Below are 95,697 nucleotides of genomic sequence, written 5' to 3' on the forward strand. Positions count from 1 at the left end.
GCGCCCCAATGTGGCCTTCGGTGCGTTGAACGCACCGAAGGCCGCCTTGGGTGCGTTCAACGCAACCAAGGCCACATTGGGGCGCTCGGGGACCGGGCCACTGTCACTGAACTTCGGACGCGCGACACTAGGCGATCGTGCGGTACTTGCGGAAGCTCAGGCCCCCGGCCAGCACCAGGGTGACGGCCAGGGTGATCGCCACGACCACCCCCGGGTGCTGGGCGGGGAACCCGGTTTCGTCGACCGGCGTGCCCCACAGGCGGCGGACCGCGGTGGTCACCGAGCTGACCGGGTTCCACTCCGCGACCGGGCGCAGCCACGACGGCAGGCGGTCGGTCGACATGAAGGCGTTGGAGAGGAAGGAAAGGCCGAGCGTGGCCACCGCGCCGATGCCGTCGATCGCCTCGGGGTTGCGCAGCGACAGGCCGAGCAGGATGCCGACCCAGATCATCGCGTAGAGGAACACGACGAGCAGGGCGAGCCCGCCGATCAGCGGCAGGAACCCGGTGTGCACCCGGCCGCCGACGAGCAGGCCGGACGCCACGGTGATCGCCAGCGCGATCAGGCCCACCAGGAAGTCACCCAGGGAGTGCCCGATCAGCACCGCGGGCCGGACGATCGGCAGCGAGCGGAACCGGTCGGTCAGGCCGCCGTTCAGGTCGGTGGCGACGGCGATCGCGGTGGGCGCGATGCCGGCCAGGCCGACCTGCATCAGCGCGGCGGGGAACAGGAACTCCGGGTAGCTGCCGCTGCCCGGCACGATCACCGCGTCCTTGAACACGTACCCGATCGCCAGCATGGTGATCAGCGGGTTGAGGGTGACCGCCAGCAGGCGGCCCGGAACGTTGCGCAGGTGGGTGAGACGGCGCCCGGCGAGCGCCAGCACCTCCACCACGGCGTCGGAAAACCGCCGCGCCGGCGCCGGGGCAATCACAGTCATTCGTCCTCCTCGGAAGAGCCGTCCAGTGCGGCGGCGACGATCCGGCCGATGGCGGCCTGGGCTTGCGGGTGCATCATGAATTCGTGCCCGCAGCCGATGCGGTGCGTTTCGATCGCCCCGTCGACGTACGGTGCCCAGCGGCCGGGCCGCTCGGCGAGGTCGGCCTCGGTGAGCCCCTCGGCCGCCAGGAACAGCAGCAGGCGGCCGGAGAAGCGGGCGGGTTCGTACCGGAGAGCGAGCTCGCCGTTGTTGCTCATCACGTCGAGCACCCGGGTCATCCGGTCCTCGCCGATCCCGGCCAGCCGCGAGCCGCCGCGGCGCAGGACGTCGATGACGCCCGCCGGGGACAGGTCGGCGCCCTCGTCGGCGTCGTAGCCGAGGTGTTCCAGGAAGCTGACGAGCAGTTCCTGCCGGGTCGGCGGGGCCTGGCCCGCCGCCTCGACCGGGAAGCTGTCGAGCACGCACAGGGTCTCGACCCGCTCCCCCGCCTCCTGCAGCTGCACGGCGATCTCGTGCGCCAGCAGCCCGCCGAACGACCAGCCGAGCAGGTGGTACGGGCCGGCCGGCTGGATCGCGCGGATCCGGGCGGTGTACTCCTCGGCGACGTCTTCGACGCTGACCGGCAGCTCGCCGTCCCCGCCGACGTTCGGCGACTGCAGCCCGTACATCGGGCGGCCCGGGTCGAGGTGCTGGACGAGCCCGAGGTAGGGCAGGCTCAGCCCGAGCCCCGCGTGCACGCAGAACAGCGGCGCGCGGTCGCCGTCCGGCCGGATCGGCAGCACCGGCGCGAACGGGTCGAGCACGTCACCGCCGTCACCGCCGGTGCCGGCCAGCGCGGCCAGGCGTTCGACGGTCCCGTGCGTCAGGACGTCCGCCACGGTGAACCGCACCCCGGCGTTGCGGGCCAGCGCGACCAGCCGCACCGAGAGCAGGCTGTTGCCGCCCAAGGCGAAGAAGTCCGCGTCGGCGTCGACCTCGGGCAAGCCGAGCGTCTCGGCGAACGCGAGCCGCAGGACCTCCTCGGCCGGCGTGCTCCCGACCGCGCGGGCGGTCGTCGCCGGTGCGGGCAGCCGCGCGTGGTCGAGCTCGCCCGCCGCGGTGAGCGGGAGGGCGGCGAGCTCGACGATCGCCGACGGGACCGCGAAGTCCGGCAGTTCCCGTGCCAGGTGCTCGCGCAGGCCTTCGCCGCGGCCGACGACGTAGGCGACGAGCTGGTCGTCCCGGACCACGACCTCGGCGGCGGCGACGCCGGGGTGGCGCAGCAACGCGGCCTCGACCTCGACCGGCCGGACGGCGAACCCGCGCGCCCGGATCGGCTCGGCCACCAGTTCCAGGGTGCCGTCGAGCCGGCGGCGGACCAGGTCGCCGGTGCGGTACATCCGTTCCCCGGTTTCGAAGGGGTCGGCGACGAACCGCGTGGCGGTGCGGCCGGGTTCTCCCGCGTGGCCGCGGGCGAGGGCCGGGCCGGCGAGCCAGAGTTCGCCGTGTGCGCCCAGTGGGACGGGTCGGAGCGTTTCGTCGAGGACGTAGGCGCGGGCCGGGTGGGGCAAGGTGCCGGGTCCGGCTTGGCCGGTGAAGGTGCGGTAGTGCGTGTGCACCTCGGCACCGGCGCGGTCGAGCCGGTCGACGAGCGGCGTGGCCAGGGGCTCGCCCGCGACGATCAGCCGGACGCCGGCGAGGGCCGGTTCGTGGTGGGCCGCCAGCGCCCGGACCTGGTGGGGAGTGGCGAACAAGACCGCCGGCAATTCGCCTTCGAGGAGCTGGGCGAGTGCGGTGGCGTCGGCGGTTTCGGCCTCGGCGAGGTGGACAGAGCCGCCGGTCGCCAGCGCGGCCAGCGTGGCCGGGATGGCATCGGGGAGCTCGGGGACGATCACCCGGCTGCCGGCCGGGATGGACTCCTGCAGGGCGGCGATGGACTCCGCCAGCGCGCGGCGCGAGAGGACGGTGCCGTCCGGGAGGTGGGCGGCCGCGTGTCCAGGGGCAACCGGTGCGGCGGCGGAGGAAGCCGCCTCGCCGGAAGCCGCCGGGCCGCTCTGCGAGCGACCGGCCTCGGCCTGCGCCGCCGGGCTGCCATCCAAGCGAGCAACCTCGGCCGCCGCCGGGCCGCCGTCCGGGCGACCGGCCTCGGCCGCCGGAGCGGCCGGTGCGGCGGAGGCAGAACCGGCCCCGCCGGAAGCTTCCGGGCGACCGACGTCGATCACCGTGCCGAGCGTGTCGCCCGGCTCGGCCAGCCGGTAGGCCGCCCCTGCTTCGAGCGCGGCCAGCACCTGAACCACGCGTTCCGCCGCCGAGTCCGCGGCGATCGACACCGTCCACTCCGGACCCGCTCCGCGGGCCTTCAGCTTCCGGGCCTCCGCCGTCACGCGGCGGCGCAGCTGCGCGTGGCTCATCCGGCCGCCGTCCCAGATCAGTGCCGGGCCCCGGGTGTTGCGCAGCACCGGCAGCTCCGCCGGTTCCCCGGACCCGGCCACGGAACGCACGGCCGGCGTGTCCAGCTCGATCCGGCTCAACGGGAGCTCCGGATCCTCCGCCACCGCCGACAGCAACCGGTTCAAGCGGGTGGCGAGCAAGCCCGCCGTCTCCGGGGTGAACAGGTCCGCGCAGTACTCGATGCTGCCTTCCATGCCCGCCTCGCCCGGCCGCTCGCCGAGCTGGAACGTCAGGTCGAACTTGAACTTGGCCCCGGTCGCCGGGAGGATCTCCGGCCGCACCGAAAGGCCGCCGAGCGTGAACCGCGGGTCCGGGACCTCGTAGTACGACAGCATCACCTGGAACAACGGCTGGCGCGACAGCGACCGCGCGGGCCGGGCCATCTCGAGCAGGAGCTCGAACGGCAGGTCCTGGTGCGCGTACGCCTCGAGGTCGGTGTCCCGCACCCGGGCGATCAGCTCGGCGAACGTCGGGTTGCGGCCGGTGTCGGTGCGCAGGACCAGCGTGTTGACGAAGAACCCGACGAGGTCGTTCGTCACCTCGTCCGAGCGGCCCGCGACGAGGCTGCCCAGCGGGATGTCCGTGCCCGCGCCGTGCTTGGTGAGCAGCGCGGCCACCGCCGCCTGGACCACCATGAAGACGCTCGCGCCGGACCGGCGGGCCAGCGCCGTCAGTGCTTTGTGGACGGTCGGCGGCACCTCGAAGCCGACCGAGCCGCCGCGGAAGGCGGTGGCGGCCCGGCGCGGGAGGTCCGCGGGCAGCCGCAGCTCGTCGGGCAGGCCGTCGAGCGCGGTGCGCCAGTACTCCCACTGCCGGTCCGCCGCCTGCCGGTCGTCGAGCAGCTCGCGCTGCCAGACCGCGTAATCGGCGTACTGCGCGGCCAGGTCCGCCCAGCCGGGCTCGGCCCCGCGCACCCGGGCGTCGTACGCGGTGGCCAGGTCGCGCGCCAGGACGTCGACCGACCAGCCGTCACCGGCGATGTGGTGCAGGACGAGCAGCAGCACGTGCTCGCCGGTGTCCGCCACGCGGTACAGGGTGGCGCGCAGCGGGCGGTCGGTGGCGAGATCGAACGCGCCGCCCGCCTCGGCCGCCAGCGCCGCGGTGAGCCCGTCCTCGGTGACCGTCGCCGTGGCGAGCGGTGAGTCCGGCGCGGACGGCAGGACCTGCTGGTACGGGACGCCGTCGACGTCGGGGAAGACCGTGCGCAGGACCTCGTGCCGCTCGACGACGTCGCCGAGCGCGGCCGCCAGGGCCGCCGGGTCGAGGTCGCCGCCGAGCCGGACGGCCAGCGGGATGTTGTACCCGGCGCTTTCGAGCCGGTTGAGGAACCACATCCGCGTCTGCGCGTGCGACAGCGGGATCTTCTCCGGCCGGGCGAGCTTCCGGAACCCGGCGCCGGCCTGGCCCGCGGAGACGAGCCGGCCGGCGAGCCGGCTCACGGTCCGCGCCTCGAAGAGGTCCCGGATGGACAGTTCGGCGGCCAGCGCGGACCGGACCCGGCTCACGACCGAGTTGGCCAGCAGGGAATGCCCGCCGATGGCGAAGAAGTCGTCGTCGATCCCGACTTCGGCGACGCCGAGCACGTCGGCCCAGATCTCGCACAGCGTGGCTTCGACCGGGGTGCGCGGGCCGCGGGTGCCCGCGCCCGTGTGCTGTTCCGGCGCGGGCAGCGCCTTGCGGTCGATCTTGCCGTGCGCGGTCAGCGGGAAGCGGTCGAGGACGAGGTACGCGCCGGGGACCATGTACGCCGGCAGCTGCGCGGTCACGTGCTCACGCAGTTCCCCTTCGGTGACGGCACCGGAGACGTACGCGACGAGCCGCCGGTCGTTGCCCGTGCCGTGGACCGTGACCACCGCTTCCCCGACGCCCGCGTGCGCGGCGAGGCAGGCCTCGATCTCGCCGAGCTCGATGCGGTGGCCGCGGATCTTCACCTGGAAGTCGCGGCGCTCCACGAACTCCAGCTCGCCGTCGGGACGCATCCGGACGCGGTCGCCGGTCCGGTACATCCGCGTGCCCGGCTCGCCGAAGGGATCGGCGACGAACACCGCCGCCGTCCGGACCGGATCACCGACGTAACCGCGGCCGACCACCAGGCCGCCGACGAACAGCTCACCGACCGCGCCCGCGGGCACCGGGCGCAGCTCGTCACCCAGCACGTACAGCCGGGAATTGCGCACCGCGTGGCCGATCGGCACCACCTCGACGCCGGACCGGATCACCGCGTGCGTCACGTCGTCCGAGCACTCCGTCGGGCCGTAGGCGTTGACCAGCGGCACGTCCGGGAACCGGGCGAACCACCGCGCGCACAGGTCCGGCGGCAGCGCCTCCCCCGTCACCACGAGCCAGCGCAGCCCCGAGAGATCCGGTTGCCCGGCCAGGTCCCAGGAGTCCAGGGCCGCCCGCAGCAACGACGGCACGACCTCGAGCACCGAGACGCCCTCGGCCCGGATCAAACCGAACAACGCGTCCGGATCAGCCGCCACGACCCGCGACACCACGCGAACCCGGCCGCCGACCAGCAGCGGCGCCAGCATCTGCCACACCGAGACGTCGAACGTCACCGGAGCGTTCTGCACGAGCACGTCCGACGACTCCAGGCCCAGGTCCTCGATCTTGGCCAGCAGGTGGTTCACCATCCCGCGGCGGTGCACCATCGCCCCCTTCGGACGCCCCGTCGAACCCGACGTGAAGATCACGTACGCCAGGTCCAGACCGGCGTCGCCGGCAAAAGCAGGCGCCCACTCCTCGTCTTCGGCCTCGTCCAGGACCACGATCCCGGTGCCGCCGCCGGCGATCTCGGCCGCCAGGTCCTCGAAGCCCGCACCCACCACGACGGCGGTGGCGCCGGAATCCACCAGCAGCCCGGCCAGCCGGGTCACCGGCAACGTCGGGTCCAGGGGCAGGTAGGCCGCCCCGGACCACAACACGCCCAGCACGGCCGTCACGAACCCGACCCCCGGGTCGGCCAGGACGCCGACCACCCCACGGGACGGAAGCCGGCGGGACAGCGCACTCGCGCGCCCGGCCAGCGACGCGTACGAAACCCACGCGCCACCGTCGGCCACCGCGGGGGCCTCCGGCGTCGCCAGCGCGAATTCACGCACCCGCGCCACGACGTCGGCACCCACCGGCCCGGTGGCACCGGCGCCCCGCTCGAGTTCCGCCGCCGGCACCACGTCGATCGACCCGAGCGCCACCGAAGGATCGGCGATGGCGGTGTCGAGCAGGTGCCGGAACATGCCGGTGATCCGGCCGACGCGTTCGGCGTCGAACGCCTCGGGCGCGTAGTCGAAGCGGAAGGCCAGTTCGCCGCCCGGGTTCACGACCAGGCTCAGCGGGTAGTGGCGGGAGTCCTCGGTGACGGCGTCGAGCACGCGCACGTCGTCGCCCAGGACCACGTCGGTCTGTTCGCCGTCGGCGGGCACGTTCTCGAAGACGATGGCGGTGTCGAACAGTTCGCCGGTGCCGGCCAGGCCGGGCACGTCGTTCTGCACCTCGGCCAGCCCGACGTGCTGGTAGGCCGACATCCGGGCCTGCTGGTCGCGGAGGAAGACCAGGAGCTCGTCCAGCGTGCCCGCCGGGTCGAGGTCGGCCCGGACCGGCACCGTGTTGATGAACATGCCGACCATGGTCTCCACGCCCGGCAGCTCCGCCGGGCGCCCGGCGGTGACCGACCCGAACACGACGTCCCGGCGTCCGGTGAGCCGGCCGACCAGGATCGCCCAGCAGGCCTGCACGACGGTGTTGAGGGTGAGCTCGTGCCGCCGGGCCCACGCCACCAGCTCGGCGGTCTCGTCCCGGGACAGCACCACTTCGGCCGACTCCGGCACCGCCTTCAGGTGCCCGTCGAGCTCCGGCGCCACCTTCGTCGGCTCGGTGAGCCCGTCGAGGACCTCGCGCCACGCCTGCCGGGCTTCCCGCTCGTCCTGGCGGCCGAGCCAGGCGAGGTAGTTCCGGAACGGGGCCACTTCCGGCAGCGCGGCCGCGGGGCCTTCGGTGTACAGCGTGGCCAGTTCGCGGATGAGGATCGGCACCGACCAGCCGTCGGTGGCGATGTGGTGGGCGGTCCAGAGGAACCGGTAGCGGCCGGCCGCGACCTTGATCAGGGTGAACCGGACCAGCGGCGGGTGCGCGAGGTCGAACCGGCGCTCCCGGTCCTCGACCGCCAGCCGGCTCAGCCGCTCCCCGCGTTCGGGCTCGGGCAGCGTGGAGAGATCCAGCTCGGTCCAGGGCAGGCCGACCTCGGCGGCGATCAGCTGCACGGCGTCGCCGCCGCGGCGGTGCCGGAAGTAGGCGCGCAGGGTGGCGTACCGGCGCAGCAGCGCGGCACACGCGTCGCGCAGCGCGTCGACGTCGAGCGGGCCGGCGAGGTCCGCGGTGGCCTGCACGGTGTAGACGTCGACGCCGTCGGGGTCGAATTCGGAGTGGAACAGCAGGCCCTGCTGCAACGCCGACAGCGGCAAGACGTCCTCGATGCGGCCGCCTTCCGGCGCCAGCTCCCGCAGCTCGTCTTCGGTCAGCTCGACCAGCGGCCCTTCGGCCACCGCGATCGCCTCGACGTCGGCGCTCGGCTCGCGGAGGCCGACCTGCTCGGCGATCGCGGCCGGCGTGCGGCGCTCGAGGATGTCGCGCGGGGTGAGCTCGATGCCCGCCGTGCGGGCCCGGCCGGCCACCTGGATCGCGCTGATGCTGTCGCCGCCGAGGGCGAAGAAGTTGTCGTCGATGTACACCCGCGGCACGGACAGGACCTCGGCGAGGATGTCGCAGACGACGGTCTCGACGGTGTTGCGCGGGCGGCGCCCGACGACCTCGGCCCGGAAATCCGGTGCGGGCAGCGCTTCGCGGTCGACCTTGCCGTGTTCGGTCAGCGGCAGCTCGTCGAGCACGACCAGCGCCGAGGGCACCATGTAGTCCGGGAGCAGCTGCTGGGCGGTGCTGCGCACGGCACCGGCGTCGATCGGGCCTTCGCCGTCGATGCCGATGAGGTAGCCCGCGAGGCGCTTGCCGCCGTCGGCGTCGGTGAGCACCCGCACGACGGCGTCCAGGACGCCGGGCACGGCCCGCAGTACGCTTTCGATCTCGCCGAGCTCGATGCGGTGGCCGCGGATCTTGACCTGGAAGTCGCGCCGCTCCACGAACTCGAGCTGGCCGTCTTCCCGCAGCCGGACGCGGTCGCCGGTGCGGTACATCCGCGTGCCCGGGCCGCTGAACGGATCCGCGACGAACACCGCCGCCGTCCGCGCCGGGTCACCGACGTAACCGCGGCCCACGACGAGGCCGCCGACGAACAACTCACCGACCGCGCCCGCGGGCACCGGGCGCAGCTCGTCACCCAGCACGTACAGCCGGGAATTGCGCACCGCGTGGCCGATCGGCACCACCTCGACGCCGGACCGGATCACCGCGTGCGTCACGTCGTCCGAACACTCCGTCGGGCCATACGCGTTCACCAGCGGCACATCCGGGAACCGCGCGAACCAGCGCACGCACAGGTCGGGCGGCAGCGCCTCACCGGTCACCACGAGCGAGCGCAGCCCGGAAACATCGGCGGACCGCCCGGCCAGGTCCCAGGAGTCGAGCGCCGCGCGCAGCAGTGACGGCACGACCTCCAGCACCGAAACGCCCTCGGTCCGGATCAAGCCGAACAACGCGTCCGGATCCGCCGCGATCGCCCGGGACACCACCCGGACCCGGCCGCCGACCAGCAGCGGGGCCAGCATCTGCCACACCGAAACGTCGAACGTCACCGGAGCGTTCTGCACGACCACGTCCGCGGGCTCCAGGTCGAGATCCTCGATCTTGGCCAGCAGGTGGTTCACCATGCCCCGGCGGTGCACCATCGCGCCCTTCGGGCGCCCCGTCGAGCCGGACGTGAAGATCACGTAAGCCAGCTCCGCACCGGCGTCTTCGCCCGCGCCGAACACCGGCGCCAGCGCATCCGGGCCGTCTTCGGCACCGTCCAGGGCCACGATCCCGGCACCACTGCCGGCCGCGGCCACCACCTCCGCCGCCAGCTCCTCGTACCCGGGGCCGACGACCACGCGCGAGGCACCCGAATCCACCAGCAGCCCGGCCAGCCGGGCCACCGGCATCCCCGCGTCGAGCGGCACGAACGCCGAACCCGACCAGAGCACGCCCAGCACGGCCGAGACGAACCCGACACCGGGGTCGGCCAGCACGCCCACCAGCCCGCGGGCAGGAAGCCGGCGGGACAGCGCGCTCGCCCGGCCGGTCAGGGACCGGTACGAAACCCAGTCGCCGCCGTCGGCCACCGCGGCCGCCTCCGGCGAGGCCTGTGCGAGGGCGCGGATTCGCGACACCACGTCGGCGCCCACCGGCCCGGCCGCACCGACCCCGCTGGCCAGCAGCTCGCCGAGCTCGTCCGCCGACACGACGTCGACCCCGCCCAGCACCGCCGACGAGCCGGCTTCGGCGAGCCGGCCGACGAACCCGGCCAGCCGCTCCAGGTGCGCGGCGACGCCCTCGGCGTCGTAGAGGTCGGGGTTGCCGTTCAGGTGGATTTCGATGATGTCTTCGGTGACGTCGAGCACGGTCAGCGAAAGGTCGTTGGTGATGCCGGTCGACAGGTTCATCACGCGCGTGTGGCAGTCGCCGAGGCGCAGGCCGGGCTCGGGCGGGAGCACGTTGACGAACGGGCCGCCGAACGGGCGGCGCTCGTCGCTGCGCACGCCGATGTCCCGGCGGATCTGGTTGACGTGGTAGCGCTGGTGCTTGAGGGTCGCGGCGAGCTCGCTCGAGGCCTGGCCCAGCAGGGCGGCGATCGTCATCTGCGGCTCGACGACCATCCGCAGCGGCAGGTAGTTGGCGACCATGCCCGGGGTCGCCCGCGAGCGCACGCCCGCACGCGCCGCGACCGGGACGGTCAGCAGCAGGTCCTTGATGCCCGAAAGCCGTTGCGTGTAGGCCGCCATCGCGGCGATGAAGAACGTCGGCAGCGTCACCTTCGCGCTCGCGGCCGCCTCGCGCACGGCCTTCGCCGTCTCCGGGGGCAGCACCATGGTGCGCCGCAGGAAGCCGCGCGCCGGCGCCGGTTCCTTGCCGGACAGGCTGACCAGGTCGGGCGTGGTGTCGAAGTGGCGTCCCCAGAACGCCTTGTCCCGCAACCGGTGCGGGGAGTCCTGGTAGGCGAGGTCGGCGTCGAGCAGCAGCCGGAACGGCGGCAGGGCGGTGGGCCCGGGGTCCTCCCCGGCCAGCAGGGCGTTGTAGAGCTCGCCCAGCCGGCGGTGGCAGATCGCCGCGCTGAAGCCGTCGCCGATGAGGTGGTGGGTGGTGAGGTACCAGAAGTGCCGCTGCGCGCCGAGCTTGATCAGGGCGCCGCGGAAGAGCGGGAAGTCCTCCAGCGAGAAGGGGTGTCGCATGTCTTCGTGCATCCAGTCGAGCGCGGCGCTCTCCGGGTCGGCTTCCCCGGTCACGTCCGGGTACCGGATCGGCAGCTCGGTCAGCGGCTCGATGAGCTGCCGCGGTTCGCCCTCGACCTCGACGAACCGGGCCCGGAAGCACTCGGCTTCGTCGGCCAGCGCCCGCAAGGCGGCCTGGAACACCCCGACGTCCAGCGGGCCGGTGATGTCCAGGTAGTCCGCCATCGCGTAGGCGAGGCCGCCGCCGGACAGCTGTTCGTCGTACCAGACGTCGGTCTGTGCGGTGGACAGGGGCAGGAATGCGTCGACCGCGGTCATCAGGGCACCTCGAAGAGTGTTTTGGCGTAACGGGAATCGTGTTCGGCACCGTCGAGCAGCGCTTCGGGGCCGTAGTTGTCCTTGACCCACTGGTCCTGGTAGATCGTGTCCAGGTAGCGGTCGCCGAGGTCGGGCGAGATCACCACCGCCGTGGGCTCGGCGCCGCCCGCGTCGTTGTCCGCCAGCCAGCCGAGCGCGCCGGCCAGCACCATGCCGGAGCCGCCCCCGAGCAGGAAGCCGCGCTGCGCGAGCCGGCGGCACTCGCGGATCGCCGCCGCTTCGTCGACCCGCACCAGATCGTCCACGAGGGACATGTCGATGACCGGGAACCGCACGCTCGTGCGCAGGGCCGTGCTGCGCCGCGCGGCCCGCGGCCCGGGGCCGACGCACTCGACGGCGACGATCCGCACCTGCGGCCGGACCTGGCGCAGGTAGCGGGCGCACCCGGTGAGGGTGCCAGCCGAGCCGACGCCGACGAAGAGCACGTCCAGATCCGGCACGGTGCGCAGGATGTCCGGGCCGGTCGAGCGGAAGTGGGCCATCCAGTTGCCCGCGTTGACGTACTGGTCCAGCCAGGTGTAGCCGTCGTTCTCCGCGCACAGGCGGCGGACGAGCCGCAGGCCCGCGGCCGGGTCGGGGGCGACCAGCACCTCGGTGCCGAGGTTCTGCATCAGCTGCCGGGTGAGCAGCGTGCTGCGCGGGTCGGTGACGCAGACGAACCGGTACCCGCGGCTGGCCGCGACCAGGCTCAGCGCCACGCCGAGGTTGCCCGACGACGTTTCGACGATGGTCGAGCCGGGGCGCAGCACGCCCGCGCGCTCGGCCAGCGTCACCATTTCGAGGGCGGGCTTGAGCTTGCTCGAGCGCGCGAAGTTGAAGCCTTCGCACTTCATCAGGACCCGCCGGTCCACGATGTGGTGGAGGTCGACGTACAGGTCCGTGACGTCGAACTCCTCCGGCCTCGTGATCACCTGCACGACGAACCTCCGCTGGACGATTTCCCGGCGTGCGCGGGAAAGGGGTCGCCCCGGCCGACCTTGCCGGCGACCAGGCCCTGGAAAACGGTGAGCTTCTGGATGTTGCCGGCGCCCTCCATGAACTCGACGCCGCGCGCGTCCCGGACCAGCTTGTCCAGCGCCGGGTGCTCCCAGCGGGCTCGCGGCCCGAAGAAGCCGCACGCTTCGAGGGTGGCCTCCTCGGCCAGCCGGCACGCTTCGGCCTTGGCCGCCGAGGCGAGGTGGCCGCGGGAGCCGTCGGCGTCGACCTCGATCGCGGACAGCTGCACGAGGTGGCGCACACCCTCGATGCGGCGGTCGAGCCGGTCGAGCCGGTCGCGGCCGTCGTGGTCGAGCGGGCCGCGTTCGGCCAGCACGTAGTCGTGGGCGGCCGCGGCGATGCCGACCGCGATCGCGGCCACGCCCGGCCGCAGCCGGTTGAAGGTCTGCACGCACGCCCACATGCCCCGCCGGGCGGGCGAGCGGTCCCGGCCGAGCACGCGCTCGGCGGGCACGGCGACGTTGTCCAGGGTCAGCTCGCAGATCCGCGCGGCGCGCAGCCCCAGCGACTCGATCGGCTCGGCGTGGAACCCCGGGTCCGCCGTGTCCACCAGGACCGCGGTGACGCCCAGCGGGCCGGGCCCGGTGCGGGCGAACACGACCCCGAGCGCGGCCCGGGCGGCGTTGCCGACGTACTTCTTGCGGCCGTCGAGCCGGTGGGTGCCGTCGGCCGGTGCCGAAAGCGCCGTCTCCAGCGCGGTGGCGTCGGAGCCGCGATCCGGCTCGGTGAGCGCGAAGAACGTCCACGTGGGACGTTCGAGGAGCCGGCCGTAGAACCACTCCTTCTGCTCCCGGTCGGCCAGCACGTCGACGAGCACGCCGGACATCGACGCGCCGGGGCTGGCCAGCATCAGGCCGGCGTCGCCGCGGGCGAGTTCTTCGAGCACCACCGTCCGCTCGATCGCCGTCATGCCGTGGAAGCGGTGCGCGCCGAGGGACAGGCCCGCGCCCCCGAACTCCCCGGGGACGAGCATGGTGGCCAGGCAGCGGACGCCGGCCAGGTCCAGGTGCGCGCCGACGCCGTCGGGGTCGGTGTCGAGGCCGGCACCGGCGACGCGGAACTCCGCGCCCCACGTCCGGGCCGCGTCCCGCAGCGTCACGAGCCGGTCGTCCAGCACGGTCGCGCTCACGCCACCGCCTCCGGGGTGTAGGCCCCCGCGAGCAGCTCGGAGACGTCGGCGACCTCGCCCGCGCCGCCGCGGACGAACCCCGCCGCGCCGAGCAGGCGCAGCAGGACGCGGTCGGTGTCGGTGAGCCGCCGGTGCAGGTAGGCCAGTGCGTCCGGCGCCGGGTCCGCGTCGTGCGCGGTCAGGAACGCGCGGACTTCGAGCTGCCCGGTCAGCGCCTCGGCCACGGCGCCCTGGACCATCTGGCGGCGCAGCAGAGTGGTGTCGCCGCTGCGCCGCCCGCCGAGGTAGGCCAGGCCGGCGTCGAGCAGGGCGCCGGACAGGCCCAGCCGCAGCCACACCGCCCCGGTCGCCAGGACCGGGTCGACGTGGCCGGCGGGCCGGTGCGTCCGCACGAGGACGACCGGGCCGCCCGGCAGCTGCGCCGTCCGGACCACGAGCACGTCGCCGGCCACCGGCCCGGCCGGCAGGACCGCGACACCGCCGGCACCGAAGACCGGCGCCCCGGCCGGCAGCGCCGCGTGCAGCGCCGCCAGCGCCGGGGCCATCCCTTCCGCACGGGCGGTGTCGTGGCACCGCAGCCAGGTCGCCGTGAGCGGCGGCGAGATCGTGGTCATCGCTCAGGCGGCCATTTCTGCCGAGACGAAGCGGGCCAGCGATCCGACCGACTCGAAGTGGCTCATTTCCAGGTTCTCGGCGTCGAATTCGATGCCCAGCGCCTCTTCCAGCTGCATCAGCAGTTCCAGCACGCCGGTGGAGTCGAGACCGGCGTCCGCGAGCCGGGTCTCCGGGCCGAGGTCGGTGACCTCCGCCTCGAGCACGGACTCCAGTGCGGCGCAGATGCCCGCGACCACGCGGTCGTCCAGGACCTCCGTCGGTTCAGCCACGGTTTCCGTCACTTCGCTCACCATTCCCTTCATGAAGACAGCAGCAATTACCCCACGGGCCCGGAACCGGGCCTCGAGTTCTTTTTTTCTCCGGTTTCGCGTGTGTCGCGTGCTCAGCCCGCCACGACCCGGTCGAGCGGGGCGAGGCCGCGCGCCGCCCGCCGCCGCAGGCCCCGGGAGGTGCGCAGCGGGTCCCAGCCGGGCTCGCGTTCCGGGAGCAGTTCGGGATTCCCCAGCACCCCGGCGGCGCCGTCCGCGAGGACCGGCCGGCCGAGGATCGTCGACGCGCACAGCGCGCCCCCGGTCGCGACCCCGACGATTCCGCCACCGTGCAAGATGCTCTGACCCGTGAGGTAGAGACCGTCGACCCCCGAATCGATATCGGGCCGTTGCCCGACCCGGCCCCAGGTGTGCAGGCCGTACGCGCTGCCCCCGGTCGAAAGCGTGTAGCGCTCCTGGGTCAGCGGCGTCGACGTCTCGACGTGCACGAGGTGCTCGCGGAACGGCCCGATCGCGGCCTCGGCCAGGTCCAGCATCTGCTCGGTCAGCCGGTCCTTCGCGCCCAGGTAGCCGGGTTCGCGCCGGTAGCGGGCCCCGCGCGCCGGCCCCTCCGTGAGGCCCCAGTGCGCGTAGCCCGGCGGGCAGGCCGTCATGATCTGGAAGTTCATGTGCCCCGGCGGGCACGCCGAGCCGGGCACCGGGTCCTTCAGGGAAGCGAAGGACAGGAACGCGAACGGCAGCTCGTCGAGCCGGCCCGCCTCCACCTGGGCGTAGGCCGCGTCGACGTCTTCGTTGGGCCAGTACCAGATGTTCGCGCTGGGCAACGGCAGTTCCCGGTCGAGCGCGACGTAGCAGACGGCCAGCGGCAGGCGCATCGTCGCCGTCTCCGCGCGGGCGACCACGGGGTCGGGCAGGTTTTCCCGGCCGTCGCACAGTTCCAGCACGGTCCGGCGGTAGTCCGCATTGGACACGACCACCGGCGCGCGGTGGACCGTGCCGTCGGTCAGCCGGACGCCGGCCGCCTTGCCGCGCTCGACCAGGATCCGGTCGACGCGCGTGCGGGTGAGCAGCGTGCCGCCGTGCGACTCCAGCAGCTCGACGAAGGACGCGGCGATCACCTGCCCGCCACCCTCCGGGTAGTAGGCACCGCGCAGGTAGTCGTCGAGCATCATCGTGTGCGCGACGACGAGCGTGCCGGCCGGCGCGGACCCGTAGTTCCCGGACTGGGCGGCCAGGATCGTGCGCGCCCGGGCCGAAAGCCCGCAGTGGTCGAACAGCTGCGCCAGCGTCCGGCGGCTCCAGCGCACCATCACGGCCGGCACCTTCGCCGCCGGGCCCGCCGCGAAGGCGGACTCGCGGCAGGCCCGCGCGACGGCCGAGCACACCTCGATGTAGCGGGTGATGCCGTCGGCCTCCGCGGGCAGCGCGGCCCGCAGCCGGTCGGCGTAGCGGTCCCACCCGGTCGGCACGTCCACGGTGACGCTCGGCAGGACGATCCGGTCGAACCCGTCGGGGTCCATGGGGTGGAAGCGCACCCGGTCGCCGAGGCCGAGACCCGAGAGGACCCTCGGCAGCAGGCCGTCCGCCCCGCAGTCGCCGAGGTAGTGCACCCCCACGTCGAACTGGTAGGCGCGCCGCCGGCGGAACACGTGGCTGTTGCCGCCCGCGACGTCGTGCTGTTCGAGCACGAGCACGCGCATTCCGCTCGCCACCAGGTAGCCGGCGCACACGAGGCCGCCGATCCCGGAACCGACCACGATGGCGTCCCAGCGCTCGGCGGCCTTCTCTTCTGTGTCCACGCCCGCGACGTTATGCCGGGGCGGTGACCTCGGGCTGACCGCGCGCTGACAATCTGGGGGAGAGTTCGTCAGCGCCGTGCTGGGGGCTCCGGTCCGCCCGAGGTCACCTATTCAGGGGCGAGCGTCGAAGGTGACGGCCTCGTGCGCAACGTGAACCACGTCGGCGCACAGGTGGCCACCACCGTCAGCACGACGGCCAGCCCGAGTATCAGAAGATATATCCACAAAGGACCGGACGGGAAGAGGCTGTCCGAAACGGCCGCGCTGAAGGGCACCAGCATCGACGCCGCGACCAGCGTGCCGAGGAAGACACCGATGGCGGCCACGACGCCCGCTTCCACGGCCATCATGCGCATCACCTGCCCCCGCGTCGACCCGATGAGCCGCTGCAGCCCGAACTCCCGCCGCCGGTCCGCCGTGGCCATCACCAGCGTGTTCACCATGGAAATCGCGGCGTACACGAGCAGCAGCCCGACGATCAGGTAGTTGACCCAGGCGTTGGCCTGCACCTCGGCCAGGAAGGCCTTGGTCAGCGCCTCCCGGCCGGCCACCTGCACGCCGTCGACGTCCCCGACCCGGCCGCGCAGCGACGTGAGCAGATCGCCTTCCGCCGTCCCGGGTTGCGCCATGACGAGGATCCGGTCGGCCGCACCCGCGGCCGTGTGCGGCGCCAGTGTGTCGGCCGGCATCAGCGCCGACGCCGAGGCCGCCGTGGTCCGCAGCGTCGCGACGACGTCCAGGGTGACCTGGGAGCCGTCGCCCAGCCGCATGGCGACCTTGGCACCCACGCCGACCCCCAGCCGCTGCGCGAGATCGGCGGGCAGGGCGATGGTGTTGCCGCGCAGGGCGTCGAGCTGCCCGCTCGCGACGATGCTCCCCCACGCCTTCGCCACTCCGGCCGCGGTGACGCCGGTGAGGTCCACGCCGTCCTCGTCCTGCGTCGCGTCCGACGGCTTTTCGTTGTACCCCTTGCTCGTCACGAACGCCGTGGCCCCGGCCACCCCGGGCGCCTGCTGCACCTTGGCGACCAGATCCGGCGGCAGGTCTCCGGTCGCGGACGTCACGACGGCGTCGGCGAGCAGCGAGTCGGAGTACTGCTTCTCCGCGACCGCGACCTCCGTGGTCTGGAAATACAGCATGAAGATCGCCAGGCCGGTGGCGAGCATGATGGGCGTGACCGCCCCGGCCATCGGCATCCAGCGGGCACGCGCGTTCAGCGAGGCGAGGTAGCCGGGCAGGCCACCGAACGCGCGGATCGGCCGGCGCAGCACCCCGACCAGCAGCTTGGTGAGCCCCGGGGCGAACAGCGCGACGGCGGTCGCCACCAGCGTGACGGCCGGGCCGGCCGTGCTCGCCGCGAGCGGGCCGTCGACGACGGTGATCGTCAGGTAGGCCAGCGCCACCGCGCCGATCAGGCTCGACACCCCGAGCCACAGCCGCGTCGGGGTCAGCCAGCGCGTGGGGATCGCCGTTTCCCGCATGGCTTCGACGGGGCGTGTCCGGCCCGCGTACCGGGCGGCGACGAACGCGGCACCCCACGCCGAGCTCAGGCCCACGATCGCCGCGGCGACGACCGGGTAGAAGCCCTGCTCGAACTTGAGGACCGGCTGGATCACGCCGAACCCGGTCAGCCGGCCGAAGAGCCAGTTGCCGAGCAGCACGCCCGGGAAGATCGCCAGCGCGGTGCCCAGCGCCCCGATGATCATCGCTTCGCCGGTGATCATCCGGCTCAGCTGACGCGGGGTCGCGCCGATCGCCCGCAGCATGGCCACCTCACGGCGGCGCTGCTGCACCGAGAGCGTCAGGGTGCTCGCGACGACGAACATGGCGACCTGCGCCGCGAGGCCGCCGAACACGGCCGCGAGGATGATCAGCAGCTCGCCGTCACCGGCGGCCTTGGCGAACTCCGCGGTACCGCGGGCGTCGCCGGTCAGCGTCACCGCGCGCTGGTCCCGCACCGCGGTGGCGATCTGCGCGCTGACGGCGCTGACGTCGGCCCCGGGGGCGAGCTGGACGCCGAACGCGTCGACCCGCCCGGCCGCGGACTGCAGCCCGGCGGCCTCGGCGGGCGAGAAGAACACCGCGTCGGCGGCCATCCGGCGGCCGGCGTCGGCGATGCCGGTGACCTGGTAGGAGTGCACGCCCCCGCGGACGGCGATGTCGGCCTTGGCACCGGCGTGCGCCCCGATCCGGGCGGCGGTGGCGGAATCGAGCACGACTTCGCCCTCGCGGATCGGGGCCGCGCCCTCGGTCAGCCGGTAGGGCGCCAGTTCCGCGGAAACCCAGCTGTGGCCGGCCTGGGTGCCGGGCACCGACGGACCGCCCTGGTCGCCGAGCACCTCGGCGTGGAAGGAGACGTCGGGGACCACGTGCGCGACGCCGGGCACGCCGCTGATCGTGCCCGCGAGGCCTTCGCCGAGCCGGACGCGCTCGGACAGCGTCGCGGTCTCGTGTTCGGCGTCCTCACCGTGGCCGACCGTGGGCAGGTCGTAGGACTGGTTGCCGGCGACGACGATCGGCGCGGCGGCGAGGCGCTGCGGCGGGATCACGGTCCGGATGCCGGTTTCCATGAGCCCGCCGCAGGCGAGCATCACGGCGGTGCCGACGAACACCGAGACGAGGGTGGCGATGAAGCCACCGGTGCGGTAGCGCAGGGTGCGTACGACGAGGGTCAGCATCAGCGCGTCAGCTCGCTCATCCAGGGGCCTTCCTGCGGCCGCTGCTCGGTGCGGGCGACGAGGTTGGTCATCCGCCGCGCCACCTCTTCGGGGTTCGGCTGCCGCAGCTCGTCGACGACGCGGCCGTCGGCGAGGAACAGCACGCGGTCGGCGTAGGAGGCGGCCACCGGGTCGTGGGTGACCATCACGATGGTCTGCCGGGACACGCTCTTCGCCTCTCGCAGCAGGGAAAGCACCTCCTGGGCCGACCGCGTGTCCAGCGCGCCGGTCGGCTCGTCGGCGAAGATGACCTCGGGGTGGGTGACGAGGGCGCGGGCGATCGCCACCCGCTGCTGCTGTCCGCCGGAGAGTTCCGCGGGCCGGTGGTGCCGCCGCTGGCCGAGCCCGACCTGTTCGATGACGCGGCGCACGAGAGCCGGGTCGGCGCGCCGTCCCGCCAGCCGCAGCGGCAGGGTCACGTTCTGCTCGACGTCGAGCGCGGGCAGCAGGTTGAAGGCCTGGAAGACGAACCCGATCCGGTCGCGCCGCAACCGGGTCAGCTCGACCTCGCGCATCACGCTGAGGTCGGTGCCGCCCAGCACGACCGAGCCGGACGTCGGCTTGTCCAGGCCGGCCGCGCAGTGCAGCAGCGTGCTCTTGCCCGAACCCGACGGTCCCATCACCGCGGTGAACGTGCCGGCGGCGAAGCCCGCCGTCACGTTGTCGAGGGCCAGTACCTGCGCCCCGTTCTTGCCGTACGCCTTGCGTACGGACAGCAGCCGCACGACTTCGACCGTGTCGTCTTGGTGGTACATCTGCGGCTCCCCTGCGCGGCTTCGCTTCCGTTCGTTCTTTACCGCGACCACGTTACGAAGGTGCGGCCCGGTTTCCGAGGGTGCTAGGGAGCGGAAGTTTGCGGGGGTTAGCACTACCGCGGAGAACGGCCCGGCCTGCGCATAATGGGCGCCATGACTAGCGGAAGCCCGGTCGCCACGATGACGCGGTCGCTGCTGCGCGACGGCGGGCTCGCCACCTTGCGCGGCGGCGCGCTCGCCGTGGTCGCGGTGACCGAACTCGTGATGTTCGTCGTCGTGGTCACCGCCGGCTCGCTGATCGGCGTGGGCGTGGGACTGTTCATGCTGCCTCCGGCCGTGCTGCTGATGCGCGCCCTGACCGACCGGGTGCGCGCGGCGGCCGACGCGTGGTCCGGCGTGCGGATCGCCTCGCCGTACCTGCCCGAGCCGGCCGGGAGCTCGGCGCTGCGCCGCTGCCACCACCTGCTCGGCGACCGCGCGAACTGGCGCGACGCGCTGTGGCTGGTGGTGGACAGCTCCCTCGGCATCCTGCTGACGCTCACCCCGCTCCTCCTGATCGTGCACGGCCTCCGCGGGCTGGCGATGCCGTTCCTGGTCGGGACCGACGCGGCCGACTGGCTCGGCAGCTGGTACGTGGTGCTCCCGGTGGACGACCCGACGACGGCCTGGTTCGCCGCCATCCTCGGCCTGGCGCACTTCCCGCTCGCGCTGTGGAGCGCTCCGCACCTGCTGAAGCTGCACGCGCGGCTCGCGGCCACGCTGCTGGCGCCGACCGAGGTGACCCGGCTGACGAACCGCGTGCAGCACCTGGCGGAAAGCCGCGACGACGCCGTGGGGTCCCAGGCGACCGAGCTGCGCCGCATCGAGCGCGACCTGCACGACGGCGCGCAGACCCACCTCGTCGCGATGGGGATGACGCTCGACGCGGCGATGCGCGTGCTCGACTCCCATCCCGAAGCGGCCCGGTCCTTGATGGACGAGGCGAAGAACAGCTCGGCCAAGGCGTTGCAGCAGCTGCGGGACCTCGTCCGGGGCATCCAGCCGCCGGTGCTGGTCGACCGCGGTATCGCCGACGCGATCCGCACCCTGGCCATCGAAAACCCGCTGCGGATCGAGACGACGATCGACCTGCCCGGCCGGCCGTCACTGGCGGTCGAGACCGCCGCGTACTTCTCGGTGTCCGAACTGCTGAACAACGCGATGAAGCACTCCGGGGCGCAGAGCGGCGCGATCCACGTCCACTACGAGTTCGGCCGGCTGGTGATCAACGTCAGCGACAACGGCGGCGGCGGCGCGGACACCGAAGGCGGCACGGGACTGCGCGGCATCGAAAAGCGGCTCGCCCCGCTCGACGGCTTCATCACGATCCTCAGCCCGCTCGGCGGGCCGACCATGGTGACGATCGAAATCCCGTGCGCCTTGGCGCCCTGACGCCGTCAGTGCTTCAGGTAGGCCAGCACCGCCAGGACTCGCCGGTTGGCGTCCTCGGACTGCGGCAGGTTCAGCTTGGCGAGGATGTTGTTGATGTGCTTGGAAACGGCCTTCTCGGAGATGACCAGCTCGCCCGCGATGTTGCTGTTGGACCGCCCTTCGGCCATCAGCTTGAGGACTTCGCGCTCCCGGGCGGTCAGCCGCTCCAGGCGGTCGTCGCGGGTGTTGTGCGTCAGCAGCCGGGTCACGACGTCGGGGTCCATCACCGTGCCTCCGAGAGCGACCTGGCGGACGGCGTCCACGAACTGGTCGCCGTGGAACACGCGGTCCTTGAGCAGGTAGCCGACCGAGCCCTCGCCGTCCGCGAGGAGTTCGTCGGCGTACAGCCGTTCCACGTATTGCGAGAGGACGAGCACCGGGAAGCCCGAGATCCGGCGGCGCGCTTCGATCGCGGCGCGCAGGCCCTCGTCGGTGAACGACGGCGGCAGCCGGATGTCGACGATCGCGATGTCGGGCCGTTCGCGCAGCATCGCTTCCAGCAGGTCCGGCCCGTTGTCCACCGCCGCGCTGACCTCGAATTCGTGCGCTTCGAGCAGCCGCACCAGACCGTCCCTGAGCAGGAACTGGTCTTCACCGATGACCACGCGCACTTTGTCCGTCCCCCGCTTCGAGCCCGACCACGACGACCCTCATCATAGGGGCCGCGTCAGTCGGACCCGGCCACCACGCAGATCCCCAGCGCACCGCGGCGCGGGTCGTAGTCGGCCAGCAGCACCGGGCCGGCGGCCGGGGCGGCGGCGAGCGGCGCCCAGAGCCCGGTGCACGGGAACTCGGGCGGCGCGACGATCGCCCCCGGCCAAGCACCCGCCGCCCGGGCGAGCCCGCTGCCGATGACGACCGTTTCCGCCGGCTCGAACTCCGGCAGGGCGTCCGGCGCCACTTCGGGTTCGTAGCCGACGCGGACCGTCCGGCGCCCGCCCGTCTCGAACAGCAGGGCCGTGGCGGCGTCGCCGATCCGGCCGGGCACGTCGTACGGCGTGACGCCCTGGTCCATGATCAGGACGAGGACACGCCGGTACTCGTGGCGCCGAGCGTAGGAACCGGCGATGCGCAGCGCGGTGAACGGGGCCAGGCTTCCCTGCCCCGAAACGGAAAACACCAGCGGGTGCCCGGGGAGCACGGCGGTGAGGTTCACCGGCGCCGACAGCCGCGGGTCGAACTCCGGCGCCGCGTGCGCGACGATCGCGAGGTCGATCCGCTCGCCGGACAGCTGCCCGGCGAGCAGTTCGCGGGCCATCGCGAGGAAGGGGTTGCCGCGCGCCCGCGTCACCCGGCCGGGCCGGAAGCCGATGTCGTGCCCGCGGCTGAGGTCGGCGAAGTACCGGTGCAGCGCGGGAACGTCGATTTCGCGCTCGCCGGGTGCGAATTCACGCCGGGTCGCCAGCGCCAGGCGCAGCGGCAACGGCTGCAGGCCCGGCGATGGCGTGGCGGACAGGGTGGTCGTGGACGCGCGGTACATCGCCTAGCGCTCCGCGCCCACGGCGACCGGCGGCGCGAACTCGTGCAGGTGCTGGCGGCGCAGCAGGTCCGCGGGCTCGTCGCGCTCGCTGACGAGGTAGTGGCGTCCACCGTGGACGATGACTTCGGCCGGGTAGCCGTGGCTGAGGAAGAGCACCGGTGACGCCGTCGGGCCGTAGGCACCGGATCGCGTGACACCGATCAGGTCGCCCGGGCGGACCGGCGGCAGCGCGGCCTTCTTGGCGAGCACGTCGTTGGGCGTGCACAGCGGGCCGGTCACCTGCCAGGTTTCGGTGGCGGGTTCGTCGATGCGGTTGAGCAGCCGGATCGGGAAGTCGCGCTTGACGTAGGACCCGATGCCGACGGCGGCCATGTGGTGGTTCGTGCCACCGTCGGCGACGGCGAAGTTCTGCCCCAGCGAGGTCTTGGTGTAGCGGACGCGGACGACGTAGGTCCCGGAGGTGGCGGTCAGGTACCGGCCGAGCTCCATGACCAGCCGCGTCGCCGGGTGCCGCTGCGCGAACTCGTCGATGACCGGGTTGAGCATCGCGGCGAGCAGATCGCGGTCGAGGTCCTTCTCGCCGTCGAAGTACGCGACCCCGAGGCCGCCGCCGACGTCGACCATGTCCAGCGGGAACCCGAGCTGCCGCGAAACGCGTTCGGCGAGTTCGAAGATCCGCCGCGTGTTTTCGACGATCGGCTCCTCGTCCAGGATCCGGGTGCCCATGTAGACCTGCACGCCCATCAGCCGCAGGTTCGGGTGCCGGTCGGCGAGGTCGGTGGCGGCGAGCAGCTGTTCTTCGTCGATGCCGAACTGGCGCGGCTTGCCGCCCATGGTGAGGCCCGAGCCCTTGACCGCGAAGCTGGGGTTCACGCGCAGGGTGACCCGCGCTTCGATCCCGCGTTCGCGCGCGAGCCCGTCGAGGACCGCCAGCTCGCCGAACGATTCACAGACCACCGTGTAGACGTCTTCGTCCAGGCAGGCAGCCAGTTCCGAGGTGCTCTTGCCGGGGCCGAGAAAGATGATGTCCTCGCCGGCGACCCCGGCCCGGCGCGCGGTGATCAGTTCGGCCATCGACGACACTTCGGCCCGGGCACCGTGGGCGTGCAGCAGCGCGCACACCGAGATGTTCGGATTGGACTTCAGCGAATAGAAGATCTCCAGCCGCGGGTGCAGCTGCTCGCGAAGACCCAGCAGCCGGCCGCCCAGTTCGTCACCGTCGTAGACGAAGAGCGGGGTGCCGTAACGCTCCGCGAGTTCGGCGATGCCGACGCCCGAGATCTCGAATTCGACACTCATTGCAGTGCTCCTCATTTCCGGAAGACCATGGCGGAGAACGTCGACCCCAGGCCGACGGAAATCATCAGGTAGCGGGCGCCGGGCGCGATCAAACCGAGACCGTTGGCGGCGTGGTAATTGAGAAAGGGGTCGGCGCAGAAGCAGTGCCCGGTCGTCCCGACGTTCTGCAGGAAGATCTTCGAGCGCGGGATGCCCAGCGCCGCGCTCGCGCGGACCCAGGAGATCTTGTTGACGTTGTGCGGCAGCACCAGGTCGATGTCGTCGACGGTCAGCCCGGCGGCCGCGATGGCTTCGAGCGCGATGTCGGCGACCGTGCCGGGGTAGATCTGCCGGAACTCGGCGGCCTGGTCGTCGTCGAGGATGACTTCGCCACCCGGGCCGCCGAGCGTGGTGGTGGCGTAGCCGATCAGGGTGTCCTGGTCCTCGCCCGGCCCGACGAGCACCGCGGCGGTGGCCTCCCCCATGATCGCGGTATCGGGAATGACCTGCGCGGAGTGGGTGAACGCCTTTTCGCCGGTGAGGATCAGCGCGAGCGCATCGGGATCGCCGTCGGCGGCCAGCAGCGTGCCGCACAGGTCGACGGCGAGCAGCCCGGAGGCGCAGGCGTGGTCGGTGAGGGTGAACAGGGTGGCGTGGGTGAGCCCGAGCGCCTCCCGCACGTCGACCATCGGGTCGACGGGGTACGGGTTCGCGGCCGGCATCGTCTTGGCGCGCACGACGTACCGGACGCGCTCTTCCCGGCCCCGCAGGGAATCGAGCTTGCTGACCGCACCGAGGATCATGTCCGCTTCGGACTCGTCCGACCGGCAGACCTCGTCGAGGCCGTACATCCGCCGGAACCGGCGCAATTGCCCGGCCGAGAGGCCCAGCTCGTCCTGCAGCGATTCGATCGCCACGGTCGTGGGCACGTAAGTGGACACCGCCACCAGCGAAGTCATCGCACCGTCAACTCCCCTCGGGTCCGCCACCGGTTTCTCGGTCCGGCCCAGAATCGCGGCGTCCGCTGACGAGGCACTGACCGGCCGCTGACCCGCGGATCAGGCGTGGATTTTCCGGCGGGGTAACGGCAGTTCCGCCGGCGCTTCGGCTTCCGCCGTCGCATCACCCGGATCCCGCGCCGGCCTCACCGCCCGCTCAGGCAACAGCCCGGCCCCACCGCGGCGACCGGACCAGGCCGGCTCAGGCCGGTGGCTCCCCGAAAGCCTTCAACAGCAACCGATGCAACGTCTCCCGCTCACCCGGGCTCAACCGGGCCAGCAGCTCCCCGGTCACCGCGCTCGAAACCTCCTCGACCTTCCCCACCGTCGCGTGGCCGCGCTCGGTGAGGGTGAGGACGTGCCGGCGGCGGTCCTCGGTGTCGCGCTTCCGCGACACCCAGCCCGCCGCCTCCAGCCGGTCGAGCACCTTCACCAGGTCGCTGCGGTCCAGGCCGAGCCGGTCCGCGACGCGCTGCTGCGACAGCGGACCGGACTCGCCGATGCAGACCAGGACGTAGTAGTCGCGCAGGGCGACCCCGTGGCCGGCCAGTGCCGTGTCGATCCGGCCGACGCCGCTGCGGTGCAGCTGGCCCATCACGTAGGTGGGCCAGCGCAGCAACGCGCGGGGCCGTTCGGACGAGGAAGCGGACATGGCGGCGAGCATAGGGCGACCCGCCGGTCGGCATAATTGTAGGGTCACCCTACAGTATGGGTCATGAATGAACTTCCGATCGCGCTGGTCACCGGCGCGAGCCGCCCGGAGGGGCTCGGCTTCGCCGTCGCCCGCGAGCTCGCCGTCCGCGGCCACCACGTCGTCCTCGCCGGCCGGCACCCCGAGCGGACCCGCGCGCTGGCCCGGCAGCTCGCCGGCGAAGGACTCTCCGCCGGCGCGGTGCGCCTCGACGTCACCGCCGCGGCCGACGTCGCCGCGTGCGCGGAATTCCTGCGCGGCCTCGCCGGCCGGCTCGACGTCCTGGTGAACAACGCCGCCGCCATGCCCGACTTCACCGCGACGTCCCTGCTGGGCGCCGACCTCACCGAGGCCCGCACCGCCTACGACGTCGACGTCCTCGGCAGCTGGGCGCTCGTGCAGGCCTGCCTGCCGCTGCTGCGGGCCGCCCCCGCCGCCCGGATCGTCAACGTCTCCAGCGGTGCCGCCGCGCAGATCGCCGCCGGGACCGGCCTCCGCGAAGGCGTCCGGTCCCCCGGCTATTCCCTGGCCAAGTACGCCCTCAACGCCTTCACCGCGACCCTCGCGGCCGAACTGCGCGAAACCGGCATCCTGGTCAACGCCGTCGACCCCGGCTCGGTCGCCACCCACCCCGAACGCGGCGACGACGCCGCCGACCGCTCCCCCGCGGAAGCGGCCCTCGACGTCGTCCACGCGGCGACCCTGCCGGCCGGCGGGCCGACCGGCGCCCTGCTCAGTGCCGGCGACCCAGCGCTTCGCGCTTGACGAACCCGATCACGCCGGTCGCGACGAACAGCACCGCGCCCACGATGATCAGCCAGAACAGGCTCTTGACGACGATGCCGAGCACGACCAGGACGGCCCAGACCACGAGCAGGGCGACGAGGATTCCCATGGCGATTCCCTTCTGAACGGTCAGGAGGGAAATACCCCGTGGCCGGGGTGTCTACTCCCGAACACGCACTTCCGGGGACCGGCCGACGGGCCACGTCGTCCGCGGACGCCGGCCGCCCGAACCGAGCCGGCGCTCAATGGGTTTCCGTGGCGTAGCCGCCGTCGATGGCGAGGGTGGCGCCGGTGATGTTGCCCGCCACCCGGTCGCTGGCCAGGAACGCGACCAGGTTCGCCACTTCCGCGGGCCGGGTGAACCGGCCGGTGACGGCGTGCCCGGCCGCCTCCTCGGCGACCGAGTCCGGGTTCGCGCCGGTGGTGGCGGCGAGGGTTTCGGCCACCCCGCCGGCGCCGAGCCACAGGTCCGTCGCGACCGGGCCCGGGTTGATCGCGTTGGCGCGGATGCCGCGCGGCCCGAACTCCTTCGACACCGACTTCGTGAAGTTGACCAGCGCCGCTTTCGCCGCGCTGTAGTCGATGACGCCGGGGTCCGGCAGGATCGCGTTGACCGAGGCGACCGTGACGATGCTGCCCCGGCCCGCGGTCACCATCGTCGGCAGCACCGCCCGCGTCGCCCGGACCGCGCTCAGCAGGTTCAGCGTCACCGACCGCAGCCACTCGTCGTCGGTGACCAGCAGGAAGCCGTTCGGCCGCGGGGCGACGGCGCCGACGTTGTTGACCAGGACGTCGATGCGCCCGAACTCGGCCAGGGCCAGCTCGGCGAGCCGGCCCGGGCCGTCGGCGGTGCCGAGGTCGACGGCGAGCGCGTGCGCTTTCCCCGCCTGGACGAGGGCGTCCAGGTCCGGTCCCGGCACCCGCGCGCCGGCCACGACGTGGGCGCCTTCCGCGACGAGGGCTTCGGTGACGGCCAGGCCGATGCCACGGCTGGCTCCGGTGACGACGGCGACCGCGCCGGCCAATCCGAGGTCCACGGGCTCAGATCCCCTGCTCGCGCAGCCAGCCGAGCACGGCGTCGGCGACCTCGCGCCAGCCGCTGTCGATGGTGAGCGAGTGTCCCCGGCCCTCGAACTGCTTCAGCTCGGTGACCGCGGTGGAATCCCGGTACTGCTTGAAGGTCGAGCGGGTGACGACGTCGGGGACGGTGTGGTCCGCCGTCCCGGAGACCAGCAGGAGCGGGCCGCGGTCCGCGCGGCCGGTGTCGACCGCGGCCTGGGAGTGCAGCACGAAGTTCGCGGCCGCCGCCTGGAACAGCGGCCGGGCCGGGGACGGGATCGTCCAGCGCCGGTACAGCGCCGACGACTCCTCGTCGGTCAGCGCGTTGCCGAAGCCGAACCGGAACTCCTTCTCGGTCAGCGACACCGACCGGTGGAGGTTCGCCGGGTTGCCCAGGGCCGGCAGGCCGGCCCGCAGCTGGGCCAGCGGCAGCGGCAGGACGCCTTTGATCTGGGCGGGATCGATGGCGACACCGGCGAGGCCGATCCCCTGCCCCAGCAGCTTTTCGGTGATCAGGCCGCCGAAGGAGTGCCCGATGATCACCGGTGGCCGCTCGAGACCGGCGATGATCGACGCGAAGTGGCCGGTGGCGTCGTCGATACCGGTGTCCGCGACGGCGTCCGGGTTTTCCCGGGCCAGTTCGACGGTTTCGGGCTCGTGCGGCCAGCCGGGCGCGACGGGCGCGTACCCGGCCGCCCGGAAGTGGTCGATCCAAGGGGTCCACGAGGTGGCGTGCAGCCACAGCCCGTGGATGAACACGACGGGGGTGCCCGGCTCGGCCATCGGATCCTCCAGTTCGCCCGGGTGGTCCCCGAAGCCAACCCGACGGACGCCCGGGCGTCCAAGACCCGTCGTGCCCGGATCGATAGCCGTGGTGGCATCGTTGGCGCTCCCGACCCTCGGCGCGGAAGGCCCGCATGGACCTCGACCTCAGGCTGGTGCGGTACTTCGTCACCGTCGCCGACGAACTGCACTTCGGCCGGGCGGCGGCGAAGCTGTTCATCAGCCAGCCGACGCTGTCCAAGCAGATCCGCAAGCTCGAAACCGACGTCGGCGGCGCCCTGCTGGTCCGCGACAGCCGCCACGTGGCCCTGACCCCGCGCGGCGACCGGTTCCTGCACCTGGCCCGGCAGCTGCTCGCGACCGCGGACCAGATGCTGCGCGAACCCGCCCCGCACCACCTGCGGATCGCCCACATCTTCGAGCTGGACACGAGCCGGCTGGTGGCGGACGCGTTCCTCGCCGCCCACCCCGCCGTCCGGCTCGTCCAGAGCCAGATGGACAGCGCGCGCCAGCTCACGGCGCTGCTCGAGGACCACCTGGACGTGGCGATCATCCGCGTCACCGGGGCGATGAAGGCGGCCCACCCGACGGGCTGGCGGCACCGGCTGCTGCGGCTGGAGCCGTTCCGCCTGGTCGGCCGGCCCGGCGACCCCCGCCGCGCGGCGGTGTCGGTGCACGAGCGGCCGATCGAGGTCTTCGCGGACGCACCCGGCACGGCGCTGTACAACGTGCACGGCCGGTACTTGAGTTCGCTGGAGCAGCACACGGGGCTGGCCCTGCGCTGGCTGGGCAACCCGGGCACGTTCGGCACGTGCCACGCCGCGCTCACCCGCGCGCCGGACAGCGCTTACCTGCTGGAGTTCGACAGCTACGCCCGGCGCTACGAGGATCTCGGGATCCCGACGTCCCGGCCGCGGGAGCTGCAGCCGGTGTACCCGTGGTCGCTGGCCTGGCGGGAGGGCGAGCGGCCGGAGACCGTCCGGACGTTCCTGGAAGTGGCCGAGGAGCTCGCGGTGCGGCTGCACTGGCTGCAGCCCGAGCGGGCGGACGGGGTGCCGCTTTGGGCGCCGCCGGAGGACCTCGCCGTCGCCACCGGGTGAGGGACGGGACGAGCGCGTGCTGGGCACGGCACGCGCCACCGGTATCTCCTTCTTCCTCGGCGGGGTCGGCCGCATCGTCTCCAACGTCACGCTCGCGGGCGGGGCTGCTCGCCCGGAGCGCCGGCCCGCAGACGGTGTTCGCCGTGATGACGACGGCGGTGGCCGAAGCCGAACGCCGCGCCGAGCGAAGCTCGCCCTAGTCGTCGCCGGTGACGGCGGCCAGCCGCTCCTGCACCCGCGCGTGGCGGAACTGGTACACGCCCCCGGCCTGCCTGAGCACCCCGCGCCGGTGGGCGTCGTCGAGGAAGTGCATCAGCCGCCACGGCAAGCGGCCGGTCGCCGCCAGCCAGAGGTGGTGGACGAAGTAGTTGCCCCAGGCCCGGGTCACCAGGACCGTCATGCCGATCCCCACGCCGAAGCACACGCCGGCCACGACCGGGGTCACCGCGTTCGTCGCCGCCGGGAACACCTGGCCGCCCGCCAGCGCGGCCGCCACGCCGTAGCACGCCGCCGCCACGCCGCGGCCCATGAAGAACCCGAACGACGCGCCCGCCACCCCGGCCGCGACGGCCAGCGCCAAGTCGAAACGGCCGCCGAGCACCGGGAGGAACCGCGTCTGCGCCGTGAACGCGAACGCCATCCCGTCGAACAGCCCCAAGGACACCAGGAACGACACCGACAGCGCGATCGCGCCGGTCCGTTCGTTGCGCAGGATCGTCCCCGGGCTCGACACGCGGCTCGCGTCGACCGGTTTCGCCAGCCACACGTGCACCGCGAACACCAGGCCGAACACCAGCGCCAGGAAGACCACCAGGCCGGCCGCCAGCGACCAGCCCAGGCCGAGCAGGACACCCACCACGGCACCGATCGCGAAGCGGCCGGCGAACTTCCGGGCGGCGCCGGCGAACCGCAGCTCCGTGCGCAGCGGCTCCGGTGGCCGGCCGAAGCGGTGGGACAAGCCGGCGGCGCCACCGAACGACAACCCGTAGACCGCCGCCAGCACCGGTCCGTCGTCGACCCAGCCGGTGATCACGAAGAACACCGCGACCAGCACGCCGACCAGGACCGACCGGGTGCCGGCGGGCACCGCGCGGTACAGCTGCCACCAGGCCAGGTCGCGGCTGCGCGCGCGTTCGAGGTGCCGGGCCAGGAACCCGAGCCAGCGGGTGGCCTGCTCCGCGGTGTAGCGCCCGGAGGGGCTCGTCTTCGGGTTCCGCCCCGGTGACCGCGGCACCGCCGCGTAGGCGTTGGGGACGAAGGAGTCGAGCAGCTGCCCTTCGAGGGCCGCGGCGTCTTCGGTGGCGAGCAGTTCCGCGGGATCGGCCGGCGGCCGGCCGTAGCCGATCCGCGCGAGGTCGACCATCAACGGCGTCCGCAGCACCCGGGCCAGGGCGGCGTCCGGATCGCGGCGTAACCGGTCGGCGACGGGAAGCCAGCGGTCCTCGCCCTGCCGCGCGGACAGGTAGGTGATCGCCTCCTGCCGCACGACCGGTTCGAGCCGCACCACCGTGGCAGCGGCCAGCACCGTGCCGGACTCGCGCGTCGCCTGCTCGTACTCGGCGGACCGGCAGGTGAGCACCAGCGAGCGGCCCACGCCCATGGTCTGGTCCAGGGCGTCCAGCGCGGCGACGCGCAGGTCGGCCGGCATCTCGTCGAGGCCGTCGAGCACCGGGACGACGTGGCCGCCGAGGACGAGCCGGGTCGGGGCGCCGGGCCCGTACTCGCGGACGTTGAGCAGGGCCGGGTGGTTGTCGGCGAGCCGGGCCGCCAGCCACCGGTCGAGGTGCTCCCGCCGCGGGTCCCACGACGCCAGCGACAACAGGACCGGGACGGGGGCGTCCGGGGTGCGGGTGCGCAGCAGCTCCAGGGTCAGCATCAGGGCGAGCACCGACTTGCCCGAGCCGGGATCGCCCAGCACGACCAGCTGCCGCGCGGGCAACGCGGTGAACGTCGCCGCGATGTCGTCGAGGTCGCCGCGCGGCGCGGGTTTCCCGGGACGCGCGACCGCCGACCAGCGCAGCCGGATCGGCTGTGGCCGGTGCAGCGACCGCAGCTCGGCTTCCGCGCGCCACTGCCACGTGACGGCCTCGGCCAGCTCGGTGACCGCCCGGTCGAACTGGTGCTGCGCCGGGGGTTCCGGTTCGGGATCTTCGGCGCCGGGCGTGGCCTCGGCGAGGATCTGCTCGTGGAGCCGCCGCAGGTCGGGATTCGGGTCGACGCCGAGTTCGTCGGCCAGCCGCCGGCGCAGGCCGTGGAACAGCGTCGAGGCTTCGGCGTAGCGGCCTTCCTTCGCGAGGGCGCGCATCAGGAGCAGGTGGGACAGCTCGCGCGTCGGGTGCTCGCCGCAGAACTCCGTCAGCTCGCGGACGACTTCCCCCGTTTCGCCGAGCCGCAGCCGCCATTCGGCACAGAGTTCGACCGCGTCGGCGCGTTGTTCGTCGAGCAGCGCGGCCCGGCCGGCGAGCGTGGCCGTCCGCAGCCCGTCGAGCGCGGGACCACGCCACAGGGCGAGCGCGGTGCGGATTTCGCCGACGGCGTCGGCGAGCTTGGCCTGCCCGGCCAGTCCCCGGGCCACCGCGACGTGCCGGCGGAAGCGGAGGGAGTCGAGATCGTCGGCGTCGATCTGCAGGCGGTACCCGGGACCATCGGTGACGATCGCCCCGCCGAGCTCGCCGAGCCGGCCCCGCAACGCGGAAACGCAGTTGCGCACCTGCTTCACGGCCGTCGCCGGCGGCTCGTCGTCCCAGAGCGCGTCGATCATGCGCTCCACCGGCACGACAGCGCCGGCGTTGAGCAGCAGCACGGCGAGCGCGCGCTGCTGCCGCGGGCTCGCCAGCGCGACCCGGCTCCCGTACGCCGTCACTTCCAGCGTTCCGAGAATCCGGAACCTCATCGCAACCCCCTGGTCGTCAAGGCCGGCCCGGCTTCGGAACGCGCAGGTGGAGCGGCGGAATGCCGGCGCGAGGACGAAACGAGGACGGCGTCCGGAACCCTAGGGGCACGGTGAACGAGGGGGAATGCCGGGGCGACCCGGTGGCGGGCGCGTCGTTGGGGGTCGCGCCCTCCGCCGGGACCGCCCGGTGATGACAGCGGCGAGTTCTTAGCTTTCTTAAAACCTCGCCTGGCCGCCGCTCCGCCCGCCTCGGACAATCGGCAGCGTGCTGATCGTGATCGCCGACGACGAGGACCGTCTGCACCACCCCGACGCCCCGGGCGGCCGGGCTGCTCGAACGCAACGGCCTGAACCGGCCGGTGCTGGCGATCTCCTGCGGGGTCGACCGCGCGCACTACGCCGGGCCGTCCCACGAACTCCTGGAAGCCACCGTCGCGCTGCCCCCGGAGGTGCGGGTCGAGCTCGTCGGCGACGGCAGCGAACGCGCCCGGCTGGAGGCGCCGGCCGCCCGGCTGGGCATCGCGGAGCGGGTGACCTTCCACGGGTTCGTCCCGGACGAGGAGCTGGTGCGGGCCTACCGGCGGTACGCCGTGTTCTGCATGCCCGGCACCGCCGAGCTGCGGAGCCTGGCGACGATGGCCGCGGGCAAGCCGGTCGTGGCCGACGAGCCCGCCCGGAGGGCGATGGGCCAGACCAGCCTCGAACTGATCGCCGCGCACGACCTGGATTCCACAGTGGACACCTTCGAGGGGGTGTACCTCGACGTCGCGCGCCGTCCGGCGCCCGTCGCCCTCCCGCGGTGAGCCGCCACCGCGACCGAAACCGCAGCTCAGGAGCGCGGAGGCGGCCCCGGTGCCGTGGTGGGTGCGGACCCCAGCTCCGCACCCACCACGCCTCACCGCGCCGGGAACGCCGTGGGTGCCGGCCGGTAGCCGAGCCGGTCGATCGCCGCGGTGATGTCCAGCGTGCGTTCCACCGCGAACTGGCTGATGACGTACCGGTTCAGCCGCCCGCCCGGGAACAGGCGGGCGAGCGGAGACAGCACGCGGGCCGGCACGTAGACCGGCCGCACCCGCACGCCCGCCGAGGCCAGCAGGCCGCGCAGCGCCCAGTCGATCGGCACCGGGGCGCTGTCGGCGATGTTGAACACCCGCGGCCACCCCGGTTCGGCCGTCGCGGCGAGCACGCAGGCGCGGGCCAGGCCGCCCACCTCGGTCATGCTGACCAGCACCCGGCCGGTGCCGGGCACCAGCAGCCGGGTACCCCGCACGTTCTGCAGCAGCCTCGGCAGGAGGGTGGTGTCCCCGGCGCCGTACACGGCGTGGGGCCGCAGGACGACCGCGTCGCGGGCGATGGTCAGCACGAGCTGCTCGGCCGCGGCCTTGGCGGCCGCGTAGGCGTTGAGGTACCGGTCGACCGGAGCTTCGTGCTCCTTCGCCCGCACGGTCGGCCGGTACGGGTCGTAGACGCTGGCGCTGCTGACGTGGACGATGCGGCAGTCCGGGAACGACGCCAGCACGTGGTGGGTACCGAGCAGGTTGGTCCGCCACACCTCCCGGGCCACGCCGGTGTCGGTCGCCGACGCCGCGCAGTGCACCACCGCGTCGACCTCGGGCGGGTCGGCGAGCTTGGCCGCCCCGATGTCCCACGCCCGGTACGCGGCCCCGCCGACGTGCCGGGGGTCCGCCTCGGCACGCCTGCCGAAGGCGCGCACCTGCCAGCCCTCGGCCGCGGCGGCCCGGCAGACCGCGCCGCCGACGAACCCGGTCGCGCCGGTCACCGCGAGCCTCACGGCCGGCTCGCGGTCATCAGCTCGCGCAGGCGGCCCCGGTCGAGCTTGCGGGACCGGCCCGAGCGGGGCAGCTCCGGCAGGACGACGATGCGGTCGGGCACGGCTTCGGCGTCGATCAGCTCCGGCAGCTGCTTGCGGAGCCGCCGGACGAGGCGGGCCGGGTCGGCGTCGTCGCCGTCGGCCACGACCGCCAGCACCACGCTCTCGTCCCCGGTCACCGGGTCGGGTGTCCCGACCATCGCCGCTTCCCGGACCCCCGCCAGCAGCGCGATCGACGGCTCGTACAGCCCGGGGTAGATGTTGTACGAGCCCCGGATCAGCATGTCCTTCTTGCGGCCGGTCATGACGATCCGGCCGGCCTCGTCCAGCCGGGCCAGGTCGCCGGTGGCCAGCTCGGCCAGTGGCGGCGCGCCGAGGTAGCCGAGGCAGGCGTTGGGGGCCGACACGAGCAGTTCGCCGTCCTCGGCGATCCGGGTGGTCACCCCGGGCGACGGCGTGCCGAGCAGGTCGCCCGGGAGCCCCCGCTCGATGTGCGCCAGCTTGTCCTCCGCGCGGGCGACCGCGAGCGGGATCGCTTCGGTCATCGCGTAGATCGAGAGCACCTGCCCGGCGGGGACCGCGGCCATCGCCTGCCGCAGCACCGCGGGTGCCGCGGGCGCGGACCCCATCACGAGGTGGCGGACGTGCCCGGGCCACTCCGGGAGCACGCCGAACACCTCGGCCAGGTGCACCGGCACCCCGTAGGCGTGGGTCACCCGTCGTTCCGCGAGGTCCCGCGCGAAGCGCTCGGGCGGCGCGGACGGCTTCGGCAGGGAGAGCCGGGCGCCGCCCAGCAGCGCGGGCAGGCCGGCCATGATGCCGTCGGCGTGCATCACGTCCCCGGGCGCGAACGGCAGGTGCTCGCCCAGCATCGTCACCGCCGCGGTGAGCGACCGCAGCGAGTGCACGACCCCCTTCGGCTGCTCCGTGGTGCCCGAGGTGAACACGATCAGCGCGGGTGCGTCCGGATCCCGTTCCGGAGCCGCGCCCGGTTCCCGGCCGAGCAGGTCCTTCAGCGACCGGGCCGCGCGCGGCACCCCGGGCAGCCGGCGTCCGATGTGGACGTGCCGGATCCCGGGATCGCCGATCGGCTGCCGCAGGTCCGGCACCGGCCAGCCGCGGCGACGGCAGAACGTGCGGGCCGGGCCGACCACGCTGGTCGTGTAGAACAGCGACTCCGCGACCAGCCAGCGCGGGCGGCAGGCCCGCAGCCGCGCCGACACCAGCTCCGGGCCGACGGCCGTGTCCGCCGAGATGAGCACCGCGCCGGCGCGCAGCGCGCCCAGGAACAGGCCGATCGCCCTGGCCGAGTTCCGGACGGCGAACAGCACGCCGTCACCGGGTTCGAGTCCCTCGGCCCGCAGCCCGGCGCTGACCTCGAGCGCCAGGCGGCGCAGCTCGCCGAAGGTCGTCGTGCGACCGTCCGGATCGATGACGGCGACTTCGCCGGGCCGCTCCTCGGCGGCGCTCAGGAATCGGGTCACGAAATCGTTCATGCGCGGCTGACCTCCAGGCGCCGGTAGGCGGGGAAAAGCACGCCGGGAGCGGCCCGGCGGGCGGTGATCCGCAGCGCCGCGGGGCCGGCCAGGGTGCCGAGGATGGCGTGGATCTCGGCCATGGCCAGCGGGTAGCCGAGGCAGAAGTGCGGCCCCGCCCCGAACCACAGCCGCCGCAGCTCCGGCGGGTGCGCGCGGGCGAGGTCGAACCGGCCGTGCGCCCGGGCGCAGTTGAGCGTCGACAAGACGACCCGGTCCCCGGCGCGCACGGCGACCCCGCCGATCCGCCCGGACCGGACGGCGTTGCGCAGGATGATCGGTGCCGGGGTGATCAGGCGGGCCGTTTCGTGGATCGCGGCCTCCATCGGCCCGGTGTCACCCTCGCGGTACGCGGCGGCTACGGCGGCCAGCGCACCGTGGTCGTGGAGCACCGCGACCATCCGGGGCAGCAGGCTGGTGATCGTCTCGGTGCCCGCGATCAGGAACGCCGACGCGAGCCCCCGGGCCTCGTCTTCGGTGAGCCCGAAGCTGCGCATCCGCCCGACCGCGGTGGTTTCGTCGCCCTTTTCCCAGGCGAGCGAGGTGGCGGCACCGATGTCCGCGACGATCGCGCGGGCCCGGGCGATCTGCCGGTCGCTCAGGCTCAGCTTGCCCAGCTTGACCAGGCCGATGATCGCGGTGGCCTGGCCGGTCATCCGCAGGTACGCCGCCTCCCGCTCCGCCGTCGACCCGGTCACCGCGAACCCGACGAGCGCGCTGGTCACCGCCCCGGCGACGACCTTCGTCGTCCGCACGACATCCACCGGACGGCCGGCGCGCAGGGCCTCGGCCGTGCGGGCCAGCGGTTCCGTGCACGCCGCGTCGACCAGCTGGCGGACGTAGGCGGGTGTGAAGAACTCGGCGAGCTTGCGCCGCATCGCCCGGTGCTCCGGGCCGTCCATGTTGACCAGCATCGACGGGCCGAAGACCGGGGTCCACAGGTCCGCCTCGGTGCCGCCGCCGCTGCGGAAGGTCTCGGTGTCGGTCAGCACCTCCCGGGCCACCGACGCCTCGTTCACGACGACCCCGAGCCCGGGCACCCGCACCGCCGGGCCGAGCCGGCCGAGGACGCGGACGACGGGGTACGCGAGCGGGTGCGCCGCCAGCTGCAGCCGCAGCTCCTGCGCGGCCGCCCTCATCGGACGTCCACCGTTTCGCCGCGGTAGCCGTGGCTGGTGTACCAGGCGAAGGTGTTGCGGATGCCCCACGCCTTGGTCCGCCGCTGCGACCAGTAGACGACCATGTCCCGGCGCCGCCCGTAGGCCCGGGTGACGCACCGGACGCGGTTCACCAGCGTGCGGTCCTCGTGGTCCTCTTCGATGCACGAGCGCGGATAGCCGCCGCACCGCTCGTACAGGCTCGCCGTGATGGCCGTGTTCCCGCCCGCGCACAACAGGTACGGGCCGAGGTACTCCGGCCCCCGGTTGGCGCGGCGGAACCGCGCGGCGTACCCGCCGAACCCGACCAGGAACGCCAGCACGGCCCGCTCGGCCCTCGGCACGGCGAAGTCGTCGGTGCGCGCCTTGAACCGGCCCCCGACCAGCTCCAGCCCGGACGCGAAGCCCCGCATGACCGCCGCGGTCCACTGTGGAGCGACGAGGCAGTCCGCGTCGGTCCGGGCCAGGTGGGTGGCCCCGTTTTCGATGGCCTGGCGCATGCCGGTGTCACACGCGGCCCCGGTGCCCTTCTGCGGTTCGCTGATCACCCGCACGTCCATCTCGGGGTGGGCGGCGGCGAATTCGCGGACGACGTCGGCGGTCGCGTCCGTGCTCGCGTTGTCCACCACCAGCACGGTGAAGTCGCGGTGGCGCTGGGCGGCGAGCGACCGCAGTGGCCCCTCGATCCACTTTTCCTCGTTGTACGCGGGAATGATCACCCAGAGGCGTGTCATGACGTCAGCTCCGCGAACACCGTGCCGACGCTGACGCCGCCGGCCAGTCCGATGAACGCGACCTTGTCGCCCGGGCCGCACCGGCCGGACTCCAGCGCCAGGCTCAGCTGCAGCGGCAGGCTGCACGAAGCGACGTTGCCGTGCTCGGTGATCGTGACGACGAGCTTGTCCTCCGGCACGCCGCTGCATTCGAGGAACACCCGCAGGTGCGGCAGACCGACCTGGTGCACGCAGAAGAGCGCGAAGTCGTCCCGGCTCAGGCCGGTGCGGGCCAGTGCCGCGTCCAGCTGCGGCCGGATGCCGCGCACGACGGACTCCATCAAGGTGCGGCCGTCGCCCCTCATGTAGCCGTCGGTGACCGGGTCGCGGGAGTTCGCGCCGCCGTGGCCCGGAATCGAGGCGACGTCCCAGCAGGACGAATCGGCCGAGAAGTCCCGGTGGAAGATGCCCGGTGCGGCCGAGGCTTCCAGCAGCATCGCGGCACCGGCGTCGGACAGGGTGTAGCCGGCGAGGGAGTCCACGAACTGTTCGCGGTCCGCGACCGACCACCGGACCACCCGGGAGCCGGTCTCGCCGGTGCACACCAGGATGCGGCGGTACTGCCCGGAACGGATGAGCGCCTCCGCGACCTGCATCCCGTTGAGGAAGCTGTTGCAGGCGTTCTTGACGTCGAACACCGGGCAGGACGCGCCGAGCTTCGCGGCCACGACGTGCGCCGTGGCCGGCTCGATGAGGTCCTGGGAAGCGGACGCGAACACGAGCAGGTCCACCTCGTGCGCGCCCAGTCCCGCATCGGACAGCAGTTTCGCGGCTGCCGCCACGGCGAGGTCCGAAGCCAGTTCGCCCGGCGCGGCCCGGTGCCGGGTCCGGATCCCGCTGAGCTTGCGGATCGCCCCGGGCCGGGGCGTGAAGCCGGGGCTCTCCCGCTCGATGCGGGCCTCGATCTCGCGGTCGGCGACCAGCGCCGGGGGCAGGTAGGCGGCCACACCGCCGATCGCCACGTGCATGACACCGTCCTTTCTAGACACCGGCGAACGCCAGCGTCACGTTGTGCCCGCCGAAACCGAACGAGTTGCTGATCGCCGCGGTGAGCGTGACGCGGCGGGGCTCGCCGGCCACGACGTCGAGACCGATCCGGTCGTCGAGCGTGTCGAGGTTGGCCGTGGGCGGGACCAGGCCGTCCCGGACCGACAGCACGGTCGCGATGGCTTCGACCGCACCGGAGCCGCCGAGCAGGTGCCCCAGCGCCCCCTTCGGCGCGGTGACCACCGGGCCGTCGCCGAGGACGCGCCGGATCGTGACGCTCTCGGTCAGGTCGCCCAGCTGCGTCGAGGTCGCGTGCGCGTTCACGTGGCCGATGTCGCCGGCCGCGAGTCCCGCGCGGCGCAGCGCGGTGGTGATGGCGGCGCACTGCCCGGCGCCGTCCGGGTCCGGCGCGGTGATGTGGTGGGCGTCGTTGCTCATGCCCACGCCGGCGATCCTGCCGTACGCCTTCGCGCCGCGCGCCGCGGCGAAGTCCGCGCGCTCCAGCACGAGGATGCCCGCGCCTTCCCCCAGCACGAAGCCGTCCCGGCCCGCGTCGAACGGCCGGGACGCCGTCCCGGGACTTTCGTTGCGGGTACTCATCGACCGCGCCCGCGTGAACCCCGCCATGATGGCGGGCGTGATGCAGGCGTCCGTGCCGCCCGCGACCACGACGTCGGCCTCCCCCGCCACGATCATCCGCCACGCCCAGGCGATCGCCTCGGCCCCGGACGCGCAGGCCGACATCGGGGCGTGCACCCCGGCCCGCGCCCGCAGCGCGAGGCCGACCAGCGCGGCCGGCCCGTTGGGCATGACCATCGGGATCAGCTGCGGCGACACCGCCCGCAGTCCCCGCTCCCGCAGGGCGTCGTGCTGGGTGACCAGCGTCGTCGCGCCGCCGATCCCGGTGCCGATCACCACGCCGCACCGCACGGGATCCACGGTGTCCTCGGCCAGGTCCGCGTCCCGGCACGCCTGCCGGGCCGCGACCACGGCCAGCTGTTCGGCCCGGTCCATGCGCTTGAGCTCGACGTAGTCCAGTACCTCGGCGGGCTCGACGGCGAGCCGCGCGGCGATGCGCACCGGGAACCGGTACTCCCGCGTCCACTCGGTGTCCAAGGTGGACACCCCGGCCCGGCCGTCGAGCAGTCCCCGCCAGGTGGCGGGCACGTCGCCGCCCAGCGGCGTGGTCGCGCCGACGCCGGTGACCACGACCTCGATGTCGTTGTGCGGCGGGCTGTTCACGCCGCGGCGCGCAGGTAGTCGGCGACGTCGCCGAAGGTCTGCAGCAGGTGCAGGCCCTCCTCGGGGATCGTCAGGCCGTAGCTGAGCTCGATCTCGTCGGTCAGCTCGACCATGGCCAGCGAGTCGATGTCCAGTTCGTCGCGCAGCGACAGGCCGGTCAGCGGGCGTTCGGCGGCCATCGCCACCGGGTCGGTGCCGGACACCTTCGTGATCAGCTGGGCCAGGGTGCGCTCGACGTCGTCCGAAGGGCTCACGAGTTACCTCACGGGTGGGTTCGGGGCGGGATACCGGGCCGGGTGGCCACGACGAGGAGGCTGGCAACGGCCGCTGACCGACGGCTGACGGGTGGCCCGGATTCCGGCCCGGCTGTGCGCCGTGCACAACCGGTTCGCGGCACCGGCCCACCCCGCCGGGCTATGGTCGGCGGATGCCGGGGCATCCGCACGCGTCCAGGAGGGTCATCCGCGAGGTGGCCGCCGTCGTCCTCACCGAGCTGCCGTCGTTCGCCGACCGGCTGACCGAGCGGGGTGCGGTCGAGGAGAAGACGTTCTACGCGCGCGGGGACTGGGTGGCGCCCGCGGACATGCGGCAGTCGTTCATGGACAACGCCCGCAGCGCGCTGGTCCTGATGACCGACGGGTTCGAAACGCGGGCCGACTGGATCGCGGCCCCGCTGGCCACCGGCCGCCGCCGCGCCGAACAGGGCGTGCCCCTGGAGGCGGTGCTGCACCTGTTCCGGCTGGGCACCGAGCTGCTGTGGGAGATGCTGCTGACCGCGGCCCGCCGCCGGTCACCGGACGAGCTGGCCGAATTCGTCGACAGCGTGATGGTGCTGTGGCAGGCGACCGACCGCGTCTCGACGGCGATGGTCGAGGGGTACCGGTCGCGCGAGATCCAGCTGCAGACCCGGGCGAACCGGCGCCGGGAACGGCTGGTCCGGGTGCTCGTCGAGGGCCGGGGCGTCGACCCGGCCGTGGCCGCGGACGCCGAGGCCGACCTCGGCCTGCCCGGGCACGGCCGGTACGTCGTGGTCCTGGTGGTCTGCGATCTGGCGGCCGAGGAAATGGTGCCGGTGCCCGAGCTGGCGGCGGCGGGGGTGCGCGTGGTCGTGGCACCGTACCGGGACCGGGTGGTGTGGCTGGTGGAGCTGGGCGGGAACACCGCCGACCGGCTGGCCGGCCTCTTGGCCCCTCATCTGCACCATCGCGCGGGCTTGTCCGGCGAGGTCGACGGCCTTGCCGAGATCGGCATCGCCTACCAGCTGGCGGAAATCGCGCTGCACACGCAGTCCCCGGCCGTGCCGGGGCTGGCCGTGCTCGACGACCGGCTGCCCGAGGCGCTGGTCGTCGCCAGTCCGCGGCTGGCCCAGCGGCTGGCGGCCCGGGCCCTGGGCCGCGTCCTGGACCTCGAGGACGAGGAGCGCCAGGTCCTCCTGAACACCCTGCGGGCCTGGTTCCGCGCGGACCGCTCCCCCACCCGCGCGGGCGAACTGCTGTACTGCCACCGCAACACGGTGCTCAACCGGCTGCGCAAACTCGAGCAGCTCACCGGGGCGTCCCTGGAAGACGACCGCCACCAGCTGTGCTGCCGCCTGGCCCTGCTGGCCCACGACCACCTGCGCCGCGAATGACCCGGCCGCGGAGCTCGGACTCCGCGGCCGGGTCACCCCCACGCCGGTTCAGGAAGCGCTGCAGCTGACGCTGGGCCAGGTCCGGTTTCCGTTGGTCATGATGGTGACACCCCAGTTGTTGCCGCTGCCGTTGGGTGTCGCGATGAGCACCTGGCTGCTGGGCCAGGTGGCGTTGATGTTCCAGGTGGTGCTGATCCGCTCGGGGCTCGGCACGTTCATCGTGACCGTCCACGACGAGGAGCCGCTGACCGAGACGTTGAGGTTGTACCGGTCACCCCACGACTGCCCCGCCGAAAGCGTTGCGGTGCAGCTGCCCCCGCCCGGTGTCGTGGGCGTGGTCGTCGGGGTCGTGGTGTCCGTCGGGGTGGTCGTGGGTGTCGTCGGTGTCGTGGTCGGGCCGGGGCCGGCCGAGTTGAGGACGTTCAGCACCGAGTTGTAGGCGGCCTTCTTGTTGCCGTTGCCGTCGAACAGCAGCGGGCTTTCGTTGGACCGCCAGGAATCGCTGTCCCGCACGCCCCACACGGTGATGCCGACGCAGCGCGCGACGTTCACGCACGCCTGGGTCAGCGCCGAGTACTGCGAGGTGTTCGAGTTCGTGACGTCGACCTCGGTGAGCGCCACGTCGACGCCGAGCGCCGCGAAGCTGGAGATCGTCTGCTGGAAGTTGCCCGGCACCGAGCTGCCGCCGGTGAAGTGGGCCTGCAGGCCCACGCAGTCGATCGGCACACCGCGGGACTTGAAGTCCTGGACCATGCGGTAGACGCCCTGGGTCTTGCCGTAACTCCAGTTGTCGATGTTGTAGTCGTTGTAGCAGAGCTTGACCGACGGGTCGGCCGCACGGGCGGTCTTGAACGCGACCTCGATCCAGTCGTTGCCGGTGCCCTGCAGGTTCGACTGACGGCGGCTGCCGTCTTCGTTGAAGGCCTCGTTGACGACGTCCCAGTACGCGAGCTTGCCCTGGTAGTGGCCCATCACCTTCTGGATGTGGTTGATCATCGCGCTGCGCAGCGCGCTGCCGCCCATGTTCTGCATCCAGCCGGGTTGCTGCCCGTGCCAGGCGAGGGTGTGCCCGCGGACCCGCGAGCCGTGGCTGACCGCCCAGTTGTAGACCTGGTCGCCCGCCGAGAAGTTGAACTGGTTCTGGTTGGGTTCGGTCGCGTCCGGCTTCATTTCGTTTTCGGGCGTCACCATGTTGAATTCGCGCGCCGCGATGGTGGTGTAGGCCGAGTTGCTGAGCCGGCCGGCGGCGATCGCGGTGCCGAAGTACCGGCCCGACTGCGCGGCCGCGGCGCCCAGGGTGCTGGCCGCGGCGTCCGCGCCGGGCGCCGTCACCAGCACGGTCGCGGTCGCGGCCACGGTCGCCACGCCCGCCAGCACTCGAGTGGTCGTCGACCGCCACCAGCGCCTGCGGCGCAGGTCCGACGAGCTTTCCGCCATTCGTGGTCTCCTTCGGTGAAGTTCCCCTTGACCAGCAGCAGAGCACGCCGCCGGAGCACCACGCAAAAAGTTTCGGCCGACTTTCGAAATCGGTGAACGCGGCCTGGCGGTATCCGTGAAAGTTACCTGGCACCCGGAACCGGATCTTGCCGCTGGGTACCGCGCGGGACCCGGCGCGGGCAACGCGCAGGGAGCCGCGCTCAACCGTCTCCGCCGCCGGACGTCCCTAGGAAGTGATCACGGAAGCGACCCGGGAAGACAGGCCGCCCGCCGCGGGCGGGCGTCCTCCCGGCCGGTGGCGGCGGTGGCTGCTCGCGTTCGCCGTGGCCGGGTTGCTCGCCGGGATGGCGGCCGCGATGATCACGACGGCCGTGGCGCAGACGCCGACGATCGACGAGCCGGTGTACGTCGGCGCGGCGACCTTCTCCCTGGAACACCACAGCCTGCGGTTCAACCCCGAGCACCCGCCGCTGGGCAAGCTGATCATCGCCACCGGCCTGGCCTTCGCGGACGTGCACGTCGACGCCGGTTTCGCCGGCGATCAAACCGAACTCGGCCGGTTCGTGCTCTACGAGTCGGGTCACGACCCGGGCCGGCTGATGCTGCTGGCGCGGTTGCCGGTGATCGTGCTGACGCTGCTGTTCGGGCTGGTCGTCTTCGCCTTCGCCCGCGATCTGGCGGGCCCGGCCGGCGGCGTGGTGGCGCTGGCGCTGTACGCGCTTTCCCCCGACCTCGTCGCGCACGGGTCGTTGGCGACCCTCGACGTGCCGGTGGCCGGTTTCCTGGTGACGTCGGCCTGGCTGCTGTGGCGGGCCCGGCGGCGTCCCGTCCGTTACCTGCCCCTCGCGGGACTGGCCCTGGGCGCGGCCGTGGCCACGAAGATGAGCGCCCTGGCCGCGGTTCCGGTGGTGCTGCTCCTGGTCGTGCTCTCGGTCTGGCAGGACCGCTCCGCGTCCGGTCCACAACGGACACTCCGGCGCCTCGGGGCCGGTGCCGCGGCGGCCCTCGGCGTCGCGCTGATCGCGGTCGCCGTGGTGTGGGTTTCCTACCTGGTGGTCGATCCGCGGCTGCGCTGGGTGCCACCACCGGGCCTGCCGCCGCTCGAGGGGCTGCGCTCGCTCGCGGGTCTGCTGCCGCTGCCCGCGCCGTACCTCGACGGGCTGCGTGTCCAGTTCGGCTTCGAAGACCAGGTGTGGACGACGTTCCTGTTCGGCAGCCGCCACGTCGGCGCGCTGTGGTACTACCTCCCGGCCGCGTTGCTGGTGAAAACCCCGCTGGGCACGCTGGCCCTCTGGGCGGCCGGCGTCGGCACGATGGTGGCGGTCCCGAAGCTGCGCCCGGCGGCGCCGTACGTCCTCGTCCCCGCGGCGGTGCTGCTGGCCGCGGCCATGACGGGCAGCCGCGACCTCGGCGTCCGGTACGCGCTCTTCGTGCCGATGTTCCTGGCCGTCGCGGCGGCGGGAGTGGTCGCCCTCCGCCGGCGGTGGGCGCGCGTCGCCGTGGCGGGCCTGGTCGCCTTCACGGCGGTCAGCTCGCTGCGCACGTTCCCCTACTACCTGCCGTACGCCAACGAGGCGTTCGGCGGCCCGGCGGAAACCCACCGCCAGCTGCACGACTCGAACGTCGACTGGGGCCAGGACCTGGGCCGGCTGGCCGATCGGCTCGAACAGCGCTATCCGGGTCAGCGGGTGTGGCTGGTCTACAAGGGCAGCGGGGTGCCGTCGTACTACGGCATCGACGCCGCGGACCCGCTCGCCGTGCCCCCGGACGCCGTGCACGGGCTGCTCGTCGTGTCGGATTCCGCCACGGCCAAGGCGGACGACCGCCTGGGGCTGCTGCTCCGCACGAGCACGCCGATCGACGAGGTCGGCCACTCCATCACGATCCTCCGCCGGCCGTGACCCGGGCACCGACGACGCGCCGGGCCGGATCGCCGTACGGGCAGGCGCGCCGGCCGACGGGAAACCGGGTGGTCCGGCAGAATGGCCGGGTGCCCCGCCGCGAGCTCCGCCCGCACCAGGTCTGGCTGATCGGCGTGCCGCTCAACCTCCTGCTGGCCCTCCCGGCCGCCTACCCGGTCGCCTTCGCGATGCTGGCGGCGCAAGTCGTCGCCGGCGAGCTCGGGTGGGCCACGCTCGACCCCACGGTGGTCGACGACGGCGCGGGGCTGGTGATCGGGTTCGGGGTGGTCTCGGTGTTGTTCGGCGGGCTGCTCGTGTTCGGCCTGAACGCCTTGTTCGCGTTCCGGGCCCCGCAGCTCAGCGCGGGCCGCTATTGGCTCGCGGTGGCCCTGCTGGTCGTCGTTCCCGGCGTCCTCTACTGGACCGTCATCCGCTAGGGCGCGAGCGCGGCAGCGGCCCGCTCACAGGTTCATGATCGGCAGCTGGGCGTCCGGGCGGGTCAGCCGGGCGAGCAGCTGCTCGGGCTGGCCACTCACCGGGCGCAGTGCGTCCACCGCTTCGGCTTGACGTCCCTGGCCCGACAGCACGACGGCGAGCGTCAGCCCCAAACCGTTGGCCGCGTGCGGGCAACGCCGCTTCGCCAGCTTCAGGGCCGCGAGACACTCCTGCAGCGCCTCGTCGTGCCGCTCGGTCCGGCTCAGGGCCATGGCGCGGTTCGCCAGCAACATCACCCGCACGATCGGCGTGTCTTCGGTCGCGAGCTGATGAGCCGCCAGCTCGGCGGCCCGGGCGAACTCCCCGGTGCGGAAGGCGGCCGCCCAGCCGGTCCGGTCGCTCAGCTGGATCAGGTCGATGACGCGCCCTTCCTCGGGCCACGCCCGCCGGTAGCCGAGGCGGAAGCTCTGCCAGCCGTCCGGTGTCAGGCCCGGCAGCAGCGGGCGGATGTCCGTGGCGCACTGCTCCGCGCTCGGCCGGGCGTGCAGGAACACCGGCCGGGGATCGTGCACCAGCGCCGTGCCGTCGCGGTCGAACAGCCAGTTCCCGCGGTGCGCGTCGCCGTGCAGGACGTTGCGGGCGTGCAGCCCGGCCAGCGTGATGCCGATCGCGAAGCCGTCCGGGTCGACCGCCGGGGAGCCACCCAGCCACAGGTGCCGGAACTCGCGGTAGTCCGTCACCACTGGCTGGGCTTCGCAGGGAACCGGCACGCTTTCGGCGTACGAGCACAGGAACCGGATGCTCTCGCGCCGGCCCACCACGAGCGGGTACCGCGGGCCGCCCGCTCCGGTCAGGCTCGACAGCGGCACCACCGCGCACTCGCCGATCGACTCCGCGACGTCCCTCGGCCACTGGTCGAGGGAACCCGGCGCGGGAATTTCCTCGGGCAGGAGCACGATTTCGCCCCGCTCCACCAGCTCGCGCACCGCCGCCAGGCCGGTGCCGGCGAACTCGGTCACCTCGACGCTCGCCGCGCCGAGTTCGAGGAGGAACGTCACCACCCCAGCATAGGATGAGCGGCGTGGCCGAAACCGGGGAAAACGTGGCGCTGGTGACCCAGACCCTGGTCGCCAACGCCAGCACCGTCCTGAGCCGTCCGGACGCGCTCACCCTGCCGCTCTTCCTCGACCTCTGCGCGCTGTGCGAAGCGGTGGTGCTGCTCGACCGCCTGGAAGCACTGGGCGCCGCGGACGAACACGTCACCCTCCTGGGCGGGCGGCTGGGCGGGGAAGGGCTGTACCGCACGTTCCAGCCGACACTGTCGCCCGACGAACTCCGGCGTGTGATGCTGCGGCTGCCGGACGAACTCGCGAAGCGCATGACCCTCGACGCCGGCGACGCCGGCGACCCCGGGCACGCCGTCGACGCGACCGGCGCGGTGACCGGCCTGGACTACACGACCGGGCTGAACAACCTCCTCGCCCAGGTCGACGCCCTCGGCGGGTACGCCAGCTGCGGGGACTGCTCGGTCAAGGAACGGATGTACCGCGGGAACGGCTACCTCCTCGTGGCCGCCGCGCACGGCCTGGACTACTTCCCCGACTTCGACCGGGTGCCGTTCGTGGCCGGCACGCTGCAGAAGACGTACCGCTCGTTGCCGCGCCGGCTCTACGACGAGGTCAGCGGATCGCTCGACGAGCCGCTCAACGGCGGCGAGCTCGTGGCGGAGTGGGCGGCGATGTCGACCATCCCGATCCCGCCGATCAGCGCGCTGGTGCTCGCGCGCGCCTCGTCGCTCGACGACGTCCCGGAGCAGCTGCTGCGCGTACGGGACGAATTCCGCCGATACCGCCGCTACTTCGGCGACTTCAAGGCCGAGCTGAGCAACGCCGACACCGTCCGGGAGCGCCGGAAGCTGCTGACGAGGTACCAGGCGCTGCTGGCCGAAGCCAGCGGCCCCGACCGCGAAACCGTGTCACTGACCGAGATGCTCAACCTCACCGAAAAGGCGGTGAAAGCGGCCGCCGGTCCGGCGCTGCCGACGAGCTACGGCGCTCTGCTGGTGACGCAGCCGGTGGACTGGATCCGCCGCTGGTGGCAGCGGCGGCCCTTGGCCATCCTCTTCCGGCTCGACAGCAAGCTGCCGCGGCTGTCGGAGTACCGCCACCTGGTCGGCAAGCTGTGGGGCGACGAGGCCGGGCACCTCCTGCTCGGCCAGGTCGCCGGCCACGGCACCCGCCTGCGCACCCTCCTCGCCGACGCCGAACCGGCCTGACGGCTTCCTCGAGGAGGGCCGGCCGGTGAAACTTTCAGCCGCCGCCGGGCCTCGGCCAGCGGTGACACCCGGCCGGCCGTGAATTGCTTGCCAGAACCCGGTCCCTTGCGAACGATGGTGACGGACCAGCCTGCGAACCGGCGGTTCCCTCGGCCGGCGGCGCGCCAGTGCTCCTGGCACGGCCGGAGCACCCAGCCCATCGACCTTCTGCGACGGAGATCCGATGTCCTTGCGCTTCCCCGGCCGGCGACGGGTACGGCTGACCGCCGTGCCCCTGCTCGCCGCCGCCCTGACCGCGGCCACGCTCGTCCCGGCCGCGTCGGCAGCCCCGGCGCGGCCGGCCGCGCTGCCGGTCTACCGCGACACGCACTACAGCTTCGCCGAGCGGGCCGCCGACCTCGTCGCCCGCATGACCCTGCCCGAAAAGGTGCTGCAGCTGCGCACCAACAGCGCCCCGGCCATCCCGCGGCTCGGCGTGCAGCAGTACACGTACTGGAGCGAAGGCCAGCACGGCCTCAACACGCTCGGCGCGAACACCGACGACGGCACGGCGACCGGCGGGGTGCACGCCACCAGCTTCCCGACGAACCTGGCCAGCACGATGTCCTGGGACCCGGAGCTGATCCAGCAGGAGACCACGGCGATCTCCGACGAGGCCCGCGGCATGCTGGACAAGTCGCTGTGGGGCGTCGCGCAGAACAACATCGGCCCGGACAAGAACAACTACGGCTCGCTGACCTACTGGGCGCCGACGGTGAACCTCGACCGCGACCCGCGGTGGGGCCGCACCGACGAAGGGTTCGGCGAAGACCCGTACCTGGTCGCGAAGATGGCCGGCGCGTTCGTCAACGGCTACCAGGGCCAGACCGCGGCCGGCCGGCCGACGACGCCGTACCTCAAGGTCGCGGCCACCGCCAAGCACTACGCGCTCAACAACGTCGAGAACGACCGGCACGCGGACTCCTCGGACACGACCGAGGCCAACCTCCGCGACTACTACACCGCGCAGTTCCGGCACCTCATCCAGGACTCACACGTCTCCGGCCTGATGACGTCGTACAACGCGATCAACGGCACGCCGTCGCCGGCCGACACGTACACGGCGAACGCCATCGCCCAGCGCACCTACGGCTTCGACGGCTACACCACGTCCGACTGCGGCGCGGTCGGTGACGTCTACGCGCCGGGCAGCCACAACTGGGCGCCACCGGGCTGGACCACGGCCACCGCAGGCGGCGGCACGCAGTGGACGAACACCACGTCGGGGCAGCAGGTCTCCGGCGCCGCCGGGGGCCAGGCGTACTCGCTGCGCGCGGGCACGCAGCTCAACTGCACCGGCACGGAAGCCACCGTGGCCAACATCCAGGAGGCCATCAAGGCCGGGGTGCTGTCCGAAGGCGTGCTCGACAACGCCCTGGTGCACGTGTTCACCACGCGCATGCAGACCGGCGAGTTCGACCCGCCGGACCGGGTGGCGTACACGAAGATCACCAAGGACGTCATCCAGAGCGCCGAGCACCAGGCGCTGGCCGCGAAGGTCGCCGCCAACTCGCTGGTCCTGCTGAAGAACGACCCGGTCCCGGGCACCGCCGCGCCGCTGCTGCCCGCCGATCCGGCCAAGCTCGGCACCGTGGTCGTCGTCGGCGATCTCGCGGGCAAGGTCACCCTCGGCGGCTACTCCGGTGAACCCGCGCTGCAGGTGAACGCGGTGCAGGGCATCACGTCCGCGGTCAAGGCGGCGAATCCGGGTGCCACGGTCACGTTCGACGCGTGCGGCACGTCCACCGGCACGACGACGGCGGCGAGCTGCTCGGCGGAGACGCTGGCCGCGATGAAGACGGCCGACCTGGTCGTGGTGTTCGCCGGGACCGACGGGAACGTGGCCACCGAGGGCCGGGACCGCACCACCATCGCCATGCCCGGCAACTACGACTCGCTGATCGACCAGGTCAAGGCGGCCGGCAACCCCCGGACCGCGCTGGCCGTCCAGGCGGGCGGCGCCGTTTCGCTCGGCCACGCCGCCGGCATTCCGGGCATCGTGTTCAGCGGGTACAACGGCGAAAGCCAGGGCACCGCGCTGGCCGACGTGCTGTTCGGCAAGCAGAACCCGAGCGGGCACCTCAACTTCACCTGGTACACCGACGACTCGCAGCTGCCCGCCATCAAGAACTACGGGCTGACGCCGTCGCAGACCGGCGGCCTCGGCCGGACCTACCAGTACTTCACCGGCACGCCGGCCTACCCGTTCGGCTACGGCCTCTCCTACGCGAAGTTCGCCTACTCCCGGGTGCACGCGGACACCCGGGCCGTCGACGCGAACGGGCGGGTGACCGTGCACGTGGACGTGACCAACACCGGCAGCACGCCGGGTGCCACCGTCGCCCAGCTGTACGCGGCCACGGCGTTCGGCGTGCCCGGCGTGGAACTGCCGCGGCAGCGCCTGGCCGGCTTCGCGAAGACCGACGTGCTCGCCCCCGGCCGGACCCAGCACCTGGCCATCCCGGTGCGGATCAGCGATCTGTCGTTCTGGAACGAGGGCCAGCGCCGCGAAGTGGTGTACCCCGGTCCCTACCGGTTCGGCGTCGGCGCCGACTCCGCCCACCTCGCCGGCACCGCCACGGTGGCCGTCACCGGAGCGATCAAGCCGAAGACCCAGTACGTGACCGTGCAGCCGGGTCAGGTCGTGTTCGCGCCGGGTCAGCGGCTCGACCTGACCGCGAAGAACCCGTGGATCGCCGACGACACCGCCCAGGCCGGCCAGCACGTGCCGGCCGACCACATCGTCGAAGCGGTGCACGACGACCAGTCGTTCGTCGACCTTTCGCGGGCCCGGATCGGGTACCGCAGCAGCGATCCGCGCGTGGCCGAGGTCAGCCGGACCGGCCAGGTGACGATGGTGGCGCCCGGCGTCGCCACGATCAGCGTCACGGTCGACGGCGTCACCGGCACCACGCCGGTGGTGGTCGAGCAGCCGTTCACGCTCACGGCACCGGAGCGGGTGAAGGCGGGCACGACGTACACCGCCACCACCACGCTGCCGAACCCGGCGGGCGCCCGGCCGCTGCGCGACGTCGTCTTGACGCTCAGCGGGCCGGCCGGCTGGACCATCAAGGCCACGTCGCCGTCGACGTTCGCCACCGTGCCGGCCGGGCAGACCGTCAGCACCACCTGGGAAATCGGCGTTCCGGCCTCGGCGGAACCCGGCAAGTTCGACCTGTCGGCGCAGGCCGCGTTCACCTCGGTCAACGGGCGGGGCACCTCGACGGACGCGACGACCGTCCTGCTGCCCCACCCGCCGTACCCGTCGTTCGCGGCGGCGTACAACAACGTGGGCGTCAGCGACGACGCCACGCCGGGCGCGGGCAACTTCGACGGCGGCAACGCGAGCTTCTCCGCACAGGCACTGGCCGCGGCGACGCCCAGCTTGACGCCGGGAGCGACGTTCACCCACGACGGGCTGACGTTCACCTGGCCGGACGTGCCGCCGGGCAGCCCGGACAACGTGGTCGCGGGCGGTGTGGCCGGCGGCCAGACGATCGCGATCTCCGGCACCGGGAACACGCTGGGCCTGATCGGCGCGGGCGACTACGGCAGCCCGAGCGGAACGGCAACGGTGACGTACACGGACGGAACGACCGAGTCCCACTCGGTGAGTTTCGCGGACTGGTGGTCCAACGCGGCCACCGGCGGCGACATCCTCACCACGTTGCCGTACTTGAACAACAGCAGCGGGCAGCTGAACCAGAAGGTGAGCCTGTACTACGCCCCGATCCCCCTGCAGCCGGGCAAGACGGTGCAGTACGTGACGCTCCCGGACGTCAGCGACGGAGCGAACATGGGCACGGCGGCGATGCACATCTTCACGATCGCCATCGGCTGACCGAGGGGGTCCCGTCCCGCCGGTGCTCACGCCGGCGGGACGGGCTTGTTCGTCTTCGGTGAGCGCGGACAAGCTTGAAGCCCGCTGCCGGTCAACGGGCGCAGGCGAAACTCGCCGCGCTGGCCGGATCACCCGCGCGGTACCACGGCCGGCCGGGACAGGTGCACCAATCGGCTACCCGCCGGCTGCCGCAGCCGGCGGGATCCGGGCGGACGAGCGCAACCCCGACACCAGCCCATTGGACTGAGCGCGGGCAAGCTCGAAGCCCGCTGCCGGTCAATAGGCGCAGGCCCGCCCCGCCGGCTTTTCGTGCCGGCGAGGCGGGCCCGCAGACCGCCGCCACGTGCCGATCAGGCGGCCGGCCCCCGGTACTTGACCGTGCACCGCCGGTCAACGGGCGCAGGCGAAACTCGCCGCGCTGGCCGAATCACCGCCGCGATACCAGGGCCGGCCCGGACAGGTGCACCAATCGGCTACCCACCGGCTGCCGCAGCCGGCGGATCCGGGCGGACGAGCGCACCGCCTACACCAGCCCATCGGACTGACCGCAAATCACGGAAGCAGGCCCGCCCCGCCGGCTTTCGTGCCGGCGAGGCGGGCCCGCAGACCGCCGCCACGTGCCGATCAGGCGGCCGGCCCCCCGCTCCTCGACCGTGCGCCGCCGGTCAACGGGCGCAGGCGAAACTCGCCGCGCTGTCCGGATCGCCGCCGCGGTACCGGGGCCACTCCGGATAGGCGCACAGCGGCCGGGTTCGCTGGTGGGCCAAGTCGGTGACCACCTGACCCGCCGGGGCCCGGCCGTCCTCGACCCACCGCTCGAGGGCCGTGAGCGAGTCCCAGCCGGCCGCGAACGCCGGTGTGCCGAAGTTGGCGTGGTTGGCGCCCGGCACGACGTAGTACCGCAGGAACCCGTCGGTCGTCCGGGGTCCCGCCATCGAGCGGACCCGCTCGTAGTAGTCGCTCGTCGAGTACGGGGAGACCAGCTCGTCCGCCGCGCCGTGCAGGAGGATCAGCTTGCCGCCCGCGCGGGCGAACGGGCGCAGGTCCGCGTTGTTGCGGTCCTCGATCGACGACAGCGCGCTGATCCGGCCGAGCCACTTGCCGGGGCGCCGGGGATCGATGTCCAGGGCCCGGTGGGCCGGATCCCGGGTCAGGAAGTACTTGACCCACTGGTCCCAGTACTGCATCCCGTACCCGCTGGTCACCGGCATCGGGTCGGCCGGTGCGGTGGTGCCGAAGCCGAGGAACGGCGTCCGCATGTCCGCCCCCGACAGGAACGGGAAGCCCGGGTACTCCGTCTCGCCGCTGGCGATCCGGTACGGCCAGCGGAACGGCGACGACATGGCGGTCACCGCCCCGATCTGCGGGTCCGACAAGCACGCCGGGCCGGTGTCGGCCCCGCCCGGGCAGCGCAGCACACGCGGATCGAAGCGGCAGCCTCCCGGGTTCGAAACGACTCCGTCGGTCACGCCGTCCAAGCCGTCGCACGCCTTGATGACGCTGTCGTAGAGCAGCGTCTGCTTGGCAGGGTCGGGGAAGGCGCCCGGGCGCGAGAGGACCTGCGTCAGGTAGCCGAGGTCGAGGATCTCGGCCATGTTGTTCCAAGCCGGGTAGGCGGAAATCACGCCGTCGAACGCGGACGGCCAGCGCTGGGCGACGACGAGTGCCTCGCGGCCGCCGGTCGAGCCGCCGGCGAAGAAGACTTCGGTGGGTGCCGCCGCATACGCACGCCGGATGAGGAACAGGCTCGCGTCGCGCGTCTTCTTCAGCGCGTCGCCCGCGGCGAAGTTGATCAACGCCTCGTCGTTCGCGCCGAACGACCCGTCCAGCGACGGCGGGGACGCCGGGTTCTGCTGGTGGCCGGAATCGCTCGCGAAGGTCGCGTAGCCCCGGGCCAGCGGCGTCGGCCGGTCGGCGGGGCCGAACGGCACGTTCGCCGCCACGTCGGGGATCGTGCCGTTGTACCCGCCGCCGCCGAACATCAGCGCCTTGTGGTTCCACGCCAGGGGCAGGGCGACGCGCAGCTTGATGTCCGGCGCGGCCGGGTCGACGGGGTGGAGCTCGGCGTCGACCCGGCAGGATTCACCGGGTACGACGGAAACCGCGGTGACGAGCCCGCCGGTCGTCGGCAGGCTCATCACGGACGCCGGAATCCGCAGTCCGGCCAGGCCGGCGCAGTCCGGGGCCGCCGGAGCCGCGGCGGCGGTCGCGGGTGCGGTCGCCGCCAGCACCAAGGCCGCCGTCACGGCGAGCCGGAGCGTCTTCCTCATCGGAGCCCCTCCGCGTCGGACGGCCGGTGGAGGTGCGCGCCCGGGACCGCGTCCGGGTCGGCCCGGACCTCGGCCGGGTTCGTCTCGGGCAGGAACCACGCGCTGGCGAAGGTGATCAACCCCATCACCGTGATGTAGACGGCGACCGGCCACGTGCTCCCGGTCCCGGCGATCAGCGCGGTCATCAGGAACGGCGTGCCACCGCTGACGATGATCGCGGACAGCTGGTAGGCCAGCGACGCGCCCGAGTAGCGGACGTTGGGTGCGAAGAGCTCGCCGAGGAAGCTCGCGATCGGGCCGTAGGTGAGGCACTGGAACACGAATCCCACCGCCACCGCGACGAAGATCAGCGGCAGGGACGCGGTGCCGACGAGCCCGAAGTACGGGAACGCCCAGAGGGCGACGCCCAGGCCGCCGATCAGGATCAGCGGGCGGCGGCCCACCTTGTCCGAGAGGTACCCGGACCAGGGAATGGCCGCGAGCATCGCCGCGGAACTGAGCAGCACCACCGCGAGCAGCGAGTCACGCTGGAGTTTGAGGGTGCCGGTGCCGTAGCTGAGCAACCCGGAAATGCTGACGTAGAAGAGGCTGTTGGTGGCCGACAGCAGCCCGCAGCCGAGCAGGATGGTCCCCCACTTGCTGCGCAGGACCTGGGCGATCGGCGCCCGGACCACCGGGCCGTCCTGGTCCGCCACGGCTTCCTGCAGCCGCCGGAACTCCGGCGTGTCCTCCACCTTGGCCTGGATGTAGAGCACCACCCCGAACATCACGACGCTCAGCAGGAACGGGATGCGCCAGCCCCAGCCGAGGAAGGCGGCGTCCGGCATCAGCCCGCTGGTGGCGACGAAGATCAGGTTGGAGACGATCACGGCCACCGGCACGCTCGTCTGCCCGAAGGTCCCGGCGAAGCCGCGCCGCTTCGGACTGGCGGATTCGGTCAGCAGCAGCACGATGCCGCCCCACTGCCCGCCGGTCGCCAGGCCCTGGACGAACCGCAGGATCACCAGCAGCGTCGGGGCCAGCGCGCCGACGCTCGCCGCGGTGGGCAGGCAGCCGATGAGGAAGGTCGCGGCCCCCATGACCGCCAGGCAGGCGACGACCACCGGCTTGCGCCCGTACTTGTCCCCGAGGTGCCCGGCCAGCACCCCGCCGATCGGCCGGGCCACGAACCCGGCCCAGAACGTGCTGAAGGCCAGCAGGGTCCCGGTCAGCGCCGAGGCGTGCGGGAAGAACACCTTGGGGAACACCAGCGCGGCCGCGGTGCCGTAGAGGAAGAAGTCGTACCACTCGATCGAGCTGCCGACGAGCCCGGCCGCCAGCAGTTTGCGGAAGGCCCGGCGCGGGGTCGCGGGCACGGCGGTGCCGGACTGCCCTTCGGGTTGGGTGAGCGGAATGGCCATGGATGCCGCCTTCGTCGAGGAGGTCAGGCAAGTGCTGGCGGTGATGGTAGGGCGCCGTTACGCTGCGGGCTGAGGTGTGGACCACCCACTCCTCCCGCCGCAGCGGTGGGTCTTTCGCCCACCCGATGCCGAGGAGGAAGACACTGTGACGAGTGCGGCGGAACCGCGCCGGCAGCGCGAACTGGCGTCGTTGTACGCCACCGTCAAGTCGCTCACCGCCCTCGGCGAGCTCGACGAGGTGCTGCAGTCGATCGTGCACCACGCCCACGACCTGATCGGCACGGACTTCACCTACCTCTCGCTGGTCGGTGCGGACGGCCGGTTGTCGGCCCGCGCGTCGGAGGGCACGATCTCGGCGGAGTTCCTCGCGGCGGCCATCCCCGCCACGGTGGGGCTCGGCGGCAAGGTGCTGGCCTCCAAGAGTCCGCACTGGGTGCGCGACTACGCCACCTCGACGCTGATCCAGCACGACCCGAACTTCGACCGGCTGGTCGGCACCGAGGAGCTGGTCGCGCTGCTCGGCGTGCCGCTGGTCATCCGCGGGGAAGCCGTGGGCGCGCTGTTCGCCGCGGACCGCTCCGAACGCTCGTTCCAGGCCGAGGAGATCGCGCTGCTGAACGCGTTCGCCGACCACGCCGCGGTCGCCCTCGACAACGCCCGCCTCTACGAAGCGAGCCGGACCGCGCTGCGGGAGCTGCGGGTCGCGTACGGGAAGATCGAGCGGGCCCAGGCGATCCACGAAGCCCTGACCGGGGTCGTGCTGGACGGCGGCACCCCGCGCGAGGTGGCGCAGCACCTCGCCGATCAGCTGGGCGGCAGCATCACGCTCCTCGACCGGGCCGACAGTCCACTCCGGACGGACCTGGCGGGCGCCGTCGACGCCGCCCGCCGCACCGGCCGCTGCACGACGTCGTCCGGCACCGACGGGACCGACCGCAGCGTGGCGGCCGTCCAGGCCGGCGACAGCTATCTCGGCGCGCTCGTGTGGAGCCGGCCGTCGGGCACCGGCGACGACACGGACCTGCGGACCCTCGAGCGCGCCACGCACATCCTCGGCCTGCTCATCCTCAAGGAGCGGGCCGTGGCCGAGGCCGGCGAGCGGCTGAGCGGCGAGCTGCTGACCGAGCTCATGCTCGGCAGTCCCGGGATCGGCCCGGCGCAGCGCGCCCGCGCCCGGGCCCGCACCATCGACGTCGACCGCCTGGACCTGGTCCTGGTCGCGGACTCCCCCGCGGTGCCGCCGGGCGACCTCGCGCGGCACCTGCACGACGTCGCCCGGGAACGCGCCGGGCTGGCCGGCGAACACCTCGGCCGGGCCACGATGATCCTGCCCGGCGCCGACGACGAGGCAACCGTCGCAGAGGTCCACACCAGACTGCGGCGGACGCTGGGCGGTCCCGTCCTCGTCGTCGGGGAACGGGCGGCCGGCCACGACTGGGCCCGGGCGTTCTCCCTGGCCGGGCGCTGCGGCGCCGTGATGCGCGCGCTCGGGCACACCGACGGCGGGGCCACCACGCGTCAGTACGCCTTGTACGCCATGGTGTTCGACCCCGAGCGGGCCGGCGAGCTCGACCGGTTCCTGACCGGCTCGATCGGCGCGCTCCTGGAGTACGACCGGCGGCGGGGCACCGATCTGGTCGGCACCCTCAGCGCCTACTACGTCCACCGCGCGAACGTCGCCGCCACCGCCCGCGCGCTGCACCTGCACGTCAACACGCTGCTCAAGCGCCTCGACCGGGCCGGCACGGTCCTCGGCTCCGACTGGCGCCACGAGAACGACCTGGAGCTGCAGCTCGGGCTCCGGCTGCACCAGCTGCGGGCCGTCACGTCCTGAGGCGGTTCAGCCGACTCTGACCGAGTCGCGCAGGGCGGTCTTCGAAATCTTGCCGGTGCCCGTCTTCGGCAAGGCGGGCACGAAGACGAACTCGTCGGGCAGCCACCACTTCGCGACCATCGGCGTGAGGTGCGCCAGCAGTCCCTCGGCTCCCAGCGCACTGCCCTGGCGCAGCACGACGTACGCCACCGGACGTTCCATCCACCGCGGGTCCGGCCGGGCGATCACCGCCGCCTCGACGACGTCCGGGTGGGCCGCGATGGCACCCTCGAGCTCGACCGAGGAGATCCACTCGCCACCGGACTTGATCAGGTCCTTCATCCGGTCCACCAGCCGCAGGTAGCCCTCGGCGTCGATGGTGGCCAGGTCGCCCGTGCGCAGCCAGCCGTCGTCGGTGAAGCTGCCGTCGGCGGGCACCCGGTAGTAGCCGCCCGCCACCCAGGGACCCGCGACCTGCAGCTCACCGACGGCGTCTCCGTCGCGGGGCAGCTCGCGACCGGTCTCGACGTCGACGATCCGCACGTTCACCAGCGGCAACGGCTGGCCCTGAGCGGCCCGCACGGCCACCTGATCCGCCGCGGGCGCGTCCCGGTGCTGGGTGCGCGTGCCGCCGATCGCCCCGACCGGGCTGACCTCCGTCATCCCCCAGGAGTGCGTGATGGGCACGCCGATCGCGGCGCGGTAGGTCTCCGACAGCGCCGGCGGGACGGCCGAGCCGCCGCCGAGCAGGAACCGCGTGGCGCTCAGGTCGTGGTCCCGCAGCCCGGGGGCCATGCTCGTCCAGACCGTCGGGACGGCGCCGGCGACCGTGACCCGCTCGGCCGCCATCAGCCGCAGCAGGTGGTCCGGGTCCGCCGACGGGCCGGGCAGCACCAGGGAAGCGCCCGTCAGCATCGCGCCGTAGGGCAGGCCCCAGGCGTTGGCGTGGAACATCGGCACGATCGGCAGCACGACGTCGCTTTCGCACAGGCCGACGAGACCCGCGGCGAGCGTCCCGAGGCCGTGCAGGACCGTCGAGCGGTGGCTGTAGAGCACGCCCTTGGGCGGCCCGGTCGTCCCCGAGGTGTAGCACAGCCCGGACGCGAGGTTTTCGTCCGCGAGCGTGAAGGTGTCCTCGAACGAGCCGGTGAACGGCGGCGCCGCGGACACCAGGTCGTCGTAGTGCCGGACGCGGGGGTCCTCCGGGATCGGCTCGTCGCTGTCGTCCGGCAGCACCACCCAGTACCGCACCCGCGGCAGGCGTGCGGCGCTCGGCCAGATCCGCGGCAGCAGCGCCCGATCGACGAACACCACGTCGTCTTCGGCGTGCTCGACGATGTACTCGAGGTGCTCCGCGGGCAGCCGGATGTTGATCGGGTGCAGCACCCGCTTGGTCACCGGCACGGCCAGGTAGAGCTCGAGGTGCCGGCGGTGGTTGCTCGCGAAGGTCGCGACCCGGGCGCCGGCCGGGACGCCGAGGGCGTCGAGCGCGGTGGCGAGGCGCCGGGTCCCGGCGGCCACCTCGGCGTACGTCAGCCGCTCGCCGCCGGCCGTGACGACTTCCTTGTGCGCGTAGAGCCGCTCGGCACGCTCCAGGATGTGGGCGAGGGTGAGCGGCCGTGGCTGCATCAGCCCGTCCATGGCGCCTCTTCCGGTCGGGGGATCTTCGGGTCGCGAGTGACTTTAAGAGCGGTCTCCGCGGGGAAGAGAGGTCAGAACCGCCCACTCGTCCGCCCGCCCCGGTGGTGATCACCTCCACGTCGGGGGCCGTTGCCCGCCCCGGACAGCGATCGTGGATTTTCGGGCAGCGGGGTGCGGGTACCACCGGGGCCGGGTCCGGCGCTGCTAATTTTGGGCCAACACTCGGTGAAAAGAGGGTGGTTCCGTGGCGAACCCGCTGGTGGCGGAGACGAAGGATTCCACGAAGGCGTATTCGGGCATTTCGCTGCTGGAGTCGGCGAACGACCTGAAGTCGGCCATCGAGAGCGGGGACTGGGCGTCGGTGGCGCTCGGGGCCGTCGGGACGGCGCTGGATGCGTTGTCGATGGCGATGGACCCGTTCGGGGCGATCCTCGCCGCCGGGGTCGGCTGGCTCATGGAACACGTCGGCCCGCTCAAGGAAGCCCTGAACGGTCTCACCGGCAACGCCGACGAGATCGCCGCGCAATCCGAGACGTGGAAGAACGTCGCCGCCGAGCTGGGCAGCATCGGCGAGGACCTGACCGGCATGGTCAAGGCCGACACCGTGTCCTGGACCGGGAACGCCGCGGACACCTACCGGCAGCGTGCCCAGGACACCGTGACGCTCCTGGAAACGGCGCAGAAGGGCTGTGAAGGCGCGTCCAGCGGGGTGAAGACCGCGGACGAGGTCGTCGCCGCGGTGCGCGCCCTGGTCCGGGACATCATCGCGGAGCTGGTCGGGCACCTGATCAGCTGGGCGCTGCAGGTGCTGTTCACCCTCGGCATCGGCCTGACCTGGGTCGTCCCGCAGGTGATCAACGCCGTGGCGAAGACGGCGTCGAAGATCGCCGACCTGGTGAAGCGGTTGGTGACGGCGCTCAAGGCGCTGATTCCGCTGCTGAAGCGGGCCGGGGATTTGTTCGCGGATGCGGCGAAGGCGTTGCGGAAGATCAAGCCGGGCAAGGCCGCGCCGCCGCCGAAGCACGCCGACATCAAGGGCGGACCGAAAGACATCGGCGGCCCCAAGGGCAAGGGCGGCCCGGACGGACCACCGCCCAAGACCGACCCGCCACCCAAGACCGACCCGCCGCCGAAGGGCGACGACAGCACCAGCGCGGCGGGCGCGAAGGCGGACCCGCCGCCCAAGACCGACCCGCCGCCCAAGACGGATCCGCCCCCGAAGAGCGACCCGCCTGCCGACACCCCGCCGCCGCCGAAGGACGGCCCGCCCGGGGGCACGCCCAAAGGCGGCCCCGACGGCGGTGGCAAGCCGAAGGGCGACCCCAAGGGCGACGGCCCGCGCGACCGCGCGGTGCCGGACGGCAAGAAGGTCTGCGTCTCCGACCCGGTGGACGTCGCCACCGGCGAGGTGGTGCTGAAGCAGGTCGACCTGACGCTGCCGGGCGCCGGGGGCGACCTCGAGCTGTCGCGCACGCACCTGTCGGCCTACCGCGCCGGCCGGTGGTTCGGCCGCTCCTGGGCGTCCACACTGGACCAGCGGCTGGAAGCCGACCGCGAGCACCTGCGGTTCTTCGCCGAGGACGGCATGGTCCTCGTGTACCCGCGGCCGGACGGCGACCGGCCCGTGCTGCCGATCGACGGCCCGCGCCACCCGCTGCGCCGGACCGCCGAGGGCTACCGGCTGTCGGCGGGCGGCCGTGACCTGGTGTTCGCGGCCGGCCCCGGCCGCGTGCTGCCGCTGACGGTCATCGAGCAGGGCGGCTCCCGCACGACGATCGAGCACGCCGAGAGCGGGGCGCCGCGGCTGCTGCGCCGGGACGACGGCACGGAGATCAGCGTCGAAGCCGGGTCCGGGCGGATCACCGCGCTCGGCGTGCCCGGTGGCGCGCCGGTCGTCCGGTACGGCTACAACCGGCTCGGCCAGCTGACCCAGATCGCCGGGTTCACCGGCCGCCCGGTGAACCTCGACTACGACGTCGACGACCGGATCGTCGGCTGGCAGGACCGCACCGGCACCTGGTACCGCTACGTCTACGACGCCGAGGGCCGCTGCGTCCGCAGTGTCGGCGCAGAGCGCTACCTCAACGGCGCCTTCGCCTACGACACCGAGGCCCGGACCACCCGGCACACCGACGCGCTCGGCCACACCTGGACCTACCGGATGAACGAGGCCGGCCAGCTCGTCGAGCGGACCGACCCGCTCGGGAACACGCGCCGGTACTCGTGGACCCGGTACGACGACCTGCTCTCACAGTCCGACGAACTCGGCCGGATCACCTTCTACGGCTACGAAAACGGCGTGCTGACGACGGTGACGCGGCCGGACGGTTCCGAGGTCCGGCTGACCCCCACCGGGACCGGCGAGGTGGAACTGCGGGCCGGTGCCGCGCGGGCCGTCGCCCCGGCGGCCGATCCCTACGCCGCGCTCCCGGGCGTCTCCACCCGGTTGCGCGTCGACGGCCCGGCGGACGTCCTCGGCGACGAGCCGGTGATCACCGCGGCGGCGCGGCCGGGCGACCGCGACCCGTTCGGCCGGCCCCGGCTGGTGCACACCGCTTCCGGCGGCGCGGCCCGGCTGGGCTGGACGGCGGAGGGACAGCGCGCCTGGCGGATCGGCCCGCACGGCGAGCGGGAAAGCTGGCGCCACGACGGCGAGGGCCGCGTCGTCGAGCACCGCGACGCCACCGGGCGGACGACCCGGCGCACGTACGGCCCGTTCGGCCTGCCGATCGAGGAATTCGACGCCGCCGGCGCGCGCACGACCTACGGCTACGACGCCGAACTGCGGCTGATCGCCGTGACCGATCCGGCCGGCCGGACCTGGCGGTACACCTACGATCCCGCCGGGCGGCTCGTCGAGGAGACCGACTTCGACGGGCGCCGGCTGACCTACGCCTACGACGAGGCCGGGCAGCTGCGGCGGATGACGAACGGCCTCGGCGAAGTCACCGAGTACGCCTACGACGCGCTCGGCAACGTCGTCGAACGGCGGACGGCGACCGGCGTCACCGGGTACGCCTACGACGCGCTGGGGCAGCTCGAATACGCGATCAACAACGAATCGGTCCTGCAGATCGTGCGCGACGAACGCGGGCGGGTGCGCGAAGAGACCCTCAACGGCGTCGGCGTGCGCTGGACCTACGACGCCGCGGGCGTCCACCGCACCACTGTGTCCGGTGTGGACAGTGAGTGGCGCTACGACGGCGACCTCCCGGCGTCGCTGCGGATCGCGGGCCACGAAATCGCGTTCGAGTACGACGAAGCCGGCCGCGAAACCACTCGGGCGGTCGACGGCGAAGTGGTACTGCGCCAGGTCTTCGACGCCGCGGACCGGCTCGGGGAGCAGACGATCGCCGGCGTGGGCCGGCGCGGCTACACGTACACGCCGGACGGCCGGCTCGCCGCGATCGACGACGCCCGGCCGGTCCGGTTCGGGTTCGACCAAGCGGGCCGGGTCACCGAGGTGCACGCGCCCGAAGTCGTCGAACGCTTCGCCTACGACGCGGCGGGCCGGCTCACACCGCCGGCCGGCACGCGGTACCGCCACGACCCGCAGGGCCGGGTGACCGGCCGGGTGCGGCCCACCCCCGCCGGGCCGGCGGAGTGGCGGTTCGTCTGGGACGAGCTGGATCGGCTGGTCGCCGTCATCGCCCCGGACGAGTCGTTCTGGACCTACCTCTACGACCCGCTCGGGCGGCGGTTCGCCAAGCGGCGCTGGGTACTCGGCGAGGACGGTGCACCGCGGCAGACCGCCGAGACGTGGTTCGTCTGGAGCGGCGGCGAGCTCGTCGAGGAGATCGAGCTGACCGGCGACGGGCAGTCGCGGGTGCTGACCTGGGAGCGGCACCCCGGCGACGGCAGGCCGGTGGTCCAGGTCGAGCAGCGGGGTGCCGAAGTGCGGTTCCACACGGTGGTGACGTCCCCGGCCGGCACGCCGACCGAGCTGCTCGGGCCGGACGGAAGCCTCGGCTGGCAGGCGCGGACGGGCTTCTGGGGCGAACTGCTGCCGTCGACCTCCGGCACCGCGCCGACGCCGCTGGCCTTCCCGGGCCAGTACCGCGACGCCGAGACCGGGTTGCACTACAACGTCTACCGCTACTACGACCCGCACACGGGCCGGTACCTGAGCCAGGACCCGCTCGGCCTGGCCGCCGCGCCCGACCCGGCGGGGTACGTGGCGCAGCCGCACCTGCAGAGCGACCCGCTCGGCTTGGTGCAGAGCCCCTGCGGCAAGACGGGCGGCCCGAAGGCCCCGGACAACCCGGCGGGCGGCGGCGACGCGGCGAAGCTCCCGCCGGGGGCCAAGAAGCCCGACGGCCTGGCCGAGTTCCGCGACCCGGACGGCAAGGTCCGCCCGCACAACATGACCGACGAGCAGTACGCCAAGTTCTCGAAGAAGTGGGACGAGATGATGAAGCCGGGCAAGGACAAATCCTGGTTCTGGTCGGGCGGCCACATCAAGGACAACGAGTTCTCCCCCACGCCGGTGTACGGCAAGAAGCCGGACGGCTCACAGGCGGACCACCCCTACTACGACCCCGTCAGCGGGAAGTACACGACGGAGACGAAGTACCACGGCTCGATCGAGAACCCGGCGATCGACATGGCGAAGAAGAAGGGCGGTAACACCCTCGAAGGGATCCTGAAGGACAACGGCGTCGAGATGCCCCAGTTCGCGGACAAGCATCCGAACGGCGAAAAGGTCTGGAAGGACGCGTCGAAGGCCCTGGCGCACAACGCCGAAGGCGACGTCCACATCGCCCTGCCGAACACCACCGGCAAGACCAGCGGCTGGGCGCACCAGGGCGACGACATCGCCTCCCGCCGGCCCGACAACGTCTTCGACATGGACGAGTTCCCGATCCTCCGCCACAACCCGAAGGTGGACAAGGTCATCGCCCACGACGCCGACTTCCCGGATGCGCCGCCGGTGGTGATCTGGGACCGCAAGACCCGCTGACCGAGCGCCAACAGGCCTCACCCGTGATTGGTGAGTCATCACGCGTGATCAGGAGGTCATCACGCGTGATCAGAGGGACGACACGCCGACCTCGGCCGGCTCACCGTGTCGTCCCTCCAATCACGCGTGTCGTCCCGCCAATCACGGGTGATGACCCTTCGATCACGGGTAGGGGCGGTTGAAGCGCGGCGGGACGAAGCTCAGGTACCGGCCCGCGACGCCGTCCACCGCGGCCGAGAGCGCGTTCATCGTGCGCGGGGCGGTGTCCGGCCAGTGGCCGGTGCGCAGGCGGGTCAGCATGCGGTCGATCGCCGCCTGTTGTTCGCCCGTCGTGTACGTGCAGTGGCCCGCCGTCTGGACGTACGTCTGCCGGAGCCGGGACTCGGTGCCCGTCCGGCGGGCCAGCGAACCGTACGACTGCTGCTGGGCCACCGTCGAAATCTGGTCGCCCGTGCCGTTGACCGTCAGCACCGGGATCCGCAGTTCGCCGGTGAACACGATGCCCCGCTCCAGGTAGCGGACGGCGGCCGGGTCGGCGGGCACCCGGGGTGCCGCGGCGAGGCGGCCGAGGTCCGCGGGCAGGTCGAGGCCCGCGCGTTCGTACAGCCGCCGCACGGCGTTGCGCTGCTCCGGTGCGGCCTCGGCGAGTTGCCGCGCGTAGTCCACGCCCGTGTTCCAGGACGGGTTCCCGCCCGCCAGCTGCTCGATCGTCCGGCGGCTGCTGACCGCCTGCCCGAGGTACGGCAGCGGGCCACCCGCCAGCGCCAGGTACATCCCCTGCTCGACGCCGTCGACGTCGTGGTCGGCCGGCACCGGCGTCGGCGAGCCGTCCGGCGTCAGGCCCCAGCCCGGCAGCTGGCCGATCGCCGCCGCGAGCGCGATGCGTGCCTTCCCGGCGGCGCTCGACTGGGCCGACGCCACCGCCGTGAGCCACTGCTGCTGCGTCCCCGGGACGTCGGCCGGGATGCCGGTCACCGGGAGGGCGGCATCGGGGAACAGCAGCGTTTTCAGCGTGAACACCGTGTCGAGCTTCTGGTTCCACTGCCCCACCGCGCCGCCGAGGCCGCCGCACATCGGGATCGCCGCGGCGAAGCGGCCGGGGTACACCTGAGCCACTCCGGCGGCGACCATCCCGCCCATCGAACGGCCTTCCGCGATCGCGTACCGCGCCCGCCCGAACGCGGCTTCGAAGCGGCCGAGCGCCTCCGCCTGGTTGTCGATGGCCCGTGCGATGTTCCAGCTGCTGATCGTGCGCGTGGTGCCGCCCACCGCGTAGCCGCGCTCCAGCAGGCTCGCGGTGAGCGGGCTCGTCAGGCCGCCCGCGGCGAAGTCGAGGTCCACCAGCACGGCGCCGTTCCACCGGGCGGGCTTGGCGAAGGTGTACGGCGTGCCGTCGGCCAGCTGCCCGGCGGTGCACCGGGCGGCAGAGCTGCCCAAGACCGCACACGGCTGCTCCGCCGCGCGGGCGGCCGTGGGCACCCCCGCCGCCAGCACGATGGCCAGGGCCAGTCCGCCCCGGAGTCTCCTGTTCATGACTCGCTCCTTCAGAAGTTCTTGGCGGTGACGGTCCAGCCCGGCGTGACGCACAGGCCGCAGCCCGCGCCGAGGAAGTAGCCACGCGCGGTGCGGTTGCCGTTGAGGGTGAAGTCGAACCAGGCGACCAGCACCCGCACGGCCTCCTCGCGGACGCTCGGGTCGGGATTGCCGTCGCGCTGGCCGTAGACGAAGCCGGTGTGGCCGGCCGCCGGGTTGGTCGCCCGGACCGCGGGCACGGTGACGAGGTCGTAGTTCTCCCCGCTGTTGGCGTAGGCGACGTCGTTCGGGCCGCCGTCGACGAACAGGGTGGGCGTGTGCAGCTTCCGCAGGTTCTCCCGGCCGTAGCCGAGGGTGCCGTCGGCGAAGAACCCGCTGTCGAGCGACAGCACCGACTTCACCCGGGGATCCGCGCCGGCGACGAGGGCTTCGATGCCGCCGCAGGAGTGACCGGCGACGCCGATCCGCCGCGTGTCGAGCTTGTTCCGCAGTGCGCTCCCCCGGCGGCCGTTTTCCCGTTCGGCCCAGGTGATCGCGTCGGTGATGACCGCCGGCTCCGGGGAGCCGTTCTCGGTCAGGGCGGGTTCGTCGAACCCGCCGATCGCCACGACGACGAACCCGTGTGCGGCGAGCAGCGTCTCGAGGGTCAGCAGCTCGTCGTTGCTCGTGTGCCGGCACGCGCCGTTGCCGAACACCACGACCGGCAGGCCGCCGCGCACCCGATCCGGATCCGCGGGCCGGTAGACGGTGTACTCGGCGGCGTAGTCCCCGGTCCGGGCCGCGGCCTCGCGCACCACCGGGTGGAACACCGCGGACGCGGGCGGCGCGGGCGGCCCCGCGGCTTCCCCCTCGGGAGAAGCGGGAACGACCGTCGCCGTGACCGCGACCAGGGCCGTCGCCGCCGCGACGAGGACAGGTTTCAACCAGGCCATCGAAAGTCCTTTCCGGAGGGTCACCCGAGTTCGCCGAGCCACGCGCTCATCCGCGCGGTCAAGCCGGCTCCGGTGCGGGCGTCGACGTTGTCCGCGTGCAGTTCCAGCACCGGGATCCCCGCCGCACGCAGGGCACGGGTGGTGAAGTAGCTGCCGCGCGCGTCGTCGGAGACGAGGTGCACGACGCCGTCGACGCCGTGGTGCCGCGCCTCCTTGACGTACCACTCGGCCGACCACGGCGGGGTGTAGAGCTGGTCGCCGAAGGCGGCGAAGCGGGCGGCCAGTGCGCGCAGCGGGTCGTCACCGTAGCGCAGGTAGCCGTCCGCGGCGATCGCGAGGTACATGGACCAGACGAAGACCGCGCCGTGCGAGTCCTGGAACCGCCGGTAGAACTCGAGGTCGAACCAGAGCCCGCGGCCGACCCACATCAGCCGCAGCCGCTCGCCCGGGCACACCGCGACACCCGCGTCGACGCGGTCGCGCACTTCGTCGTGGAAGGCGCGGGCGGCGTCGCGGGCCCACTCGGTGCCGCGGTGCCACTGGGGCACCATGACGCTCGGGATGCCGTCGGTGACGGCGATCGGGCACGGCCGGGCGGCGGCGATCAGGTCGCGGGTGCGGCGGTTCCACTCCTGCTGCTCGTTCACCAGCGCGAGGACTTCGCGGAACCGCGTCTCGGAGAACACCCGGCCGGTGGTCTGCTCGAGGAACCGGATCAGGCCGGTCAGCTCGCCGGTCAGCAGGTCGAGCCGGTCGCTCCCGATGGCCTCCTCCCAGCGGTGCGGCATCAGCTCCCACCACCGCTCCGGCACCTCGTTCTCGGCCGCGCTCTCCAGGGGGTAGTAGGTGACGCCGGGCTGCGCGTCCCAGACGTCGAAGATCTTGCGGGACGCGTCCCCGGTCGTCTCGCCGAGCACGATCGACGGCTTCGGCAGCCCGCCCCACGGCGCTTCGCCGGGATCGTCTTCGAACGCCGACGCCAGTGAAGTCGCGCTGTACTGCTCGATGTAGTCCGGGTAGCCGCGTTCGCGCAGCAGGCCGAGGTAGCGCTGGGTCTGGCGTTTCGCCGCGACGATCGAAGCCCACCACTGGTTGACGACGTACGGGATCCCCATGGCGCGGAAGATCTCCTGGGGTGCGTCCGCGTTGACCAGGGCCAAGGGACCCTCGGCATCGCGCAGCCGGGTGAACCACTCGCGCTGGTACGCGGTCGCGGTGGTCGCGGACGCCAGCCGGGCCGTCATACCGCCGCTCCTGCCGGGATCAGCGCCGCCAGCGCTTCGGACGTCAGCTCGCCGTAGGGCTGACGCTCCGCCAGCACCGCGCGCAGGCCCGTCGCGGCCCGCTGCTCCGGGAAGTCCCACGGCGGCGCGTCGTCGTGCACGCGCGCGTAGGAGAACAAGATCTCCGCCCCGCAGGCGCGGGCGGCCGCGGCGGTGTGCGCCGCGCGTTGCCGGATCGACGCGCGGGGCGCGGCCGGGCCGTTGTGCTGGTAGCGCTCGGCCAGCGCGAGTTCCGTCGGCGCCGCGCAGGTGCGCGCGAAGAGCAGCTCACCCCAGTCGTGGTCCTCCCCCACGATGAAGAACCCGTTGCGCTCCAACGTTTCGTACACACCGGGGGTGTCGTGGGAACTCCCGGTGAGGAAGAGCCGCACCCCCTCGACCTGAGCTGAGTCGACAGCGAGCACGTCCTCGACGAGCGCGATGGCCTCTTCGACCGGCACCGCGGTGGTCGCCGCGACGACCTCGAGGAACCGGGTACCGCTCAGCCGGTTCGCCCGGCGCAGGGCGGCGGCCCGGCCGAGCGACCGCCGCAGGGTGTCGTGCGCGGTGATGGCCGCGGCGAGGTCGTCGTCCCCGATGCGGCGCCACTGCCCCAGCCACTCGCGCAGCTGCGCGATCTTCGCGTGGACGTACCGGGTGGTCGTGTGGTGCGGCAGGTGCAGGACGTCCACCAGCCGCACCGGCGGCAGCCGCAGCCCGGGCTCGACCCGGTGCAGCTCGCGCAGCGCGTAGAACAGCCGCAACGACGCTTCACAGTCACGGGAGACGACGACGGCTTCGAGCGGCCCGTAGTCCCCGGTGAGGATCCGCGTCAGGATCGACCGGGCGACCGGGTCCACCCCGCGGCCGAGGTAGCGGTCGCCGAGCGTGCTGTCTTCCCCCGGCTTCCCGGCCAGCCGCAGCGGCCGCAGCCCCGCCGCGGTGATCAGCTCGACCGGCACGTCCGCGCCGACGTACCCGGCGGCCGGGAGCTCCGGGGCGCTCAAATCACCGCCTCCGCCACCAGGTCGGCCAGCTGCTGTTCGGTGTAGCCGAGCAGTTCCCGGTAGACGTGCTCGTTGTGCTCGCCGAGCGCGGGCGCGGGCCGGTCGAGGCCGACGCGGGCGGCGGAGAAGCGGATCGGCACCCCGGTCCCGGCCAGGTCGGCGACGTCCCCGTGCCGCGGGTGCCGCAGCGGCACCACTTCTTCGCGGGCCAGGACCAGCGGATCCCGCACGGCCTCGCGCGGCTCGCGGACCTCGGCCGCCGGGACGCCTTCGGCGGTGAACGCGGCGAGGATCTCGGCCAGTGGCCGCACCCGGCACCACTCGCGGATCAGCCCGTGCAGTTCGTCGGCGGCCCGGACTCGCTGGTCGCGGGTGCGGTAGCGGTCGTCCCCGGCCAGGTCCGGGCGGCCGATGGCCCGGAGCACCCCGTGGGCGAACGCGTCGGTCGGCGCGCAGAGCGCGACGTACCCGTCGGCCGCGGGCAGGATGCCGAACGGCGCCAGGCGCGGCACCATCGACCCGGTGCGCTGGGGCAGGCCGACCGCTTCGAAGGCGTCGAACGGCTCGCAGGCGACCAGCGAGGTCAGCGCGCCGAGCATCGACACGTCGACATGCTGGCCCTCGCCGGTGTGCTCGGCCTGCAGCAGCGCCGACACCGTGCCGACCACGGCGAACAGCGGCGCGAGGAGGTCGCCGATCGGCAGCCCGAACCGGACCGGGCCCTCGTCGGGCTCGCCCGCGGTCATCATCACGCCGCTCAGGGCCTGGATGATCGAGTCCATCGCCTTGCCGGACCCCGGCCCGCCCTGGGCGCCGAAGCCGCTGATCGAGGTGTAGACGAGCCGGGGGTTGAGTTCGCGGACCCGCGCGTAGGAGATGCCGAGCCGCTCGGTGACGCCCGGGCTGTAGTTCTCGACCAGCACGTCGGCGTCGCGGACGAGGTCGGTGAACACGGCGTGCGAGCGCGGGTTCTTCAGGTCGAGGGTGACGCTGAGCTTGTTGCGGCCGCGCAGCAGCATCGACACCGAGAGATCGTCGTCGTGCCGGCGGCCCAGGTTCAGCCCGTCGCGCCCGACGTAAGGCGCGTTGTTGCGCGACGAATCGCCGCCCGTGGCCGGGTTTTCGACCTTGATCACGGTGGCCCCGAGCCCGGCGAGCAGCAGCGTCGCGTACGGCCCGGCGAGCGCGGTGGTCAGGTCGATGACGGTGCGGCCGGCCAGTGGCTGGTCGGTCATGCGGGAACCCCCTCGGTGAGATCGACGAGCACTTCGGTGCCGCGGGTGGTGAACCGGCCGTTGAGGTTCGCGCCGCGGGTGATGTCCTCGATGTACTTCGCCACGGCATCGCCTTCCGGTGTGCCGCCGACCGGGACCGGACGCCCCTGGTCGTCGACCCAGCAGGGGACGAAGCCCGCCTCGCGCAGCCCGGACTCGTCGAAGCGGCAGAAGGCGATGGCGGTGTTGCGGCTTTCGGGGTGGAACGGGAAGAACGGCATGGCCGGATCGGGCGCGAAGCCGTACAGCTTCGTCCGCCGCTCGGCCCACGCGCGCAGTTCGTCCGCGCCCACGCCCGCCCCCGGTGTCAGGGCGTGGGTGACGGTGGCGAAGTTGCCGAGGCCGTGGAAGATCGGCCGGCCCCGGTGGACTTCGATGCCGCGCATGATGTGCGGGTGGTGGGAGAACACGGCGTCGGCTCCGGCGTCGACCGCCGCGCGGGCGACCGGGCTCTCGTACATCGCGACGACGACGGGCGTGTGCCCGACGCCCTTGTGCAGCGACACGAGCACGACGTCGGCCTCGGCACGCAGGCGGCGGACGTCACCGGCCATCGCCTCCAGGCTGTCCGGGTCGGCGAAGGTGTAGATCTTCGGCGGCCCGCCCGGGCTGGCGTGGTCCAGCTCGTAGTGGGTGAGGACGTGGACGTACGCGCAGCCGGGCTTGCGGGAGGTGGCCCACGAGTCACGCGGGCCGACGCAGTTGTACGACAGCACGCCGATGCGCAGGCCGCCGCGGTCGACGATCGCCGGCCGCCGCGCGTGCGCCAGGTCCGGCCCGGCTCCGGCGGTGCCGAGCCCCGCCGCCCGGGCGTGGGCGATCGTGTCCGCGAGCCCCTCGTCGCCGGCGTCGCAGATGTGGTTGCCCGCCAGCGTGACCACCGCGAACCCGGCGTCGGCCACGGCCTTCAGCGCGGCCGGGTCGGCCGGTGGGGCCGGGACGTCGGTGCTGCGCTGGACCGTCGTCGTCGAGTGCGGGACTTCGACGTGCCCGATCGCCAGGTCCATCCCCCGCAGCACCGGCGCGGCCGGGGCGAGGAAGGACGCCGGTTCCGGCTCGTCCAGGATGAGGTCGCCGACGGCGCCGACGGTGATCACGAGACACCCTCCGATGTGGACAGATGACGGGAGAGGAAGGCCCGCAGCCGATCGGTGCGGGGCCGCGCGAACAGCTCCTCCGGCGGCCCTTCCTCGACGATCCGGCCCGCCTCCATGAACACGCACCGGTCGGCCGCCTCGCGGGCGAAGGCCATTTCGTGGGTGACCACGACCATCGTGGTCCCCGCCGCGGCGAGGTCCCGCAGCACGGCCAGGACCTCGTCGACCAGTTCGGGGTCGAGTGCGCTGGTCGGTTCGTCGAACAGCATGATCCGCGGCCGGACCAGCACGGCCCGGGCGATGGCGACCCGCTGCTGCTGCCCACCCGAGAGCTGCCGCGGGTAGTGGTCCTCGCGCCCGGCCAGGCCGATGCGCGCGAGCAGCTCCCGCGCCTCGGCCTCCACGGTGGACCGATCGCGGCCGTGCACGCGGATGGCCGCGTCGGTCACGTTGCGCAGCACGGTGAACTGCGGGAACAGGTTGAACTGCTGGAAGACCATGCTCATCCGCCGCCGCTGGGCCGCGATCCGCCGCTCGGTGAGCGCCCGCAGGCCGCCCGGCGTGCGCCGGTGCCCCAGGAGCTCGCCGTCGAGGTACATCGCACCGCCGTCGAGGGGCTCCAGCTGGTGGACGCAGCGGACGAGCGTCGACTTGCCCGACCCGGACGGCCCGATCACCACGACCGACTCCCCTTCACGCACGTCCAGGCTGACCCCCGCGAGCGCGGTCACCGGCCCGAACTGCTTGCGGACGGCGTCGAGACGCAGCACCGGGGCGGTCACCGGGCACTCCGGTGGCCGCGGGAGAACCGGCGTTCCAGCCGGCGCTGCCCGGCCGTCAGCGCGGTGACGACGACGAGGTACCAGAAGCAGGCGACCAGCAGCATCGGCACGATCTCGTAGGTGCGGTTGTAGATCGCCTGCACCGAGTGCAGCAGGTCCGACATCGCGATCACCGACACGAGCGCGGTGCCCTTGAGCACGTTGATGAACTGGCTGCCCGCCGGCGGGATGATCACGCGCATCGCCTGGGGCAGCACGATCCGCAGCAGCGTCTGGCCCGGCGGGTAACCCATCGCGCGGGCCGCGTCACGCTGGCCGGGGTCGACCGAGGACACCCCGGCGCGGAAGATCTCCGCCAGGTACGCCGATTCCACCAGCGACAGGCCGAGCACCGCGGCGGTCAGCGGCGTGATGACGGTGTTGGCGTCCCAGCTGCCGAACACCGGGCCGAACGGGATGCCGATCGACAGCCGGGGCAGCAGGTAGGCGAGGTTGAACCAGAAGATCAGCTGCACCAGCGGCGGGATGCCGCGGAAGAGGCCCACCCACAGCGTCGCCACCCACCGCGCCGGGGCGAACCCGCTCAGCTGCATCGCCGCGACCACCCCGCCCGCCAGCGAGCCGAGCACCATCGCCGCGACGGCGAGCAGCACGGTGGTGCCCAGGCCCGCCAGGACGCTCTTCTCGAAGAGGTACTTCGCCACGACGTCCCACTGGAACCGGGAATTGCCGGCCAGGAACACGACCAGCTGCGCGGCCAGCACCGCCAGCACGAGCACGAACAGCCAGCGCAGCGGCCGGAAGCGGCCGCGGGCTTCGGCCACGTCGTCGCGGGCCGCCGCCGTCTCCTCCACTGTGGACACGGCGGTCATTTCGCGGAGGCCACGTCGAACAGCGGCTGCGGGACGGTGACGTCGGCCAGGCCCCACTGGTGCATGATCCGGGTGTAGGTGCCGTTGCGGAACAGCTCCTCGAACGCCTTCTGCAGCACCGGGCCGAGCTTGGCCGACTTCGGCGTGTAGAGCGCCAGGTTGTCCTTCGTGGCGCCCTGTTCCTCGGTCTGCGTCACGTATTCGTACTGCCCCTTCTGCTGGGTGGTCACGTCGATCGCGGCCGCCTGGGTCATCCCGGCGGCTTCGGCGCGGCCCGACTTGGCGGCCAGCAGGGTGGCGTTCGTGTCGTCGAGCCCGACCACCTGCACGGCCGCCTTCCGTGAGCGTTCACAGAAGGCCGACAGCTTGGCGAGCTGCTCCTCCACGACGCTGGCGGTGACCACCGCGACGCGCTTCCCGCACAGGTCCGCCGCCTGCTTGAGGCCGGCGGCCGAGCCGGTGGGGATCACGTAGGAGGTGCGGGTGGTCATCCACGTGACGGTGTCGAACTGCTTCTCCCGCTCCGCGGTGGCCTTGACCGGCCCGTTGAAGGCGTCGTACCGGCCGCTGAGCATGCCCTGCAGCGCGGCCGGGAGCCCGCTGACGACGGCGATCTCCGTGCGCACGCCCAGGAGCTGGCCGAGCGCCTGCTGGAAATCGTGGTCGATGCCGGTGACGGACTTCCCGTCCGGCCCGACGGTGCGGTACGGCGGGTGCGAGTCGCCGGCAAACCGGAGGACACCGGCGTCCTTGACCGCCTGCGGCAGCTGGTCGTGCAGCGCCGGGAGGGCGGTGAGAGCGGCGGCGGACGGAGCGGACGCCGCCCCGTCGTCGACCGTGCACCCGGCCAGCGCGAGCCCCGCGGCGGCCACGGCGAGCGTGCTTCGACGCCATTGACGAAGTGAGGAACCCATGTCGTTTTCTTCCTGCGGGGGCCGTCCCGAGTGGACGGCGCGGAACCTGGGAGAACGATTGGTTGCTATCTGGACGCCGATCGTCGCATGATGTGTCGCGTGATTCAACCCCTCGCTCCGGCCGCCAGGCCGCAACTGCCACCATGGACCCCCGCGGCGGACCGGCCGCCGGGACCGACCCGGGAACAGGCAGGAGCGCGATGACGACGGGCCCGCTGCCCCGCGCCCAGCAGGGAGCCGAACCGCAGCTCCTGCTCACCTCGCTGCTCGGCGACTTCTGGTACTGGCGCGACGAGCACATCCCGTCGGCCGCCCTCGTCCAGCTGCTCGGCGAGTTCGACATCAGCCCGGCGAGCGCCCGGGCCGCGATCCGCCGGCTCGCCGCCCGCGGCCTGCTGACCGTCTCGCGCAGCGGCCGGACGACGGCCTACGGCATTCCCGCCCGGACATCCGAAGTGATCATCGAGCGCACGCACCGGATGCTGACCTTCGGCACGACCGCGCCGGACTGGGACGGGCAGTGGACCGTGGTCACCTTCTCCGTGCCGGAGCAGGAGCGGGGCCTGCGCACGGCGCTGCGTTCGCGGCTGCGCGTCCTGCGGTTCGCCGCGCTGTACGACGGGGTCTGGATCAGCCCGCACGACCTCGCCGGACCGGCCCTCGCCGCCCTGCGCGAGCTCGAACTGGGCAGTGCGACGGTCTTCCGCGCCACCGAGGTGCCCGGTCCGGCCGCCGCGGCCACGGCCTTCGACCTCGACCCGCTCGCCCGGGAGTACGAGCAGTTCGTCGAGCGCTACGAAGACGTGCTGACCGGGTTGGCCGCCGGCCGGATCAGCCCGGCGCAGGCGTTGCGCACCCGCACCGAACTGCGCGTGGACTGGCGCCGGTTCCCGGAGAACGACCCGGACCTGCCCGCCGAACTGCTGCCCGCCGGCTGGGCACGCGACCGGGCCCAGAAGATCTTCCTGCAGATCTACGACCGGCTGGGCCCGCTGGCGGAGCTGCGGTTCCGGCAGGTGCTGGCCGAGACGGATCCCGCGCTGGCGGAACTCGCCGCCCACCACGACTCGGCGAAGGTCGCGGACCTGTTCGCCGCGCTGGGCGACCGCCACCCGGCGGGCGACACGCCGTTCGAGCAGGCCGCCGAAGCCCGGCGGCTGGACGAAGCCCGCCGGCGGTGAGCGGCACTTCCCGAGCCGGACGTGCCGGAAAGTGCCGCGTTCAGGCCGGCGCGATGACGCTCTGGACGCACTCCCGCAGCAGCGCCCGGCGCCGGTCGTGGACCTCGGCCGGTTCCGCGTCCGTGGCGGCGTAGACGTTGCTGACCGGCGACCACGCCATGGACATCGCGATCACCATCGCCATCAGGTCGAAGGGATCGCCGGCCCGGACCAGCCCCGCGGCCTGCGCCTCGGCGATGGCCCGCAGCTTGGCGTCGTCCAGCCGGTCGGCGTCGGCCACCAGGTGGCCGGCCGGCCGGCGCTCGAGGCGGGTCCAGGTCGCGAGGCGGATGAGGTCCGGGCGCCGCAGGTACTCGTCGTAGAGGCGGACGGCCCAGCCGGCGAGGTCGGCGCCGTCGATCGGCACCACGTTGACGATCCGCTCCAGCGAGGCGAAGAAGATGGCGTCGAACAGCCCGTCCTTGCTGCCGAAGTAGGCATACAGCTGGGCCCGGTTGGTCCGGGCCGCCTCGACGATGCGCTCGACGCGGGCCCCGGCGATGCCGTACCGGGCGAACTCCTCGGTCGCCGCGTCCACGATGCGCTGCTTCGTGGCGGCTCCGCGCGAGGTCAGCAGCTTGTCGGCCATGCACCACAGCCTACAACAGAACAGTCGGTTTGCTTTACCGGGCCGGACCAGCTAGCGTCGAGCAAACAAACCGACTGTTCTGTTTCTTGAGGAGCTGCGATGCGGACCACCACCGGCTGGCTGGCCGACGCGAACGACCCGACCCTCCGGCGCGCCACGCTCCACCGGCGCGACCTGCGCGACGACGACATCGCGGTCCGCGTGGACCACTGCGGGGTCTGCCACACCGACCTGCACGCGTTGCGCGACCCCCGGGACACCGCCCTGGTGCCGGGCCACGAATTCACCGGCGTGGTGACCGGAACCGGGCCGGCGGTGACGCGGTTCGCGGCCGGCGACCCGGTGGCGGTCGGCAACATCGTCGACTCCTGTGGGAAGTGCGCGATGTGCCGCCGCGGCCAGGAGAACTACTGCGCCGAGTTCCCCACGCTGACCTACGGCGGAACCGACCGCCACGACGGCTCCCCCACGCTCGGCGCGTTCGCCCGCGAATACGTCGTCCGGGAAGACTTCGCCTACCGGCTCCCCGCGGGCCTCGACCCGGCGGGCGCGGCACCGCTGCTGTGTGCGGGTATCACGGTCTGGGAACCACTGCGTGCGCTCGGTGTCGGCCCCGGCACCCGGGTCGCGGTGATCGGCCTCGGCGGCCTGGGGCACCTGGCGGTCAAGCTCGCGGTCGCCCTCGGCGCCGAGACGACGGTCATCAGCCGATCGGCCGGCAAGGCCGCGGACGCGACCCGGCTCGGGGCGCGCGAGCTGCTGGTGTCGGCGGATCCCCGGCAGCTGGAAGCGGCCCGCGACCGGTTCGACGTCGTCATCGACACCATCGCGGTCCCCCACGACCTCGGCCCGTACCTGCGGCTGGTCGCCCTGGACGGCACCCTCAGCCAGGTCGGCCACCTCGGCTCGCTCACGGTCGAGGCGATGGACCTGCTGGTGGGCCGCAAGAAACTGAGCTCGGCGGGCAGCGGCGGCCGGGCCGGGACCGCGGCGATGCTCGACTTCTGCGCCCGCCACGCGGTCACCGCGGACGTCGAAACCGTCCCGTCGGCCCGGGTCAACGAGGTCCTGGACCGCCTGTCACACAATGACGTCCGCTACCGCTTCGTGCTCGACCTGGCCGACCTCGACCACGCCGCCGGCTGACCTGTTCCCAGGCGACGGTCCTGGCCTGCTTCACCGCGCCGGTACGGTGAAGCAGGCCAGGTCCTCTCCCTCAACGTGCCCGCCGGGTTTTCCGGCGGGCACCGGTCAGCAGGTGGCGTTCGTCTGCGTCAGCAGGCCCAGCCGCCACGGCAGGCTGTTGTAGTCCCCACCGGAGGCGGGGTCCCGGCCCTGGTAGAGGTAGCGGATCCGGCAGGGGTCGATGGTCAGCGTCTGGTCCGTGCCGGCCCGGACCATCTCGCCGTGGCTGATGTCGGTCGTCCACTGGCCGGCCGGGAACGAGACGTTCGCCGCGCCGGCGAACGGGGCGCTCTCGGTGTCGGCCAGCGCGGTCCAGGGTCCGGCGATGGCGCTCGACGTCCAGGACCGGAAGTACCGTCCCCGGGCGCCGATCGCCTCCACGATCAGCAGGTACTGGTCCGCACCCGCCACCTTGTACACATTGGACGCTTCGAACAGCGCGTACCGGTCCGCGTCCTGGGCGGCGATGACCGGATCGCTCATGCCCTCCGGGAAGTTCGCGACCGACGTCTGCGACCGGTAGAGGTGCCCGTTGTCGTCCGAGGAGAACAGGTGGCAGGCGGCCGCGTCGCAGATCACCCACATGTCGACCCAGTAGCCGCTGCCGATGTTCTGCTGGATGATCGCCGGCATCGACGGGTAGAAGTGCTTCGGGGCGCTCCAGCCGCTCGGGTTGCCGATGTCCGGGTTGGTCGAATAGGCCGCGTTGCCGTCCTGGTACACCAGGTACCACAGCTTCTGCGGCGCGAAGTAGAACACCTCCGGTGCCGCGCGGTACCCGGTGCCGATCCCGGACTGGTCCAGGTAGTACTGGGTGGCCGAGCCCGCCTGGGCCCAGTCCGTGAAGCTCAGGTACACCAGGTTGTAGCCGGCCGCGTTCGCCGTGCTGGCGAACACGTGGTACTTCCCGTCGGCGTAGACCACCGACGGGTCCTTGATCCCGGCGATGTCGTGCGTCGCGTCGGACTTCGGGGCGATCAGCGCCCCGCTGGAGCTCCACGCATAGCGGGCCGGCAGGGTGCCGCCGGTCGGCGCGGACGGTCCGGTCCACCGCTGGTTGGCGCCGCCGTTGCAGCTCCAGATGATCACCTTGGTGCCGTTGGCGGTCGCCGCGCCGGACACGTCGAGGCACAGCCCCGACTGGCCCTGGGTGATCGTGCCGCTGCCGGTGAAGGTCCACTTCTGCCCGGCACCACCGGTGCAGTCCGCGATGACCGCCGCCGTGCCCGCGGCGGTGCCGCCCCCCGCGGTGCCCAGGCACCGCTTCGCCGTACCGGAGTAGACGCTCAGCTCCCCCGCGCTGCCACGGGTCCACTGCTGGTTCGCCCCGCTGTGGCAGTCCCAGATCTGCACCTGGGTGCCGGCGGTGCCCGCCGAGCCGGGGACGTCGAGGCACCGGTTCGCCGCCGTGGCGCGCACCGGGCCGGTGCTCCCGCCGGGATCCGGGTCGCTGCCGCCGAGCGCGTCGAGGACGGACGTGTAGGCCTGCTTCTTGCCGTAGTTGCCGTCGAACAGCAGCGGGGTGTCGCCCGAGCGCCACGAATACTTGTCCGTGACGCCCCAGACCGTGATGCCGGTACACCGGGTCACCGCCCGGCAGGCCTGGGTCACCTGCCGGTACACGTTCGCCTGGCCGGCCCCCGAGCCGCCGACGTCCAGCTCGGTGATCTGGACGTCGACCCCGAGGTCGGCGAACCGCTGGAGGTTGGCCTGGTAGCTGCTCAGGTTCGAGTTCGAGGAGAGGTGGCTCTGGAAGCCCACGCAGTCGATCGGCACGCCCCGGCTCTTGAAGTCCCGGACCATGTTGTAGATCCCGGTGCTCTTCGCGTTGATGCCGTCGGTGTTGTAGTCGTTGTAGCAGAGCTTGGCGGTCGGGTCCGCCGTGCGGGCCACGCGGAAGGCGTCCTCGATGTAGCCGTCACCGAGCTTCTGCTGGAAGGTCGCCTGCCGCCGGGTGCCGTTCTCCTCGAACGCCTCGTTGACCACGTCCCACGCGATGACCTGGCCCTTCCAGTGGCCGGCCACCTGGGCGATGTGGTTCAGCATCGCCGAGCGCAGGTTGTTCGCGTCCAGCCCGCCGACCCAGGGGGCCAGCTGCTGGTACCACACCAGCGTGTGCCCGCGGATTTTCATGCTCTGGGCCTTCGCCTGGCTGACGATCCGGTCGGCGGGTGCGAAGTTGAACTGGTTGCGGTTCGGCTCGACCGTGTCCCACTTCATCTCGTTTTCCGGCGTGACGCCGTTGAACTCCGTCGTCCACGTGTTGACGTACGCCGCCTCGCCCAGGTGGCTCGTCGAGATCGCGGCGCCGAAGTACCGTCCGCTCTGCGCCGCCGCGGCCCCGAGCGTGCTCGCCGCCCCGGCGACCCCGGGCGACACCGCCAGGGCGGTCGCCGCGAGCCCGGCGGCGGCGAGGACGGTGACAGCGGTCCGGAGGCGCCGCCGCGGGGGTGAGCCGGTGTTCATCGCAGTCCTCGTTTCGGTCTCGGCACGGCCTCAGCCCAGCGTCCACTGCTGGTTGCTGCCGCCGTTGCAGGTCCACAGTTCGACCGGGGCGCCATCGGCCGTGGAGGCACCGGTGACGTCCAGGCACAGCCCGGATTGGCCGCCGGTGACCGTGCCGTTGGCGTTGACGGTCCACTGCTGGTTGGCCTGGCCGTTGCAGGACCAGGTCACCACCTTCGTGCCCGCGCTCGTGCCCTGGCCGGACGCGTCGAGGCACAGCGTCGCGCCGCCGATCGTGGCCGTCAGCCTGCCGTCCGTCGTGCGCGTCCAGGCCTGGTTCGCCTGGCCGGTGCAGCCGGCGATCTGCAGCTGCGTGCCCTGGGTGGAGTTCGGGGCGGCCAGGCACTTGCCCGCGCCGACCGCGTGCAGCGGCCCGGTGCCCGTGTTGCTGCCGCCGGTGCCGTACCCGGCCGCCACGACGTTCGCCTGCACCGCGTTCTCGGTGGCGTCCGACGGATAACCGGACGTCATCACGCCTTCGTAGAACGTGCCGGCGGATCCGATGCTGTTGTCCCCGCCGGTGCCGAGGATGATCGCGCCTTCCTTGCGCATCGGGTTGTAGCCCGAGACATTCGGGCGCACGCCGTCGTAGAAGGTGGACACGCCACCGGACTGGGCGTTGCCGCCGCGGATGGCCCACCGGTTCGGGCCGCCCTTGATGATGGCCGTCAGGTACCGGTGGCTGATGCTCGGGTCGTTGGCGTTGTAGTGCTGGTTGACCCCGGAGAACAGGCCGTTTTCCAGGTCCGCCATGATCCACGGCCCGTTGCCGGCGCCGTAGCCCCAGACCTTGATGTTGCCGAAGTAGATGGCTTCCATCGTGCCGTTGCCGTTGTCCCGGCTGTTGCGCTCGGCGTTGCCGTAGTCGAAGCAGCAGCCACCGTTGTAGTGCGTCCCGTCGAAGATCGCGTACATGCCTTCCGGCTGGTCACCGGTCGCGACGCCGTTGGTGTTGTTGTTGCGGTAACCGGTGCCCGGCGCCACGTAGACGCCGTACGCCTTCTGGCCGCCGACGGTGGTCGGGGCGGCCGTCGCGCTGGCCAGGTTGTCGTACCCGCCGGCCGCCGGGCCGGAGAAGCCACCCGGCGGCGCCTGGGTCAGGTGGTTGTTCCGGCCGGACTGGTCGTAGATGACCGTGATCAGGCACGTCGTGCCGGCGCAGAACGAATCCTGCGTCGCGGCGTTCGCGACGCCGCCGGCGCTCAGGACCCCGATGTCGCGCGTGGTGTTGTCCGACGCGCGCCGCACTTGGTAGAGCGAGCCGTTGTACGCGCCGTACAGCGCCCGGGTGGTCGAGTGCGCGGCGACGCACGGCGTGCCGCCGGCCGCGTAGATGTCACACGGCCCCTCGGTGGCCGCCTGGGACGTCGTCGCCGTGCCGGTCAGCGCGCCCGCGGCGATCACCACGGCCGGCCACACCCTTCTCCAGCGTGCCTTCATCGACGAACTCCTTTGTCCGTTCGGAATGCGGCTAGCTCCGCGCCCACTTCTGGGCGTTGCCGCCGGTACAGGTCTGCAGGGTCACCGGCGTGCTGTTCGCGGTGCCGTTCCCGCTCGGCGTGAGGCACAGTCCCGATTGGACACCGGTGATCGTGCCGTCGGAGGCGGCGTTCCACTGCTGGTTGGTGCCGCCCGTGCAGTCCCAGATGATCGCCCGGGTGCCGGACGCCGTCCCGGAGCCCTCGGCGTCGAGGCACTTGCTGCCGTACACCTGGAGCTGCTTGCCGGAGGTGAGGGTCCACTGCTGGTTGCCGCCGCCGTTGCAGTCCCACAGCGTCACCTGGGTGCCGTTGGTCTGGGACACGTTCGGGACGTCGAGGCAGCGGCCGGCTCCGGTGTTGCGCAGCACGGACGTCGACCCGCCACCCGAACCGGCGACGGAGAGGTTGTCGAACTGCGCGGTCTCCCCGACGCTCGTGCCGATGCCGACCTGGCCGGCCGGGAAGGTGCCGTCGGTGATCGTCCCGAGCACGGCGCCGTCGACGGAGGCGGTGATGGTGCTGCCGGAGAAGCCCAGTGACAGCTTGTGCCAGCTGCCGGTGCCGAGCGCGGTCGTCGTGCCGGTGCGCAGGGTCGTGTTCTGCTGGCTGGTGTTGTTGCGCCGGATCGACCAGGCGCCGTTGTCGCTCACCCGCAGGTAGTACGCGTTCAGCGCGCCCTGGTTGCCCGTGTCCTGCGAGCCGGCCCGGCCGAGCAGCTCGACGTACCCGGACTTCTCCAGCAGCACGTCCGTGCTGAGGGTGTAGTTGCTCCAGGCCACGTTGCCCAGCAGCGCGTAGGGGTCGACGAACTTCTTCCAGGGGATCGTCTTCTGCGTCGCGGACTGGCGGACGCAGGTGCCCGCGCGGCCGGCGCCGCAAGCGGAGGTCTCGAAGGCGCCCTCCATGTCCATCAGGTACTTGGCTTCCTTGCCCTTCGCGTACGCCTCGAAGTCATCGCTGTAGGGCAGGTTCAGCGAACCCTGCGGCGGGCTGGTCGCCGTGCCCTTGCCCTGTCCGGTGGTGGTCGTGATGGAGTAGAGGTAGCCGGGCTGCACGGTCAGGGAGTAAGCCCCGCCGGACGGGGTGATGTCGGTGCTGTGCACGAAGTGGTCGGCCGGGTTGTTCGAGTTGAGGTTGGTCGCCCACACGTGCACCTGGCCGCCGGACAGCCCGCCGGTGACGTTCAGGTTCAGCGTCTGGGCCGAGGTGGCGTCCATCGTCTCGATGATCGTGCTGTAGTCGGTGTTGTTCGGCGACTTCAGCGAGACGTAGCTGCCGTTGTTGCGGTTCCCGCCGAGGTAGCCGCTGGAGGAGTCGAGGTACTTCCAGCCCGGCGCGGTGAACTGCGTCGTGTGCGCCAGCGCCCACGAGTCCTTGCCGACCGAGTAGTAGCCGGACCACGGCTGGTTGGCCAGGATCAGGCCCACGGTCGGCCACGGGATGTTCGGCGTGACGGCGGCGATCAGGTCCCAGTTGAGGTAGGCGGTCATCTTGCCGTCGAGGTAGACGCGGTTGATCCCGCGGGCCAGCGGCTTGGCGCCGTCGTTGTAGTCCTGGGAGCCGTTTTCGCTGGACCACAACGTCTTCCCGGTGTTCGTGACGTTCGCCGGGACGCTGCAGGAGGTCTGCGCGCTGAGGTAGCCGCAGGTGTAGTGGGCGCTCAGCACGTCGGTCGCGTTGCGGTAGGCCGTGTTGGTCGAGATCGCGCTCGCGGGCCCCCAGTCGCCCGGCCACGAGTCACCGGAGATGATCTTGACGGCGTTGTACCCGTTGGCGTTGAGCGCGTTGCGGAGGGTGACGGTCCAGTCGGCGCTCCACTGCTTCTCGTTCTGGACGCTGGTGAGGTAGTCGATGGTCAGCCCGTGCTGCTTGGCGCACCCCAGCCACGACAGGTAGTAGTCCGTCAGGTCGTTGGAGAAGAAGGTGCCGTTGCCGATCCAGCCCGGCGCTCCCCAGGGCAGGCCCACCAGCTTGATGCCGGGGTTGCGCGTCTTCGCCTGTTCCATGAGCCACCACTCGTACCCGCGGTTGCAGTCCAGATCGCCGCGGAAGTGGGCGTGGCTGGGCTCCGCGCCGCTGGTGGAGTTGGTGTCCCCGCCCATTTCCACCTTGAGGATCTGCAGGGCGGCGCCGTAGCCGGGCTTGAACAGGTAGTCGAGGATCTGGCCGCGTTGCGGCTCGGGGTAGTCGATCAGCAGGCGGGTGTTGCCACCACCGCCGCTGACCGCGCCGACGCCGTCGAACGTGCGGCCGCCCGAGCCGCCGTTGACGGTGATCGAGGTGGCGGCCTGGGCCGGTGCCGCGGCGACGACGCCGCCCGCCACGGCCAAGACGACCGCGGTCACCGCCGCTGCCGCGTTTCTCGCGCTGCGGAGCATGGTAGTCCTCACTTCCGAACGAAGGCGGCGCCCGGCGAAACTCTCGGGCCAGCCGGCGAAACAATCGGTCGATCAGCGAAGGGGGAAACCGCCATGAGAACCCCATCTTCGTCGATGGCGAACACGCTGGGCGTTAACGCTAACAGCCACCCTGCCGCCGAACAACCATCGGCACCGGGCGCCCGCCGCACTTTACGAAACACCGCGGTCACCGCCACATCGGCCGGCAATCACCGCAGTTCAGCGGTCCATCGCGGACCCACAGCGGCGCTTCGCGCAAAATGTAAATTTCGCGCCGGCGAGCGAGAACAACACGGCGGCCCCCTTTCCCGGGCCGCCTCCCCCGGCTACAGTCTCCGATTGCTGGGAGCGCTCCCAGTAGCCGGTTCCGGCGCCACCGCCGTTCGAAGGAGAAGGTGCATGCGAAGCAGGACAGTGGCAGCCGGGGGTCTCGCCGCGGTAGCCGTGACCGGCGTCGTGGCCACGACCACGTGGGCCGGCGCGCAGGCCGCCGCCTCGGCGTACTACGTCGACCCGGGCACCAACGCGGCCAAGTGGGTCGCGGCGAACCCCGGCGACTCCCGGGCCGCGGTCATCCGCGACCGCATCGCCTCGGTGGCGCAGGCGCGGTGGTTCACCACCACGAACACGTCCACGGTCCGCGGCGAGGTGGACGCCTACACCAGCGCGGCGGCCGCCGCGGGCCAGATCCCGATCATGGTCGTCTACGACATCCCGAACCGCGACTGCGGCGGCGCGAGCAGCGGCGGCGCGCCGTCCCAAGACGCCTACCGGGCTTGGATCGACCAGGTGGCGGCGGGGCTGGCGGGCCGGCCCGCGGCCATCGTGCTCGAGCCCGACGTGCTCCCGCAGATGACGAACTGCCAGAACAGCGACCAGCAGCGCCAGACCACCGCGTCGATCGCGTACGCGGGCAAGAAGCTCAAGGCCGGCTCGTCCCAGGCGAAGGTGTACTTCGACATCGGGCACTCCGCCTGGCTTTCCCCGGGCGACGCCGCGACGCGGCTGCGGGCCGCCGACATCTCGAACAGCGCCGACGGCATCTCGACCAACGTGTCCAACTACCGCGCGACCTCCGACGAAGTGGCCTACGACAAGGCGATCCTCAACCAGCTCGGCGACTCCCGGCTGAAGGCCGTGGTGGACACGAGCCGCAACGGCAACGGGCCGCAGGGCAGCGAGTGGTGCGACCCGGGCGGCCGCGCGATCGGCAAGCCGAGCACCAACCAGACCGGCGACAGCCAGATCGACGCGTTCCTGTGGATCAAGCCGCCGGGCGAGGCCGACGGCTGCATCGCCACGGCCGGCCAGTTCGTGCCCCAGCGGGCCTACGACCTCGCCATCGCGGCGGGCCCGATCCAGACCACCACGCCGACCACCCCGACGACCCCGACCACGCCGACGACTCCCACCACGCCGACCACGCCCACGTCCCCGACCACCACGACCCCGCAGCCGACCAGCGGCTGCAAGGTCACCCACCGGGTGGTCAGCTCCTGGCCGACCGGCTACACCGCGGAGATCGTCATCGAAAACCGCGGCGCGGCCCTCAACGGCTGGACGCTGACGTTCTCCGCACCCGGCGTGACCATCAGCCAGGGCTGGAACGGCACCTGGAGCGACACCGGCGACACCGTCAAGGTCGACAGCGTGTCCTGGAACGGCACCCTGGGCACCGGGGCGACGACCACGCTCGGCTACAACGCGAACTACACCGGCAGCGCGCCGCCGTTCCTGCAGCCGGCGCTCAACGGGACCTCCTGCTCCTGAGCCTTGGCGGCCACGGCTGATCGCGGCGTTCACGCAGAGCGCCGCGATCGGCTTGCCCGCCCGGGCCGAACCCGCGACGGGTCAGGCCACCCGGTCCGCACTCCAGGCCGCAACGGGCCCGGCCGGCGCACCGAGCTTGGTACCCTTGCGGTAGCCGCTGCCGAAGATCAGGCCGAGCACCAGGACGGCGAGAACGGCCAGCAGGATCCACAGCCACCAGGACTTGCGCACACCGTCTCCCCTCGTCGGATCCGGGCACACGCTACCGGTCGATTGGCTCGGTGGCCGGATGGGTATTCCTCCCGGTATGGGTGCTTGGGGCAAGCGACTGGTCGCTTTGGCTGTGGCTGTGGTGGTTCTGGTCGCGGCGGTACTCGTCGCATCGGCGGTGCACCTGTTACCCCAATTGCGCAACCCGTTCGCCGAGCGGACGGAAGAGCACTCGGGCCCGGTGCTGCTGCAGTCGATCGTCGAGCTGTCCCGCTACGAGGCGGCGAGCGGTTCGTTCCAGGTGGTCGTCGACATCACGACGAGCTCGGTCCTCCCCAGTTTCCTGGTGGGCAGCGACACGCTGTTCATCGGAGTGGGCACGGACAACGCATACGTCGACTTCGGGCGCCTGAAGGGCAACGCGGTCCAGGTGTCCGAAGACCGCCAGTCGGCGACGATCACCTTGGGCCACGCCCAACTCGAGCCGGCGACGCTCGACGTGCACGAGTCCCACGTGTACGCCCAGCAGCAGGGCCTCTTCACCCGAATAAACGAGTTCTTGAGCGGAAACCCCAATTCCCAGCAGGCGCTGTACGAGCTGGCCCAGAAGCAGATCCAGGCAGCAGCGGCCAAGAGCTCCCTGGTAGCCGACGCAGAGCGAAACACCCGAACGATGTTGACGGGCTTGCTGCAATCACTGGGCTTCAAGAACATCACGATCAAGTACGCGGACAACAGCGCCGGCTGACCGCCAAGACTTCCCGCGCCAGGCAACGCAAGGCGCCAACCACCACCCACGGCACGCTGCCACGGCAACGCACGGCGACCACCACGGCACCCAGGCCCCCCGCAACCCCGATCCGAAGCCAGAACACGGCCGGCGGTGCCGGGTCAAGGCATCTTTCCCGCCTTGACCCGGTGCCGCCGGCCGTAGTCACAATCAGGCTTCGGGGTGGCGGGGAACCAGCTTCACAGCACTAACCTCACCCGTTCCGCACCAAACGCCACCGGTTGGCCGCAGCACCGTTGTCCGGCCCCTGTACCGCATAACCCCCGGCAGAGGTGGACCCGTTCTCGATCGTCAGCAGCTTCCCACTGTTGACATTCCGGATCTTCGAGGTCCCATCCCCCTGATCAACCACCGTCCACCGGTGATCAGCCGTCCCGTTGTCCGACCACTGCAGAACCCGGGCGTTGTCCGCTGTCGACATGTCGAGAACCCCCAGCACCTTGCCGCTGTTGGCGTTCCGGAACCGAACCGCGCTCCCGTCGGTGATCATCTCCCAGTTGTGGTCCGCGGTCCCGCTGTCCGACCACTGCAAAGCCCGGCCCCCATCGGCGGTGGACATGTTCTCGACGCCCAGCACCAGCCCACTCCCCACGTTGACCAGCCGGTAGGTCGTCGCACCGGCGCCACCGGTGTTCCAGTACGTGGTGTAGGTGAAGCCCTGGGCGTCGTAGAACGGCACCAGGTTGACGGCGGACCCGTTCGCGGTGGCGCTGAAGGTGAGCGCACTGCTGCTGGTCCGGGTGACCGAAGCCGGGTTGAGGGACGGCAGCGTGCTGCCGCCGTAGTTGCCGGCCAGGACCACCGGGCCGTAGGTGACCGCCGCGACGTTCGCGTTGTCGTTGGCCGCCTTCAGCGCGACCGTCATCGGCAGGCGGACGGTGACCGTGTCCCCGGAAGCCCAAGACCGGGACAAGGTGGCGTAGCTGCCGGGGTTGGCGGTCACGTTCTGCGCGACACCGTTGACGCTGATGGTCGCCCCGGTGGTCCAGGCGGGGACGCGGATGCGCATTGCCCAGGTCCCGCTCACGCTTCCGGTCACCGTCAGCGTGCTGGTGTCGCTCGCCGGGTACGAGGTGGTCTGGGTGACCGTGATGCCGCGCTGGGTCCAGGTGAGCACCGAGGGCAGGAACAGGTTCACGGTCAGCGTCGTGTCGTTGTAGAAGTAGATCGAGTCGGCCAGCTTCGTCTGGGTTTCCAGCCCGGTCCCCTGGCAGCACCAGAACGAGTTGTAGTCGGTGCTCCACGTGCCGCCGCCCCACGCCGGGCCTAGGCCGCGGCGGCCGCCCGGGTTGAGCGAGCTGAAGTACGTGACGTGCCCGTGGCTGTCGGCCGGGTTCTGCTGGCCGATCATCTGGTTGAGCAGGGCGCGTTCGTAGTAGTCGGCCAGGTCGGCGCGGTCCGGGTACAGCGCGATCAGTTCCCGGGTCAGCTTGAGCATGTTGTAGGTGTTGCAGCTCTCGCACGTGTCCTGGTTCAGGTACGCGGCGATGGCGTTGGGCGCGCGGAAGTGCTCGGCCTGGCTGTTGCCGCCGATGGCGTAGGTGTGCGCACCGACGGTGATGTTCCACGCGTTGGTCGCGATGTCCCGGTAGCGGGTGGTGCCGGTGGCCTTGTACTCGCGCGCCGCGCCGATCCACTTCGGGACCTGCGTGTTGGCGTGCAGCCCGTTGAGCTGATCCCGGTTCGCCGCCAGGGGGTCGAACACGGCGGCGTGGTCGAAGCGCTGCGCGACGGTCAGCCACCGCGCGTCGCCGGTGTACTGGTAGAGCTCGGCCAGCACGTCGTTCATGCCGCCGAACTCGGTGTTCAGCACCGACTGCAGCTGGCTCGCGCTGAGCCGGGCGGTCCGCCGGTCGACCCAGCCGGCGAGGTTGAGCAGCACATCGCGGGCCTGGGTGCTGCCGATGTACCGCCACACGTCGAGCAGGCCGGCCATGGTCTTGTGGATGCAGTAGTACGGCACGTTGCCGTTCGACAGCCGACCGGCTTCGAGGTTGTCGAAGTCGGCCTCGGGGAAGCCGGACAGGTACCCGGCGGAGAACCCGGCGGCGCCGTTGTTCGCCTGGCACTTGGCGAGCTCGGCCACCATGGTCGTGGCCTTGTCCCGGCTCGAGGTATCGCCGGCGACGGCCCACAGCTGCGCCCAAGCCGTCAGGAAGTGGCCCTGCACGTGGCTGCGGAACGGGAAGCTCGGCGCGTCCCAGCCGCCGTTGGTGGCCGCGCCGCCGGTGGAGAGCCGGTGGTTGGCCCGGAAAACGTAGAGCAGCCGGTTGACGTCGACGAACCGCAGGTAGTTCTGCGTCCGGTTCTGGTTGTCCAGCCACCGGCTCGCGGTCAGCCGCACCTGGCCGAGCTCGAACGGGAACAGGGTCACCCCGGCGTCCGGGCGGACCGGCCCGACGGCCGCGGCGGTGGCCGCCGAGGCGGCGGGCGCCCAGCCGATGGCGGACCCGGCCGCGGAGGCGATGGCGGTGGCGCCGGCGGCTTGCAGCAGTCGCCGGCGGCTGATGGGTGAGGTCACCGGGGTCTCCGTTCGTCAGTGGACAGAGGGGGCGGGAGCATGTTAGCGCTAACAACAATTCTTGTCACGACCCTGGTGACCGGCGGGCATACCGACGGCCCGCTCCCGAGGAGGATTTCCGGGCCGCGGGCCGAACCGGCAGAAGGCTTCATCGCACTCGGCGGCGTCCACCCGGTACTCGCCGGCGGGGCATCCCGCTCTTCCCGCAGCGGGAACGGCGGGTGGGACTCGAACTCGTCGAGACGCGGCGCGTCGGCCCGCGGGTCGCCTACCTCCGCCACCGCGTGAAGCGCCGGCCCGGAATCGTTTCCCGGAATCCCCGGCGCCCTTTCCGGATGCCGGCGGCAGAACTGAAACTTTCATTTCCGGCTGGACGACCATTCGAAATCCGTGCTACAACCGGAACACCCTTGAGCAGGCGACCCGCGCCGAGGGCTCGAAATTTCCCCGTCGGCCGAAGGATTTCGCATGCCCAGGATCGGATCGTCGTTCCGCGTCTTCGTGACCGCCGCAGTGCTCGCGCTGGCCGTGGGCGGCGCTCCCCCGGGCGCCGCCGCGGCCGGAAGCGCCGCCGCGGCCGGCACGCCGAGTGCCGGCTGCGGCAAGAATCCGACGCTCACCAGCGGCAAACGGACGATCCAGAGCAACGGCAAGAGCCGCAGCTTCATCCTGAAGATCCCCGACAACTACGACAACGCCACTCCGCACCGGCTCGCGTTCGGCTACCACTGGCTGGGCGGCACCGCCGAACAGGTCGCCTCGGGTGGCAGCGACGGCTACGCCTGGGCCTACTACGGCATGCAGTCGCAGTCGGGTGACTCCACGATCTTCGTGGCGCCCCAGGGCCTCAACAACGGCTGGGGCAATTCCGGCGGCGAGGACGTGACCTTCACCGACGACATGGTCCGGCTGATCGAGAACGACCTCTGCGTCGACACGACCCAGCTGTTCTCCATCGGCTTCAGCTACGGCGGCGCGATGAGCTACGCACTCGCGTGCGCCCGGGCGACGGTGTTCCGCGCGGTCGTGGCCATCGCCGCCCCCGGCGCGATCAGCGGGTGCAGCGGCGGCACCCAGCCCATCGCGTACATGGGCATCCACGGCGTGTCGGACAACATCGGCGCCGGCCGGGGCCTGCGGGACACGTTCGTCCGGAACAACGGCTGCACCCCGCAGAACGCCCCCGAACCCGCCGCGGGCAGCAAAACCCACTACCTGACCGTCTACTCCGGCTGCCGGACCGGGTACCCGGTCGTCTGGGCGCCGTTCGACGGCGGCCACCAGCAGGGCCCGGTGGACGGCTGCACCGGCTGCGAGAGCGGCGCGCGGAGCTGGGACAAGGCCGAGATCTGGAAGTTCTTCAGCCAGTTCGGCGGCGGCGACCCGAACCCGCCCACCTCGCCGGTGCAGGTCGGCGTGAACTACTCCCTGGTCGCCGCGCACAGCGGCAAGTCCGCCGACATCAACGGTGCGTCCACCGCGGCGGGGGCCACGCTGATCCAGTGGTCCTCGCACAACGCGGCCAACCAGCAGTTCGACTTCCTCGCCTCCGCCGACGGCTACTACCGGATCCGCGCCCGGCACAGTGGCCTGGTCCTGCAGGTCGCGAGCTCCGCCTCCGGCGCGGACATCACCCAGCAGCCCGACACCGACGCGACGACCCAGCAGTGGAAGGTCACCGACCAGGGCGGCGGCGCGGTCAGCCTGGTGAACCGGGCCAGCGGCCTGGCCATGGACGTCTGGGGTGCCTCCACCGCCGACGGTGCCCGCATTTCGCAGTACACCGCCGGCAGCGGCGCCAACCAGCGGTTCCAGCTCCAGCGCGCCTGAAGATCGGAGTGACGACGATGTCCGACCTGACCCGCCGGCAGGCGATGCGGCTGGGTGCCGCACTGGTGCCGATCGCGTGGACGGCCACCGCCCGGACCGCTTCGGCCGCACCCGCCGACGTCCGGGCGGTGAACGACCTGGCGCTGTGGTACGACAAGCCGGCCGGCACCGAGTGGCTGCGCGCGCTGCCGATCGGCAACGGCAGGCTGGGCGCCATGGTGTCCGGCAACACCGACACCGAACGCCTGCAGCTCAACGAGGACACGGTCTGGGCGGGCGGCCCCCACGACTACAGCAACACCCAAGGCGCCGGGGCGCTTTCGCAGATCCGGCAACTGGTGTTCTCCAACCAGTGGACGCAGGCGCAGTCCCTGATCGACCAGAAGATGCTCGGCACCCCGGCCGCCCAGCAGCCCTACCAGCCCGTCGGCACCCTCAGCCTCGCGCTGCCCGGGAACAGCGGGGTTTCCTCGTACCAGCGGTGGCTCGACCTCACCACGGCCACGACGGTCGTCACCTACGTCGCGAACAACGTGCGGTACCGGCGGGAAGTGTTCGCCAGCGCCGTGGACCAGGTGATCGTCATGCGGCTGACGGCCGAGACGCCGGGCTCGATCTCGTTCTCCGCGTCGCTGGGCACCCCGCAGCGGGCGACGACGTCCAGCCCGAACGGCACCACGATCGCGCTGGACGGGATCTCCGGGGACAGCCGGGGCATCGCCGGTTCGGTCCGGTTCCTCGCCCTCGCCGGCGCGACCGCCGAGGGCGGCAGCACCAGCAGCTCCGGCGGCACGCTGCGGGTGTCCGGCGCCAACGCCGTCACGCTGCTGATCTCGATCGGCACCAGCTACGTCGACTACCGCACGGTGAACGGGGACTACCAGGGCCTCGCCCGTACGCGACTGGCCGGCGCCCAGGCCCTCTCCTACGACTCGCTGCGCAGCCGGCACCTCGCCGACTACCAGAAGCTCTTCGGGCGCACGACCCTCGACCTCGGCCGCACCGCGGCGGCCGACCAGCCGACCGACGTCCGGATCGCCCAGCACAACAGCGTCAGCGACCCGCAGTTCGCCGCGCTGCTCTTCCAGTTCGGCCGCTACCTGCTGATCTCCTCGTCCCGGCCGGGTACCCAGCCCGCCAACCTGCAGGGGATCTGGAACGACCAGCTGAACCCGTCGTGGGAATCGAAGTACACCCTCAACGCCAACCTGCCGATGAACTACTGGCCGGCCGACGTCACCAACCTCGCCGAGTGCTATGAACCGGTGTTCGCGATGATCGGCGACCTCGCGGTCACCGGGGCGCGCACGGCACAGGTCGAATACGGTGCCCGGGGCTGGGTCACCCACCACAACACCGACGGCTGGCGTGGATCCTCCATTGTGGACTTCGCGCAGGCCGGGATGTGGCAGACCGGCGGCGCGTGGCTCGCCACCATGATCTGGGACCACTACCGGTTCACCGGCGACGTCGACTTCCTCCGCGCCCGCTACCCGCTGATGAAGGGCGCCGCGCAGTTCTTCCTCGACAGCCTGGTGACCGAACCCTCGCTGGGCTACCTGGTCACCAACCCGGCGAACTCCCCCGAGCTGAACCACCACGCGAACGCGTCCGTGTGCGCGGGACCGACGATGGACATGCAGATCCTGCGCGACCTGTTCGACGGCTGCGCGGGCGCGTGCCAGGTGCTGGGCGTGGACGCCGCCTTCGCCGACCAGGTCAAGGCGGCCCGGCAGCGGCTGGCGCCGATGAAGGTCGGCTCACGCGGCAACATCCAGGAATGGCTCTACGACTGGGTGGAGACCGAGCAGACCCACCGGCACATTTCGCACCTCTACGGCCTGTACCCGAGCAACCAGATCAGCAAGCGCGGCACGCCCCAGCTGTTCACCGCCGCGCGCCGGACCCTCGAGCTGCGCGGTGACGACGGCACCGGCTGGTCACTGGCCTGGAAGATCAACTACTGGGCGCGGATGGAAGAGGGCGCCAAGGCGCACGACCTGCTCCGGCTCCTCGTGCGGACCGACCGGCTGGCGCCCAACATGTTCGACCTGCACCCACCGTTCCAGATCGACGGCAACTTCGGGGCGACGTCCGGCATCGCCGAGCTGCTGCTGCACAGCCACAACGGCGAGCTGCACCTGCTGCCCGCGCTGCCGCCCGCCTGGCCGGCCGGCAGCGTCACGGGCCTGCGCGGCCGCGGCGGCTACACGGTCGGCGCGGCCTGGAGCAGCGGCGCGGCGACGCAGCTCACCATCACGCCGGACCGTGACGGCGACGTCAAGATCCGCAGCCGGATGTTCACCGCGGCTTACGAAGTGCTCGACACCACGACCGGCGCCAAGGTCCAGCCGGTGTCCGTCGAGGCGGACCTGGTCAGCTTCGCGGGCCAGGCTGGTCACACCTACCGCGCCACTTCCCTCGGCGGGCCGCCCCCGGTGGTCGAGCCCGGGGTGAACTACCGGCTCGTCGCCCAGCACAGCGGCAAATCGGCCGACATCAACGGCGGCTCGACCAGTGCCGGAGCGACGCTGATCCAGTGGCAGGCGACCAGCGGGCTCAACCAGCAGTTCGACTTCCTCGCCTCCGACGGCGGCTTCCACCGCATCCGGTCCCGCGCCAGCGGCCTGGTCCTGCAGGTCGCGTCGAACGCGACCGGTGCGGACATCACCCAGCAGCCGGACACCGGCGCGACGACCCAGCAATGGAAGGTGACCGACCAGGGCGGCGGGGTGGTGAGCCTGGTCAACCGGGCCAGCGGGCTCGCGATGGACGTCTGGAGCGCCTCGACCGCCGACGGCGCGCGCATCTCCCAGTGGACCGTGACCGGTGCCGCCAACCAGCGGTTCCTGCTCCAGCGCATGTAACCGGCGTCAGGGCCGGCGCAGGCCGTTGACCAGCAGCTTCACCAGGTGGCGCGCGTCGTAGTACGTGGCCGTGCCCGCGCCGGCACAGAGGCTGCCGACGCCGCGCATCAGCTCGAAGGCGTCCTGGCCGGGCACGATCTCACCGGCCGCCGCGGCCGCGTCCAGCAGCTGGGTGCACACGGGACCGAGGCGTTCGAGGAAGTAGGTGTGGAGCGGGTCGTAGCAGGCTTCGTCGGACTGCAGCACCGACGCCAGCCCCTGCTTGGTGATGACGAAGTCGACGAACCGGTCGATCCACTCGACGAGGGCCTGGTGCGGCCCCCGTCCGCCGGCGAGCAGGGCGGGACCGGCCTCGGCCAGGGCTTCGACCTGCCGCCGGTACACCGCGAGGATCAGGTCGGCCCGGGTCGGGTAGTGGCGGTAGATGGTCGCCGTGCCCACCCCGGCCCGGGCGGCGATCTCCCGGATCGGCGCTTCGACGCCGGAGGTCACGAACACCGCGGCCGCGGCCTCGAGGACGTTCCCGGCGTTGCGCCGCGCGTCGGCGCGCTGCGGCGATTTTCCGGCCGCCGTCCGGGAATCGCTCACGACCGCATGCTACCGGCCCCCACCGGCTCCCCGACGTCCAGCAGCAGCTCGGCCAGCTCCGCGGGCGCGGTGATCATGCAGTCGTGCCCGGCGGCCAGCTCGCGCACGTCCGCGGGCTCGCCGTTCGGCTGCACGGCGGGCACCAGGCGCCGGTCGAACCCGTCGGGCTTCACCGTGCAGTGGATGTGCGTGCGCGGGATCGCGCGCAGCGCCGGGTTGTCCAGCGCGACCGGCTCTTCGAGGCACCGGATCGACTGGTCGGACAGCATGGTCCGCAGCCACGCGACGTCCCCGGGATCGGTCACCCCGAACAGGCCGAAGGGCGCGGGCAGCTCCGGCAGCGGCGGGACCCGCCAGCCGGTCCCGAGCATGCTCCGGGTGACCGGCATGACGTCGATCGCGTTCTCCCCGTGCGCGGGCACCATCGCGTCGAGGTACACCAGCCGCGCGATCCGCTCCGGCACCTCGTTGGCCGCCGCGGAGATCACCAGGCCGGCGTAGCTGTGCCCGACCAGGACGACGTCGTGCAGGTCCGCTTCGACCAGCAGCCGCACGACGTCGGCGGTGTGCGTGCGGAGCCCGACGTCCGGGTTCAGCAGGTGCCGCGTTTCGCCGTAGCCGGTGAGCGTCGGGGTGAACACCGGGCGCCCGCTCGCCGCCAGCCGCGGCACCACCCGCGCCCAGCACTGCCCGGTGTGCCAGGCGCCGTGGACCAGCACATAGGTGATCGCCATGAAGAGCTCCTTAAGTGGGACGTCGTCCCGGTTACTATACGGGACAACGTCCCACTTAGGCGTGGCGGGCCGGAATGGCTTGCAGCCCGTTGATCGCGATCGTGATGTAGCGCCGGACGGCCGCGGCCCGCGCCGCCGGCGTGGCCGCCTGGATGCCACCGGCGGCCATCAGCACCAGGACGATGTCGTCCAGCGTCGTCTCGGGCCGCACCCGGCCCGCGTCCTTCGCCCGGCGCACCAGCTCGGCGAGCGACTTCAGCGCCCGTTCCCGCTCGGCGGTGAAGTCCAGTGTGCCGGGGAAGGCCGACACCAGCGCCGCGGTCGTCCCCCGGTCCCGGGCGTACAGCTCGCCCAGCCGCTCGATCACCGTGCGCAGGCCCCGCCAGGCGTCCGCCTCGGCGAGGCCGTCGTCGACGATGGCGTAGCAGGCACGCAGCCGCTCCGCGAACGCCTCGGCGAACAGCTGTTCCTTGGTCGGGAAGTGCCGGTACAGCGTCGCCGGGCCGACGCCGGCGTGCCGGGCGATCTCCCGCATCGGCGCGGTCAGGCCGGCGGTGGCGAACACGGTCCGGGCCGCCTCGAGGAGGCGTTCGCGGTTGTCCTGGGCATCCGATCGCCGGATCCGAGGCAAAGAGCCGGTCACCGTCTCAGTTTAGCCGAACCGGACGGGTGCGTCCGGTACGGTCGCGGCCGCCTCGAACTCAGGGAGATGAACCGTGAAAGCAGTGGCAGTGCAGACTTTCGGGGAGCCCGGCGGCCTGGCCGTCGTCGAGGTTCCCGACCCGCGGCCGGCCGCCGGGCAGGTGGTGATCACCACCGAGGCGATCGGCGTCGGCGGCGTCGACGTGCTGATCCGCCGCGGCGCCCTCAACGCGTTCGGCTTCGCAGCCGGTCACATCCTCGGCGGCGAGGTGGCGGGAACCGTCACCGCGCTGGGCGCGGACGTCGACGAGTCGTGGGCCGGCGCGCGCGTCTGGGCCCCCACCGACGGCGGCGGCGGCTATGTCGAGCAGGCACTCGTCCCGGCCGCGACGCTGGTACGGCTGCCGCCGGAGGTGTCGGCGGTCGACGCGGTGACCGTGGCGGGTTCCGGGGTGGTGGCGCACTTCGGCCTCCGGCACGCCCGCTTCGCGCCCGGCGAATCGGTGCTGGTCCGCGGCGCGGCGGGCGGCATCGGGGTGATGGCGGTCCAGCTCGCGGCGCGCACCGGCACGGTCGCGGTCACGACCTCTTCGCCCGAGCGCGGCGCCCGCCTGCGCGCGCTGGGCGCCACCCAGGTGCTGGACCGCGCCGGCGAGGGAGCCACCGGCTACGACGTCGTCCTCGACATCGTCGCCGGGGAGGAGCTGCCTTCGTTCTTCGGCAAGCTCAACCCCAACGGGCGGGTGGTCACGGTGGGCGCGGTCGCGGGCCCGCCACCGGCCCGCTTGGTCGCGGAGATGTTCACGGCGTTCCGGAAGTCACTGTCGTTCGCGATCTTCAGCGCCGACTCCGTGTCCACAGAGGACCGCCGCACGGTGGCCGCCGAGCTGCTGGCCGCCGCGGGCCGCGGCGAGGTGACCACGGTGGTCCACGACGTGCTGCCGCTGGCACAGGCGGAACTCGCCCACCGGCACCTGGACGCCGGGACGGTGTTCGGCCGGTTCGCGCTCGTCCCGGAGTGAGCTCCGGTCTCGGGAGCGAGACCGGGGTGTGGCCGGCGCCGTGCGGACGCGGAGCGCGAAATCTCCGCGCCCGCACGGCCGGCCCGCCGGTCGCGTCCGCGCACCGAAGCCTTCGGATGCCTGGGCGGTGGTTCGGCCGGACCGACCTCGTCCCTCGAGCGAGCTCCAGTCTCGCGAGCGATCCCAAGACCAGGGCAGCCAACACCATGCGGACGCGAAGCCCGGAGTCGCCGCGTCCGCACGGCCGGCCCGCCGGTCGCGTCCGCAGTGGCACGAGCGCGCGGCGAGGTCCGTCCGCGCCGACCCACCCGGGGCGTCAAACCCTGCTCAACCGGTGCGCACCGAAACCTTTGGACGCCGGGACGGTGTTCGGCCGGTTCGCGCTCGTCCCGGAGTCACCTCCGGCCTCGGGAGCGAGACCGGGGCGTGGCACCGACGTCGAACGCAGCTCGCGCCCCCGCGACCGCAAGGCACAACGACGTCCGACACGCTCGCGAGGAGATGTTCTGTGAGTAGCGAGGCCTACATCTACGAGGCGATCCGCACGCCTCGCGGCAAG

66 protein-coding genes are annotated in these 95,697 nt (G+C 72.4%); 18 read left to right on the plus strand and 48 right to left on the minus strand.

Translation table 11 applies throughout. The annotated features are described in order from the left end of the window. Nucleotides 1–127: 127 nt before the first annotated feature. The 9 genes from AB0M30_RS11205 to AB0M30_RS11245 all read right to left on the minus strand — a co-directional run bounded on the left by AB0M30_RS11205 (nucleotide 128) and on the right by AB0M30_RS11245 (nucleotide 19,407). Nucleotides 128–940: an ABC transporter permease gene (locus AB0M30_RS11205; RefSeq protein ID WP_233226151.1), complete on the minus strand. Its 813-nt coding sequence runs from the start codon at nucleotides 938–940 to the stop codon at nucleotides 128–130. Beyond that, nucleotides 937–11,067 (minus strand): amino acid adenylation domain-containing protein, encoded by a 10,131-nt coding sequence (locus AB0M30_RS11210; RefSeq protein ID WP_364582658.1) that lies wholly within the window; start codon nucleotides 11,065–11,067, stop codon nucleotides 937–939. Before AB0M30_RS11210 ends, AB0M30_RS11205 begins: the two co-directional genes overlap by 4 nt. Then, entirely contained in the window at nucleotides 11,067–12,044 is a 978-nt protein-coding gene (locus tag AB0M30_RS11215) for a pyridoxal-phosphate dependent enzyme (protein ID WP_103342272.1), read from the minus strand. Before AB0M30_RS11215 ends, AB0M30_RS11210 begins: the two co-directional genes overlap by 1 nt. Then, nucleotides 12,035–13,252 carry an acyl-CoA dehydrogenase family protein gene (locus AB0M30_RS11220; RefSeq protein ID WP_364582660.1) on the minus strand — a complete coding sequence of 406 codons (1,218 nt, stop codon included), beginning with the start codon at nucleotides 13,250–13,252 and terminating at the stop codon, nucleotides 12,035–12,037. The genes AB0M30_RS11215 and AB0M30_RS11220 overlap by 10 nt, the downstream gene beginning before the upstream one ends. Continuing rightward, nucleotides 13,249–13,866: a DUF2786 domain-containing protein gene (locus tag AB0M30_RS11225; protein ID WP_364582663.1), complete on the minus strand. Its 618-nt coding sequence runs from the start codon at nucleotides 13,864–13,866 to the stop codon at nucleotides 13,249–13,251. The genes AB0M30_RS11220 and AB0M30_RS11225 overlap by 4 nt, the downstream gene beginning before the upstream one ends. 3 nt (nucleotides 13,867–13,869) lie before the next feature. Beyond that, complete coding sequence (locus AB0M30_RS11230; protein WP_364582665.1) at nucleotides 13,870–14,148, minus strand: acyl carrier protein; 279 nt, start codon at nucleotides 14,146–14,148, stop codon at nucleotides 13,870–13,872. A gap of 101 nt (nucleotides 14,149–14,249) precedes the next feature. After that, nucleotides 14,250–15,935, minus strand: a complete 1,686-nt coding sequence (locus AB0M30_RS11235) for an NAD(P)/FAD-dependent oxidoreductase (protein ID WP_364582668.1) — start codon at nucleotides 15,933–15,935, stop codon at nucleotides 14,250–14,252. A gap of 107 nt (nucleotides 15,936–16,042) precedes the next feature. Next, the gene (locus tag AB0M30_RS11240; protein ID WP_364582670.1) at nucleotides 16,043–18,613 is read right to left on the minus strand and encodes an FtsX-like permease family protein; all 2,571 of its coding nucleotides are present in this window, start codon (nucleotides 18,611–18,613) and stop codon (nucleotides 16,043–16,045) included. Next, nucleotides 18,613–19,407 carry an ABC transporter ATP-binding protein gene (locus tag AB0M30_RS11245; protein WP_364582672.1) on the minus strand — a complete coding sequence of 265 codons (795 nt, stop codon included), beginning with the start codon at nucleotides 19,405–19,407 and terminating at the stop codon, nucleotides 18,613–18,615. The genes AB0M30_RS11240 and AB0M30_RS11245 overlap by 1 nt, the downstream gene beginning before the upstream one ends. A 153-nt stretch (nucleotides 19,408–19,560) precedes the next feature. Between AB0M30_RS11245 and AB0M30_RS11250 the strand changes: the two genes are divergently transcribed. Further along, on the plus strand, nucleotides 19,561–20,838 hold the full coding sequence (locus tag AB0M30_RS11250; RefSeq protein WP_364582675.1) for a sensor domain-containing protein: 1,278 nt from the start codon (nucleotides 19,561–19,563) through the stop codon (nucleotides 20,836–20,838). 5 nt (nucleotides 20,839–20,843) lie between these two features. Here the strand turns inward: AB0M30_RS11250 and AB0M30_RS11255 are convergent, their stop codons facing one another. The 5 genes from AB0M30_RS11255 to AB0M30_RS11275 form a co-directional block, all read right to left on the minus strand. Beyond that, nucleotides 20,844–21,488 carry a response regulator transcription factor gene (locus AB0M30_RS11255; protein WP_013225874.1) on the minus strand — a complete coding sequence of 215 codons (645 nt, stop codon included), beginning with the start codon at nucleotides 21,486–21,488 and terminating at the stop codon, nucleotides 20,844–20,846. Between the two features lie 56 nt (nucleotides 21,489–21,544). Next, nucleotides 21,545–22,357: a hypothetical protein gene (locus tag AB0M30_RS11260; RefSeq protein ID WP_364582677.1), complete on the minus strand. Its 813-nt coding sequence runs from the start codon at nucleotides 22,355–22,357 to the stop codon at nucleotides 21,545–21,547. 3 nt (nucleotides 22,358–22,360) lie between these two features. After that, entirely contained in the window at nucleotides 22,361–23,656 is a 1,296-nt protein-coding gene (locus AB0M30_RS11265; RefSeq protein WP_364582679.1) for a type III PLP-dependent enzyme, read from the minus strand. Between the two features lie 11 nt (nucleotides 23,657–23,667). Then, nucleotides 23,668–24,594 carry a 3-oxoacyl-[acyl-carrier-protein] synthase III C-terminal domain-containing protein gene (locus AB0M30_RS11270; RefSeq protein ID WP_364582682.1) on the minus strand — a complete coding sequence of 309 codons (927 nt, stop codon included), beginning with the start codon at nucleotides 24,592–24,594 and terminating at the stop codon, nucleotides 23,668–23,670. Nucleotides 24,595–24,835: 241 nt separating this feature from the next. After that, a complete protein-coding gene (locus AB0M30_RS11275; RefSeq protein WP_364582685.1) occupies nucleotides 24,836–25,285 on the minus strand; it encodes a MarR family transcriptional regulator in 450 nt (149 codons plus the stop codon). A 63-nt stretch (nucleotides 25,286–25,348) separates the two neighbouring features. Here AB0M30_RS11275 and AB0M30_RS11280 point away from each other — a divergent pair, with 63 nt between their 5' ends. Further along, complete coding sequence (locus AB0M30_RS11280; RefSeq protein WP_364582688.1) at nucleotides 25,349–26,089, plus strand: SDR family NAD(P)-dependent oxidoreductase; 741 nt, start codon at nucleotides 25,349–25,351, stop codon at nucleotides 26,087–26,089. Here AB0M30_RS11280 and AB0M30_RS11285 read toward each other — a convergent pair. The 3 genes from AB0M30_RS11285 to AB0M30_RS11295 all read right to left on the minus strand — a co-directional run bounded on the left by AB0M30_RS11285 (nucleotide 26,058) and on the right by AB0M30_RS11295 (nucleotide 27,952). After that, a complete protein-coding gene (locus AB0M30_RS11285; RefSeq protein WP_360175790.1) occupies nucleotides 26,058–26,219 on the minus strand; it encodes a hypothetical protein in 162 nt (53 codons plus the stop codon). The genes AB0M30_RS11280 and AB0M30_RS11285 overlap by 32 nt on opposite strands. 133 nt (nucleotides 26,220–26,352) lie before the next feature. Then, nucleotides 26,353–27,147 carry an SDR family oxidoreductase gene (locus AB0M30_RS11290; RefSeq protein WP_364582691.1) on the minus strand — a complete coding sequence of 265 codons (795 nt, stop codon included), beginning with the start codon at nucleotides 27,145–27,147 and terminating at the stop codon, nucleotides 26,353–26,355. A 4-nt stretch (nucleotides 27,148–27,151) separates the two neighbouring features. Next, on the minus strand, nucleotides 27,152–27,952 hold the full coding sequence (locus AB0M30_RS11295; RefSeq protein WP_364582694.1) for an alpha/beta fold hydrolase: 801 nt from the start codon (nucleotides 27,950–27,952) through the stop codon (nucleotides 27,152–27,154). Nucleotides 27,953–28,086: 134 nt separating this feature from the next. Here AB0M30_RS11295 and AB0M30_RS11300 point away from each other — a divergent pair, with 134 nt between their 5' ends. Beyond that, nucleotides 28,087–29,052, plus strand: a complete 966-nt coding sequence (locus tag AB0M30_RS11300) for a LysR family transcriptional regulator (RefSeq protein WP_364582697.1) — start codon at nucleotides 28,087–28,089, stop codon at nucleotides 29,050–29,052. A gap of 196 nt (nucleotides 29,053–29,248) precedes the next feature. Here AB0M30_RS11300 and AB0M30_RS11305 read toward each other — a convergent pair whose 3' ends face one another. Continuing rightward, complete coding sequence (locus AB0M30_RS11305; RefSeq protein WP_364582700.1) at nucleotides 29,249–31,945, minus strand: BTAD domain-containing putative transcriptional regulator; 2,697 nt, start codon at nucleotides 31,943–31,945, stop codon at nucleotides 29,249–29,251. 359 nt (nucleotides 31,946–32,304) lie between these two features. On the opposite strand from AB0M30_RS11305, the gene AB0M30_RS11310 reads away from it, so the two are divergent. Beyond that, entirely contained in the window at nucleotides 32,305–32,748 is a 444-nt protein-coding gene (locus AB0M30_RS11310; RefSeq protein ID WP_364582702.1) for a glycosyltransferase, read from the plus strand. A gap of 92 nt (nucleotides 32,749–32,840) precedes the next feature. Here AB0M30_RS11310 and AB0M30_RS11315 read toward each other — a convergent pair whose 3' ends face one another. From AB0M30_RS11315 to AB0M30_RS11345, 7 genes are read right to left on the minus strand one after another with little or no spacing between them, the layout of a single operon-like run. Beyond that, nucleotides 32,841–33,737, minus strand: a complete 897-nt coding sequence (locus tag AB0M30_RS11315) for an NAD(P)-dependent oxidoreductase (RefSeq protein ID WP_364582705.1) — start codon at nucleotides 33,735–33,737, stop codon at nucleotides 32,841–32,843. Next, a complete protein-coding gene (locus AB0M30_RS11320) occupies nucleotides 33,734–35,272 on the minus strand; it encodes a class I adenylate-forming enzyme family protein (RefSeq protein ID WP_364582707.1) in 1,539 nt (512 codons plus the stop codon). Before AB0M30_RS11320 ends, AB0M30_RS11315 begins: the two co-directional genes overlap by 4 nt. Then, complete coding sequence (locus AB0M30_RS11325; RefSeq protein WP_364582709.1) at nucleotides 35,269–36,450, minus strand: cytochrome P450; 1,182 nt, start codon at nucleotides 36,448–36,450, stop codon at nucleotides 35,269–35,271. The genes AB0M30_RS11320 and AB0M30_RS11325 overlap by 4 nt, the downstream gene beginning before the upstream one ends. Next, a complete protein-coding gene (locus AB0M30_RS11330; protein WP_364582711.1) occupies nucleotides 36,447–37,202 on the minus strand; it encodes a glycosyltransferase family 2 protein in 756 nt (251 codons plus the stop codon). Before AB0M30_RS11330 ends, AB0M30_RS11325 begins: the two co-directional genes overlap by 4 nt. After that, nucleotides 37,199–38,209: a ketoacyl-ACP synthase III gene (locus AB0M30_RS11335; RefSeq protein ID WP_364582713.1), complete on the minus strand. Its 1,011-nt coding sequence runs from the start codon at nucleotides 38,207–38,209 to the stop codon at nucleotides 37,199–37,201. The genes AB0M30_RS11330 and AB0M30_RS11335 overlap by 4 nt, the downstream gene beginning before the upstream one ends. A 13-nt stretch (nucleotides 38,210–38,222) precedes the next feature. Next, nucleotides 38,223–39,470, minus strand: a complete 1,248-nt coding sequence (locus tag AB0M30_RS11340; protein WP_364582715.1) for a beta-ketoacyl-[acyl-carrier-protein] synthase family protein — start codon at nucleotides 39,468–39,470, stop codon at nucleotides 38,223–38,225. Continuing rightward, on the minus strand, nucleotides 39,467–39,724 hold the full coding sequence (locus tag AB0M30_RS11345; RefSeq protein ID WP_103342299.1) for a phosphopantetheine-binding protein: 258 nt from the start codon (nucleotides 39,722–39,724) through the stop codon (nucleotides 39,467–39,469). The genes AB0M30_RS11340 and AB0M30_RS11345 overlap by 4 nt, the downstream gene beginning before the upstream one ends. 173 nt (nucleotides 39,725–39,897) lie before the next feature. On the opposite strand from AB0M30_RS11345, the gene AB0M30_RS11350 reads away from it, so the two are divergent. Further along, nucleotides 39,898–41,100 carry a helix-turn-helix domain-containing protein gene (locus AB0M30_RS11350; RefSeq protein WP_364582719.1) on the plus strand — a complete coding sequence of 401 codons (1,203 nt, stop codon included), beginning with the start codon at nucleotides 39,898–39,900 and terminating at the stop codon, nucleotides 41,098–41,100. 48 nt (nucleotides 41,101–41,148) lie between these two features. On the opposite strand, the gene AB0M30_RS11355 is transcribed toward AB0M30_RS11350, so the two are convergent. Then, the gene (locus tag AB0M30_RS11355; RefSeq protein ID WP_364582722.1) at nucleotides 41,149–42,537 is read right to left on the minus strand and encodes an endo-1,4-beta-xylanase; all 1,389 of its coding nucleotides are present in this window, start codon (nucleotides 42,535–42,537) and stop codon (nucleotides 41,149–41,151) included. Nucleotides 42,538–42,770: 233 nt separating this feature from the next. Here AB0M30_RS11355 and AB0M30_RS11360 point away from each other — a divergent pair, with 233 nt between their 5' ends. Together AB0M30_RS11360 and AB0M30_RS11365 are read left to right on the plus strand one after the other, a co-directional pair. Further along, the gene (locus AB0M30_RS11360) at nucleotides 42,771–44,438 is read left to right on the plus strand and encodes a phospholipid carrier-dependent glycosyltransferase (RefSeq protein ID WP_364582724.1); all 1,668 of its coding nucleotides are present in this window, start codon (nucleotides 42,771–42,773) and stop codon (nucleotides 44,436–44,438) included. 89 nt (nucleotides 44,439–44,527) lie between these two features. Further along, nucleotides 44,528–44,875 carry a hypothetical protein gene (locus AB0M30_RS11365; protein ID WP_364582727.1) on the plus strand — a complete coding sequence of 116 codons (348 nt, stop codon included), beginning with the start codon at nucleotides 44,528–44,530 and terminating at the stop codon, nucleotides 44,873–44,875. Between the two features lie 24 nt (nucleotides 44,876–44,899). Here AB0M30_RS11365 and AB0M30_RS11370 read toward each other — a convergent pair whose 3' ends face one another. Beyond that, a complete protein-coding gene (locus AB0M30_RS11370) occupies nucleotides 44,900–45,931 on the minus strand; it encodes a tetratricopeptide repeat protein (RefSeq protein ID WP_364582729.1) in 1,032 nt (343 codons plus the stop codon). A gap of 23 nt (nucleotides 45,932–45,954) precedes the next feature. On the opposite strand from AB0M30_RS11370, the gene AB0M30_RS11375 reads away from it, so the two are divergent. Then, nucleotides 45,955–47,148, plus strand: coding sequence for a hypothetical protein (locus AB0M30_RS11375; protein WP_364582731.1), 1,194 nt, complete (start codon nucleotides 45,955–45,957; stop codon nucleotides 47,146–47,148). Between the two features lie 223 nt (nucleotides 47,149–47,371). Then, on the plus strand, nucleotides 47,372–51,028 hold the full coding sequence (locus AB0M30_RS11380) for a glycoside hydrolase family 3 C-terminal domain-containing protein (protein WP_364582733.1): 3,657 nt from the start codon (nucleotides 47,372–47,374) through the stop codon (nucleotides 51,026–51,028). Between the two features lie 665 nt (nucleotides 51,029–51,693). On the opposite strand, the gene AB0M30_RS11385 is transcribed toward AB0M30_RS11380, so the two are convergent. Further along, nucleotides 51,694–53,298, minus strand: a complete 1,605-nt coding sequence (locus AB0M30_RS11385) for a tannase/feruloyl esterase family alpha/beta hydrolase (protein WP_364582735.1) — start codon at nucleotides 53,296–53,298, stop codon at nucleotides 51,694–51,696. Further along, nucleotides 53,295–54,698: an MFS transporter gene (locus AB0M30_RS11390; protein ID WP_364582737.1), complete on the minus strand. Its 1,404-nt coding sequence runs from the start codon at nucleotides 54,696–54,698 to the stop codon at nucleotides 53,295–53,297. The genes AB0M30_RS11385 and AB0M30_RS11390 overlap by 4 nt, the downstream gene beginning before the upstream one ends. Nucleotides 54,699–54,843: 145 nt before the next feature. Here AB0M30_RS11390 and AB0M30_RS11395 point away from each other — a divergent pair, with 145 nt between their 5' ends. Further along, entirely contained in the window at nucleotides 54,844–56,532 is a 1,689-nt protein-coding gene (locus AB0M30_RS11395) for a GAF domain-containing protein (RefSeq protein WP_364582739.1), read from the plus strand. Nucleotides 56,533–56,538: 6 nt separating this feature from the next. Here AB0M30_RS11395 and AB0M30_RS11400 read toward each other — a convergent pair whose 3' ends face one another. Beyond that, on the minus strand, nucleotides 56,539–58,152 hold the full coding sequence (locus AB0M30_RS11400; RefSeq protein ID WP_364582742.1) for a long-chain fatty acid--CoA ligase: 1,614 nt from the start codon (nucleotides 58,150–58,152) through the stop codon (nucleotides 56,539–56,541). 244 nt (nucleotides 58,153–58,396) lie between these two features. Here AB0M30_RS11400 and AB0M30_RS11405 point away from each other — a divergent pair, with 244 nt between their 5' ends. Then, nucleotides 58,397–63,112 (plus strand): DUF6531 domain-containing protein, encoded by a 4,716-nt coding sequence (locus AB0M30_RS11405; RefSeq protein ID WP_364582745.1) that lies wholly within the window; start codon nucleotides 58,397–58,399, stop codon nucleotides 63,110–63,112. A gap of 162 nt (nucleotides 63,113–63,274) precedes the next feature. Here AB0M30_RS11405 and AB0M30_RS11410 read toward each other — a convergent pair whose 3' ends face one another. Genes AB0M30_RS11410 through AB0M30_RS11450 form a run of 9 tightly spaced genes read right to left on the minus strand, consistent with a single transcriptional unit; the run spans nucleotide 63,275 to nucleotide 72,785 of the window. Continuing rightward, nucleotides 63,275–64,645, minus strand: a complete 1,371-nt coding sequence (locus AB0M30_RS11410; RefSeq protein ID WP_364582748.1) for a DUF6351 family protein — start codon at nucleotides 64,643–64,645, stop codon at nucleotides 63,275–63,277. 11 nt (nucleotides 64,646–64,656) lie between these two features. Beyond that, nucleotides 64,657–65,577, minus strand: coding sequence for a hypothetical protein (locus AB0M30_RS11415; RefSeq protein WP_364582751.1), 921 nt, complete (start codon nucleotides 65,575–65,577; stop codon nucleotides 64,657–64,659). A 20-nt stretch (nucleotides 65,578–65,597) separates the two neighbouring features. Beyond that, on the minus strand, nucleotides 65,598–66,821 hold the full coding sequence (locus AB0M30_RS11420; RefSeq protein ID WP_364582754.1) for a 2-hydroxyacyl-CoA dehydratase family protein: 1,224 nt from the start codon (nucleotides 66,819–66,821) through the stop codon (nucleotides 65,598–65,600). After that, nucleotides 66,818–67,846: a 2-hydroxyacyl-CoA dehydratase family protein gene (locus AB0M30_RS11425; RefSeq protein ID WP_364582756.1), complete on the minus strand. Its 1,029-nt coding sequence runs from the start codon at nucleotides 67,844–67,846 to the stop codon at nucleotides 66,818–66,820. Before AB0M30_RS11425 ends, AB0M30_RS11420 begins: the two co-directional genes overlap by 4 nt. Then, a complete protein-coding gene (locus AB0M30_RS11430) occupies nucleotides 67,843–69,081 on the minus strand; it encodes a CoA transferase (RefSeq protein ID WP_364582759.1) in 1,239 nt (412 codons plus the stop codon). The genes AB0M30_RS11425 and AB0M30_RS11430 overlap by 4 nt, the downstream gene beginning before the upstream one ends. Then, nucleotides 69,078–70,217: a CapA family protein gene (locus tag AB0M30_RS11435; RefSeq protein ID WP_364582762.1), complete on the minus strand. Its 1,140-nt coding sequence runs from the start codon at nucleotides 70,215–70,217 to the stop codon at nucleotides 69,078–69,080. The genes AB0M30_RS11430 and AB0M30_RS11435 overlap by 4 nt, the downstream gene beginning before the upstream one ends. After that, a complete protein-coding gene (locus AB0M30_RS11440; protein ID WP_364582764.1) occupies nucleotides 70,214–70,999 on the minus strand; it encodes an amino acid ABC transporter ATP-binding protein in 786 nt (261 codons plus the stop codon). The genes AB0M30_RS11435 and AB0M30_RS11440 overlap by 4 nt, the downstream gene beginning before the upstream one ends. Then, nucleotides 70,996–71,871: an amino acid ABC transporter permease gene (locus AB0M30_RS11445; RefSeq protein ID WP_364582767.1), complete on the minus strand. Its 876-nt coding sequence runs from the start codon at nucleotides 71,869–71,871 to the stop codon at nucleotides 70,996–70,998. The genes AB0M30_RS11440 and AB0M30_RS11445 overlap by 4 nt, the downstream gene beginning before the upstream one ends. Next, on the minus strand, nucleotides 71,868–72,785 hold the full coding sequence (locus tag AB0M30_RS11450) for a transporter substrate-binding domain-containing protein (protein ID WP_364582770.1): 918 nt from the start codon (nucleotides 72,783–72,785) through the stop codon (nucleotides 71,868–71,870). The genes AB0M30_RS11445 and AB0M30_RS11450 overlap by 4 nt, the downstream gene beginning before the upstream one ends. Nucleotides 72,786–72,985: 200 nt before the next feature. Here AB0M30_RS11450 and AB0M30_RS11455 point away from each other — a divergent pair, with 200 nt between their 5' ends. Then, nucleotides 72,986–73,966 (plus strand): PaaX family transcriptional regulator C-terminal domain-containing protein, encoded by a 981-nt coding sequence (locus tag AB0M30_RS11455; protein WP_364582772.1) that lies wholly within the window; start codon nucleotides 72,986–72,988, stop codon nucleotides 73,964–73,966. Between the two features lie 40 nt (nucleotides 73,967–74,006). Here the strand turns inward: AB0M30_RS11455 and AB0M30_RS11460 are convergent, their stop codons facing one another. Further along, the gene (locus AB0M30_RS11460) at nucleotides 74,007–74,594 is read right to left on the minus strand and encodes a TetR family transcriptional regulator (protein ID WP_364582775.1); all 588 of its coding nucleotides are present in this window, start codon (nucleotides 74,592–74,594) and stop codon (nucleotides 74,007–74,009) included. Between the two features lie 99 nt (nucleotides 74,595–74,693). On the opposite strand from AB0M30_RS11460, the gene AB0M30_RS11465 reads away from it, so the two are divergent. Next, nucleotides 74,694–75,740 carry an NAD(P)-dependent alcohol dehydrogenase gene (locus tag AB0M30_RS11465; RefSeq protein WP_364582778.1) on the plus strand — a complete coding sequence of 349 codons (1,047 nt, stop codon included), beginning with the start codon at nucleotides 74,694–74,696 and terminating at the stop codon, nucleotides 75,738–75,740. Between the two features lie 105 nt (nucleotides 75,741–75,845). On the opposite strand, the gene AB0M30_RS11470 is transcribed toward AB0M30_RS11465, so the two are convergent. Genes AB0M30_RS11470 through AB0M30_RS11480 form a run of 3 tightly spaced genes read right to left on the minus strand, consistent with a single transcriptional unit; the run spans nucleotide 75,846 to nucleotide 82,143 of the window. Further along, nucleotides 75,846–78,245, minus strand: a complete 2,400-nt coding sequence (locus AB0M30_RS11470) for a non-reducing end alpha-L-arabinofuranosidase family hydrolase (protein ID WP_364582780.1) — start codon at nucleotides 78,243–78,245, stop codon at nucleotides 75,846–75,848. Between the two features lie 30 nt (nucleotides 78,246–78,275). After that, nucleotides 78,276–79,724 (minus strand): arabinofuranosidase catalytic domain-containing protein, encoded by a 1,449-nt coding sequence (locus AB0M30_RS11475; RefSeq protein ID WP_364582782.1) that lies wholly within the window; start codon nucleotides 79,722–79,724, stop codon nucleotides 78,276–78,278. A 31-nt stretch (nucleotides 79,725–79,755) separates the two neighbouring features. Next, nucleotides 79,756–82,143: a ricin-type beta-trefoil lectin domain protein gene (locus AB0M30_RS11480; RefSeq protein WP_364582785.1), complete on the minus strand. Its 2,388-nt coding sequence runs from the start codon at nucleotides 82,141–82,143 to the stop codon at nucleotides 79,756–79,758. A gap of 435 nt (nucleotides 82,144–82,578) precedes the next feature. Here AB0M30_RS11480 and AB0M30_RS11485 point away from each other — a divergent pair, with 435 nt between their 5' ends. Further along, nucleotides 82,579–83,934, plus strand: coding sequence for a glycoside hydrolase family 6 protein (locus AB0M30_RS11485; protein ID WP_364583274.1), 1,356 nt, complete (start codon nucleotides 82,579–82,581; stop codon nucleotides 83,932–83,934). An 81-nt stretch (nucleotides 83,935–84,015) separates the two neighbouring features. Here the strand turns inward: AB0M30_RS11485 and AB0M30_RS11490 are convergent, their stop codons facing one another. Further along, nucleotides 84,016–84,165 (minus strand): hypothetical protein, encoded by a 150-nt coding sequence (locus tag AB0M30_RS11490; RefSeq protein ID WP_364582788.1) that lies wholly within the window; start codon nucleotides 84,163–84,165, stop codon nucleotides 84,016–84,018. Nucleotides 84,166–84,241: 76 nt separating this feature from the next. Between AB0M30_RS11490 and AB0M30_RS11495 the strand changes: the two genes are divergently transcribed. After that, nucleotides 84,242–84,892: a DUF4230 domain-containing protein gene (locus AB0M30_RS11495; RefSeq protein WP_364582790.1), complete on the plus strand. Its 651-nt coding sequence runs from the start codon at nucleotides 84,242–84,244 to the stop codon at nucleotides 84,890–84,892. A gap of 235 nt (nucleotides 84,893–85,127) precedes the next feature. Here the strand turns inward: AB0M30_RS11495 and AB0M30_RS11500 are convergent, their stop codons facing one another. After that, nucleotides 85,128–87,455, minus strand: a complete 2,328-nt coding sequence (locus AB0M30_RS11500) for a beta-L-arabinofuranosidase domain-containing protein (RefSeq protein WP_364582792.1) — start codon at nucleotides 87,453–87,455, stop codon at nucleotides 85,128–85,130. Nucleotides 87,456–87,923: 468 nt separating this feature from the next. Here AB0M30_RS11500 and AB0M30_RS11505 point away from each other — a divergent pair, with 468 nt between their 5' ends. Beyond that, on the plus strand, nucleotides 87,924–89,285 hold the full coding sequence (locus tag AB0M30_RS11505; protein ID WP_364582794.1) for an RICIN domain-containing protein: 1,362 nt from the start codon (nucleotides 87,924–87,926) through the stop codon (nucleotides 89,283–89,285). 17 nt (nucleotides 89,286–89,302) lie between these two features. After that, nucleotides 89,303–92,152 (plus strand): glycoside hydrolase N-terminal domain-containing protein, encoded by a 2,850-nt coding sequence (locus AB0M30_RS11510; RefSeq protein WP_364582797.1) that lies wholly within the window; start codon nucleotides 89,303–89,305, stop codon nucleotides 92,150–92,152. Between the two features lie 6 nt (nucleotides 92,153–92,158). On the opposite strand, the gene AB0M30_RS11515 is transcribed toward AB0M30_RS11510, so the two are convergent. From AB0M30_RS11515 to AB0M30_RS11525, 3 genes are read right to left on the minus strand one after another with little or no spacing between them, the layout of a single operon-like run. After that, the gene (locus AB0M30_RS11515; RefSeq protein WP_364582800.1) at nucleotides 92,159–92,740 is read right to left on the minus strand and encodes a TetR/AcrR family transcriptional regulator; all 582 of its coding nucleotides are present in this window, start codon (nucleotides 92,738–92,740) and stop codon (nucleotides 92,159–92,161) included. After that, nucleotides 92,737–93,474 (minus strand): alpha/beta hydrolase, encoded by a 738-nt coding sequence (locus AB0M30_RS11520; RefSeq protein ID WP_364582803.1) that lies wholly within the window; start codon nucleotides 93,472–93,474, stop codon nucleotides 92,737–92,739. The genes AB0M30_RS11515 and AB0M30_RS11520 overlap by 4 nt, the downstream gene beginning before the upstream one ends. 55 nt (nucleotides 93,475–93,529) lie before the next feature. After that, nucleotides 93,530–94,117, minus strand: coding sequence for a helix-turn-helix domain-containing protein (locus AB0M30_RS11525; protein ID WP_364582806.1), 588 nt, complete (start codon nucleotides 94,115–94,117; stop codon nucleotides 93,530–93,532). A gap of 82 nt (nucleotides 94,118–94,199) precedes the next feature. Between AB0M30_RS11525 and AB0M30_RS11530 the strand changes: the two genes are divergently transcribed. Beyond that, nucleotides 94,200–95,138 carry a zinc-binding dehydrogenase gene (locus tag AB0M30_RS11530; RefSeq protein WP_364582809.1) on the plus strand — a complete coding sequence of 313 codons (939 nt, stop codon included), beginning with the start codon at nucleotides 94,200–94,202 and terminating at the stop codon, nucleotides 95,136–95,138. Nucleotides 95,139–95,697: the final 559 nt, after the last annotated feature.

This window comes from Amycolatopsis sp. NPDC051716, assembly GCF_040681595.1.
Taxonomy (GTDB): domain Bacteria; phylum Actinomycetota; class Actinomycetes; order Mycobacteriales; family Pseudonocardiaceae; genus Amycolatopsis.

Coding starts and splice junctions, on each gene's coding strand:
- AB0M30_RS11350 (WP_364582719.1), top strand. CDS start 39,898: ATGCCGGGGCATCCGCACGCGTCCAGGAGGGTCATCCGCGAGGTGGCC.
- AB0M30_RS11210 (WP_364582658.1), bottom strand. CDS start 11,067: ATGACCGCGGTCGACGCATTCCTGCCCCTGTCCACCGCACAGACCGAC.
- AB0M30_RS11335 (WP_364582713.1), bottom strand. CDS start 38,209: ATGCACGTGGCGATCGGCGGTGTGGCCGCCTACCTGCCCCCGGCGCTG.
- AB0M30_RS11225 (WP_364582663.1), bottom strand. CDS start 13,866: ATGACCACGATCTCGCCGCCGCTCACGGCGACCTGGCTGCGGTGCCAC.
- AB0M30_RS11465 (WP_364582778.1), top strand. CDS start 74,694: ATGCGGACCACCACCGGCTGGCTGGCCGACGCGAACGACCCGACCCTC.
- AB0M30_RS11305 (WP_364582700.1), bottom strand. CDS start 31,945: ATGAGGTTCCGGATTCTCGGAACGCTGGAAGTGACGGCGTACGGGAGC.
- AB0M30_RS11510 (WP_364582797.1), top strand. CDS start 89,303: ATGTCCGACCTGACCCGCCGGCAGGCGATGCGGCTGGGTGCCGCACTG.
- AB0M30_RS11265 (WP_364582679.1), bottom strand. CDS start 23,656: ATGAGTGTCGAATTCGAGATCTCGGGCGTCGGCATCGCCGAACTCGCG.
- AB0M30_RS11270 (WP_364582682.1), bottom strand. CDS start 24,594: ATGACTTCGCTGGTGGCGGTGTCCACTTACGTGCCCACGACCGTGGCG.
- AB0M30_RS11285 (WP_360175790.1), bottom strand. CDS start 26,219: ATGGGAATCCTCGTCGCCCTGCTCGTGGTCTGGGCCGTCCTGGTCGTG.
- AB0M30_RS11400 (WP_364582742.1), bottom strand. CDS start 58,152: ATGGACGGGCTGATGCAGCCACGGCCGCTCACCCTCGCCCACATCCTG.
- AB0M30_RS11420 (WP_364582754.1), bottom strand. CDS start 66,821: ATGACGGCCCGGCTGGCGTCCGCGACCACCGCGACCGCGTACCAGCGC.
- AB0M30_RS11450 (WP_364582770.1), bottom strand. CDS start 72,785: ATGGGTTCCTCACTTCGTCAATGGCGTCGAAGCACGCTCGCCGTGGCC.
- AB0M30_RS11455 (WP_364582772.1), top strand. CDS start 72,986: ATGACGACGGGCCCGCTGCCCCGCGCCCAGCAGGGAGCCGAACCGCAG.
- AB0M30_RS11430 (WP_364582759.1), bottom strand. CDS start 69,081: ATGACCGACCAGCCACTGGCCGGCCGCACCGTCATCGACCTGACCACC.
- AB0M30_RS11390 (WP_364582737.1), bottom strand. CDS start 54,698: ATGGCCATTCCGCTCACCCAACCCGAAGGGCAGTCCGGCACCGCCGTG.
- AB0M30_RS11355 (WP_364582722.1), bottom strand. CDS start 42,537: ATGGCGGAAAGCTCGTCGGACCTGCGCCGCAGGCGCTGGTGGCGGTCG.
- AB0M30_RS11275 (WP_364582685.1), bottom strand. CDS start 25,285: ATGTCCGCTTCCTCGTCCGAACGGCCCCGCGCGTTGCTGCGCTGGCCC.
- AB0M30_RS11415 (WP_364582751.1), bottom strand. CDS start 65,577: ATGGCCTGGTTGAAACCTGTCCTCGTCGCGGCGGCGACGGCCCTGGTC.
- AB0M30_RS11520 (WP_364582803.1), bottom strand. CDS start 93,474: ATGGCGATCACCTATGTGCTGGTCCACGGCGCCTGGCACACCGGGCAG.
- AB0M30_RS11460 (WP_364582775.1), bottom strand. CDS start 74,594: ATGGCCGACAAGCTGCTGACCTCGCGCGGAGCCGCCACGAAGCAGCGC.
- AB0M30_RS11470 (WP_364582780.1), bottom strand. CDS start 78,245: ATGAACACCGGCTCACCCCCGCGGCGGCGCCTCCGGACCGCTGTCACC.
- AB0M30_RS11320 (WP_364582707.1), bottom strand. CDS start 35,272: ATGAACGATTTCGTGACCCGATTCCTGAGCGCCGCCGAGGAGCGGCCC.
- AB0M30_RS11300 (WP_364582697.1), top strand. CDS start 28,087: ATGGACCTCGACCTCAGGCTGGTGCGGTACTTCGTCACCGTCGCCGAC.
- AB0M30_RS11280 (WP_364582688.1), top strand. CDS start 25,349: ATGAATGAACTTCCGATCGCGCTGGTCACCGGCGCGAGCCGCCCGGAG.
- AB0M30_RS11240 (WP_364582670.1), bottom strand. CDS start 18,613: ATGCTGACCCTCGTCGTACGCACCCTGCGCTACCGCACCGGTGGCTTC.
- AB0M30_RS11260 (WP_364582677.1), bottom strand. CDS start 22,357: ATGTACCGCGCGTCCACGACCACCCTGTCCGCCACGCCATCGCCGGGC.
- AB0M30_RS11480 (WP_364582785.1), bottom strand. CDS start 82,143: ATGCTCCGCAGCGCGAGAAACGCGGCAGCGGCGGTGACCGCGGTCGTC.
- AB0M30_RS11330 (WP_364582711.1), bottom strand. CDS start 37,202: ATGACACGCCTCTGGGTGATCATTCCCGCGTACAACGAGGAAAAGTGG.
- AB0M30_RS11385 (WP_364582735.1), bottom strand. CDS start 53,298: ATGAGGAAGACGCTCCGGCTCGCCGTGACGGCGGCCTTGGTGCTGGCG.
- AB0M30_RS11505 (WP_364582794.1), top strand. CDS start 87,924: ATGCCCAGGATCGGATCGTCGTTCCGCGTCTTCGTGACCGCCGCAGTG.
- AB0M30_RS11380 (WP_364582733.1), top strand. CDS start 47,372: ATGTCCTTGCGCTTCCCCGGCCGGCGACGGGTACGGCTGACCGCCGTG.
- AB0M30_RS11410 (WP_364582748.1), bottom strand. CDS start 64,645: ATGAACAGGAGACTCCGGGGCGGACTGGCCCTGGCCATCGTGCTGGCG.
- AB0M30_RS11250 (WP_364582675.1), top strand. CDS start 19,561: ATGACTAGCGGAAGCCCGGTCGCCACGATGACGCGGTCGCTGCTGCGC.
- AB0M30_RS11245 (WP_364582672.1), bottom strand. CDS start 19,407: ATGTACCACCAAGACGACACGGTCGAAGTCGTGCGGCTGCTGTCCGTA.
- AB0M30_RS11295 (WP_364582694.1), bottom strand. CDS start 27,952: ATGGCCGAGCCGGGCACCCCCGTCGTGTTCATCCACGGGCTGTGGCTG.
- AB0M30_RS11495 (WP_364582790.1), top strand. CDS start 84,242: ATGGGTGCTTGGGGCAAGCGACTGGTCGCTTTGGCTGTGGCTGTGGTG.
- AB0M30_RS11205 (WP_233226151.1), bottom strand. CDS start 940: ATGACTGTGATTGCCCCGGCGCCGGCGCGGCGGTTTTCCGACGCCGTG.
- AB0M30_RS11475 (WP_364582782.1), bottom strand. CDS start 79,724: ATGAAGGCACGCTGGAGAAGGGTGTGGCCGGCCGTGGTGATCGCCGCG.
- AB0M30_RS11325 (WP_364582709.1), bottom strand. CDS start 36,450: ATGAGGGCGGCCGCGCAGGAGCTGCGGCTGCAGCTGGCGGCGCACCCG.
- AB0M30_RS11445 (WP_364582767.1), bottom strand. CDS start 71,871: ATGACCGCCGTGTCCACAGTGGAGGAGACGGCGGCGGCCCGCGACGAC.